Raw genomic sequence first — 114,374 nt, forward strand, 5'->3', positions numbered from 1 at the left:
TCAACCTTGGCAAGGTTGCGCTCTACCAACTGAGCTATTCCCGCGTCGCATGATACTGCTGTACATCTGTAAAACCGGTGTGGAGCGGGAAACGAGGCTCGAACTCGCGACCTCAACCTTGGCAAGGTTGCGCTCTACCAACTGAGCTATTCCCGCATCACTTCTCGTCGTCGCTGTGTTACTGCGTTGTCGAGAGCTGCGAATTATAATGACCAAAAAATTATTGTCAACCTCTCACAGCTCGATTTTTTTGCCGGAAAACTGCGTGGCGGCCATCTTCAGGTAGTAAACCATTGACCACAAAGTCAAAATAATGGCGACCACCATGAAAATATTTCCGAGGATCAGGGTGTCGATGGCCGGCAATACCGGGCCGGCGTACAACAACAACAGAATGGCGATCATCTGCGCCGCCGTTTTCAGCTTGCCGATATAGGCCACCGCCACGCTGCCGCGGCTGCCCTGCGCCGCCATCCACTCGCGCAAGGCCGAAATCGCGATCTCGCGCCCGATGATGATCATCGCCATCCAGCCCTCGGTGCGCCCCAGCTCCACCAGCAGGATCAGCGCCGCCGCCACGATCAGCTTGTCGGCCACCGGGTCCAGGAAGGCGCCAAAGGCCGAGGTCTGCCCCAGGCGGCGTGCCAGGTAGCCGTCCAGCCAGTCGGTGGCCGCGGCCAGTGCAAAGATGAAGGCACCGAGGCTATTGCGATGGTGGGACAGCAGCACGCTGTCTGGGAGGAAGAACACGGCCACGCAGACGGGGATCAGGGCGACGCGCAGCCAGGTCAGGAAAATCGGCAGGTTGAAGGGCATTATCCGGGTGTCTTTATTCAGTGCAGGGCTTGGTAAATTTTTTCTGCCAGCGCGCGGCTGATGCCGTCTACTTGCGCCAGATCGTCGATGCTTGCCGCCACCACGCCGCGCAGGCCGCCGAAACGGGTCAGCAGCCGCTGGCGCCGTGTCGGGCCGACGCCGGCGATGTCCTCCAGCGTCGAACTGGTGCGCGCCTTGGCACGGCGCGCGCGGTGGCCGGTGATGGCGAAGCGGTGCGCCTCGTCGCGCACGGTCTGGATCAGGTGCAGCGCGGCGTGATCGCGCGGCAATTGTAGCGTCTTTTGCAAATGGGGAACGATCAACGTTTCCAGCCCCGGCTTGCGGCCTTCACCCTTGGCGACACCGACAATCGGCACGTCGACGCCGACCTCGGCCAGCACTTCCAGCGCCACGCCGACCTGGCCCTTGCCGCCGTCGATCAGCAGCACGTCGGGCAGCCTGCCCTCGCCGGCCGCCAGTTTGCTGTAGCGGCGGGTCAGCGCCTCGCGCATGGCGCCGTAGTCGTCACCGGCGGCGGCGGTCTCGATATTGAAGCGGCGGTATTCCGACGGCTGCATGCCGCCACGGTCGTACACCACGCACGACGCCACGGTAGCCTCGCCCATGGTGTGGCTGATGTCGAAGCACTCCAGCCGTGCCACCTCCTCCACCTCCATCAGCTGTGCCAACGCTGCGAGGCGGGCGTTCTGGCTGGCGGCACTGGCCAGGCGCTGGCTGATCGCCAGCTGCGCGTTCTTCTGTGCCATCTCCAGCCACACGCGACGTTCGCCGATCGGGTTGCCGATGAATGCCAACCGCTTTTGCGCCTGCTCGACCAGCAGCTGCTGCAACTCCGGCGCCACCGTTTCGTTGTGGATGATGGCCGCCGGCAGCGGTGCGCCGAGGTAATGCTGGGCGAGGAAGGCCTCAAGGTTGGCAGCAAGGCTGTCGGCGGCGTTGAGCGGAAACAGGCTCTTGTCGCCGAGGTGACGGCCACCGCGGATCATCACCAGGTTGACACACACCACGCCGCCGTCGCTGGCGATGGCGATCACGTCGGCGTCGAGCTGGCTGGTATTGCTGGAAATGAACTGCTTTTCCTGCACCCGCGCCAGCGCCTGGATCTGGTCGCGCAATTCGGCCGCCTGCTCGAAATGCATCGCCTCCGATGCGGCCAACATGCGCGCGGTGAGCAGGTCGATCAGCTCGTTGTGCTTGCCCTGCAGAAAGGTGACCGCGCTCTGCACGTCGGCACGGTAGGCTTCGCTGCTGATCTCGCCGGTACACGGCGCCGAGCAGCGCTTGATCTGGAACAGCAGGCAGGGGCGCGAGCGATTGGCGAACACACTGTCCTCGCAGGTGCGCAGGCGGAACACCTTCTGCAGCACCTGGATGCTTTCGCGCACCGCGTAGCCGTTGGGATAAGGACCAAAGTACTGGTGCGGCTTTTTCGGCTCACCGCGGAAATAGGCCAGCTGCGGGAAGGCGTGCCCGGACACCATCAGGTAGGGATAGGACTTGTCGTCGCGGAACAGGATGTTGTACTTGGGGGTCAGCGCCTTGATCAGGTTGTTTTCCAGGATCAGCGCTTCGGCCTCGCTGCGCACCACGGTGGTGTCGATGGCGGCAATCTGGCGCACCATCAGCTGGATGCGCGGGCTGTGGTCGCTCTTCTGGAAGTAGGAGCTGACGCGTTTCTTCAGGTCGATGGCCTTGCCGACATACAGCACGTTGCCAGCGGCATCGAGCATGCGGTACACCCCCGGCAGGCTCGGCAGGTTGGCCAGGAAGGCCTTGGCATCGAAGGCCGGCGACTTAGTTGCCACACCAGGTCCTGACGTGATCGCGCGCGGCGGCGATGGCGGCGCTCAGCGTCGCCTCCGACTGCGGCGCGGCCTTGGTGGTCGCCTTGGGCTGGTTCAGGCTTTCCAGTTTTGCCAGGTGGCTACGCGCGGTGCTGCAGTTTTCCTGCTTGATCTTGCGGTTGTGCTCGTCGATGCGATCGTTGAGCTGCTTCACCTGCTGCGGCAGGCCGCCGTCGCTGGCCGGTGCCGAGGCCGGGCTGGCCGCCGAGGCCGGCAGCGGGCGCAGCTTCACCGTTTCCGACTTGCGACCCTGCGGTGGCGGTTGGTCGGAAAACACGGTGCGGCCATTGCCGTCCACCCAGCGATAGACCTGTGCCTGCGCCGCCGTTGCCAGCAGCAGTGCGCCCAGAAACACCCCGTAAACAGCCTTCATCACCTCTCGCCTCCCGCCTTACCATGAATCGCCATTCTAGCGTGCGCCCGCCATGGCAGACAGCTTTGTTGCGACCGTGCCCGCCACCGGCGCGCACCTCATTCGCCACTGCCTTTTGCACTGCGTGCGCGGGATCGGTATAATGCGTTTTTGCCGCTAAAGGAAAGCAAGATGCGCATCATCGAGAAGGCCTACACTTTCGACGACGTTCTCCTCGTGCCGGCCCACTCCGCCGTTCTGCCACGTGACGTTGCCCTGTCCACTCGCCTCACCCGTAACATCAGCCTGAATCTGCCCCTGGTCTCCGCTGCAATGGATACCGTCACCGAATCGCGTCTGGCGATTGCGATGGCCCAGGAAGGCGGCATCGGCATCATTCACAAGAACATGACCGCCGAGCAGCAAGCGCTGGAAGTGTCCAAGGTGAAGCGTTACGAAAGCGGCGTGGTCAAGGACCCGATCACCATCGCCCCGGACATGCTGGTACGCGACCTGGTGTTGCTGACCCGTCAGCACAAGATCTCCGGTCTGCCCGTGGTTCAGGATGGCAAGGTAGTGGGTATCGTCACCAACCGTGACCTGCGTTTCGAGACCCGTCTCGACCAGCCGGTGGCCTCCATCATGACCCCGCGCGAGCGTCTGGTGACGGTGAAGGAAGGTGGCAGCATCGATGAAGCGCGCGAGCTGATGCACAAGCATCGCCTGGAGCGGGTACTGGTGATCAATGACGCCTTCGAGCTGAAGGGTCTGATTACCGTCAAGGACATCGTCAAGACCAGCGAACACCCGAACGCCAACAAGGACAGCCAGGGTCGCCTGCGCGTCGGCGCGGCAGTCGGTACCGGTGGTGACACCGCCGACCGCGTGGCAGCACTGGTAGCTGCCGGCGTCGACGTGATCGTGGTCGATACCGCCCACGGCCACAGCCAGGGCGTACTGGACCGCGTGAAGTGGGTGAAGGATACCTTCCCGCAGGTGGACGTGATCGGTGGCAACATCGCCACCGCCGACGCTGCCCGCGCACTGGTGGCCGCTGGCGCCGACGGCGTGAAAGTGGGCATTGGCCCAGGCTCGATCTGCACCACCCGTATCGTGGCCGGTGTCGGTGTACCGCAGCTGACCGCCATCCACAACGTGTCCGAAGCGCTGAAAGGCACCGGCGTGCCGATGATCGCCGACGGCGGCATCCGCTTCTCCGGTGACATCTCCAAGGCGCTGGCCGCCGGCGGCAACGCCGTGATGCTGGGCGGCATGTTCGCCGGCACCGAAGAAGCCCCGGGTGAAGTCGAGCTGTACCAGGGCCGTTCCTACAAGTCCTATCGCGGCATGGGCAGCCTGGGCGCGATGAGCCAGGGTTCCGCCGACCGCTACTTCCAGGACGGCAACAGCAACGCCGACAAGTTCGTGCCGGAAGGCATCGAAGGCCGTGTCGCCTACAAGGGCCCGATCGCCCAGGTGATCCACCAGCTGGTGGGCGGCCTGCGTTCCTCGATGGGCTATCTGGGTTGCAAGACCATCGACGAAATGCACGACAAGGCCGGCTTTGTGGAGATCACTTCCGCCGGCATGCGCGAATCGCACGTGCACGACGTACAGATCACCAAGGAAGCACCGAACTACAACGTCGGCGGTTAAGCCCCAACGTTGGCCGCAAAAAACCCCCTGTTGCGAAACAGGGGGTTTTTTTGTTGGTGGCCGGTACCTGACGGCAGCGGCTGCCGGTTTACTCCGACTGCACCAGGATTTCCTGCGCCCACACCATGGCGTCGATGTGCGCCTTGTTGACGTCGGCCGGCTCCAGCTTCAGCAGCTCGGCCAGCGCCACGATGCGGTCGGCGTTGTCCTGCTCCGCAGAAATGGCCAGCGCCAGATACGGCGCGAACATGCCGCGCTGGTTGAGCAGCGCATCGGCCACCGTCGGCGGCAGGTCCAGCGGCGACAGCGCGCTGGCCATCTCCACGTGCATCAGCGCGTCCAGCAGCGAGAACATGCCGGACAGGAACAGGTGCTCGCACTCCAGGCGGTTGTTGCCGCCCAGCTTGCCCAGCGTCTCCATGAAGCGGGCGCGGAACAGCGAGCGCTCCAGCAGCGCCACCGAGCGGCCGTCGTCCTTGCGTGAGGTGAACAGCAGCAGCGTCAACCACTTGAACAGCGATTCGCGCCCCAGCAGCAGCAGCGACTCCTCGATCGACATCACCTTGCGCGACAGGCCGTTGGCCGGCGAGTTGATGAAGCGCAGCAGCTTGAACAGCAGCACCGAATCCAGCTTGAACTGGGCGTCGATCTCCTGCGTTTCCGCCCCGGCACGCAGCAGGCGCATGATTTCCAGCACCCGCATCTGGCTGGCGTCGGCCTTGCCGGCGGACTGCGAACGCACCGCGGTCAGGAACGCGCCCTGGAACAGCACGAAGCGCTTGGCGGCGCCCGGCGTCTTGACACAGACATCGAAGTCCTCGCTGGAGCTGATATTGCGCGCATACCAGCGCGCGGCGGGATAACGCGCCAGCATCTGGTCCATGAACGGCGCCAGCACCTCGTCGGCGGCGCCGCTGAAGTCGAGGATCAGCAGGTCGATGCGGGAGAACAGCTCGTCCTGCAGCGCTTCCGGCAGCACGCGGCGGTCGAACAGCGACGGCTCCAGCGCAAAGCGGCGGCCCTGTGCGCGATGCTGGTCGATCAGCGCGATGGTGCTGTTGCTGACCGGATCGTCGATCGCCGGATTGAGCACGAAATAGACGCGGTCGCTGGGAAAAGCCTCCAGCGACGCGTCCTGCAGCGACAGCGTCGACACGTGCACCAGCGCACGGCGCGAATTCAGCAGCCGGAACACGTCCATGTTGATCAGCGTACTGATCATCAGCCGGTCGAACTGCAGCCACTGCCCGGCCGACGACTCGCGGCGCTTGACGGTATCGCGCACCATGAACTCGTAGGCCACCACCCGCTGCTGCAGGTCATGCAGCGGCTGATGGGTGACAAAGCCCAGCGTGTGCGGCAACACGATATTGTCGCCACTCTCCGCGGCCGGCGTGCTGGCGGCGGCGGTTTTCACCTCGCGGCTTTCCTTGGCTTCCTGTGCTTGTCCCTTGCCGGTCAAGCTGCCAAACAGACTTTTGAACATGGCAAACCCTATTGTGTGCGAACGACGGGCAGCCTGATGCTGCCTCTTGGATGGAAGAGCGCTTAGCCGATGCGGCCGGGAATGCGCGGGGTATCGACCCGCACATCGCCGCACTGCGCGCGGTGGCGCAGCGCGTGGTCGATCAGCACCAGTGCCAGCATCGCCTCGGCGATCGGCGTGGCGCGGATACCGACGCAGGGGTCGTGGCGGCCGTGGGTCTCGACCATGATCGCCTCGCCGGCCTTGTTGATGGAGCGGCGCGGCTGCGCGATCGACGACGTCGGCTTGATCGCCATCGACACTTCGATCTGCTGGCCGGTGGAAATGCCGCCGAGGATGCCGCCGGCGTGATTGCTGGCAAAGCCCTGCGGCGTCAGCTCGTCGCCGTGCTCGCTACCGCGCTGGGTGACGCAGCCGAAGCCGGCACCGATCTCGACGCCCTTCACCGCGTTGATGTTCATCATCGCGTAGGCAATGTCGGCGTCGAGGCGGTCGTACACCGGCTCGCCCCAGCCCACCGGCACATTGTCGGCCACCACGCGCAGGCGTGCGCCGACCGAATCCAGGCTCTTGCGGATGCTGTCCATGTACGCTTCCAGCGCGTCGACCTTGCTGGCGTCGGCGGCGAAGAACGGGTTGTTGCCGACCTCGTCCCAGCTCTGGAACGGGATCTCGATGTCGCCGATCTGCGTCATGTGGCCGCGGATCACGATGCCGTATTGTTCATGCAGCCATTTCTTGGCAATGGCGCCGGCGGCGACCCGCACCGCGGTCTCGCGCGCCGAGGAACGGCCGCCACCGCGCGGGTCGCGGATGCCGTACTTGTGCCAGTAGGTGTAGTCGGCGTGGCCGGGGCGGAAGGTGTCGGCGATATTGCCGTAGTCCTTGCTGCGCTGGTCGGTGTTGCGGATCAACAGCGCAATCGGCGTGCCGGTGGTCTTGCCCTCGTACACGCCGGACAGGATCTCGACGGTGTCCGGCTCGCGGCGCTGGGTGACGTGGCGGCTGGTGCCGGGCTTGCGGCGGTCCAGCTCGGCCTGGATGTCGGCTTCGGACAGGGTCATGCCCGGAGGGCAGCCGTCAACAATGCAGCCGATTCCCGGCCCGTGGCTTTCGCCGAATGAAGTAACAGTAAACAGCAGGCCCATGCTATTGCCAGACATCGCTTTATCCTTGCCTATTTTTTGGTGATCGCTGCTGATTCTAGCACGGACCGGCAACGCTGCCGGCGCTTGCACAGCGTCACAATTCACCAAACCGCACCGCCGCCGGGCGCGCGCCACCCGCTAAAACGGCGTCATCGGCCGGCCCGCGGCCCGGGCGCGCCGGCCGCCAACATGGCGGCCAACGTTGGCCGCAAAAAAAGCGCCCCGCAGGGCGCTGTGCTTGTGGCGAAGCGGCCGCTCACCACGGCATGTTGCCGCCGCGGCGGCGGTACCAGCCGGTGACCGACAGCCGCTGCTGCCGTGCCGGCAGCACCTCGTGCCAGAAGCGGTCGGACAGGAACAGTACCAGCGTGCCGGCTTCCGGCTCGACGTCGATGAACTCGCGGCAGTCGGCATCCAGATAGAGGCGGATCTGGCCGCCGGCCTGCTGCGGCCAGGCCTCATTCAGATAAAACACCGTGGTCAGCGTGCGCGCGTCGTCGTCCTGGAAGCGGTCGAGATGCTTCTTGTAGAACGCGCCTTCCGGATACACCGCGAAGTGCGACTCCAGCTCGACGAGGCCGAGGTACAGGCCGCGATTGACCGCCTGCATGATGTCGTCCATCGCCGCGTTGTAGGCCTGCACCGCCGGCAGCGCCGCCACCTGGTCCAGCCACAGCACCGAATCGGAACGGATCTCGGCACGGCGCGCCTGGCCGTCGGCGCGGCCGGTGGCGGCCTCGTGGAACAAGCCCTGCTGCCACACGTCGAGGCAGGCGGTGCGCAGGTTGGCGGTCATGGCGGCGGACAGCGCGTGCGGGATCACCACCCAGCCCTCGCTGGCGAGGGTGTCGATGACGTGGTCGAGGTCGAATTGCAGTTGGGACATGGCCGGAAACGGTCGCAAGGATAAACACAGCCCGCTTTCTACCACAGCCGGCCGCCGGCGGCGAATGCGCCAGGTCAAGCCCGTCGCAGTTTCCCGCCTGGCATCGGTGCCGGCTTGCGGCCAACGTTGGCCGCAAGCCGTGCTCAGTAGTTTTCCTGCACCATGCCGTAGCGCCCGGCCAGCCATTCCAGCACCAGCGGGAAATGGTCGCGCACCGCGTCGGGGTGGGTCAGCAGGCTGACGTGGTTGTAGTCGTGGCGATGGCCGCTGTGGCGCGCCAGCAGCCGCAGCCGCGACAGGTGCGTGCCGCTTTCGTCGCGAAAGCGCTTCACGTCGGCCGGGTGGCCGCGGCAGGGATCGTTCTGCGCGGCGAAGTACAAGGCCGGCGGCAGTTGCTGCGTCTGCGCCGCCTGGTGGTAGTCGAAGCGGTCGTCGCTGTCCAGCCACGGCCGATTCTGTGCCCAGAGCTTGCTCTGACGGTGGCTCTTGTCAGTTTCATCGTCGGCGCCGAGGCCAAGACGGCGCGCCGGCAGGTAGCCGACGCTGCGGCACAGCACGCGGCCGACGATGTTCCACAGCAGATCGACTTCCAGCAGCTTGTTGAGATTGCGCACGCGCACGCTGCGCTTGCTGCCGAAGTAGACCAGGCTGGCCACCTGCGCGATCAGCTGCGGCTGGCGCAGCAGGCAGCTGCTCATGTGCACGCCGCCCCAGGAGTGCGCCATCCAGTGCACCGCCACCTCGCCCTTCAGCTGGCGGATCGCCGCCTGCAGCGCCGGCAGGTCTTCGGTGATGGTTTCGGTCTGGCCGTGACGCGCACCGCGGCCGATGCGCGGCGTGCTGCGGCCGCGACCGCGCAGGTCGGCGACGAACACGTCGTAGCCGTGGCGCGCCAGATAGTGCGCCAGCCCCTTGCCGTTGTCGGAATAGAAGATACGGCCGTTGGCCATCACCCCGTGCAGCAGCAGCACTGGCGCGCCGTCCTTTTCCGGATGGCGGATGCGCTTCAGGTACAGCGTGTCGGTGGCGGTGACCGGCACCCACAGATCGTGTTCGCGGTTTGTCATGATTCCTCGTGTGTCGCGGATGATGGTCTACGCCATCATTAAAACAAGCGCTTGAATCATCCAAGGGAATGACGCTGACGTCAATCGGCAGCCAGCGCCCCCATCTCCCCCCGCCACGCAGCGGTCCCGGCGTGCATCGCCATAGTGCCGCGCGCACAAAAGCCGTAGACTGCCGCCTTCACGAATTCACGCCCCGCGCCCGCCCATGCCCTTTTCCACCCTCGGCCTTGATCCGGCGCTGCTGCACGCGCTGGACGAACAGGGCTTCCACACCGCCACCGCCATCCAGCGCGAGGCGATCCCGGCGATCCTGCACGGCCGCGACCTGCTGGCCACCGCCCGCACCGGCTCCGGCAAGACCGCCGCCTACTGCCTGCCGCTGTTGCAGCGCTGGCAGCACGGTCGCCATGACGGCAAGCAGCCGACGCTGCTGGTGCTGCTGCCGACGCGCGAGCTGGCGCAACAGGTCGGCAGCGTGCTGCAACAGCTGGCCCGCCACCTGCCGCCGCCGAAGATCGTCACCGTCTACGGTGGCGTGTCGCTCAATCCGCAGCTGATGGCGCTGCGCGGTGGCGCCGACATCATCGTCGCCACCCCCGGCCGGCTGCTGGAGCTGCTGGCCAACAACGCGCTGCGCCTGGACCAGGTGCGCACCCTGGTGCTGGACGAGGCCGACCGCCTGCTGGAACAGGGCTTTGCCGACGAGCTGGAACAGGTGCTGGCCGAACTGCCGCTACAGCGCCAGACGCTGCTGTTCTCCGCCACCTTTGCGGCCAACGTGCAACAGCTGGCAACAAGGCTGCTCACCGACGCGCAGCGCATCCACATCGCGGAACAGGCGCCGGACATCCGCCAGCGCGCGATCGAGGTCGATAGCCGTCAGCGTACCGCGCTGCTGTGCCGGCTGATCGCAGAGCAGGAGGGCGCGCGCATGCTGGTCTTCGTCGCCAGCAAACAGGGCGCCAGCGAACTGGCGCAGACGCTGCAGCGCGAGGGCATCCGCGCCGCCGCGCTGTTCGGCGAGCTGGCGCAAGGCCGCCGTGAACGCGTGCTGGAGAACCTGAAGGACGGCACGCTGCAGGTGATCGTCGCCACCGACCTCGCCGCGCGCGGCATCGACATCCCGGCTCTGCCGGTGGTGATCAACTACGACCTGCCGCGCTCGCCGCAGGACTACACCCACCGCATCGGCCGCACCGGCCGCGCCGGCGAAAGCGGCCTCGCCATCAGCCTGATCGACGCCGACAGCCGCGCCCACTTCCGCCTGATCGAGAAGCGGCTGCAGCTGAAACTGCCGCGCGAGCAGCTGGCCGGCTTCGTGCCGGTTGACCAGCCCTCGCCAAGGTTGGCCGCAGCCGACGACAACGGCGGCATCAAGGGCAAGCGCCCGAGCAAGAAGGACAAGCTGCGCGCCGCCGCCGCAGAAGCCGCCGCACAGCAGGCCGCCAAGCCGGACTGAACCGAGTTAACGCAAGCAACAAAAAACCCCGCCCGGCAGCGCCGGCGGGGTTTTTCATGTCTAGCTGACCGCGGCCAGGCCTCAGCCCTGCCAGCGCTCCTCGCGCCACTCGGCCATCGCCGCATTGTCGAGGAAGGTCCACGCCACGAAGCGGCTGATCTTCTGCCCCTGCGCCATGTTGACGGTCTTGACCTGCTTGGCGCCCAGCTTGCGCAGCTGGCGGTACAGCTCGTGCAGGTGCGCCTCGCGCGACACCAGCGAGGTGAACCAGCAGCACTGCGCGGCAAACTCGCGGCTCTCCTGCGCCATGGTGCGCAGGAAGGCGACTTCGCCGCCGTCGCACCACAGCTCGGCGTGCTGGCCGCCGAAGTTCAGCACCGGCTTGTCCGGCACCTCGCCGGTGAGGTTGGTCACCTTGCGCCGCGACACCGCCTCGGCTTCTTCTGCCGAGGCATGGAACGGCGGGTTGCACAGCGTGACGTCGAAACGGTCCTTGCGCTGGATGACGCCGGCAAATACCTTGCCCGCGTCCGCCTGCAGCCGCAGCGTCAGCGCGCCGGACAGCACCGGGTTGAAATCGGCAATCGCCTTCGCGGCTTTCAGCGACACCGGATCGATGTCGCTGCCGACAAAGCGCCAGCCGTACACGCTGCGGCCGATGATTGGGTACACGCAGTTGGCGCCGACGCCGACATCCAGCACGTTGACGCGCGGCGGCACCGTGCCGTCGTTGCAGCCGGCGAGCAGGTCGGCGAGATGGTGGATGTAGTCGGCGCGCCCCGGAATCGGCGGGCACAGGTAGCCCGGCGGCAGATCCCAGAAGCCGATGCCGTAGTAGTGCGCCAGCAGCGCGCGGTTCAGCGCCTTGACCGCCGCCGGATCGGCGAAATCGACGCTGTCGTCGCCGTAGTCGTTGGGGCGCACAAAGGCGGCCAGCTCCGGCAGGCTGGCGATCAGCGCCGGGAAGTCATAGCGCTGGCGATGGGCATTGCGCGGGTGCAGACCGGCTTTGCCGGTTGGTTTGGGTGTGGCTATCATGAGGTATACCGCAAAAACAATGGCCGGATTGTACGGGGTTATCGCGCCGGCTGCTGGATTGCCGGCACCACACCAGCGTCAACCGCGGCAGGTTGACGACCATTGCGGCCAACCTTGGCCGCCCAAGGGGCGGATGCGGCCAGACGCCACAATACATGTGCGCCACCGCACCGACATGACACCCCGCGTGTCGCACTCTTGTACTCAATTGCGGGCCTGAACGCGCCCCTCTCCGAGTTGGCGCTGCCCGCACACCCCATCGCCACCGCTAGCGGCCTGTGCACGCAGGCAAACGACTGGCTACGCCAGCGCCGCGCGGCGGCGACAAGAGCGGGCGCCCTGCCCGCAAGGAGGCTTGATCATGAACACCATCCACTCACAACAGTATTCAGCGCTGATGCTGGGCTTGCTGCTCGGACTGTCCCCCCTGGCGCTGCACGCCGACGACACCATGCCTGCCACGCTGCAGGCCGCCAATCTGCAAATACAGCAACAGAACGGCATCGCCTATCTCAGTGGCGGCGTCGGCCAGGACGAATCGCAGGCCATCAAACAGAGTGCCGGCTACAGCCTGCACCTGACCTTTTCCGAAGGAACCGGCCAATATGTGGTCGGCGTCGATGTCGACATCCGCACCAGCAAGGGACAGCCGGTGCTGTCGCTGCAACAGGTCGGGCCACTGCTGTATGCCGACCTGCCGGCCGGCAGCTACCGGGTGGACGCCAGCTATATGGGCATGCGCCAGCAGCGCAACGTGCAACTGGGCCGGAACGGCTCGCGCAGCCTGAACTTCAACTGGCGCTAGCGCAAGCCAGCCCGGCGCTCAGGCCAGCTGACCGGGATTGACGCTTTCGAACTTGTGCCACACCCGCCGCATGTCGCGCGCCGAGGCAAAACCGGCGCCTTCGGCGGCGCGTTCCACCGCCACGCCCTGCTGCAACAGCTGGCGCACCACCGCCACCCGCAGCCGCTGCTGGTATTCGACGATGCCGACACCAGCCTGCTCGCGGAACAGCCGCGTCAGATGGCGCGGGCTGAGATGGACGCGCTCGGCCAGCGCCTCCACCGGCCAGCGCAGCGCCGGATCGCGCGCGATCAGGTCCTGCGCGCGGTGCACCGCCGGGTGCAGGTGATTGCGGAACGCCAGCCACGGCGACAGCTGCGGATCGTCGCCGGCGCGGCGGCTGTACAGCACCATGCGTCGCGCCACGCGGGCGGCGATGTCGGCACCGGCGTGGCGCTCGATCAGCGCCAGCGCCAGATCCATGCCGGTGGTGATGCCGGCCGAGGTGGCGATGTGGCCGTCCTCGACAAACACGCGGTTGTCCAGCACCCGCGCCTTCGGCGCCAGCACCGCCAGCTTGGCGGTAAGGCTGTGGTGGGTGGTGCAGGCGCGGCCGTCGAGCAGCCCGGCCATGCCGGCCAACAGCGCGCCGGAGCACACCGTCGCCAGGCTCACCTGCGGCGTGATGTGCTGCTGCAGCCAGTCGATCAGCCGCTGCGCCGCCGGCGTGGCGTAGTCGGCATCCTCGTCCACCGTGCCGCACAGGATCACCAGGCTGCCGTCAGCCAACACCTCGGGCAGCGGGTCGATCCGCGACGTGAGTCCCAGCGAGCTGACGCACTCCGGCTCCGGCCCGGCGACGTGCAGGCGGAACGGCGCACCCTCGTCGATGGCCATGCGCAGCGCCTCGGCCGGGCCGACGAAATCCAGCGCCAGATAGCGCGGTGTGAGCAGGAAGATGATGTCGATCACGAAAGAACCTGAACCTCATCAAAATCAAAAATATCAAAAAACGAGATGACGTTACTTACGACATCAACGAAGTTGCGCCAACTGCCATCATCAAGTTTGATCCAGACATAACTCGCTTCGGCAAAAAAACCGGACCCAAATGGGGCACTGAATAATCCATCATGGCTAGTTGCATCCAGCTGATCAGAATGCTCCAGTACCCGCGGCGATTTATTCCCACGCGTTTCATTAGTGAGAATGCAGTGTTTACTTGCATCACAAACATCCCTGACTAACAAGAAATCTGGGCACTTCACCGCAATGGCCTCGGAAATCTTTGTTACCCCCCAACCTTGATTTGCCTGAGCCTTCAAGTAGTCCACCAAATGGTAAAGAACGATTGCAGCCAATCTGGCTCTTCTGACACTGAAGGGGTCATGCAGAAACTCGTCAACAGTTGGCTTTACTGTTTCCCGAAAATAGCTCTGAGCAACATTCACTGCCACTTTTTCCCCTTGTTGCCAATTTCCGATACTCACAACTCGCCCAGCCGGATCTCCGGCGCGTACTCGCCATCGACCTCTTTCACGATCGCCTGCGCCGCGATCACGCGCTCGCCGTTGAAGGTCAGCGCCGGGTTGCCGTGCAGGTGCCAGCCGCGGTTGAGCGCCTCGCTGACGCGGTGGCAGAAGGCGGCGTCGTCGGGGCCGGTCAGCAGTCGGTACAGTTTCATAACGTGTCCTGTCGGGAGTTAAAAAGTCTGGCGATACACCACAAAACCGGTATCGCGCGCCACGCGGTCATACAACTGGCGCGCGGCATGGTTGGTGTGATGCGTATGCCAGTACAGGCTGGGGCTGCCGGCCTGGCGCGCCGCGTCGGCCACGGCGGCAATCAGCTGGCGGGCCACGCCCCTGCCCCGTGCTTCGGGCACGGTAAACAGGTCCTGCAGGTAGCAGGCGTGGTGCGGCATCAGCGTGTTACGGTGAAAGATATAGTGCGCCAGACCCAGCAGTTGCCCGCCCTGCCAGGCCAGTAGCGCGTGGACCGGCTCGGCCGGATCGAGAAAGCGCTGCCAGGTGAGCTGGCTGATGGCCAGTGGAAGCGCGCTGGCGCCGTGGCGGCCGTAAAAGGCGTTATAGCCGTCCCAGAGCGGCAGCCAGGCGGCAAAATCGTCCGCACCGGGCGGACGCAGGGTGAGGTCGTTTGCCATGCGGCCAACCTTACGCCGGCTGCGGCTTGCGCAGCAAGGCCAGCAGCCGCGGGCCGAACATATTGATGGCCAGTCCGGACACCAGCACCACGCCGCCGGCCAGCTGCCAGAAGCTGAGGCGCTCGCCCAGCACCAGCGCCGAGGACAACACCCCCACCAGCGGCACCAACAGCGAATACGGCGCCACCACGTTGGCCGCATGGCGCGACAGCAGCTTGCTCCACTGGCCGTAGCCGAACAGGGTGGCGATCAGCGCCAGATAGCCGATGGCGAACAGGCTCTTGCCGCTGACCACCTGCGCCCAGTCGATACTGGCCGACTCGAACATGGCCGACAGCGCGAAGAACGGCACGATCGGTGCCAGGCTACCCCACACCACCAGCCCCAGCATGTCCGGCTGGTAACCGGCGCCGACGATGCGGCGCACCACCACATTGGAAAACGCCCAGCAGGCGGCGGCGCACAGGGTCAGCACAAAGCCGGCCAGCGGCAGGCCGGCGGCGCCGAGGCCGCCGATCAGGTACAGGCCGCAGCCGCCGACTACCAGCCCGCCCAGCTGCCAGCCGCTGAAGCGCTCGCGCAGCCAGGCCATGCCGATCAGCAGGGTGAAGAAGGCGGACGACTGCAGCACGATGGAGGCGAGACCGGCCGGCATGCCCAGTTTCATCGCCGAAAACAGGCAGGCAAACTGCCCCAGCCCCATGGTCAGGCCATACAGCGCCAGCCAGCGCCACGGGATGTTGGGGCGGCGCACGAACAAGAGGCCGATGCCCGCCGCCGCGGCAAAGCGCAGCGCGCCGAGCAGGAAGGGCGGCACGCCGGCCACGCCCCACTTGATCACCACGAAATTGAAGCCCCACACCGCGACGATGGCGAGGGCGATCAGTCGGTCTTGCCAGTTCATGGCCTTTGCTCCTGCGAAGTTGTGCCCGGCCGCCGCGGCGGCCGGGCGGGTGAACCCGGTCTGTTACCTTACGCCACCGATGCCAGTGGCAACAGCAACAGTGTGTTCACGATTGCACGGCTACAGCTGGCGCGGCTTGACCACGCGCTGGCTGCTGGCCGGGTTGGCCGCCAGTTTCGCGCCCACCCGCCGCGGCCGCGGCTGCAGCTCGCCGCCGCAATTGGGGCACAGCTGGTGCAGCTTTGCCGCGCAGTCGTGGCAGAAGGTGCACTCGAAACTGCAGATCAGCGCCTGCTCGCTGTCGCCGGGCAAATCGGTATCGCAGGCCTCGCAGCCGGGGCGCAGTTCAAGCATGGCACACCTCCTCCGCGTCCAGCCGTGCCAGCACGCTGTCGATGCTGTGGATCTCGGCAAAGCGGCCGGCCAGTACCAGCTCGGTGCGGGCGATGATGTCCTCCGGGCTGTAGACGCGGCCGCTGACGGGATGGCTCATGGCAAAGGTCAGCGTCGCCTCCGACACGTAATCGACGGCAAAGCCGAGATCGCTGCCGACGCGGGTGGTGGTCTCGCAACACTGCTCGCTGCGGATGCCGCTGACGATCAGGCGGTCGATGCCGCGCGCCGCCAGCCACGCCTGCAGGCCGGTGTCGGTAAACGCGTTGTGCACGTGCTTGGTAAAGGTCACATCGGCGCCGTCCGGCAACCACGCCATCGGCCGCACCAGGCCGGAGGCGGCACCGAACGGGCCGTCACCCTCCTCGTGCAGCACATAGACCACCGGCAGACCGCGCGCACGGGCGCCGGCGATCAGCGCCAGCAGCTTGTCGCGAAACGCGGGCAAGGCGGCGGCATCCCAGTACGGGCGTTGCAGGAAGGAATCCTGGACATCAATCACAAGCAGGGCGGAACGGGACATGGCAGCTTCCTTGGTAGTGGCAGGGGAACAACGCCATTGTGGCTGCGGCCAACCTTGGCCGCGAGGCGTAAAGCCGACCGGCTGCGGACCGATTGCGCCATCAGCTTGTTACGGCGGCGCAACTGTGTCAGCCCCGATACAAAGCCGACAACGCACCGACACGGCGGCGGCGGACACTGCAGGCTGTGGGGATGCCCCCGTCACTTGTCCCCGTCCCTATGCAAAGGAAGCCATGATGCAACGCCCCGCCCTGCCGCGCCTGCTCGCCACCCTGCTCTGCCTGACCGTGCTGCACGGCGCGCTGGCGCAGCTGCCGCCGGCCGCTCCGCCGCCCCACCAGAGCGGCGCCCACCACCCGCGACCGGGCCTCGCCGGCCAGCTGGAGCCGCTGCTGCCCTATCTGCAACTGGACGCCAGACAGCAGGCGCTGTGGCTGAAGGCCGACATCGCCGAACTCAGCGAGCAGGCCACCCGCCGCCAGGCGCGGCAACAGGCGCAGCTGACCCTGCGCCGGCAGCTGGAAGACGGCAGCAGCAGCCTGTCGGCGGCGCTGCGCGCCAGCGTGGCGGCCAGCGACAGCGCGGCCGCCCTGCCCGCGGCGTGGCTCGCCTTCCTCGACAGCCTGGACGCGCAGCAGGCCAGCCTGGTGCGGCAATGCCTGCTGGCGCACATGAACAGCGAACTTGCCGCGCCGGCGGCGCCGCAGGATCAGCCATAATCACGGCTGCTCACCACCGAACCGAAACGGAAACCCGCATGACCAGCCCCGCCACTCGCCTGTTGATTGTTGACGATGATCCGGAGATCCGCAGCCTGCTCGGCCAGTACCTGCAGGCCTACGCCATGCACTGCACCTGCGTCGGCGACGGCGTGGCGATGCGCGCGGCACTGGCCGAACAGCGCTTCGATCTGGTGATCCTGGACCTGATGCTGCCCGGCGAGGACGGCCTGGCGCTGTGTCGCCAGATCCGCGGCGAGGGCGAGCTGCCGATCATCATGCTCACCGCGCGCGGCGAGGCGACCGACCGCGTGGTGGGGCTGGAGCTGGGCGCCGACGACTACGTGGTGAAGCCGTTCGACCCGCGCGAGCTGGTGGCGCGCATCCACACCGTGCTGCGCCGCAGCCTGCGCAGCAGCGCCGGCGGCAGCGCCAATCCGCAGCAGGACGTGCACTTCGACGGCTGGACGCTGAGCCACCTGAAGCGCGAACTCACCACCCCGCAGCAGCTGCTGGTGCCGCTGTCGAACGCCGAATACCGGCTGCTGTGCACCTTTCTGGAACGGCCGCAGCGCATCCTCAGCCGCGAGCAGCTGCTGGACGCGGCGCGCGGGCGCACGGTGGAGGCCTTCGACCGCAGCATCGACCTCTTGGTATCGCGCCTGCGCCAGAAGCTGGGCGACGACCCGAAAGCGCCGCGCCTGCTGAAGACGGTGCGCGGCGAGGGTTACCTGTTTGACTGCAAGGTACGCCAATGAAACGCCTGATTCCCGATACCGTCTTCACCCGCCTGTTCGGGCTGGTGGTGGCGGCGCTGCTGACCACCCATCTGGTGATGACCAGCCTGCTGCTGTTTTTCGGACCGCACTTTTCGCGTGACGAGCCGCCGCCGCGCCCGCCACTGGAGCGTGCAGCCCCCGGCGCCAACCTGCGGCCAACCCTGGCGCCCGGCGACGCCGCGCGACAGCCACCGCCGCCACCGGACAATCGCAACCGCTTTCCGGCGCCGTTCTGGCTGGCGCAGCTGGTGACGCTGGCGATCATCGGCCTGCTGGCCTGGTACGGCGCACGGCGGCTGGCGCGCCCCATCCAGCAGCTGACCCAGGCCGCGGCGCGGCTGGGCGACAATCTGGAGGCACCGCCGATCGAGGAAAGCGGGCCGCAGGAAACGCGGCAGGCGGCGCGGCTGTTCAACCGCATGCAGGACAAGCTGCGCCAGCAGATGGCGGAGCGCAGCCGTTTCCTCGCCGCGGTATCGCACGACCTGCGCACGCCGCTGACCCGCATCCGCCTGCGCAGCGCGCAGCTGGACGACACCGCGCTGCAGGCCAGGCTGGGCAAGGACATCGACGACATGACCGCGATGCTGGACGCGACGCTGGCCTACCTGCGCGACGAATCGCAGCAGGAAAGCTGGCAGATGCTGGACATCACCGCGCTGCTGCAGGTGCTGGCCGAGGACGCGCAGGAACAGGGCCACCACGTCAGCGTCGACGGCCACGCCGACAGCCTGCTGACGTTGCCGGGCAGCCTGCGCCGCTGCCTCGACAACCTGCTGGAAAACGCGCTGCGCTACGGCGAACGCGCCGACATCCACCTGCAGCAAACCGGCGATACGGTGGGCATCGAGATCCGAGACCACGGCCCCGGCATTCCGGAAAACCGCATGAGCTCGGTATTCGAGCCCTTCGTGCGGCTGGAAGAATCGCGCAACCGCCACACCGGCGGCGTCGGCCTCGGTCTCGCCATCGCCCGCGACGCGGCGCGGCGCATGGGTGGCACGCTGACGCTGCACAATGCGCCGCAGGGCGGCCTGATCGCGCGCCTGACCCTGCCGCGCGACGCGCACGGCGCTTTGTATCAACTTTGACACAAAGCGGATAAATGGCGCTGACACACTGCCTATAAATTGTCATCACCCGCAGCAGCGCCGCATGGCCGGCGGGGATACCGCAGGCGAGACGAGGAGCATGACAATGAGCAGCGCAATCAGCAGTGTCGGCAGCAGCTACCTGCCCGGCATGAGTGGCATGGGTGGCGGTCCGCGCGCGATGAAACGCCCGGACAGCGAGCAGATGGCCAGCGAGATCTTCAGCAAGCTGGATACCGACAACCAGGGTTATCTCGAAGCCAGCGATTTTGGCTCGGACAACGAGGACGTGTTCGCGGCGCTGGATACCGACAGCGACGGCAAGGTCAGCAAGAGCGAGCTGAGCACACGCCTGAAACAGCTGGCGGAAGAGCTGGACAGCCAGTTCAACGCCATGCGCAGCCAGGGCATGGGCGGCATGATGATGGCCGGCGGCATGCAGGGTATGCCGCCACCGCCCGCCGGCGGCGAGGACGACGCCGGGCTGGAACAGGAGCAGTTGTCGGCGATGGCCGCCGACGCCAGCGAGGCCGGCGACAGTGTGGCGGCGGCCCGCTTCGCCGCGCTGGCGGAAAACTTCGACAGCGCCGACAGCAACCAGGACGGCAAGGTCAGCTTCGCAGAAAGCGTCGCCTACGAAGAAGCGCAACGCAGTAGCAGCGGCACCAGCAGCGAGGACAGCGGCGTGGCCAGTGCCGACAGCGAGCAGGATGGTCGCATCATGATGCGGCTGATGGCGATGCTGCGCGCCTACAGCAGCGACGACGACAGCAATAGCGGCAGCAGCGTGCAACTGACCGCCTGATCGCCTGACCGCGACGGGAACCAGTGACGCCGGCCAGGGTCTGTCACTGGCCACCTGCCCCCTATTCCCGACGAGGCTCCCCATGCTGATCCGATCCCTGTTCCGCGCCGGCACCCTGCTGGCGCTTTCCCTGCCGGTGCTGGCCGCACCGGTCGCCACCCTGTTCAAGGACCCCAACTGCGGCTGTTGCGGCAAGTGGGCCGAGCACATGGCCAGCCAGCAATTGCCGCTGCACAGCGAAAACCGCAGCGACATGGCCGCGATCAAGGACAAGCTGCAGGTGCCGGACAAGCTGCGCTCCTGCCACACCGCCAGCATCGGCGGCTACGTGTTCGAGGGCCACGTGCCGGCCGATCTGGTGCAGAAAGTACTGCGCGAGAAGCCGGCCATTCGCGGCCTGGCGGTGGCCGGCATGCCACAGGGCAGCCCCGGCATGGAAACCGGCGTCAAGCAGCCCTACCAGGTGATGGCGTTTGATGCCAAGGGCAAGCAGTGGGTGTACGCCACGCGCTAAGCCGTCGGCAAACCCATGAAAAACCGCCTGCCCCCATAACGGGGACAGGCGGTTTTCTTGTCTGCGGCCAACGTTGGCCGCAACCTGCATCAGGCGGAGGCGACCAGAATCTTGCCGATCTTGACGCGCCATTCGGCCGGGCCGGTGTTGTGCACCGAAGTGCCACAGGAGTCCACGGCCACGGTCACCGGCATGTCCTGCACGTCGAACTCGTAGATCGCTTCCATACCCAGGTCTTCGAAGCCGACCACTTTCGACGCCTTGATCGCCTTGGACACCAGGTAAGCCGAGCCGCCGACCGCCATCAGGTACACCGCCTTGTTGTCGCGGATGGCGTCGATCGCTGCCGGGCCGCGCTCGGCCTTGCCGATCATGCCCAGGAGGCCGGTCTGTTCCAGCATCTGGCGGGTGAACTTGTCCATGCGGGTGGCGGTAGTCGGGCCGGCCGGGCCGACCACTTCGTCGCGTACCGGATCCACCGGGCCGACGTAGTAGATGAAGCGGTTGGTGAAGTCCACCGGCAGCTTCTCGCCCTTGTTCAGCATGTCGATCATGCGCTTGTGCGCGGCGTCGCGGCCGGTCAGGATCTTGCCGTTGAGCAGCAGCACGTCGCCCGGCTGCCAGCTGGCCACTTCTTCCGGGGTGATGTTGTTCAGATCGACACGCTTGCCGTTGCTGGTGTCGTAGGTGATTTCCGGCCAGTCTTCCAGCTTCGGCGTTTCCAGGTGCGCCGGGCCGCTGCCATCGAGATGGAAGTGGATGTGGCGGGTGGCGGCGCAGTTCGGGATCATCGCCACCGGCAAGGATGCCGCGTGGGTCGGGTAGTCGAGGATCTTCACGTCCAGCACCGTGGTCAGGCCGCCCAGGCCCTGCGCGCCGATACCCAGCGCGTTGACCTTCTCGAAGATTTCCAGGCGCAGCGCTTCGACGCGGGTCAGTTCCGCGCCGCTGGCGGCCTTGGCCTTCAGCTCGTGGATGTCGACGTGGTCCATCAGCGATTCCTTGGCCAGCAGCATCGCCTTTTCCGGCGTACCGCCGATGCCGATACCGAGGATGCCCGGCGGACACCAGCCGGCGCCCATGGTCGGCACGGTCTTGATCACCCAGTCCACGATGCTGTCGGACGGGTTCAGCGCGTAGAACTTGGACTTGTTCTCCGAGCCGCCACCCTTGGCGGCGCAGATCACTTCCACGCCGTCGCCTTCGACGATCTCGAAGTGCACCACGGCCGGGGTGTTGTCCTTGGAGTTCTTGCGCAGGCCGGCCGGATCCAGCAGCACGGAGGCGCGCAGCTTGTTGTCCGGGTTGTTGTAGGCGCGACGCACGCCTTCGTTGACCATTTCCTGTACCGACAGGGTGCTGTCCCACTGCACCTTCATGCCCACCTTCAGGAACACCACGGCGATACCGGTATCCTGGCAGATCGGGCGGCGGCCTTCGGCACACATGCGGCTGTTGATCAGGATCTGCGCCATCGCGTCCTTGGCGGCGGGGCTTTCCTCGTGCTGATACGCCTTGTACAGCGCGTCAATGTAATCCTTGGGGTGATAGCAACTGATGTACTGAAAAGCATCGGCGATGCTCTGGATAAAGTCTTCCTGACGGATGATAGCCATTGATGTGTTCTCCAGCGTAGCGGCTGTGGGGATAACCGCCCCATTTTAGGGACTTACGCTGCGCTGCGCCATGCTGGAATGCTTGAAGATTGCCCGGCTTGCGTTCATGCTGCCGTTTGTCAAAAAATCATCAGGGCATCATGATGCCGCGCCCGCTGTTATCGCTGTTGCTGTGCCTGCTGTTGCTGTCCACTCCGGCCACGGCGGCCGTCATCCACGCCGTCACCACCGAATTTCCACCCTTCCAGAGCGAGCAGCCGGCGCCATGGGGGCTGGCGCTGGAAGCGGCGCAAGCGCTGGCGGCGCGCAACGGCGATACGCTGGCGGTGCAGTTCCTGCCGTGGCCGCGCGCCTACCAGATGGCGGAAACCACGCCCGGGCTGCTGATTTTCTGCCTTGGCCGCACGCCGCAACGCGAAGCGCGCTACGCTTGGATCGGGCGCATCGCCAGCGGCGACGCTCGGCTGTGGCGCCTGGCCGACCGCCCCGAGGTCAACCCCGCCACGCTGCAAGAAGCCCAGCGTTGGCAGCTGGGCGTGACCGCGCGGGACATGAAGGCGGACTACCTGCTGCAACAGGGCTTTGCCTACGAACGCAACCTGCAGCAAAGCAGCGACGACCTGTCCAATATCCGCAAGCTGTACGCCGGCCGCATCGACCTGCTGCCGTTTTCCAATCATCTGGTGCTGGCCTGGCGGACACGCGAACTGGGCCTGGACCCGCGCCTGCTGCAGCCGGTGCTGCCGCTGCCGGCACTGTCCAACCCGCTCTACCTCGCGTTCAGCCCCGGCACCGCGCCGCAACTAAGCCGCCGTTATGCCCGCCTGTTCCGCCAGCTGCAGCGCGAGGGCGTGTTCGAGCGCCTGCGCCAGCGGCTGCAACTGCCGCGCGAGACGCTGCCCGGCGACTGAGCCGTTTCCTGCACGCTTTGTACTCCTTGCATTCCCTGCATTCCCTGCATTCCCCACGCCTGCGGTAAGCCGTCCGCCGGCTCCATCCGCCAAAAGCGAACGCCTCTCCCTACCGCCAGTCGCGGTGCCGACTGCTATAACCGCTATACGCACCCCTGCCCTGTTTCCCCTGCCGGAGCCGTCATGAGCGAAGCCCTTCCCCGCGGACTCAGCCACAGTGTCGCCCGTGCGCGGCTGGCGGCCGAAGGCGCCAACGAGCTGAGCACCGAGCAGCGCCGCAGTCTGGCCGCCATCGCCGGCGAGGTGGTGCGCGAGCCGATGTTCCTGCTGCTGCTCGGCGCCGGCGCCATCTATCTGGCGATGGGCGACGCGCACGAGGCGCTGATCCTGCTCGGTTTCGTCGCCATCATCATGACCGTCACCATCGTGCAGGAGCGGCGCACCGAGAACGCGCTGGAGGCGCTGCGCGACCTGTCCAGCCCGCGCGCACTGGTGATCCGCGACGGCGAGGCGCAGCGCATCGCCGGACGCGAGGTGGTGCGCGACGACATCCTGATCCTCAGCGAGGGCGACCGCATTCCGGCCGACGGCGTGGTGCTGCAGGCGCACGAGCTGGCCACCGACGAATCGATGCTCAGCGGCGAATCGGAGCCGGTGGCCAAGTTCGGCCAGCGCGAGCCGGCCTACGCCGGCACGCTGGTGGTGCGCGGCCAGGGGCTGCTGCAGGTGTGCGCCACCGGCCAGCACACCGAGCTGGGCCGCATCGGCAAATCGCTGACCACCATCGCCGTCGAAGCCTCGCCACTGCGCGACGAGATCGCGCGGCTGACGCGGCAGCTGTCGCTCTTGGGCGTCGGCCTGTGCCTGCTGCTGGCGCTGCTGTACTGGCTGCTGCGCGACAGCTGGCTGGACGCGCTCCTGGCCGGCATCACGCTGGCGATGGGCATCCTGCCGCAGGAATTCCCGGTGATCATGATCGTGTTCCTGGCGCTGGGCGCGCGCCGCATCGCCAGCCACCAGGTGCTGACCCGGCGCCTGAACGCCATCGAGACGCTGGGGGAAACCACGGTGCTGTGCGTCGACAAGACCGGCACCCTGACGCAGAACCGCATGGCGCTGGCGGCGCTGGCGGTGGACGGCCAGCTGCTGGACACCGGCCGGCTGCCCGGCGGCGAGCTGCCGGAGGCCTATCACGAGCTGCTGGAATACGCGGTGCTGGCCAGCGAGATCGAACCGCACGACCCGATGGAGCAGGCCTTCCACCACTATGCGCGCACCTATCTGGCCGATACCGAACACCTGCACCCGGCGTGGTCGCTGGCGCGCGAGTACGAGCTGTCGCCGGCGCTGCTGGCGATGTCGCACCTGTGGCGGCAGGATGGCGACGACGACGACGTGGTCGCCACCAAGGGCGCACCGGAGGCGATTGCCGAGCTGTGCCACCTGCCGGACGCGGCGCGCGCGCGCCTGATCGCGGACGCGGCGCTGCTTGCCGACCGCGGCCTGCGCGTGCTGGGCATCGCCAAGGCACGCCACAGTCCGCACCAGGAGTGGCCGTCGCTGCAGCATGATTTCGACTTCGAGCTGCTCGGCCTGGTCGGCTTTGCCGATCCGCTGCGCCCGGAGGTGCCCGCCGCCATCCGCGAGTGCCAGCAGGCCGGCATCCGCGTGCTGATGATCACCGGCGATCACCCGCACACCGCGCGCGCCATCGCCCGTCAGGCCGGCATCGCCAGCCGCGGCACGCTGACCGGCAGCGAGCTTGCGGCACTGGGCGACGATGCGGCCAACCTTGGCCGGCAGCTGGCCGGCATCAACGTGTTCGCGCGGGTCACACCGCAGCAGAAGCTGGCCATCGTCAACGCGCTGAAGGCCGCCGGCGAGGTGGTGGCGATGACCGGCGACGGCGTCAACGACGCACCGGCGCTGAAGGCGGCGCACATCGGCATCGCGATGGGCAAGCGCGGCACCGACGTGGCGCGCGAGGCCGCCGCGCTGGTGCTGCTGGACGACGACTTCACCGCCATCGTGACGGCGATCCGCCTCGGGCGGCGCATCTTCGCCAACCTGCGCCAGGCGATGAGCTACACGCTGGCGGTGCACGTGCCGATCATCGGGCTGTCGATGCTGCCGCTGCTGTTCGGCATGCCGCTGATCCTGGCGCCGATCCACATCGCCTTTCTGGAGCTGGTGATCGACCCGGCCTGCTCCATCGTGTTCGAGGCCGAACCGGAACGGCCGCAGCAGATGCAGCAGCCGCCGCGCCGCGCCGGCGAAACGCTGCTGTCGCGGCCGCAACTGCTGCTGGCGCTGGCGCAGGGTGCGCTGGTGCTGCTCAGCTGCGGCGTCGCCTACGCCGCCAGCCTGGCGGCGGCGCTCGACGACGCCACCGCGCGGGCGCTGACCTTCATCGTGCTGGTCAGCGCCAATGCGCTGCTGATCCTGCCCAACCGCTCGGCGCAAAGCGGCTGGCGAGCACTGTTCGGCGGCCTGTCGGCGGTGGCGGCGTGGGTGCTGGGCGGCACCCTGCTCAGCCTGCTGCTGATCACCAGCATCCCGGCACTGGCCGGCGCCTTCGGCTTCGTACCGCCGGCGCCGGGGCTGTGGCTGGCGGCGTTTGCGCTGGGCTGCGCCACCCTGCTGCTGCTGGAAGGCAGCAAGCGCGTCGCCGCGTGGCGGCACTGAAAGCGACCGCCTGTTCAGCCTTGTTCGGGCGCGGCGGCCGGCTTGGCCCGTACCGGCGGCGCCAGCACCTGATCGGCATCCTGCCGCAGCTGGCCGGCGAGGCGGGTCGCCAGCTCCAGCCGGCGCAGCAGCCACGGGCTGAGATCGCTCTCGAACGGATCGGGCAGCAGCACCGGCCCCGGTGCCGCTTCCGCCGCCGCGACCGCCGCGCCGCCGGCGTGCTGCAGCGTGCTGTCGATGGACTGCGCCGCCTGCTGCAGCGGCTGGCGGATCTGCTCCGGCTGCAGACGGTCGCGACGCAACAGCAGCATGCTCTTCACCGCCGTCAGCTGTGCCAGCAGCTGGTAACTGTGCGCCAGCAGCAAGCCCAGCGGCGCCAGCGGCGGCCGCACCGCACGCGGCTCGGCCAGCGAGCGCTGCGTCGCCTGCACCAGTGCCGACAGGCTGTCGTAGGCCTCGCGTCGCGCCAGGCGCCAGGCCAGCTCCGGCTCGTTGTCGATCGCCTGCAACTGGCCCAGCCCCAGCGCCACGCGGGCATGGCGTGCCTGCGCGCTGAGGGTACGCGCCACCAGCGCCGGGATCTGGTGCCGCTCCCACGACGGCAGCACATAGCTGCACGCCCAGGCGATGGCGACGCCGAGCAGGGTGTCGGCAATGCGCTCCGGCACGCCGAACACCGGGCTGGCGCCGGCATGCAGCATATGGGCCTGCAGCAGGCCGAGCACGGTGGCGGCCACCGCCGTCACCAGATAGCGGCGCACGGCAAAGGCATGGGCGAAGGCCTGCGCCAGTGTCACCGCCAGCAGCAACAGCCACGACGACGGCTGCAGCGCCAGCAGTGCGCCGGCGATCACGCAACCGAGCAGGGTGCCGGCGACACGGCTGTTACGCCGTTCCAGCGTCTGCGCCAGACTGCCGCGCAGCACCACCACGATGGTCAGCAGGATCCAGTAATCGTGCGCCACCCACGGCAGCACCTGCGCCAGCGCGTAGGCAGCGCCGACGGCCAGCGCGGCGCGAATGGCGTGGCGCAGCGGCGGCGCATCCCAGCGCCACAGCCCGGCAAACGGCCGCCACGACCACGCGGTGGGACTGACGAACAGTTGCCAGCTGGCGCGTACCCCGGTCAGATCCGGCGCCTGCTCGCCGCGCGCCAGCGCCACCAGCCGCACCACCTCGTCGTTGATGTTGCCGACACGGTTGGCCAGCCCGCGCGCCAGCATCGCCGCCGACGGCGCCTGCGACTCGACGGCCGCTTCCGCCTCTGCCCAGTGCAGCGTGGCCAGCAGCGGCCGCAGGCTGGCGACCGGCGACGGTGTGCGCCCGTACAGCAACTTGTCGGCCAGCTGCGCGATGTCTGCGGCCAACGTTTGCAGCACCTCGTGCAGCACACCCAGCACCGGCGCGTGGCCGGGGCGGGATTTCAGCGCGTCCAGATCCAGCTCGCAAGCCAGCAGGTGGTCGCGCATTTCCAGCACCTGCAGCAGCATCGCCGCCAGCTGCTGCCGCCGTGGCGTGCGCGGCGACTCCAGCAGGATGTTGCGCGCGCTCTGCAGCTGGTCGGTCAGCGCCGCCTGCTCGCGCAGCAGGCGGCCGATCAACGGCGCCCGGCGCCGCTCGTCACTGTCCGGCGGCAGGAATTGCTGCGCCTGCAGCTGCATCAGCTCCGCCAGCGCCAGCAGGGTGTCGGCCAGCAACTGCACCCGGTAGCGGCCGTTGAGCAGCGCATTGGCCAGCGTCGCCCACAGCAGGTACAGGCCGGCGCCGAGCGCGAAGTGCAGGCTGCTGGCCAGCACCGGCGCGGTGCCGTCGTGCGCCGGCATCGCCATCGCGAACAGCATCGCGAACATGATCGACACCGACAGCGGAATGCCGCGCTTGCCCCACGCGGCGGCGAGAAAGGCGATGAAGGTGGCCGGCAGCAACAGCAAGCCCAGCTGCAGCGCATCGCCGTGCAGCAAGCGCGTACCGAGGAACAGCGGCAGGCCGAGCAGCGCCGCCGGCAGCAGTTGCCGCAGCTTGCCGCGCCGCGGCGCCGGCTGGTCCGGCGGAATGCACACCACCACACCGACCGAGGCCGCCGCCGCGGCCAGGGCGCCCAGCCACAGGTGCACCGCGGCGGAGATCAGCAGCAGCCCCAGCGCCGCCGACAGGCCGTTGGCAACGTGGTGGCTGAGCGCCACGCGCAGGGCGAGGCGGGGATGCGGCGGGGCAAAGGCAAATCTCGGCATGGCGGAATCGATCCGGAAAATTGGGATGGACAATGCGCCGGCGGCCTACGCCGGCGCTCAAAAGCGGTTCAATGTCAGCGGCGACGGATGGCAATGGGACGATACAGCGCCTTCGGCATGCTTGTTTATACCCGGCTAACAGCCGCTTCCTCCGTCGTTTTTCCTGGTCTGGCGTGACTGCGCGCGACTGTGAACAGGCGCTCAGGAGGCTTCGGTGAGCGCGCGCCAGGCGGCATCGCTCTGCCACTGCCGGCACCAGTGCGGGAAGGCGTCGGCGGCCAGCGGCCGCGCAATGCCGTAGCCCTGCACCAGCCGGCAGCCGAGCCGGCGCAGCACCGCGCCGTGCTGCAGCGTTTCCACCCCTTCGGCGATCACCTGCCGCTCGAACACCGTCGCCAGCTGGATCACGCCTTCGACGATACCCAGATCGTCGGCATCGGTGAGCATGTCGCGCACGAAGCTCTGGTCGATCTTGAGGGTGTCGACCGGCAGCTTGCGCAGATAGGTCAGCGACGAATAGCCGGTGCCGAAGTCATCCAGCGCAAAGTGCACGCCCAGCTGGCGGCAGCGCTGCAGGATGGCGACCGCCTGCTCCATGTCGGCGATGGCCGCCGTCTCCAGCACCTCCAGCTCCAGGTGCGCCGGCGGCACATTGCCGTGGCGGTGCAGCGCACGCGCCAGATCGGCATAGAAGGTCGGCGCCAGCAGGTAGCCGGCGCTGACATTGACGCTGACGCGCATCACCAGCCCGGCGTCGTGCCACGCCGACGCCTGCGCCAGCGCGGTGTTGATCACCCACTCGTCGACCGCGTTTTCCAGCTCGCTGCCGTGCAGCAGCGGCAGGAATGCGTCTGGCGCCAGCAGGCCGCGCTCGGGGTGGCGCCAGCGGATCAGCGCCTCGGCGCCGATGATGTCGCCATTCTCCAGATCCACCTTCGGCTGGTAGTAGAGCACGAACTCGCCGTTGTCCAGCGCGTGGCGCAGCAGCTCCAGCTCCTTGCGGTGCGCCTGCGCCTTGCGGTCGCTTTCCGGGTCGAACATCTGGTAGCGGTTCTTGCCGGCATCCTTGGCCAGGTACATCGCCTGGTCGGCATGGCGCAGCAGGGTATCGGCGTCGGCATTGTCCTGCGGATAGAGGCTGACGCCGATGCTGGCCGAGGCACGCACCACCGCATCGCCAAGGCAGACTTCCTGCTGGATCGCCGCCAGCAGTCGCTCCAGCACCAGCGCGCACTCCTCCGTACCGGCCACGTCCACCAGCAGCACCACGAATTCGTCGCCGCCCAGCCGCGCCAGGGTGTCGTCGGCGCGCAGCACCGCTTTCAGGTTTTCGGTGACGCCGATCAGCAGCTGGTCGCCGGCGGCATGGCCGTACTGGTCGTTGATCGCCTTGAAGCCGTCAAGGTCGAGGAAGCACACGGCGCAGGATTTGCCGCTGCGCGCGGTGTGCCGGATCGCCTGCCCCAGCCTGTCCGACAGCAGGCGCCGGTTCGGCAGGCCGGTCAGCGGGTCGAAGTGGGCGATGCGCTCCAGCTCGGCCTCGTGCGCCTTCAGCTGGCTGATGTCAGAGAAGATGCCAACGTAGTGGCGCACCTGGCCCAGCTCGTCGCGCACCACCGAGATCGACAGCAGCTCGGGATAGCAGTCACCGTTCCGGCGCCGGTTCCAGATTTCGCCGCGCCAGAAATCATGCTGCCGCACCGAATCCCACATCTCGCGGTAAAAGGCGGCGTCGTGCTGGCCGGACGACAGCAGCTTCGGCGACTGGCCGACCGCCTCGTCCGCGCGGTAGCCGGTAATGCGCGAGAAGGCGGCGTTGACCTTGGTGATCTGCCCGGCTGGGCTGACCACCATGATTCCCTCGTAGCTGCTGTCGAACACCACCGCCGCCTCTTTCAGCGCCAGCTCGAACAGCTTGCGCTCGGTGATGTCGGTATGGGTGCCGGACATCATCAGCGGCAGGCCGTGCGCGTCCCACGACACGATGCGGCCGCGCGACAGCATCCAGCGCCAGGCGCCGGATTTGCACAGGCAGCGGATTTCCACCTCGTGGCTGGGCGCCGCGCCGGACAGATGGCGCTGGATGGAGTCGATCGCCCGCGGCAGGTCTTCCGGATGCACGTAATCCGGCCAGCGCTCGACGGTGATCGCCATTTCTCCCGGCGTGTAGCCGAGCATGGTTTCCCAGCGCGCGCTGACCTCGAACGCATTGGTTTGCAGGTTCCAGTCCCAGTAGCCCTGGTCGGAGCCGTCGATCACCCGCGCCAGCTGCTGCTCGCGCTCCTGCAGCGCCAGCTCGGCGCGCATTTTCTCGGTGAGGTCGCGGCCGAAGATCATGTAGCGGCCATCCTGCATGCGGCCGGTGGTCAGCTCGACGGTGAGCTGATGGCCGTCGGCATGGCGCAGCTGCCATTCGCGGCGCAGGAAGGCGGCGGCCTGCAGCTGCTGCAGGTGCGCCGGCAGCTCGGCCTGGCTCTCGGCTGCCAGGATCTCGACAAAGTGCAGCTGCTCCAGCAGTGGCAGCGGGTGGCCGCTCAGGCGGCAGGCGGCCGGGTTGGCAAACAGGAAGCGGCCGTCGGCCGCGGTCACCCAGATCGCATCGCTGGCCTCGTTCAGCACATAGCGCAGCTCGTCGTCAATGCGCTTGCGCTCGGTAATGTCGCGCGAGATGCCGAACAGGCCGTTGATGCGGCCGTTGCCATCGAACATCGGCCCCTTGGTGACCAGGAACACCATCGCCTTGCCGTCCGGCAGCGTCAGCCGCTCTTCGGCGGTCTGCACCGCGCCGGCGGCCATGATGTCGCGGTCCTTGCTCATCAGCGCCTGCGCCGAAGCGGCATCGAACACCTCACGGTCGTCGCGGCCGAGGATATCGTGCACCGGCTTGCCGACAAAGGCGGCGGCGGCGGCATTGACCAGCAGGTAGCGGCCCTGCTCGTCCTTGACGAACACCGCGTCGGTGGTGCCGGACACCACCGCATCCAGCAGGCGGCGGTTGACCTCCTGCTTGGCCAGCGACTGGCGCAGCAAGGCGCTGAGCAGGCTGACGCCGATGCCGTTGAGCACCAGCGATGCCCACTGCAGCTGCACGTAGGGTGATGAGGCCGTACTGTGGAAGTGCGGCTCGGCCGCCAGATCGGTGGCCAGCGCGGCGAGCGCGGTGGCAAACAGCCCCGGCCCGAGGCCGCCGAGCAGCGCGCACAGCACGATCGGCAGCATGAACAGGATCAGCATCGGCTGCACGGCGAAATCGACCGGGATGTTGAGGCGCAGCAGCATGACCGCGGCGGTGATCACCACCGCGAACACATACAGCAGCCAGTGCGGCCGCCGCTCGCGGTCGATGCTGAGCGTCAGGCTGCCGAGCAGCGATTCGCGCTGCGTCGCATCGAACGGCGGCACCGCGCGCAGCAGGAAAAAGAACACCGCCGCGGTGGCGATGACGAAGAGCACGCCCTTGGCGGTCGACAGCCAGGTCAGCGCGCCGGCATCGGCAAACAGCAGCAGCAGACGGTCGGACAACAGGATCCACAACAGCCCGCACACGACGTAGCTGGTGATCGACAGCAGGATAAAACGATTACGGGGATGACCTGTCATGCCACATTGATCCTTGATTGACGCCGCGATGGCACACCGGCGAGGGGGACAGGTGCAACGGTCGCGGCGGCGGCGCGCCAGTACCCGCGCACCGGCCAGCCGCCTACCTTGCCGCATGTTACCCGAAGCGGTGGCCGGCCATGCAGCCGGCCGCGCCCGGGCGTGGCTTTTATACAGCATAGATAATGGTGCCGCCTTCGCCCATCGCCGCCACCGGCACGCTGGCCAGCGGCGGGCGGCGGCGTTTCGGGGCGGCGCCAAACGCGTTAAGCTGGCAGGCCGTTGCCGGCGACCGCCTGCGCCATCCGTGCAGTACCGCCGGCCGACGCACCGTGCGGCCAACGTTGGCCGCACGCCGCGCCTGTCACCCACGACCATCCACCGCCATGACACCACCCGACACCGCCACCAGGCTCGCGCCTGCCGATCCCCCCGCCCCCGTCAGCCTGTGGCAGGCCTTCCGTTTCTGGCTGAAGCTGGGGCTGATCAGCTTTGGCGGCCCGGCCGGGCAGATCGCCATCATGCACCAGGAGCTGGTGGAGAAGCGACGCTGGCTGTCCGAGCGCCGTTTCCTGCACGCGCTGAACTACTGCATGCTGCTGCCCGGCCCGGAGGCGCAGCAGCTGGCCACCTACATCGGCTGGCTGATGCACCGCAGCGTGGGCGGCATCATCGCCGGCGCCCTGTTCGTGCTGCCGTCGCTATTGTTGTTGATCCTGCTGTCGTGGCTGTACGTCGCCTTTGGCGAGGTGCCACTGGTGGCCGGCCTGTTCTACGGCATCAAGCCGGCGGTCACCGCCATCGTGCTGCAGGCCGCGCACCGCATCGGCCAGCGCGCGCTGCGCCACCGGCTGCTGTGGGGCATCGCGGCGGCGTCCTTTGTCGCCATCTTCGTGCTGCGGCTGCCGTTTCCGCTGATCGTGGCCGCGGCCGCGCTGGCCGGCCATGTCGGCGGCCGTCTGGTACCGGCCGCCTTCCACGGCGCGGGGGGACACGCTGCCGCCGGCCAGTCGTTCGGTGCCGCGCTGATCGACGACGACACGCCGTCACCACCGCACGCGCGCTTTTGCTGGCGCCGGCTGGGACTGGTGCTGGCGGTGGGCGCGCTGCTGTGGCTGCTGCCGATGGCGCTGCTGACGCTGACGTATGGTTGGCCGCACACGCTGCCGCAGATGGGCTGGTTCTTCAGCAAGGCGGCGCTGCTGACCTTCGGCGGCGCCTACGCGGTGCTGCCCTATGTCTACCAAGGGGCGGTGGAACACTTCGGCTGGCTGACGGCGACGCAGATGATCGACGGCCTGGCGCTGGGCGAAACCACGCCGGGGCCGCTGATCATGGTGGTGGCCTTTGTCGGTTTTGTCGGCGCCTACGGCCAGGCGCTGTTCGGGCCGGAGGCTCTGTTTGCTGCCGGGGCTGTCGCCGCCGGCGTGGTGACCTGGTTCACCTTCCTGCCCTCCTTCCTGTTCATCCTCGCCGGCGGGCCGCTGGTGGAAGCCACCCATGGCGACCTCAAGTTCACCGCGCCGCTGACCGCCATCACCGCCGCCGTGGTCGGCGTGATCCTCAATCTGGCGCTGTTCTTCGGCTACCACGTGCTGTGGCCGCACAGCTTTGCTGGCGGCCTCGACTGGCCGTCGCTGCTGATTGCGCTGCTGGCGGCGGTGGCACTGTTCCGCTTCAAGCGCAACGTGATCCACGTCATCGCCGGCTGCGCCGTGCTCGGGCTGGCGCTGAAAATGCTGCTGTAAGCAGCGTGCTCCTCACCAGCTCCCGCGAGACAAGGCGACAACGGCCTAGGCGTTTAGCAGTGCTAACGGCACATGTCTGACTGGTACTTGACGCCGTATCGCGCCATTGGGATCGAGTCGCCACCGAGGGTAAAGCGGCGCCAAGGCGCTCAGCGCGGCCAGCAATACCACGCCAGCGCCAGCGCGCTGCCCAGCCACAGGCCGACGATCACCACCGCCGCGCGGCGGCTGCGCGGCCGCGTCAGCAGCTGTGCCGCCTGTTCGCGACAGGCGGCCAGCACCGCCGGCGGCAGGCAGCGCAGCACCAGCAGCAAACCCAGCGGCAGCAGCAGCAAGTCATCGACATAACCGAGTAGCGGCACGAAATCGGGGATCAGGTCGATTGGGCTCAGCGCGTAGGCGGCCACCAGCAAGGCCAGCAGCCGCAGCCAGCGCGGCGTGGCCGGATGGCGCGCGGCAAAGTAGACGGTGACGACATCGCACTTGAGTTGATGCGCCCAGCGCCGGGCGGTGGCAAGAAAGGACATGACGGCTCCAAAGGTTGGCCGCAAGCATGCTCCGGCCCGCTGCCATCATGCCGCGACCGCCGGCCCTTGTCAGTGCGCGCGAGTGGGGGCTGCGGGCGGTCCCGACACCGGGCGAGCCTGCAGCCCTGGCAAGCTCGCCAGCGGCGCACGGGCGCGTAGCCCTGTGCGGCCGGATCACGCTACGGCAGCAAAATCGTCGGCGGTGCGCGGGTACCGGCGGCGCGCCAATGACAACGCCGACCGTCGGCAGACGGTCGGCAGACGGTCGGCGTGCAGGACAGGAACAGCCGCTGCGCGCTAGCCGGACAGCCGCTGCAGCGAATTGGCCAGCTCGCTGATGCGCTGCTTGGTTTCATCCACCAGGCCGTTGATCTCCTTGGCCGAAGACGACGAGCGCGAGGCCAGCTTGCGCACCTCGTCCGCCACCACGGCAAAGCCGCGCCCGGCCTCGCCGGCCCGCGCCGCCTCGATCGCCGCGTTCAGCGACAGCAGATTGGTCTGCGCCGCGATCTCGTCGATCACCGACACGATCTGGCCGATCTGGTTGCTGGAGGCCAGCACCGCGTTCATCGCGCCGTCGGTGGTGTCGCGGCTCTCGTGCTCGCCCTGCACGTTCTTCACGAACGCGGTGTAGGCAATGCGCCCTTCCAGCCGGATCTTGGATAGCGACAGCATGCCCCACACCTTGCTGCCGTCCTTGCGCTCGATGGACACCTCGCGGCTGGTGCCGACGATCTTGTCCTGGCCGCTGCTGCGGTTGGTATTGACCAGATGGTCGTGATTGCTCTGGATCGCCTGCGGCACCAGCATCTTCACGTTGTGGCCGATCACCTCGCGGCGCTCGTAGCCCCACAGCCGCTCCGCCGCCGCGTTGAAAAAGGTGACCAGATTGTGCTCGTCGATGGCGACCACCGCGTCCAGCGCCTGCTCCAGCGTCTGGTTCATCATCTCGCGCGCCTCGCGCTCGCGGGTCACGTCCTTGACGAAGGCGGTATAGCTGATGCGATCGCCGCAGCGCACCCGCGACAGCGACAGGCTGCCCCACACCTTGCTGCCGTCCTTGCGCTCGATGCAGACCTCGCGGCTGGTGCCGACGATCTTGTCGACGCCGGTGCGGCGGTTGGCGTTGACCAGCTCGTCGTGCTGCGACTGGATCATCTGCGGCACCAGCATCTTCACGTTGTGGCCGATCACCTCCTTGCGGTCGTAGCCCCACAGCCGCTCCGCCGCCGCGTTGAAAAAGGTGACGTTGTTGTCCGGATCAATGCTGACCACCGCGTCCAGCGCCTGCTCCAGCGTCTGGTTCAGCGCCTCGCGCACCTGGCGCTCCTTGGTGATGTCCTTGACGAAGGCGGTGTAGGTGATGCGGCCTTCGATCTCCACCTTGGACAGCGACAGGTTGCCCCACAGCTGGGTGCCGTCCTTGCGGAAAACCGGCACGTCGCGGCTGGTGCCGACGATCTTGTCCTGGCCGGTGTGGCGGTTGGCGTTGACGTAGCCGTCGTGGCTGCCCTGGATGTCCTTGGGCACCAGCATCTTGATGTTCTGCCCCAGCACCTCGCTGCGCGCGTAGCCCCACAGCCGCTCGGCCGCAGCATTGAAAAAGGTGATCAGGTTGTGCTCGTCGATGCAGACCACCGCATCCAGCGCCTGCTCCAGCGTCTGCCGGATGCTTTCGCGCGCCGTGTGTTCGGTGGTGATGTCGCGCACAAAGGCGGTATAGGTGATCGACTTGCCCTGCTGCACCTTGGACAGCGACAGGCTGCCCCACACCTTGCCGCCGTCCTTGCGCTCGATCAGCACCTCGCGGCTGCTGCCGACGATCTTGTCGACGCCGGTTTCGCGGTTGGCGTTCACCAGCCGGTCGTGATCGTGGCGGATCAGCTGCGGCACCAGCAGCTTCACGTTCTGGCCCAGCACCTCCAGCGCGCTGTAGCCCCACAGCCGTTCGGCGGCGGGGTTGAAATAGGTAATATTGTTATTGTCATCAATACTGACCACGGCATCGACGGCCTGGTCCAGTATCTGCCGCGTGGTGTCACCCAGATTCAGGCGCAGCAAACGCGCAATCGACTGACGGCTTCCCATGGCTCACTTCCCCTTATGATCGCTTTGTAATCAGCCGCAATCGCCAATCCGCCGCCTTCCCGGCCCGGACCGCCACCACCGCATTGCTGCAAACTCAAATTGATCTTAGTGGCCAGCCCATGAAAATCAAATAATTTATTGATGTTAAAAATACCAACAACACGCAATAAGCAATAAAGTTTTCTACAAAGAAAATAACCAATATTTAACACCCGCCGCAGAGTGCATTTCAGCCATGTCCGCAGCGGGTGAGCCCGGTCCCCATCCGGCAGGCAATGGCCGCCGCCATAGCTCGGCACGACCGTGCCGATACCGCGCAGCGTCAAGTCTGGCCTGCCCCGTAGCGGTGCCAGCGGCAGCACCGGCAAGGTGCACGCCACGGCCAGACAACGCGGCGGATTGCACCGTTTTGTACGGCGCCATTCAGCAAAAATCCGCGCGCTGATTTTAAATTTCATGACATGTTAAAAACTTGAAGCAGCGTCATGACGCCTTGCCAGCGCGGCGAAGGCTTGACCGGCAAACGGTGCGCCAAGGTGAATGAGCACGGCAACATGGCATTGAAGCAGTATTACTATTGAAATACCGTTCAATTAAAAACAATGATCACCATGCCATCATCATCGCCACGCTTTACCAGCCGCCGGCCAGGCCACCGCGGCTCGCCGCGGCGACAAGGTTGGCCGCAAGCCGGCACCGCAACCGGCCGCCACTGCACGGCGAACATCATTGACCGAGCGGTGACCGGGAATGGCCGCGCGACCGCCGTGCCAGCACATTGCGGTGATGCCGATAAAAACCCGCCATGACAAACAATCACCATAAAACATGAATCTGTCCATTACGTATGATGAATAGTCGGCAGCGAAACCCAATCTGAACTATATCGGATTGATCTTTTCTGCATTTATCGGCCATCGGGAGATTCATCATGAGAATGCTGTTGCGCAGTTCACTGCTGATTACCGCCTTGCTGTCGGCACTGGCGGTGGCGGACGAGCAATCGGTGAAACGCTCATTCGAAGAACGCTTCCCCGGCGCAGAGGTGTCCTCGGTGAAAAAAGAGGCGCTGACCGGCTTGTACGAGGTTTATGCCATCGGCCAGTTATTCTATGTCGATGAAAAGGTCAGCTACGCGATCCAGGGCAATCTGATCAATGCCCAGACCCGGCAAAGCCTGAGCGCCGAGCGCATGAAAGTGCTGTCCGAGATCAGCTTCAACAAGCTGCCTTTCGAACAGGCGATCAAGATCGTCAGGGGCAACGGCAAGCGCCAGGTCGCCGTGTTCGAGGACCCGGATTGCCCGTTCTGCAAGCAGCTGGAACGCGAGCTGCAGAAGGTCAACGATGTCACCATCTACGTGTTCCTGTACCCCATCGAGCAGCTGCACCCCGGTGCCACGCTGAAGTCGCGCAAGATCTGGTGCGCACCGGACCGCGCCAAGGCCTGGCTGGCGTCGGTGCACGACAACACCGTGCCAGAGGGCAGCGGCGAGTGCGACACCCCGATCACCAATCTGGCCAAACTGGCGCGCACCCACCGCATCACCGGCACGCCGACGCTGATCTTCGCCAATAACGAGCGCGTTGCCGGCGCCATCCCGGCGGCACGGGTAGAACAGCTGCTGGGCAACACCACGCCCTGAGCCGGCCTCGCCGACAAGCCTCACAGCACTGCCGCAACCGGATACCGGCTAGCCGCAACCGCGGCTAGTCCGGCGCCACACCTTCCCGCCGGCACGATGTGCCGGGCGGTGCTGCCCACGCCGTCACCACCGCACGACCGAGCGGCTTGGCGCACGCGCACCCGCATTTCCTTACTCCGCACCGCCAACGTTGGCCGCAGACCCGCTGCCGCCGCGCCACATTCCCTGCCCCGTTCCGCTCCCGCCTCCTGCCCCGCCGCAAGCACGCTGCGCGCCGGCGTGCGGCGCTGTCGTCCTGGCATCACCCTTCCAAGTTTACATTTAATCTATTTAGGGTTATTTATTGCCACCAAGCAATGTATATTGCTTATGAATTAAAAAACAGTAGCTTGAATCAATAAAATATCGGAATGATTAACATCATTTTGTTTAATATAAAATAAACAACCCACCATGACAAAATCAAAAAACAACAATAAAAACAATCACATTTATATATTTCAGCGATTGATTTTTGGCAATATTGCCATTGCCTGTTTCTTGTGTATAGTTCGCTCTTCAATATTAAGTAAATTCTCGGAATATTCATCACCCGCCGCCCGGAGCAGCAGTTAACCGGTGCACAGCTGCACACACGCCACAAAACACTTTTAAGCAGACGCTGATACTAATAAAACCACATCAATGAAAACATTTAGTCTGTTTTCAGAAAATGTGCCTTCTACGAGTACAGTCATGAGTGGTGTAGGCAGTTGCGGGGGATGGGCTTTTCTTTTGATGATGAGAGGAATGTCATGCTTCAACGCGCAATGCGTGCCTGCGGCCAACGTTTCGGCCTGCCGACGATGTTGCCGGGCGCCTGCTTGCTGCTTCTGCTGCTTGCGGCACCAGGTATCACCCCGGCGTCAGGCAAGACAACACCGGCCCTGCCAGCCAGCGTGGCCGCCAAGCCAATCCAGCTTGAAGGCGAGCTGGAGCTGTGGACCGAAGATGACTTCAAGAACAAGAAGAGCCACTCGCGGCAGTTCCTGAAGACCGAAGCGGGGCAACGCTACGAGCTTAAATTCAAGACAAAACAGCCTCAGCATGAGCCGGGCAGCAAGGTACGGGTACAGGGCACGCTGAGCGGCAACAGCCTGATGCTGGAAACCGGTGGCGACACCAGCTACCAGTACCTGGCGGCACCGGCGACGGGGATCAATGCCCTGGGGGTGCAAAGCACGGCGGTGCTGCTGGTCAACTTCCAGGATCAGCCTGCCAACAAGCCCTGGACGCCTGAGCAGTGGCACAGCTTCGTGTTCGGCAGCGCCAGCGGCTCCGTCAACAGTTTCTACCTGGAAAACTCTTACCAGCAGACCTCGTTCAGCGGCAAGGTATTCGGCTGGTACACGCTGCCGCTCAACAGCACCGATACCTGCAACAGCGACAACATCGCCAGCGCCGCCAAGGCGGCGGCCAGTGCCGCCGGGGTTGACCTCTCCGGCTATGCCCGCGTTGTGTATGCGTTTCCCAATACCAGCAGCTGCAGCTGGGGCGGCCTGTCCTCGGTGGGCAGCATTCCCTCGCAGTCCTTCATCAACGGCACCATGTCGCTGAGTGTGGTCGGGCACGAGCTGGGCCACGCTCTCGGCTTGTGGCATTCGCACGGCCTGGACTGCGATGTCAGCGCCACCGGCAACAGCTGCACCTATGTCGAATATGGTGACCGCGTCGATATCATGGGATGGCAAACGGGACATCTGAATGCCTTCCAGAAGGAAAGGCTGGGCTGGTTGAACTACAGCGCCTCTCCTGCCATTACCACGGTACAGAGCAGCGGCAGCTATGTGATCGAGCCGATCGAGACGGGCGGCAGCAATGCCAAGGGGCTGAAGATTCTCAAGAGTACCGACCCGGTCACCGGCGCCAAGACCTGGTATTACCTGGAATACCGCCAGCCGATCGGGGTTGACTACTATTTCAGCACCAACAGCATTTATCAGCCGGGCAATATCTTTGCGGGGGTGTGGGTACGCACCGGCACGGATGGTGCCGCGTCGAGCAGCTACGCGCTGGACATGACGCCGGGCAGTCTTTCCTACTCCGCCACTGCCGATCTGGCCGACCCGGCCCTGGTGATCGGACAAAGCTATACCGACACCAGCGCAGGCGTGACCATCACCCCGACCTGGGCCAACAGCGGCGGCATCGGCGTGGATGTCACGTTTGCCAAGAGCACCTGCACCCGCGCCAATCCGTCGCTGGTGATGTCGTCGCCAGGCAGCACGGTCGTGGCTGGCACCGCGGTGACCTACACCGTCGCGGTCACCAATAACGACAGCAGCAGCTGCAGCGCCGCCAGCTTCAGCCTGCAAGGCAGCCTGCCCAGCGGCTGGAGCGGCAGCTGGAAAAACGCCAGCCTGAGCCTCGCCGCCGGCAGCAGCGCATCGACCACCCTGACGGTCACATCGCCAGGCTCGGCACTGGCCGGGAGCTACAGCATCGGAGCCAAGGCCAGCAACAGCAGCGCCACCACATACAGTGGCAGCGGCGCGTCAAGCTACGTGATCGGCAGCAGCACGACCACCACGACCAGGGCCAAGGGGCGCAGCAAGTAAGCGCAGGGGACGGTGCCCGTGGTGCCGACGCCAAATGAAAAGGGCGATGGATCTTGCGATCCATCGCCCTGGCTTTTCCCGATGCTCAGGAAAGGCGGTTTACTGCAGCCACTGCCGGTCAGTCACTGGTGTCAGTGACATCCGGAATACCATCAAGATCGGTATCGCACAGGTAGCAGGTGGCATTCACCGGACCTGCGGTGAAGGTGCCATTGATGCTGCCCTCGCCCGTTACACTCACGCCATCGGTGAACGCGGCGCTGGACGGCGGGTTGACCAGATCGGCATTGGTCGGGTTGTAACTACCCAGGAAGCAGGCAGTCTCGTTTGGTGCCAGTACCAGATCCGACTTGGCGACCCCGGTGATGCAATCAACCTGGTTCAGCGTGCTGACCTTGGTATCGACCGGAGTCGTGATGGTCACCGACTGGTTGGAAGTGCTCGGGTTGCTCACCTCAACCCTGACATCGGTTTGCAGCGCCAGCAGACCATTGGTACCGGCCACCAGTTGCATCCCTTTGCAGACCTTGGTGATATCCAGATCCGCCGTCACTGTCGCCTGGCAAGCGCTCGCGCTGACGGCACTGACGACCGCATCCTTCGTGATATCGCTCTGCCCCGGAGCCGAACCGGCCGCAGCATGGATAGCATTCTGGAAGCTGTTCAGGCTGCCGATACACGAAATGCCGACGGTTACGCTCGCTCCCGGAGCCAGGCTGCTGGCCACTTTCACCGGCGTGCCGGTAATGAGCTCGGTGCCGTTGACATTCTGATCGCCAGTGTTGCTGGTGATGGTGCAGCTGGTTTCGCCGGTATTGGCAAAGTTGAAGCTCTCGTTAATGGTTACGTCATAGACGGTTCCGGTTGGGCTGGAGTTGGTGACCGTGGCCGTAAACGGACTGGTAAAGGTGGCAAAGTCACTATTCACGGTTGCCTGGGTACAAGCTTTGGCCGCGCCAATACTGCAGTTGGAGAAATCACCCAGCGCAAAGTCGAAGATGGTGGCACCGAGCGAGGTCGACGAACGGGTATCGGCCAGATAGCGGTTGAAGCATCCGGAGATACCGACCGCAGTCAGGTCAATGCCGCCTTCGAAGAACATGCCGATATCCAGATCCTTGCTGCTGGTATAGGCAGGGCCGCTAGGATTGGAGGTCTTGCTTTTTACCAGCCAAGGCACATCGGCATTGGCGCCATCGCCGTTGAGCACGGCAGTGTTGACCCTGGCACAAACGTTAAAAGCATCGCCGTTGCACTCGCCACCAGAGGCGATCGGTGTCGTGCCGAGCGAACCATTCGCGCCGCCGTTCCAGCGGTAGGCCTTGATCTCGCTGACGCGGCCACCATTGGTAAATTCGGACACGATCAGCACGTCACCATCGGTGTGATTGCCGACGAAAGCGGTGGTACCGCTACCGGCAGGGCAGCTGACATCCGGGTCCTTGAGGAACCAGAAACCGACATCCTTGGTACCGTCATTGGAGGCCACATCCAGAGCAAAGTAGACAATCAGGTGATTGTTTGGATTGATGTAGGCAACCGCGTAGGCATTGTTGATATCAGTCTTGTCATTGACGTTGTTGGTCTTCTTGCACTGCCAGCCCGGGGTGATGTTCAGGGTATCCTTACTCCCGGTAGCGAACAGGCTGTTGTCGTTGCTGGTGGCCGGAAAAAAGTCAACGACGAAGGTTGGCGAACTGAAGCCGCTAGGCAGCGACGCTTTCGGGGTGGCGCCGACAGCAGGGAGATTGCTGTCAAAGACATCACTCCAGTCCGGCTTCTCTTGGGTGCCGCCCTTCATGTCGCCGTCAAGTTGGAAATAGGTTGCCGGGTTATCTGCTAAGGCGAACGGCGTGATGCCCATGCCCATGACGCCCAGACAGCACAGGGCGAAGGCGGACAGCGCCTTTCTTAGCTTGGTTAATGAGAACATTTTGTGCCTCCATTAGATCGCAATGTAGAGGCGGTTCCTGCCAAGGAATCGCACGCGTGATTCCCACCTCATGGCACGTGCCGATAACGTTCACACCGCATGGCTTCTTGCATGGAGGCGACTGCGCCAGCAAGCGCCGGCACCATCGCCAAAGCTCTATCGGTACTACACCTCGTCCTGACAATCCCAGACCGTGATGAAAGCCCTCCTCCCTGATGCCGGCTGGGTTTGCTACGCTTCATCGTAGGTTACGGTGAAAACAGATTCAAGCAACTGTTGAAAATATAACATCAGGAAAACTGGCAAGAAAAGCAGTATTAATCAGCATTTTTGCGGCAGGAATCACCACGCGGAACGACGAAAAAGACAGTTGTGACTAGCGGCGGGTACCACGAGCTAACCGCCGCGGCGGCTGGCCAGCCGCTCGCGGGGTGCGCAATGCAGTATAGGCCGCGGCACGAGCGCCGGCACACGACAAAAAGCCCCGCATCATCCGATACGGGGCTTGCATCCGGGATTCAAAGGTTGGCCGCAGGCTGCGGCCAACCTTGACTCAGCTGGCGGACACGCCGCTGCGGATCAGGTGATCGAAGGCGCCGAGCGCGGCCTTGGCGCCCTCGCCCATGGCGATGATGATCTGCTTGTACGGCACGTCGGTCACGTCACCAGCGGCGAACACGCCGGGCACCGTGGTGTCCTGGTGGCGGCCCACCAGAATCTCGCCACGGCTGGACAGCTCCACGCTGCCGCGCAGCCAGTCGGTGTTCGGCAGCAGGCCAATCTGCACGAAGATGCCTTCCAGTTCGATGTGGCGTGCCTCGCCGCTGACGCGATCGGTGTAGCGCAGACCGTTGACCTTGCTGCCGTCGCCGGTGACTTCGGTGGTTTGCGCCTGCAGGATGACGCTGACGTTGGGCAGGCTGCGCAGCTTGTTCTGCAGCACCGCGTCGGCCCGCATCGCATCGCCGAATTCCAGCAGCGTCACGTGCGACACGATGCCCGCCAGATCGATGGCCGCTTCCACGCCGGAGTTGCCGCCGCCGATCACCGCCACGCGCTTGCCCTTGAACAGCGGGCCGTCGCAGTGTGGGCAGTAGGCCACGCCCTTGTTGCGGTAGGCCTGTTCGCCCGGCACGTTCATCTCGCGCCAGCGCGCACCGGTGGCGATGATCACGGTTTTGGCGCGCAGCACAGCGCCGCTTTGCAACTGGATTTCGGTGAGGCCGCTGGCGGTTTCGCTGGCCGGCAGCAGCTTGCTGGCGCGCTGCAGGTTCATCACGTCCACGTCGTATTCCTTCACGTGCTGTTCCAGCGCCATCGCCAGTTTCGGGCCTTCGGTTTCCTGCACCGAGATGAAGTTCTCGATGCCCATGGTGTCCAGCACCTGGCCGCCGAAGCGCTCCGCCACCACGCCGGTGCGGATGCCCTTGCGGGCGGTGTAGATGGCCGCCGCGGCACCGGCCGGGCCACCGCCGACCACCAGTACGTCGAAGGCGTCTTTCCGGTCGATGTTGGCCGCATCGCGGGCGGCGGCGCCGGTATCCAGCTTGGCGACGATCTCTTCCAGCCCCATGCGGCCCTGACCGAACACTTCGCCGTTCAGGTACACGGTGGGCACCGACATGATCTGGCGGGCGTTCACCTCGTCCTGGAACAGCGCGCCGTCGATCATGGTGTGGCGGATGCAGGGGTTCAGCACCGCCATCAGGTTCAGCGCCTGCACCACGTCCGGGCAGTTCTGGCACGACAGCGAGATATAGGTCTCGAAGGTGTATTCACCGCTCAGGTCTTTCACCTGCAGGATCAGGTCCTGCCCGGCCTTGGACGGGTGGCCGCCCACCTGCAGCAGCGCCAGCACCAGCGAGGTGAACTCGTGCCCCATCGGCACGCCGGCAAACTGCACGCGGCTGGCGGCATCGCCGTTGCGGCCAACAGTGAACGACGGCTGGCGCGCATCGTTACCGTCATAACGGGCGCTGACTTTATCCGACAATTCGGCGATATCGGCGATCAGGCCGCGTACTTCCTCGTCTTTCGGGCCGTTGCCCAGCGAGGCCACCAGCTCGATCGGGTGCTGCAGGTTGGTCAGGTAAGCTTGCAGTTGCGTCTTGATAGTGTTGTCCAGCATGGTGTGCTCCTTGGTATACGGGTACCCGGGAAAGTGGCCTCTACGAGCCGCTAGCAACACCCCTGATCCTGCGTTGCGCCTCCTTGCCGCACGACGTGTACTGTCTGCGTCGGCGCGCCTTGGCTCAGGTTTTCTGCGAGGTGTTGTTCGTGGCGCTAAGGTTGGCCGCAAGGCCGTTTTCCGGGGCACCCGGCAATGAATGTCGGGTACTTATTTGTGTGGGGCTGCCACCTGGTTTCCGTCGATGAGTCGACCCGAGAGCGCGAAGGCAAGCAAGCGGGGGCGCAGACAGTACATGTAGTACGGCAAGCCCCCGCGCCGCCGACAAAGCTATCGGGCCGAAGGGCGGCGAAAACGCAGCAAAGCGTCACGAGTGCCCGTCAGTGCGGTGCGGCCGCAGCGCAGGCACCGGAATGTACGTTGAGTACATGAGGATGCCGAGCAGCGCCCAAGCCGCAATCACGGGCACGCAGCAGCTTTGCTTAGATCTTGCCTACCAGGTCCAGCGACGGTGCCAGGGTGGCATCGCCTTCTTTCCACTTGGCCGGGCACACTTCACCCGGGTGCGCCGCCACGTACTGGGCCGCCTTGATTTTGCGCAGCAGTTCGGAGGCATCGCGGCCGACGCCGCCGGCGCTGATTTCCACGATCTGGATCTTGCCTTCCGGATCGATCACGAAGGTGCCGCGATCGGCCAGGCCGGCTTCCTCGATCAGCACGCCGAAGTTGCGCGAGATCAGGTGCGTCGGGTCGGCCAGCATCGGATACTGGATCTTCTTGATGGTGTCGGAGGTGTCGTGCCACGCTTTGTGGGTAAAGTGGGTGTCGGTGGACACCGAGTAGATTTCCACGCCCATATCACGGAACTGCGGATACAGGTCAGCCAGGTCGCCCAGTTCGGTCGGGCACACGAAGGTGAAGTCGGCCGGGTAGAAGAACACCACCGACCACTTGCCCAGCAGCGTCTGGTCAGTCACGTCGATAAACTGGCCGTTGTGGAAGGCTTTGCTGGCAAACGGTTTGATCTGGCTGTTGATGATGGACATGCTTCGCTCCTTGAATGGGTTAGTCGTTGTCGACGGATGGATCATGCCGGATTGCGATAGCCAATTCCAATTGAATGTTTTTTTCAGATAGTTTTATTTTCTTTATCACGCCATTGCCGCGCCCAGCATCGGTCTCGCGGCTGGCCAGCCCGCCGGGAATCCGCTCATGAAAAAGACCCTTGTTGCCGCCCTGCTGTGCCTCGCCACCCTGCCGGCCTGCGCCAGCCCGCAGCCGGTGGGCATTGCCGGCGACGGCCGCCTGCAAACCATTGCCGCGCTGGATGTGCCGCGCTACATGGGCACCTGGTACGAGATCGCCCGCTTTCCCAACTGGTTTCAGCAAAAGTGCGTCGCCAATGCCAGCGCCCGTTACCGGCTGCAGACGGACGGCACGGTCGCGGTGGACAATCGCTGCCGGCTGGCCAATGGCGACATCAGCAGCGCCAGCGGCAGCGCGCGGCAAATCGGCGGTGCCAGCTCGCCAAAGCTGCAGGTGCGCTTCGCGCCGGCCTGGCTGTCATGGTTGCCGTGGGTGTGGGGGGATTACTGGGTGATCGATCTGGACGAGGACTACCAGCTGGTCGCGGTCAGCGAGCCGAAGCGCGACTACCTGTGGGTGCTGGCGCGCAGCCGCAGCGTGGCGCCGGCCGCCTACGCCGCGCTGCTGGCCCGGCTGCGGCAGCAGGGCTTTGACACCGGCAAGCTGCAGCGCACGCCGCAGCTCGACTGAGCGCCAGCCACCCAGCCGCCGAGCGGCGCCGGCTCACGACTTGAGGTGGGTAAAGCGGCCGATGGCTTCCACCACCGCGTGGGCGCCGTCGCGGATCTGCGCGATGGTGCTGCCGGCGCGCTGCGTCAGCGTCACGCTGTGCTGCGCCTGTTGCAGGATCTGCGCCATGCTCTGCACCGCGCTGCCGGTCTGTTGCTGGATGTCGCCGACCATGGCGGCAATCTCGGTGGTCGACGCGGTGGTGCGCTCGGCCAGCTTGCGCACCTCGTCGGCCACCACCGCGAAGCCGCGCCCGGTCTCGCCGGCGCGTGCCGCCTCGATCGCCGCGTTCAGCGCCAGCAGGTTGGTCTGGTCGGCGATGTCCTTGATGGTCTGCACGATGGAGGTGATCTGCAGCGAGCGCGCACCCAGCTGCTGCACCGTGTCGCTGGCCGCCTCGATGCTGCCGGCCATCTGCCGGATCTCCTCCACGCTCTGGCTGATGCCGGCCACGCCGCTGTCCGACCAGTCCAGCGTCTGCCGTGACGAGCTGTAGGCAAACTGGGCGCTGTCGCGCTCCTGCTGCACCTGCTCGACGCGGGCGCTGATGTCGGTGGCGAACTTGATCACGCTGACCACCTGCTGGTTTTCGTCCAGCACCGGGTTGTAGCTGGCCTCCAGCCACACCGTGCGGCCGTCGTGGTGACGGCGCCGGATCTGGCCGGCGAAGAACTCGCCACGGCGCAGGCGCTGCCACAGCTGTTCGTACTCGGCGCTGTCGCCGAACTCGCGCTCGCACAGCAGGCGGTGATGCTGGCCGCGCAGCTGCTCCAGCCGGTAGCCCATGGTGCGCAGGAAATTATCGTTGGCCCCGACGATGGTCCCGTCGGGGCTGAACTCGATGGTCGCCATCGCACGATCCAGCGCCTGCAGCACCGAGCGGTTGTGCGCCGCCTCGCGCACGCGGGCGGTGATGTCGGTCGCAAACTTCACATAGCCGCTGATGTGGCCGGCATCGTCGACAACCGGGCTGTACGTCGCCTCCAGCCACACCACCCCGCCTGCGGCGGTAACGCGCTGCACCTTGCCCTGGAACGGCTCGCCGCGCTGTAGCCGCGCCCAGAACTGCGCGTAGTCACGGCTGGCGACATCGTCGTTGGCGCAGAACAGGCTGTGCGGCTGGCCGAGAATATCGCCGAGCTGGCGGTAACCCAGCGTGTCCAGAAAGTTCTGGTTGGCCGCCACCACCCTGCGCTCCGCATCGAAATGGACGCTGTCAAAGGAACGCTCCAGCGCGCTGGCAATCGCCTGCTGGGTGCGCAGCTGCTGTTGCAGCTCGCCGATCTGCTGTTTGAGCCGGGTATTGAACATGGCGTTTTCTCGTGGTGGCGAACGGGTTATCGTACTTTTGTATAGCTATTGTATTGTACAAATTACTTATTTACAAAAAATTGCAGCCGTTATGTCCGGGCCGGCGGCGACGCAACTCGCTAGCGTGACTTATCGAGATGACCGGCCATTGCCCGGATACGGCTAAAAGCCGCGCCGGCACTGGCGCTGCGCCTTGCGGCCAACCCTGGCACGCGCGACGACGCGGTCTGCACACCGGCCACCGGCGTGGCAATCCTGCCAATGCGGCGGCGGCGCGACTGAGGGTGGCGGCAGCTGTTATAGATTGTTATCATCGCGCGCGCTGATTTATCACAAAGATTCATAAAATAAAGTGCGAACGCGGCACCCCCAACACACACCCCACCCGACCCCGGCAACGCCAGGCGGCCAGCAGAGTCGCCGCGTTGCCCCGTTATTACGAGGAATGCCATGTCGTTAAAACAGCGACTCCTGTTTTTTGTCGCCATCCTGCTGGCGATTGCCATCGCAGTGCTGTCCGCCCTCGCCTACCAGCGCATGCGCAGCGAGATCATCCACGGCGTGCAGCAGGAGCTGGACGCCGCCATCGCCGGCAACAGCGAGGCACTCGGCCGCTGGCTGGCCCAGCGCCGCGACGCCATCCAGGCGACAGCCAACCGCCTCGGCGATGTCGATGCCAGCGCGCCGTACCCGTTCCTGCAACAGGGCAAGGACGCCGGTGGTTTCGACCAGACCTTTGCCGGCTACGCCGACAAGGCGATGCGCTACCACACGCCTGACAAGCTGCCGGCCGACGGCTACGACCCGACTGCGCGGCCGTGGTACCAGCTGGCCAGCGCGCAGAAAGGCGTCGCCATCACCGCCCCCTACGTGTTCACCAGCTCGCAAAAGTTGGGTGTGACTGTCGCCAGCCCGATCCTGCGCGACGGTGCGCAGCTCGGCGTGGTCGGTGGTGACATCTCGCTGGACGGGCTGACCGCGGTGGTAAAGGCGATCAGGCTGCGCGGCGACGGTTACGCCTTCCTGGTAACGCGCGACGGCAAGATCGTCAGCCACCCTGCCGCCAACTCCACCCTCAAGCCGGTGGCCGAGGTGATGCCGGGCTTTGACGCCGCGCTGGTCAGCGCCGCCGGCAACAGCCCGACGCTGCATGAAGTGGAGATCGACGGCCGCAGCCACTACGCCGAGGTAGCCAGTATCGCCGGCAGCGACTGGGTGCTGGGCACGGTGGTGGAGAAGGACGTGATGCTGGCCCCGCTGAACCAGCTGTTGCTGACGCTGGTGCTGGCGGGCCTCGCCGTCGCGGTGGCCGGCATCGTGCTGGCCAACTTCGCCCTCACCCGCCTGCTGGCCAGCCTGGTGCGGCTGCGCGATGCGTTGCTGGATGTCGCCAGCGGCGACGGCGACCTGACCCACCAGCTGGTGGTGGACAAGCAGGACGAGATCGGCCAGACCGCCGAGGCGTTCAACCGCTTCATCGGCAGCCTGCGGCAGATGTTCCTGGAGGTGCGCGAGCACTCGGTGTCGCTCAACGGCGGCATCGACGCGCTGAACGGCATCACCCGCCAGCTGGCCAGCGATTCGCAGCAGCAGGCCGACGCCTCCAGCGCCACCGCCGCTACCATCGAACAGATCACCGTCAGCATCAACCACATCGCCAGCAATGCCACCTCGGCGGAAGAGGTGGTGGTACAGACCGGGCAGACCTCGCGCCAGTCGGCGCAGGCGGTGGGCGAGCTGGCCGGCGGCATCGAGCGCATCGCCGGCCAGGTCGGCCAGCTGGCCACCACCCTCGGCGCGCTGGGACAGCGCTCGGCGCAGATGGACCAGATCATCAACGTGATCAAGGACATCGCCGACCAGACCAACCTCTTGGCGCTGAACGCAGCGATCGAGGCGGCACGCGCTGGCGAGACCGGGCGCGGCTTCGCGGTGGTGGCCGACGAGGTGCGCAAGCTGGCCGAGCGCACCGCCAAGGCCACGGTGGAGATCGGCGAGCTGATCGACGCCACCCACCACGACGTGGAATCGGCGCTGGGCAATATGGAACACACCCGGGAATCGGTCCGCCACGGGGTCAGCGCCTCGCGCCAGGTCGCCGGGCAGATGGCCGGCATCGAGGACGAGGTGGCGCGCGTGGTGCTGACCATCCGCGACATCGCCGACGCCACCCGCGAGCAGTCGATCGCCACCACCGATATGGCGCGCGCGGCAGAGACCGCCAACCACATGGCGATCGAAACCGACCAGGCAGTGCAAAGCGCCACCCGCACCGTGGACGAGCTGCACCAGCTGTCCAACCACCTGCATGACATGGTGGCGCGCTTCCGCATCTGAGCCACGGCATCCGCCGCATGACAAGGTTGGCCGCAGCGTCCGCGCTGCGGCCAACCTCTTTTTGGGGGTTCGTCTCATCGCGGCCGGCACGGGCGCCGCACGCCATCTACCTGACCTGAAACGGCCAAGCGGTGCAGGCCATCGCAAATCGGCGCCACCGCCCGCGCGGCAAATCACTATATATAAGAGTGAACTGCCGCGCCGCCCCCACTGCGCGACGCCCTGCCACCAGCGCCCCAGCGGCACAGGAAACGCTCATGCACCTCACCTTTCTCGGCGCCGCCGGCACCGTCACCGGCAGCAAGTACCTGCTGGAATGCGGCGGCCGCAAGATCCTGCTCGATTGCGGCCTGTTTCAGGGCTACAAGCAGCTGCGGCTGCGCAACTGGGCCGGGCTGCCGTTCGCTCCGGCCGATCTCGACGCGGTGGTGCTCAGCCACGCCCACCTCGACCACAGCGGCTACCTGCCAGCGCTGGTGCGCGACGGCTTTCGCGGCCCGGTGTACGCCACCGAAGCCAGCTGCGAGCTGGCGGCGATCCTGCTGCCCGACAGCGGCTACCTGCTGGAAGAAGAAGCCGAATACGCCAACCGCCGCGGCTACTCCAAGCACCAGCCGGCACTGCCGCTGTACACCGAGGCCGACGCCGAACGCGCGCTGGCCTACCTGCGGCCGCTGCCGTTCAACCAGCGCCGCGAAATCTTCCCCGACATCCAGCTGCTGCTGCGCCCGGCCGGCCACATCCTCGGCGCCGCCACCGTCACCATCGAGGCCGAAGGCAAGACCCTGGTCTGCTCCGGCGATCTCGGCCGCCAGCACGACCCGATCATGCTGCCGCCGCAGCCGATCCAGCACGCCGACTACCTGCTGGTGGAATCCACCTACGGCGACCGCAGCCACCCCGCCACCGCGGTGGCCGATGTGCTGGCCGAGGTCATCAACCGCACCGTCGGCCGCCACGGCATCACCGTGATCCCGTCCTTTGCCGTCGCCCGCGCCCAGCTGCTGATGTACTACATCTACCAGCTGAAACAGCACGGCCGCATCCCGCAGCAGCTGCCGGTGTACATCAACAGCCCGATGGCCAGCGACGTCACCGCGCTGTACCAGCAGTTCCGCCAGCTGCACAAGCTGTCGGAAAGCGAGTGCGAAGGCATGTGCCGCGTCGCCCACATCGTGCGCTCGGTCGACGAATCCAAGCGCCTGAACCAGACCAAAGAGCCGGCTATCATCATCGCCGCCAGCGGCATGGCCACCGGCGGCCGGGTGCTGCACCACCTGAAGGCGTTCGCGCCCAATCCGCGCAACACGCTGCTGTTTTCCGGCTTCCAGGCCGGCGGCACCCGCGGCGCGCTGATCGTGGCCGGCGCCGACTCGGTGCGCATCCACGGCCAGGACGTGCCGATCAATGCCGAAGTGGTGGCGCTGGACCACCTGTCCGCCCACGCCGACAGCAACGAGATCATGCAGTGGCTGACAGGCTTCAGCGCCCCGCCGCAACAGGTGTTTGTGGTCCACGGCGAACCGGCCGCCGCCGATGCGCTACGCCGCCGCATCAGCCTGGAACTGCACTGGCACGCGGCGGTGCCGGAACACCAGCAGCGCGTCGCGCTGTAGCTGCGCCGGACACGGCGGCGGCGAGATGCCGTTTGCCGGTGCCGCTTAGCGCCGCTAACGACACCTCGCAGCGCACCCGAGCCAAGGCGCGCCGACGCAGACAGTACAAGTCGTACGGCAAGGAGGCAAAATGCAGGATCAGGAGTTTGGTTAGCGGCTCTTAGAACCTGTTCAAAGTCTCGCGCGCTCACGCGAGACAAGGCGAAAACGACTGAGGAAGCGGAGTTTACATGGGGTAAATGAGCATTCCGAAGTCGTTTTCAACACCGTATCGCCCCATTGAAATCAATCGCAGCAGACATTGAACAGGTTCTTAGCCGCCGCCCAGGTAATCCCCCTTGCCCAGTGGCACGCCGTTGTGACGCAGGATGTCGTAGGCGGTGGTGAGGTGGAAGTAGAAGTTGGGCAGCACGAAATACTGCAGGTAGTCCTGGCCGGTGAAATTCAGCGTCTGGTTGGGAAACTTCATCACGATGTCGCGCGCTTCGCTGCCGTCGACCTGCGCCGCTTGCAAACCCTGCAGAAACAGCACGGTCCTGGCGATACGCTGCTGCAGTTCGTCGAAACCGGTTTCGGTGTCCGGATAACTGGGGATCTCCACCCCGGCTAGCCGTGCGCCGCAGCCCTTGGCGGTATCCGCCGCAATCTGCACCTGGCGAATCAGCGGAAACATGTCCGGCGCCAGCCGTGCCTGCAGCAAGACGGCGGCGTCGACATGGCGAGACTCGGCATTCAGCAGTGCCTTGTCGAGGATGGCGGACAGATTGGCCAGCCCGCGCAACAGCGGCGGTATCGCGGCCTGATACATGGAAAGCGGCATGATGGCTCCCTCGGTGAGTGTGGCGGCCAGAGTTGGCCGCCGGAACAACTTCACCATAGCCGATAGACCCGCAAGCAGTCCCGTTCTTGTGCCCCCTTCCTCCAACAAAAAACCGGCCCGCAGGCCGGTTTTTTCACGTCAGGCCAACACCTCAACCGCGTGCCAGTGCCGCCGCGGTGATGGTGGTGAGCGTGGCGCGGGTGCTGATGATGTCCGGCGGCAGGCGGATTTCCAGCAGCGTGCCGTTCGGGCGCGCCAGTGCCCGCTCCAGCGCGGCGTCGAACTCGTCGTTGCTGGCGATGCGCTCGGCGGCGTAGCCGTAGGCGCCGGCCAGCTGGCAGAAGTCCGGGTTGCCCAGCTGGGTGCCGCTGATGCGGTTGGGGTACTCGCGCTCCTGGTGCATGCGGATGGTGCCGTACACGCCGTTGTTGAGCAGCAGGATGATGGATTTGCCGCCGTGTTGCAGCGCGGTGGCCAGTTCCTGGCCGTTCATCAGGAAGTCGCCGTCGCCGGCGATGGTGAAGGCGGTGCGGCCGGTGGCGAGGTTGGCCGCAATGCCGGCCGGCACGCCGTAGCCCATGGCGCCGTTGGTGGGTGCCAGCTGGGTTTTGTGGCCTTTCACCACGCCGTGGTACTGGAAGTAGCGGTGGATCCAGCTGGCGAAGTTGCCGGCGCCGTTGGTGATGACCGCGTCGGCCGGCAGCTGGCGCTGCAGGCTGGCAATCACGCGCGGCAGGTCGATGTCGCCGCTGATGCCTTCGCTCAGCCCAGCCAGGCGCTGCGGCACCAGGTTGGCGCGGTAGTCGGCGTTCAGCTGCCGGCTCCAGGCCTGCCAGCGCGGGGCGGCGGACGGCACCGGCAAGGCGGCCAGTGCCTGCGCGGCGGCGTTGACGCCGGACTGGATCGCCACATCGGCCTGGTACACGCGGTCCAGCTCGTCGCCCTGCGGCAGGATGTGCACCAGTTGCTGCTGGCTGCGCGGCGCCTGCAGCAGGGTGTAGCCGCCGGTGGTCATTTCGCCCAGGCGAGCGCCGATGGCGATGATCAGGTCGCTGTTGCGGATGTTGGCCGCCAGCGCCGGGTTGATGCCGATGCCGACGTCGCCGGCATACAGCGGGTGATGGTTGTCGAAGGTGTCCTGAAAACGGAAGGCATTGCCCACCGGCAGCTGCCAGCGCTCGGCAAAGGCCTGCAGCGCGGCGGCGCCTTCGGCATCCCAGCCACTGCCGCCGGCAATCAGCAGCGGGCGCTCGGCCTGTTCCAGCAGGCGTTGCAGCGCGGCGATGCCGGCCGGGTCCGGAAACGGGGTCACCGCCTCCACCCGTGGCAGCGGCGCCAGGCTGTCGGCCACCGGCTGCACCAGCATGTCTTCCGGCAACACCAGCACCACCGGGCCGGGGCGGCCGTTCATGGCGGTGGCGAAGGCACGGCTGATGTATTCCGGGATGCGGTTGGCGTCGTCGATGCGTTCCACGCGCTTGGCCATGCCCTTGGTGGACGGGCCGAAGTACACGCTGTAGTCCATTTCCTGGAACGCTTCGCGGTCGCGGCAATCGCTGCCTACATCACCTACCAGCAGCACCATGGGGGTGGAATCCTGGAACGCGGTATGCACGCCGATGCTGGCATTGGTGGCACCGGGGCCGCGCGTGACCAGGCACACGCCGGGGCGGCGCGTGAGCTTGCCGTGCGCCTCGGCCATGAAGGCGGCGCCGCCTTCGTTGCGGCATGTGATAAAGCGGATCTGCTCGCGGCTGCGATAGAAGCCGTCCAGTACCGCCAGGTAGCTTTCGCCCGGCACGCCAAAGGCAATGTCCACACCCTGTGCCACCAGGCACTCCACCAGCAGATGCCCTGCCAACTTGCTGTTCATGCATTACCCCCTTGTCGGTGGTGAGTTGTCATCATGCGGCCAACCTTGAATAGCCACACGCCGTGCACCTCGAAAAACGCCCGCTTTCGTTGCGATACTGCGTTGCTCACGAAAAATCCCTCCTTACATAGCAAACCTATGCGGCGTCGGGATTTTTCGCTCGCGCCTTGTCTCGCTTAGAAACCGGGGTTTTTGGAGGCGCCCGCCTGGCAGGCCGCTTCGGCCCACCGCAAAACAGTCACGGCCGGCGGCGAAGGGCCACCGGAAAAATGCAGTACAACGGCGCTGGCAGAACCTGTGGTCAGGCAGCCGGCGTCAACGCCCTCAACAACGCGCTGGCCGGGTGCGGCAGTGCCACGTCGTCCATCAGCGCCACCTGGCAGCGGCAGGAGTAGCCGGTGGCCAGCAGCGGGCTGTCGTCACGCTGGCCGGCCACGATGCCTTGCCAGCTCTGGCGATAGATGGTTTCCGACAGCGCGCGCTTGTCGGCCTCGTGGCCGAAAGTGCCGGCCATGCCGCAGCAGCCGCTGGCACGGGTGGCGAGGTTCAGGCCGCAGGCGGCGAACACTTTCTGCCAATCGCCCACCGCCGCCGGGGCGTTGGTCCTCTCGGTGCAGTGCGGCAACAGGGTGAAGCTTGCGCTCATGCTGGCCCGCGCGTCTGCCGGCAGCTCGGCCAGTCGGCTGGCCAGCCATTCCTGCAGCAGTTGCACCTTCGGCAGCTCGCCCATACCCGGCAGCTTGGCGTATTCGCTGCGGTAGGTCAGCGTCATCGACGGGTCGATGCCCACCAGCGGCAGCCCGCTGGCCGCCAGCTGCTGCAGGCTGGCCACGTTGGCCGCCGCCACTTTTTCGAAACGGGCGAGGAAGCCATGCACGTGCAGCGGCTTGCCGTTGGCGCGGAACGGCGCCAGCAGCGGCACGAAGCCCAGTCGCTGCAGCAGCGCGAACACATCCAGCAGCAGCGGGGTTTCGAAGTAGCTGGTAAACGCGTCCTGCACCACGATCACCGCGCGGGCGCGCTCCGCCGCCGGCAGCGCCGCCAGCACCTTCGCACTGGCCACCGCCACACCGCGGCGCGCCAGCTCGGCTTGCAGGTTGATGCCGGACAACAGCGGGCTTTCCACCAGATTCAGCTTGCGCATCAGCATGCGGCCAACCTTGCTGCCGATCACGCCGTTGTACAGCCACGGCAGGCGTGCTGCCAGCGGCAGCGTATGTTCCAGCCCGCCGATCAGGTAGTCCTTGAGCGGGCGCAAGTAACGGCCGTAGTACAGCTCCAGGAACTTGGCGCGGAAGCTTGGCACGTCCACTTTCACCGGGCACTGGCCGACGCAGGATTTGCACGCCAGGCAGCCGTCCATCGCCTCCTTCACCTCGTGCGAGAAGTCGGCGGCGCCGCGGCGTTTGCCCAGGGTGTTGGCGATGCGTGCCGGCAGGCCGGCGACAAAACCGCGCGCGCGCAGCGCACGGCTGGCGCTCAGCGGGTCGCTACCCTGCGCGGCCAGCTGGCGCAGCCACTCGCGCAGCAACGAGGCGCGGCCTTTCGGCGAGTGGCGCCGCTCACGGGTGCCCTTCCACGACGGGCACATCGCGTCGTCCGGGTCGAAGTTGTAGCAGGCGCCGTTGCCGTTGCAGTGCAGCGCCTCGTCGTAGTGCGCTCGCACGGCGATGGGGATGGTGCGGTCCAGCTGGCCACGGGTGGTCACGCCGTCCACCTTCCACAGCCCGTCCGCCGTCGGCGCGGCGATCTTGCCCGGATTGAGCTGGTTGTACGGGTCGAACGCCGCCTTGATCTGCTGCAGCCGCGGGTACAGCGGGCCGAAGAAGGCCGGCGCGTACTCGGAGCGCACGCCCTTGCCGTGCTCGCCCCACAGCAGGCCGTGGTATTTCTGGGTGAGCGCCACCACGCCATCGGTGATGCTGCGCACCAGCCCTTCCTGCGCCGGGTCTTTCATGTCGATGGCCGGGCGCACGTGCAGCACGCCGGCATCGACGTGGCCGAACATGCCGTAGCGCACGCCGTGGCTGTCCAGCAGCGCGCGGAATTCGGCGATGTAATCGGCCAGGTTTTCCGGCGGCACCGCGGTGTCTTCCACGAACGGGATCGGCCGGCGGCTGTCGTTGACGTTGCCCAGCAGGCCCACCGATTTCTTGCGCATGCCCCAGATGCGGCCAACCGCGGCGCCACGCGCCACGGTGTGGCCCTGGCGACCGTGGCTCGCGCCCTCGGCTGTCAGCTGCGCGCCGATGGCGGCCAGCGTGGCTTCCAGTGCGGCATCGCTGTCGGCGAGGAACTCCACCAGGTTGATGCCCTGTGCCGGGGTGGCGTCGTCGGGAAAGAACTCGCGCACGCCGTGCCACACGATGTCCTGCCGCGCCAGGTTCAACACCGTGGAATCCACCGTCTCAATGGAGGCGGCGCCCAGCTGCATCAGCGCCGGCGCGTCGCGCAGCGCGGCGTCGAAGCTGGCGTAGCGCACGTTCACCAGCGCGCTGGCACGCGGAATCGGCAGCACGTTCAGCCTGGCCTCGACGATGAAGCCCAGCGTGCCTTCCGAACCGCACAGGATGTTGTTGAGGTTGAAGCGCCCGGCCTCGTCGCGGATGTGCGCCAGGTCGTAGCCGGTAAGGCAGCGGTTGAGCCTGGGAAACTTCTCGGCGATCAGCGCCGCGTCGTCGCGCCGGATGTCGTCCAGCAGGCGGTGCACCGCGCCGACGCGGTCGTCGCGGCGGCTGATGGCGGCAAACTCGGCCTCGTCCAGCGGGGCGGAGTGCCACAACGTGCCGTCCAGCAGCACGGTGTCCAGTGCCAGCACGTGGTCGCGGGTCTTGCCGTACAGGCAGGAGCCCTGGCCGCTGGCGTCGGTGTTGATCATGCCGCCGATGGTCGCCCGGTTGGAGGTGGACAGCTCGGGCGCAAAGAACAGCCCGTGCGCCTTCAGCGCGGCATTGAGCTGGTCTTTCACCACGCCGCCCTGTACCCGCACCCAGCGCTCTGCGGCGTTGATTTCCAGGATGCGGTTCATGTGGCGCGAGATGTCCACGATCACGCCCTCGCCCAGCGACTGGCCGTTGGTGCCGGTGCCGCCGCCACGGGCGTTCAGGCTCAGCCCCTGGAAGCGCGGCTCGCCGGCCAGGCGGGCGATGCGGATCACGTCGTCGTTATCGCGCGGGAACACCACCAGCTGCGGCAGCACCTGGTAGATGGAGTTGTCGGTGGACAGCACGGTCCGGTCGGCATAAGCGTGGCTGATCTCGCCGGCAAAGCCGCGCACGGCCAGTTCGGCCGCAAAGTCGAGGTACAGCGTGTCGCTGGTGGGGGTGGTATGCAGACGGGGAATCATGTGTGTGTTCAGGCAAAAGGTTGGCCGCAGGCCGGAAAAAGACCTGCCCCGGTACGCAGGGCAGGTCAAGCAGGCAACAAGGAGCCGTTACCCAGAGAGATCGGACTGCGCTCAGAGCGTGTTCACGATCTCGCGAGCTAGAGCGAGACAAGGCGAAAACGACTGAGGAAGCGGAATTGACATGGGGTCAATGAGCATTCCGAAGGCGTTTTTAACGCCGTATCGCCGAAGCGCAGCAGATCGTGAACAGGCGCTTAGCAAGCGGCGGCGGTCATCTTGAAAATGCCCTGCGCGTTGGAGCTGTCGAAGCGCAGATCCAGCTTGTCGTTGCCGGCTTCGTCGGTGTAACGGTCGCGGGTGATGAATTCGTAGAACGAGCCCGGCACGATGCGGCTGACGCGCTGGCCGTCGGCGTCGATGAACTCGCGCTCCACCTGCGCCGCCTTGAACGCGGTCTGGCGTACGCGGCCGCTGGCGGACACTTCCACCTTGTCCTTGATCGGCTGGCCCTTGGCGCGCAGCTCGTCAGCGGTGGCGAATACGTCAGCCACGTGGTCGGTGGCGTGGTTGAAGGCGTTGCCCTCGGTGGAGATCCACGCCATTTCGGCGGATTCCTGCAGCAGGGTGTGGTAGTCGGCCAGTGTCGGCGTGGCGTGCTGCACGTCGAAACAGCCCACCAGCTTGGGCAGCAGGCTGGCGGCATCGGCGAACGGCAGTTCGCGGTTGTCGGACAGCGTGGCCAGCAGCGCCTTGTCAGCGGCGGACAGCGGATCGCGCGAGGTGGACACCACCTTGTTCACCGCCGCCTGGAAGGCCGGCGAGAACTGGTCCACGTGCAGCTCGGACACGAAGAACTGCGCCACCTGTTCCGGCGCATCCTGATGACAGTAGGCGCGGCCGGTCATCTTCAGGCGCGGCAGCGGGTACACGTCGGCCACGGCAAAGCCCAGCGGCTCCAGCACGCGCTTGAAGGCCAACTCGCCCTGCGGCAGCGCGCCGGTGTTGGCCGCGGCCACGGTGCGCAGCGCGCCGTGGTCGAACACCACCTGGCCGCCGGCGGCCAGCTTGTCGGCGACGTAGCGCTTGCCTTCCGGCACCGCGTCCAGGTTCTTCGCGAACAGCAGCATGTTCATCGCCTGTGCCAGTACCAGGCGCGATACCTGCTCGCCGGCCGGCTCGGCCAGCAGTACGTCTTCGACCTTGATCATGGTGAACAGCTCGGCGGCGGCTTTTTCACCGGCTACCTGTACCAGCAGTTTGTGCAGTTGGCTGTTGGCGGCGGACGCTTGAGTTTGTGTCATTTGTGAATACCCTTCCCTGAGTGTGCGATATGGCCGGCGATCTGTCGGTGATCTTTGCTGCGGCGTTGATGAAGCAAAGTGTCACGGCTTTCCCTGTCGCGCTCAAGCGATGTATTCTGCTGACTTCATTCCGTAAACTCATGAACTCACCATGCGCCGCACCCTCCCCTCGCTGATGGCCCTGCAGTGTTTCGAAGCTGCCGTGCGCCACCTGAGCTTTACCCGCGCCGCCGAGGAGCTGAACCTGACGCAAAGCGCGGTCAGCCGCCAGATCCGCGGCCTGGAAGACTTCATCGGCCGCCCCTTGTTCGAGCGCGTCAAGCAGCGGCTGGTGCTGACCGTGGCCGGCGAGGCCTACGCCGCCGCGGTGCAGGACGTGCTCGATCGTGCCGAGGCCGCCACGCTGCAGCTGATGGCCTATCGCGGCGAAGGCGGCGTGCTCACCGTGGCCATGCTGCCCACCTTCGGCTCACGCTGGCTGGTGCCGCGGCTGGTGGACTTCAGCGCGCGCTACCCGGATATCCAGCTCAATCTGGTGACCCAGGTGCGGCCGTTCGATTTCGACAAGGTGGAGGCCGACGTGGCGATCCACTTCGGCCCGGCGCTGTGGCCGGGGGCGATCTGCCACCGGCTGATGGGCGAGGACATCGTGCCGGTGTGCGCGCCCGGCCTGCTGAAAAAACCGCTGAACGACGTGCGCGAGCTGCTGGACTACACCCTGCTACAGCACACCACGCGGCCGCAGGCGTGGAACGACTGGCTGTCCGCCGCCGGCCTGCAGGACATGGACACGCACCAGCCCAGCCTGCTGTCCGGCCCGCGCTTCGAGCACTTCTTCATGGTGATCCAGGCGGCGATCTCCGGCCTCGGCATCGCGGTGCTGCCGCAGTTCCTGGTGGCGGAAGAACTGGCCAGCGGCCGGTTGCAGCTGGCGCTGGACCAGCCGGTACGCAGCCAGCACGCCTACTATCTGGTGCACCCGGCCACCCGCACCGACGTGTACAAGGTGCGCGTGTTCCGCGACTGGCTGCTGGCGCAGGCGGCACAGGAGGAGGCGGCGCTCGCGGCGCCCGGATAAATTCACGCCCCGGATAAATTCACGCCCCGGATAAACCCGTAGCCCGGATAAGCGCAGCGCATCCGGGAAAATCAGGCACCGACTCCCCGGATGCGCCTGCGGCTTATCCGGGCCACCCGAGGCAACCCGGGGCCGCGTAAAAACTTGGCCGCAAGCGCACACGGCCATGCGGCCAACCTTGCCGCACGGCGCACGGGCAGACCTCAGGGGATGAAGGTCAGGAAGCTCCAGGCCACCATGATGTTGGACATCAACGCAACGCCGACCGCGAAGCTGACACCGGAAAACAGTGTCCAGATGCGGAACAGATGATCCCAGTCCGGCACCAGCACCGTCAGCTCCCTGGCCAGCTGGTGGCTGGCCAGCAGCACCGTACACAGGATCGCCCACTTCAGCAGATAACCGGGCAGGTATTTGCGCTGCTCGCGGTTATAGCGATAGTTCTGCTCGCGCAGCATCTGATCGCCGTGGCTGACATCGCGAAACAGCCAGTACGGGATGAAATAGAGATACAACAGCTGCAGCAATCCGGGTTCCGGCGTATTGGGCATGATCGTGTCTCCAGCTTGTGCCAAAACGGCGCCCGCCGTCTTGCAGCGTAGTCCGCCTGTTGTTGCGGTTAGCTTGATCACACTATAGACACGCCCACCCCGCCCCGGCGTCCACAAGGTGCACGTGTTCCGCAGATGGCGGCTGGCACAGGGGCGCTCTCGTCGCCCGGATATACGCAGCGCATCCGGGAAAATCAGGCACCGCCTACCCGGATGCGCCGGTGGCTTATCCGGGCTACGGTTCTACCCCACCCCGACGTCGACAAGGTGCGCCTTTTCGCACATGGCTGCTGGCGCAGGTGGACGGCTGCAGCAGCCGTTGTCGGCATTGCCACACTGGCAGTGGGGTCAGATCAAGTTCCAGCATGCCGTAGCAGCATGGCAAGCATGACTTAAGGTAAAGTGATAATTTGCCGCCGCCGGCACCGGGTGGCTATGCTGAATCATCATTTTGCGACCCCAGCCGAAAGCCCGCCCGCATGCTATCTCTGTCCTGGCCCGCCAGTACGCCGTCTGCCAACACCGCGACCCCGCTGCCGCTGGCGCTGCTGCTGTGCTTCCTGATCTCGCTGATGCTGCTGTTGCAACTGGTGTCGCCGGGCTGGGCACGCCTGCCCGGCTACGCCGCCATTCACACCATGCTGGAAATCCTGTCCATCGCCATGAGCCTGCTGGTGGCGGTGATGGCCTGGTTCCGCACCGACAGCAGCCGCCCGCTGCGGGTGCTGGCGGTCGGCTTCGCGGTGATCGCGGCACTGGACACCCTGCACACCGTGTCCTACGCGCTGCTGCCGGCCTTCGTCACCACCAACACCCCGCAAAAGGCCATCGTGCTGTGGCTGGGCGCGCGCGCGATGGTGGCGCTGGCCATCCTGTGCATGCTGCTGCCGCCCCCGCAACAGCGGCGCGCCATTCCGCTGCTTTGGCTGTACGGTGCGCTGGTGGCGCTGCTCGGTGTCGGCCTGTACGGCAGGCTGCCGGTGCTGTACCAGCCCGGTAGCGGCCTGACCGCGCTGAAAATCGCGCTGGAGTGGCTGCTGGTGGGTGGCTACCTGCTGCTGGCCTTTCGCGTGCACCGCGCGCAGCAGTCCATCTTTGCCGGGCAGTGGCTGACCGCCGGCCTGCTGGTGCTGGCCTTCGGCGAGCTGTTTTTCTGCTTCTACCAGCTGGTGGACGACGTCGCCAACGGCCTCGGCCACGTGTTCAAGGTCATCGGCCAGGGCTTCTTCCTGCGCGGGGTGATCGAAACCCGCCTGCTGCAACCTTACCAGCAACTGACCGTGGAAAAGACCGCGCACGAGGACGCGCGCAACCGCCTGCACGCGCTGGTTTCCGGCGCACCACTGGGCATTCTGGTGGTGGATCAGGACGGCCGCATCGTCAGCAGCAATCCGGCGGCGGAACAGCTGTTCCATGCCGCACCGGGCGCACTCGACGGCGGCCACATCGACCAGCTGGTGCCCAGCGCACTGCGCGGCGCACACCGCCAGCACCGCAGCGGCTACCACGCCGCGGCCAGCGTGCGCCGCATGAGCGAACGCCAGCAGGTGACCGCCGAGCGCTGCGACGGCAGCCAGTTTCACGCCAGTGTCGAGCTGGCGCCGCTGCACTGGGGCCAGCACGCCTATGTGCTGGCCTTTGTCAGCGACATCAGCGTACAGGTGCAGCAGACCTCGCAACTGCAATGGCTGGCGCTCAACGACGAACTGACCGGGCTGCCCAACCGCCACGCCACCATCCAGCAGCTGGATGCCAGCCTGCAGCAGTGCCCGCACGGCGCGCTGCTGCTGTGCAATATCGACGCGCTGGGGCGCATCAACCAGGTGTTCGGCCACGACAGCGGCGATGCGCTGCTGGTGGCCAGCAGCCAGCGCCTGCAAGGCCTGCTGCACCCCGACGAACAGCTGACACGGCTGCAGGGCGACAGCTTCGCGGTGCTGATGCCGGGCCAGCGCCAACCGCTGCCGCGCGCGCAGCAACTGCTGGAAGCCTTTGCCGCACCGTTCGTGCTGCCCGGCGGCATCGAGCTTCAGGCCGGCGCCCGTGCCGGCTACTGCCGCTATCCGGAGGACGGCGATCAGGCCAGCCAGCTGCTGCAGCACGCCGAAATGGCGATGACCGCCGCAAAGCGCAGCATCAGCACGCCGGTGGTAGCATTCAGCGACTGCGAACCGGCACGTACCCGCCGCTGGCTGCAGCTGGCCGGCCAGATGGCGCTGGCGCTGCAGCAGCAACAATTTTCCATGGTGTACCAGCCGCGGGTGCGGCTGCGCGACGGCAGCGTCGCCGGCTTCGAGGCGCTGCTGCGCTGGCAGGCGGCCGAGGGCGCCATCAGCCCCGGCGAGTTCATCCCGGTGGCGGAAGAAACCGGCTTCATCCTGCGCCTCGGGCGCTGGACACTGGATCAGGCCATCGCGCAGCGTGCCGCCTGGCAGCGCGACGGCCACCAGGTTGGCCGCATGGCGATCAACCTGTCGCCGCGCCAGCTCGGCGATGCCGGGCTGCAGGACTGGCTGCTGCAAAGCTGCCAGCGCCACGGCGTGGCACCGGCACAGCTGGAGCTGGAAATCACCGAGACCGCGGCGATGGAAAACCTGCAGTGGGCGCTGCCGGTGCTGCAGCAGCTGCGTGGGCTGGGGCTGCACCTCGCGCTCGACGACTTCGGCACCGGCTACTCCTCGCTCGCCTACCTGCAACAGCTGCCGGTGTCGGTACTGAAGATCGACCTCGCCTTCGTGCGCAATCTCGACCGCGAGGAAGGCCGCGCGGTGGCGCGCACCATCATCACCCTGGCGCAACAGCTGGCCTGCAACACCGTGGCCGAGGGCGTGGAAACCCCGGCGCAGCAGGCCTGGCTGCTGGCCAACGGCTGCGACGAGATGCAGGGTTTTCTCGAGGCGCGCCCCTTGCCGCCGGCGGCGGTCGCCGACTACCTGCGCGGCAAGTCCTGAGCACCTGTTCAAGGTCTGCTGCGGCGGTTCTCACGGGCGATACCGCGTTGAAAATGCCTTCGGCAGGCTTGTTCATCTCCAGCCAAACGCCACTGCCTCAGCCGTTTTCGCCTTGTCTTGCGTGAGCGTGCGAGACTTTAGAACAGGTTCTGCGCACGTGCGGCCAAGCTTGCGCCGCACGCAAAAAAGCCCGCACGTGGCGGGCTGTCAATGAGCAGAAACAACACCCTCAGAAAGTCATGCCCGGCGACAGCTGTGCCGGCAGCGTCAGCTCGCCCGCCTCCACCGACGCCATCGGGTAGGCGCAGTAGTCGGCGGCGTAGAACGCGCCCGGACGATGGTTGCCGGACAGGCCGGTGCCACCGAACGGTGCCGCGGACGACGCGCCGTTGGTCGGTTTGTTCCAGTTCACCACGCCGGCGCGGATGTCCCGGTTGAAGCGCTGCCACAGCGCTTCGTCGTCGGCCAGCAGCGCGGCGGACAGGCCGTACTGGGTACGGTTGGCGATCTGCAGCGCTTCGTCGAAGTCGTGGTAGCGGATGATCTGGCTCAGCGGGCCGAAGTATTCCTCGTCCGGCAGCTGGCCGGCGATGGCGGTCACGTCCAGGATGGCCGGGGTCACGAAGGCCTTGCCGTCCTGCAGCTGACGCATGGCCAGGATGGACGTGGCGCCCATGGCCAGCAGCTTGTCCTGTGCCGCCAGCATGCCCTGCGCCGCCTTCAGCGACACCATGGCGCCCATGAACGGCTGCTGCTCGGCATCGTAGTCACCGATGGTGAGCTTGGCGGCCACTTCGGCAAAGCGAGCGATGAAACGGTCGCCGAACTCGCCGTGCGGCACCAGCAGGCGGCGCGCGCAGGTGCAGCGCTGGCCGGCCGACAGGAAGGACGACTGGATGGCGTGATGCACGGCGCCGTCCAGGTTGTCCACCTCGGCCACCAGCATCGGGTTGTTACCGCCCATTTCCAGCGCCAGCATGAAGCCCGGGCGGCCGGCGAACTGCTTGTGCAGCGCCACGCCGGTGGCGGAGCTGCCGGTGAACAGCAGGCCGTCCAGCATCGGGTGTTGCGCCAAGGCGATGCCGGTATCGCGCTCGCCCTGCAGCAGGTTGATCACGCCAGCCGGTGCGCCGGCCTTTTCCCAGAGCTTGACGGTGAGCTCGGCCACCAGCGGGGTCAGTTCCGACGGCTTGAACAGGATGGTGTTGCCGGCGATCAGCGCCGGCACGATGTGGCCGTTCGGCAGGTGGCCGGGGAAGTTGTACGGGCCGTACACCGCCAGCACGCCGTGCGGACGGTGGCGCAGCACGGTGGCGTCGCCGGCCAGCTCGCCGCGCTTTTCACCGGTACGCTCGTTATAGGCGCGGATGGAGATGTCGATCTTGCCGACCATGGCGGCTACTTCCTGGCGCGATTCCCACAGCGGCTTGCCGGTTTCCACGCCGATGGCGCGGGCCATCTCTTCCTTGTGCTCGCCCAGCACTTCGGCAAAGCGGCGTACCAGCGCGATGCGCTCGTCCAGCGAGCGGCAGCGCCAGTCGTCAAACGCGCGGCGCGCGGCGGCAAAGGCGGCGCCGATGTCGGCGGCAGAGGCGGCGTGGCCTTCCCATACCGGCTGGCCGTTGGCCGGGTTGAGCGAGACGAAGGATGCGCCGCGACCGCTGGTCCAGGCGCCGTCGATGAAGAGTTGGCTCATTGCTGTATTCCTGTCTGGACACCTCGAAAACGCTAGCTTTTCGAGGCGCCCGGTTGTGTTTGTAAACCGGCAGCGCAGCGGCTGCCGGCAATAAGTGTTCGGTTTACTTGGCCGGGTTCTGCGGCATCACGCGCACACGGTCGCCGGCTTTCACCTGCAGCGCGCGCGCCTGTTCGGCAGAAAGATGCACCACGCCATCGCAAACGTTGGCCGCAGCCAGGATCACGCGGAAGTCGGCCAGCTCGCCATTGGCCACCAGCTGGCGCGGCGCGTCGGCGGCGGTTTCGGCCACGATTTCCACCTGGCACAGCTGGCTGTCGCGCATCACGCGCAGGTCGTCGATGCGTGCTTCCAGCACCGGGCCGCCCTCGAAGATGTCCACGTGCTGTTCCAGGCGCAGGCCTTCCACTTCCAGCATGCGGCGCGCCGGTTCGGTTTCCTTGTGCACCTTGCCGATGCAGTCGCGGGCGTCCTGCGGCAGGAAGTCGATGTACACCGGGTAGCGCGGCATCAGCTCGGCGAGGAAGGACTTCTTGCCCAGCGCCACCAGGCGGTCGGCCTCGTGGAAGTCGATGCGGTAGAAGTGCGCGCCCAGCGCCTTCCAGAACGGCGATTCGCCGTTTTCGTCGAAGTAGCCCCGCATTTCGGCGCAGATGCGCTCGGCAAAGCGTTCGCGGAACTGGCCGATGAACATGAAGCGCGCCTTGGACAGCAGCGAGCCGTTGCCGTTGACGCGGAAATCCGGGTCGAGGAACAGCGTGCACAGCTCGGAATAGCCGGTCAGGCCGTGCGACATGTGCAGCTTGTCCATGCGCGTCCACAGCCCCAGCTCGCGGCTGGCGTGCACGAAGGTGTCCATGCGGTAGGTCCAGAACGCCTGGTCCAGACCGACGGCGACCTCGATGCCGCACACCCCGACCACCTTGCCGCTGGCCGTGTCTTCCAGCACGAACAGATAACCCTGCTCCGCCAGCGGCAGTTCGCCGGCGATGGTGCGCTGCACGCGCTCAAGGCGCGCGCCCTGCGCGACCGGGTCCGGCTTCAGCGTGGTCAGGCCGGGGCCGGCCTTGTGGCCCAGCATCACCAGCGCGTCGACGTCGTCCGGCCGGCACATTCTCAATACGATCATCAGCGGCCCCCTTCGGTCTGCAACGGAACGCAACGCACGGCGTCGCCATCCACGATCTCAAGCGCGTCGGCTACCGCGGTCGGCAGCGTGACTTCGTCGCCCTGCAGTGGCGGCAGGTCCACCAGCAGGCAACGGAATTCGGCGGTCAGCGTGTTGCTGACCAGATACGGTACGGTGGCGCCGCTGACCACGCCACGGCGGGCGGTGTGCAGGCGGCTGTAACGCACCGAACGGCACACGTCCAGCTGCGCGGTCAGCACCGGGCCGGCGTCGAACAGGTCGACGAAATGATCCGGCTCCAGGCCTTCGGCCAGGTGGCAGCGGTAGTTGGTGCGTGCGCCGCTGTGCGGCTCGCCCATCACGCGCTGCGCTTCTTCGGCGATCAGCGGTACGTACAGCGGATCGACCTGCATCATCTCGGCGATGAAGGTGCGGCTGCGGCCACCGGAGGCCAGTTCCATCTCGGCAAAGTCGCGACGGAAGAACTTGAAGCCGACGGCGTCCCAGAACGGCGAGCGGCCGTTGTCGTCGGTGACGCCCGGCAGCACCGAGAAAATCTCGTTGTTGAAACGTTCGCGGTGCTGGGCGATGAACATCATGCGCGCGCGCGACAGCAGCTGCGGCGCGGCCATGCCGCGACCGAGCGCGGCTTCGTCGAAGTAGAAGCCGGTCAAGCGGGTGCGGCCGGTCAGCTCGTGCGAGGTCACCAGCGCGTGCACGCGGTGGTTCACTTTCAGTTCGCGCGAGGCGTGCACCAGCACTTCGTTGCGAAAGGCGTAGAACGGCTCGGAAAAACCGGCCACGGCCATGATGCCGGCGGTGCCGTGCAGCTGGCCGGTGGCGGTGTCTTCCAGTACGAACAGATAGCTTTCCTCGCCGGGGCAATCGACCTCGGCGCGTAGCGAATGCACGGAATCATCCACCCGCTGCTGCAGGCGATCGCGGTCGGGCGGCAGGGAGTGCAGTACCGGGCCGTCGGAACGCGCCATGCGTTCAATCTGCGGCAGGTCGGACAGCTTGCTCGGACGGACTAGGAGCATGACTTCTTCCTCTGTAGGGAAAAACGGCGGCGATACTTGGTCGCCGCCGTGTATGGCATTAGGCCGGTTGCGCCTGTTTGGCGGTTTCCGCCTTGGTCACCAGTTCGGCGATGGTGGCATCCAGACGCGCCAGGCCTTCCTGCAGGTCGGCTTCCGGAATCACCAGCGACGGCACGATGCGCAGCACGTTGGTGCCGGCCACCAGCACCATCAGGCCGTGCTTGGCGGCGGCGTTGACAATGTCCTTGGCCTTGTTGTGGAACGCGCCCTGCAGCTCGGCGCCGATCAAGAGGCCCATGCCGCGCACTTCCTTGAACACGCCGTGCTTGGCGTTGATGGCGGCCAGGCCGTCCTTCAGCAGCTGGTGACGCTTGCTGACGCCGTCCAGCACTTCCGGGGTGTTGATCAGTTCCAGCACCTTGTCGGCCACGCAGCAGGCCAGCGGGTTGCCACCGTAGGTGGAGCCGTGGGTGCCGACCACGAAGGAGGCGGCAACCTTGTTGCTGGTCAGCATGGCGGCGACCGGGAAGCCGTTACCCAGTGCCTTGGCGCTGGTCAGGATGTCCGGGGTCACGCCGTAGGCCTGGTAGGCGTACAGCGCGCCGGAGCGGCCGACACCGATCTGCACTTCGTCAAAAATCAGCAGCGCGTTGTGCTTGTCGCACAGCTCGCGCAGCTTCTGCAGGTAGGCCTTGGTGGCCGGCAGCACGCCGCCCTCGCCCTGTACCGGCTCCACGATCACCGCGCAGGTGCCGGCGTTGATGGCGGCCTCGGCGGCTTCCAGGTTGTTGAATTCGATGTGGTTCAGGTCACCCGGCAGCGGGGCGAAGCCTTCGGTGTACTTCGGCTGGCCGCCGACCGACACGGTGAACAGGGTGCGGCCGTGGAAGGCCTGCTTGCAGGACACGATGCCGGTCTTGCTGCCGCCGAAATGGTCGAAGGCGTAACGGCGCGCCAGCTTCAGCGCGGCTTCGTTGGCTTCGGCGCCGGAGTTGCAGAAGAACACCTTCTCGGCAAAGGTGGTTTCGGTCAGGCGGCGCGCCAGCTTCAGCGCCGGCTCGTTGGTGAAGGTATTGGACAGGTGCCACAGGCGGTCGACCTGCTCGTGCAAGACCTTGGTCAGTTCCGGATGCAGATGACCCAGGCTGGTTACGGCGATGCCGCTGGCGAAATCGATGTATTCCTTGCCCTGCTGGTCCCACAGGCGGGAGCCTTCACCCTTGACCGGTACGAACGCGGCCGGGGCGTAGTTGGGAACCATCACTTCATCAAAGGTTTGGCGGGTAACAGGAGCGGACATCTGGGAATCCTTCATCTGGCGTTGAGATGGAGCCATTCTAGGCAGGTGCGTCAAACTTTCCGTCCAGAATCAAGACACGCAGCTTTCTGTTTGGGCCAGCAGCGGGCAAGGTTGGCCGCATCGCGTGTCAGCAAGTCGCCCGGATCAGCCACAGGCGCGTCCGGGAGGGGCTCCGATGTTCCCGGACGCGCTGCGCTTATCCGGGCGACGAACTGTTCGGGCCAGCCGGGTCGCCTGCGGCCAACGTTGGCCGCAGGCGGCGGCCTCAGCCCTCGTCGGCCAAGTCGCTGTCGCCGGGGAAGCGCTCCTCGCGCGGCGAGATGCCGAAATGGGTACGGTACACGGTGGAAAAGTGCGGCCCGGAAGAAAAGCCGCACAGCAAGCCGATCTGCACCACCGACTTGCCGGTGTTGCGCAGCAGCTGCCGCGCGCGCTCCAGCCGCAGCTGCAGGTAGTAGCGCGACGGCGAATCGTCGAGGTATTGCTTGAACAGGCGCGCCAGCTGGCGCCGCGACTGGTTGGTGAGCCGCGCCAGCTCGTCGGTGGTCAGCGGTTCCTCGATATTGGCTTCCATCAGCATCACCGCCTCGGTCAGCTTGGGGTGCTTCTCGCCGACCCGCGCCAGCAGCGGCACGCGCTGGCGTTCGTCGCTGCCGCGCACGCGCTCGGCGCACAGCACCGCGGCGATGGACTCCACCAGCTCGACGCCGTGCTGGCGCCCGATCAGCGCCAGCGTGCCGTCGATCTGCGCCAGGCCACCGGCACAGGTGAAGCGGCCGCGATCCAGCTCGTACACGTGCTGCGACGCCACCACACTGCGAAAGCGCTCGGCAAAGGCCGGCTGTTCCGGCCAGTGAATGGTCGCGTGGTAGCCGTCGAGCAGCCCGGCACTGGCCAGCCACCAGGCACCGCAGTGCACCCCGCCCAGCAGCGACACGCGGGACGCCAGCAGCGCCAGCGCATGGCAGCACAGCGCGGCATCGCTGAACGGCAGCACGCCCTCGCTGAGCACGAACAGCTGGTCGCAGGCTTCGGCATCGCGCAGCGCACCGCTCACCGGGTAGCGCATGCCGCCGGCCATCGGCAGTGGCTGGCCGTTCCAGCTATAGAAGCGCAACTGGTACAGCGTCTTGCCGGCCAGGCGGTTGGCCTGCAGGAACGGTTCGGCAAAGCAGCCGATGCCGAACGGCGAACACGGCGGCAGCAGCAGCACCGCCAGCTGCAGCGGCGCCGTCATCGGCCTGCCCCCGCGAACGGCGGGACGGGCTGTTGCCGGGCGGCAATGACGGGCAGGAACATGCTTCACTCCTTGGCGGCTGACGCTGCCGATGGCAGCGGATGAATAGGGATGACAGGCAACGCGCACGGCGGGGGTACACGCTGGCGCGGCGACGGCGTTTAGCGGCGCCGGCGGCGCGAACGGACGCACCCAGCCTGTTGCGTACGCATCATTTCAGCAATCCCCGCGCCCCACAACGGCCGGCGGTGCACTTGATGCGGCGCAGCAATCGGCCAGACACGAAAAATTGTCCAGCTTTATCAATGAGATAAAATTTTTTCTTACTGGAAAGGACTAGCGGCGATGGTGCCGCTTCTGTACAGCGATGTCACCTGTACGCAAGTGGCGGGCAGTGCGGCGCCGCCTGGCCGCGGTCGCGATGGGCACGGAGCGGCACTGGCTTGCGGCCAACCTTTGCCCGCGACGGCGTTCAGCTGCTGCTGGTGACAGGCGGCGTGGCGGGCGCCGGCTGCGCCGCATCGTCGTCCGGGGTGATGCCCCAGTCGCCCCACAGATACCAGTCGTCGCCGAGCATCTCGGCCGGGTGCTGGGTGCGGCCGGAACCGTTGCCACACTGCAAGGAGCTGGCCGGGCAGTACTTGTCGCAGCCCCAGCAGATGCGCTCCGGGTGCTTGGGGTGCAGCGGGAATTTCTTGGCCATGGCGGGGTGCGGGCGTGGTGCCGGGAGGCCGTCCCGGCCCGGTGTCGCGCCAGGTGGCGACGGGTCAGCGGCCATTGTAGCCACCCGCGCCAGCGCGGCATTGATGGCAGTCAAGCGCCACAAATGCGCCGCCGCCGGATTTTTCATGTCGCACTGGCAAAAAAGCCGCACAAATGTATACACAATTGACGCACGGTTGGCACGCGTCCGCGATTAAGATAGAAACAGCCGCGGAGTGCGACACACACCGCAACGACAAAGGAAAACGGAGACAACATGAACTACAAACACCTGCTGGCGCTGACCGCCATCTGCTCGCTGCCACTGCTGGCACAAGCCCAAACCATCCGCATCGTCACCGATGTCAGCTACCCGCCGTTCTCGAAACAGGCCGCCGACGGCAGCATCACCGGCTTCGATCCGGACATCGCCCGCGCCATCTGTACCGAGGCCAAGCTGCAGTGCGAACTGAAAGCGATGGACTTCGACGGCATCGTGCCGGCGCTGCAGGCCAAGAAGTTTGAAGTCGCCATCGCCTCGATGAGCATCACCGCGGAACGCGCCAAGATCGTCGATTTCAGCGACATGTACTTCAACGTGCCCGGCCGCCTGCTGGCCAAGGAAGGCACCCAGATCAACGACGCCTGGTACAAGGGCAAGAACATCGGCGTGCTGCGCAGCGCCGTGCAGCAACAGGAAGCCAACGACAAGCTGAAGCCGAAAGGCGCGCAGATCAAGGTCTACGGCAAGATCACCGATGCCTTCCTCGACCTGTCCAGCCAGCGTCTGGACGCGGTATTCCTGGAGTCCACCGTGGGTGAGGAAGACTTCCTGAAAACCGGCAAGGGCAAGGGCTACGCCTTTGTCGGCCCGGTGTTCAACGATCCGAAGTACTACCAGGGCTGCGGCATTGCGGTACAGAAAGGCAACAAGGAACTGCTGGCCAAGATCAACGTGGCACTGAAGAAAATCCTGAAGGACGGCACCTACAAGAAGATCCAGGACAAGTACTTCAGCAACGACATCTACCCGTTCAAGTAAGCCACACCGGCACCAGGCCTGAACCCCGCAACCCGCACCGCCCCGGTGCGGGTTTTGTTTTGCCGCGGCCAACGTTTGCCGCCGTCATCAACGCAGCCAGACGGAACATAATCCGGAAAATTGGCGCATCTGCGTAACAAAAGCGCATCACATTGCGCTTTCGCCGCGATCACTCTCTGCATAATGACAGTCAAGGTGTCGCTGCCACAGCCCGGGTCCGGGGCGGCAGCAAGACGGGAGGGGGTCGTATGCGTGAACCATTTTCTGCCGGCGAATTGCCGTTGCTGCACGACGGCGGTGTCGTGATGCCGCCCGGCCCGCAGTGGCGCTGCCGGCTGTTGCCGGCCCCCGGCGTCGCCGGCCACCCGCTGACTGCCGCGCAGCGGCAGCACGCGCTGGCGCTGCTGCAGCAATTGCGCCCGGCCGGCATCCCGCTGGCACCGCCTGTGCCGCACCCGGCGGGCCTGCTGTGCCATGCGCACCCCGACACCGACGGCCGGGTGCAGGCCTATGCCCTGCTGCGCGCTGACCGCAGCGTGGAAATGGTCGCCGTGCTGCCCACCGGCTGCTGGCCGCCGCACGCGCACGCCTGGTGGCCGGGGGTGTACGAGATTCCGCTATTGCAGCAAATCCCCCCGCTGCTGCTGCCGCTGGCCGGCGCGCTGGCGCTGCCGGCCCCCTGCTCGCTGCAGATGACGCTGCTGGCGCTGCAGGGCAGCGCGCTGATCGCCAAGCGCCAGCAAGGCTCGGAACGGGCCTATCCGCTGCCAGCGGGCGTTGACCGTATCGAACTGCCGACGGTGCGCCTGGATGGCTTCGACGCCGAGCGCAAGCGCGCGCTGATCCAGGCGCTGGACCAGGTGCGCCGCTGTGCGGGGGCCGACACGGCCACCGCGTTCTATCTCTAATTTTCCGGTACTCACCATGAGCACAACGCTTGATTCGTTCGACCAGAAGATCCTCACCATCATGCAGCGCGACTGCTCGGTCAAGGCGGAGGTGATTGCCGAGGCCATCGGCCTGTCCGCCTCCGCCGTGCAGAAACGCCTCAAGCGGCTGCGCGCCGAAAAAATCATCACCGCCGAGGTGGCCGTGCTCGACCGCGCACTGGTCGGGCGGCCGATGAGCTTTGTCGCCGCCATGGAAATCGAGCGCGACAACTACGACACCGTCAACCGCTTCCGCGAGTGGGCAAAGCAGATCGACGCCATCCAGCAGATCTACTACGTGACCGGCGCCGCCGACCTGATCGTCATCATCACCGCGCAGGATGTCGAGGCCTACGACCGCCTGACGGCGCGGGTGATGGAGAACAACCCGATGATCCGCCGCATCACCACCAACGTGGTGCTCAACACGCTGAAAACCTCGCTGTTCATCCCGGTGGAAGGCGACGGACAAAGCGCAGCCGATAGCAGCCAGATCGCAACAAAATAATCTTTTTTAGCGTCATTTTGTCGATTGTTGGCGCCATTTTGCCGCCGTAACATGAAGTTCCACACTCGAACACGAAGGGATCTAGCGATGACTTTCCGATTGGCACTGATTGGTTTCGGCGGCGTGAACCAGGGCCTGGTGGCCCTGCTCAAGGCCAAGCAAGGCAAGCTTAACGGCCTCGACTTCCGCATCACCGCGCTGGCCGACCTGCGCCTGGGCGTGGTCAGCAATCCGCAGGGGCTGGATCTCGACGCGCTGCTGGCCACCGCCGATAGTGGCTTCGCCACCGACGCGCTGCGCAGCGATCCGTCGACCCGCATCAGCGAACACATCGACCTCGCCGCCACCCTGGAGCTGGTCACCGCCGACTACGTGGATGTGGTGGTCGAGGCCACCTTCACCGACCCGCACACCGGCGAGCCGGCGCTGTCGCACTGCCGTGCCGCGCTGAGCCACGGCAAGCACGTGATCACCACCAACAAGGGCCCGATCGCGCTGGCACAGCAGTCGCTCGCCCAGCTGGCTGCGGCCAACGGCGCCGCCATCAAGTACGAGGGTGCAGTGATGAGTGGCACGCCGGTGCTGCGCCAGATCGGCACCACGCTGCGCGGCTGCGAGATCAACGGCTTTGCCGGCATCCTCAACGGCACCTCCAACTTCGTGCTGGAGCGGCTGGCGCAGGGCCACGACTTCGACGACGCGGTGCGCGAGGCGCAGGCACTCGGCTACGCCGAGGCCGACCCCAGCGCCGACCTCGGCGGTGGCGACGTGCAGCTGAAAGTGGTGATCCTCGCCAACACGCTGTGGCAGGCCGGGCTGACCCGCGCCGACGTCGCCTGCCGCGGCATCACCGGCCTCACCAGTGCCGACATCCAAGCCGCGCAGGCCGCCGGACGCAGCTGGCGACTGGTCGGCGCCGCCACCCGTCACCCCGACGGCAGCGTCAGCGCCAGCGTCGAGCCACGCGAATTGCCGGCCGGCCACCCGCTGGCGGCGATTGGCGGTGTCACCAACGCCATCACCTTCGACACCGACGTGCTGGGCGGCGTCACCATCAGCGGCCCCGGCGCCGGCCGCGTGGAAACCGCCTTCGCGGTGCTGTCCGACCTGATCGAGCTGGCCGGCCAGACCCGCGGCCAGGAGGTGCAAGCATGAACGCGCCACTCAAGCACCAGGCCATGCGCTGCGAAGTGCAATCGCCGTTCGACGGCAGCGTGGTCGGCAGCGTCGAGCTGACCGCGGTCGAGGCGCTGCCGGCCGTCGTGACCCGCGCCCGTCACGGCGCAACGTTGGCCGCAGCACTGCCGCGCCACCAGCGCGCCGAGCTGCTGCAACGCGCCGCAACCATGGTCGAACAGCAGGCCGCCGAGTTTGCCCGCACCATCGTGCTGGAGTCCGGCAAGGCGCTGCGCCAGGCGCGCAAGGAAGTGGCGCGCTGCGTCAACACCCTGCGGCTGTCGGCGGAAGAAGCGAAACGCCACGGCGGCGAGATCATCCCGTTCGACGCCTACGCCGGCGCCGAAGACCGCAGCGGCTATTTCACCCACGAACCGCTGGGCGTGATCCTCGCCATCACCCCGTTCAACGACCCGCTCAACCTGGTCGCCCACAAGCTGGGTCCGGCGTTGGCCGCCGGCAATGCGGTGATCCTCAAGCCGTCGCTGCTGGCGCCACTGTCGGCGGTGCGGCTGGCGGAGTGCCTGTGGCAGGCCGGCGTGCCGCACGACGCGCTGCAGTTGGTGCATGGCGGCAGCGAGGTGGCCGCGCCGCTGGTGCGCGACAAGGCGATCCGCATGGTCAGCTTCACCGGCGGCCCGGTCAGCGGCGAAGCCATCACCCGCGAGGCGGGACTGAAGAAGCTGGCGATGGACCTGGGCGGCAACGCACCGGTGATCGTGATGGCCGACTGCGACCTGCGCGACGCCGCCGAATCCTGCGTCTCCGGCGCGTTCTGGGCCGCCGGCCAGAACTGCATCGGCACCCAGCGCCTGCTGATCGCGCGCCCGGTGTACGAGCTGTTCACCCGCTACCTGACCGAGCTGACCGCCGCGATGCGGGTCGGTGACCCGCTGGACGAGGCCACCGACATGGGGCCGATGATCAGCGAGGCGCAGGCCTGCCGCATCGAAAGCTGGGTGGACGAGGCGATCGCAGAGGGCGCCACCGTGCTGTGCGGCCACCAGCGCCAGGGTGCGCTGTACGCACCGACCATCCTCGCCGACGTGCCGACCACGGCCCGCGTCTGGCGCGAGGAGGTGTTCGCGCCGGTGGTGATCGTCGCCCCGTTCGACGATCTGGATAGCGCGCTGGCTGCGGCCAACGATAGCGACAGCAGCCTGCAGGCCGGCATCTTCACCAGCCACCTGGAAACGGCGCTGGGGGTGGCGGAACGGCTGCAGGCCGGCGGGGTGATGATCAACGACTCCTCCGACTTCCGCTTCGACGGCATGCCGTTCGGCGGTTTCAAGTACGGCTCGCTGGGACGCGAGGGGGTGCGCTTCGCCATCGCCGAGATGTCGCAGCCCAAGGTGATCTGTTTCAAACGCAAGCGCCTGAGCGCGCACTAGAAAGCGGTTCCAAGTCGTCGTGCCGGCGGCGCTGCCGCCGCCGGAAGTTGCACACAAAAAAAGACGTCCACAAATCGAGAAAGAGAGGATCACCCATGACATCCCTAGCCCATCCCGCTTTTTCGCCGCCAGCGCCGGTGCTGGCCATCGAGGACCTGCACAAGTCGTTCGGCAGCGTCGAGATCCTGAAAGGCATCTCGCTCACCGCGCACAAGCACGACGTGATCTCGATCCTGGGTAGCAGCGGCTCCGGCAAAAGCACCCTGCTGCGCTGTATCAACCTGCTGGAAACCCCGGACGCCGGCCGCCTGACCATCAACGGCGAGCATCTGGAGATGAAGGCGACGCGCGATGGCGGACTGACGCTGGCCGACCCGCGGCAGATCACCCGCATCCGCCGCAAACTGGCGATGGTGTTCCAGCAGTTCAATCTGTGGGCGCACATGACGGTGCTGCAGAACGTGATGTTCGTGCCGCAAAAGGTGCTGGGCCTCGGCCGCCAGGAGGCCGAAGCCAAGGCGCTGGAGATGCTGGAAAAGGTGGACATGGCCGGCAAGTGCCACGCCTACCCTGCCCAGCTCTCCGGCGGCCAGCAGCAGCGGGTGGCCATTGCCCGCGCGCTGGCGACCGACCCGGAAGTGCTGCTGTTCGACGAGCCGACCTCGGCGCTGGACCCGGAGCTGGTGGGCGAGGTGCTGAAGGTGATGCGCGCGCTGGCCGAGGACGGCCGCACCATGCTGGTGGTCACCCACGAGATGGGCTTCGCGCGCGAAGTCGCCAGCCGCGTGGTGTTCGTACACCAGGGCAAGATCGAAGAAGACGGCTGCCCCGACGAAGTGTTCACCCGCCAGCAGTCGCCACGGTTCCAGAAATTCCTGTCCAGCATCCTGTGATTGCCGCCCCCACCCAAAGGAAATTGCCATGAAAAAGCTCGTGTTCTCCGCCCTCACCGCCCTGACCCTGATCAGCACCGCCCACGCGCAGCAGGTGGTCCGCATCGGCACCCTCGCCGACTACGCCCCGTTCGAATACAAGGACGCCTCCGGCAAGCTGCAGGGGATGGAGATCGAAATCGGCAACAAGATGTGCGCCGCGATGAAAGTGACCTGTCAATGGGTGACCATGGACTTCGACGCGCTGATCCCGGCGCTGAAGGCGCGCCAGATCGATGCGGTGCTGGCGCAAATGTCGAGAACCGCGGAGCGGGAAAAGTCGGTGGACTTCAGCCGCATATTCACCACCGCGCCGGTCCATCTGGTGGCGAAGAAAGGCAGCGGCATCAGCCACCAGCCGGCCACGCTGCGCGGCAAGACCGTCGGCGTGCAGACCGCCTCCACCCATGAAAGCTATTTCCGCAACCGCCTGCCGACGAGCAGCAGCGGCATCAACGTCAAGGTCTACCAGTCGCTGGACGCCGCCTGGCTGGATCTGGAGTCCGGCCGCATCCAGGCGGTGTTCGCAGACAGCACCGTGGCCCACGACTGGCTGGCCAAGAGCGGCCAGCAGGCGGGCTTCGCCTTTGCCGGCCAGGCCATCACCGATGACGCGATCTTTGGCGCCGGTACCGCCATCGCCGTGCGCAAGGGCGACAGCAAACTCAAGGCGCAGTTCGACCTCGCCATTCTCGGCGTGCACCAGAACGGCTACTTCCAGACCGTCAACAAGCGCTACTTCCCGTTCAGCATCCTGCCGCAATAACCCCACCCGCCGGGCCGCCTGCACGGCGGCCCGCACTGGAGACTCTCCATGGCTGCACTATTCGACTACAGCGCCCAGCTGCTGGAAGGCGCCGGCCTGACACTGGAACTGGCGTTCACCTCGCTGTGCTTCGGCCTGCTGCTGGGGCTGGCCGGCGCCGCCGCCAAGATGTCGGCACTGCGCTGGCTGCGGCAAGCCGCCTATCTGGTCAGCAACGTCCTGCGCGGCATTCCCGAATTCCTGATCCTGCTGATCTGCTACTTCGGCCTGTCCAACCTGCTCAACACCCACTTCGCCGGCACGCTGAGCCTCAGCCCGTTTGCCGGCGGCGTGGTGGCGCTGGCGCTGGTGTTCGGCGCCTACGCGTCGGAGGTGTTCCGCGGCGCCTTCCTGGCGGTGCCCAAGGGTCAGCTGGAGGCGGCGCGCTCCTACGGCCTGTCGCGCTGGCAGATCTTCTGGTGCGTGCAGCTGCCGCAAGCGTGGCGCATCTGCCTGCCCAGCCTCAACAACATGTGGCAGAACCTGCTGAAGGACACCTCGCTGGTCTCGATCGTCGGGCTGGAGGACATGCTGCGCAAGGCCAGCATCGCCGCACAATTCACCAAGCAGCCCTTCGTGTTCTACGCCGCGGTGGCGGTGGTCTACCTGCTGCTGCTGGCCGTCTCCAACCCCGCGTTTGCCTACTTTGAAAAGCGCGCCAATCGCGGTTACGCCAGCCCGGCGTGAAAGGAACCCTCATGGATCAACTTGCTTCGCTGCTGAGCCTCTCGTGGCCGGCGCTGCTCGACGGACTGTGGATCTCGCTGCAGTTGCTGCTGTTCTCCTGTGTCCTAGGCTTCGCGCTGGCGGTGCCGCTGGCGGTGGCCCGCACCTCGCCGCGGCGCTGGATCGCGCTGCCCTGCCGCCTGTTCATGTCCGCGTTTCGCGGCACGCCGCTGCTGGTGCAGATCTTCATCCTCTACTACGGCCTGGCGCAGTTTGAATGGGTGCGCGATTCCGTACTGTGGCTGCTGCTCGACGACGCCTTCTCCTGCGCGCTCTTGGCGCTGACGCTGAACCTGGCGGCGTACATGGCGGAAGACATCCGCGGCGGCATTCTCGGCGTGCCGGCCGGCGAAAAGGAGGCGGCCACCGCCTTCGGCATGAGCCGGCTGATGGTCACCTGGTACATCGTGGTGCCGCGTGCCATCGGCATCGTCGCGCCGACGCTGGGCAACGAGATCGTGCTGCAGCTGAAATCCACCGCGCTGGCCAGCACCATCACCGTGCTCGACCTCACCGGCGTGGCGCGACGGCTGTCGATCGAGGCCTACACCACCGACGCGCTGCTGCTGGCCGGCCTGCTCTATATCGCCATCGCCGCCGTGCTGTCGCTATTGATCAAGTACGGCGAGGCGCGCCTGAACCTACACCAACCGCGCTGACCGTGTCCGCGTGCAACCAACCCAGCGAGAACAATATGGACTATCAACTGGAAACCATGGTGATCCATGCCGATGCCGACGTCACCGACGAAAAGGGTGTCGCGCCGGCCATCCACTACTCGGCGGTGTTCAAGGCCGAGGACAGCGCCGAATTCATCGCCATGTCCAGCGAGCCGCAGCACCCGCGCAACTACACCCGCTACGGCAACCCGGTGCACGAACGGGTGAAAACCGTGATGGCGCAGCTGGAAGGCACCGAGACGGCGCTGGTCACCGCCTCCGGCATGGGCGCCATCGCCACCACGGTGCTGGCGCTGGTCAAGGCCGGCGACCACGTCATCGGCCAGCGCCGGCACTACATGAGCACCAGCAAGCTGCTGGACGACATGCTGCCGCGCTTCGGCATCGAGGTGACTCTGGTAGAACAGGAAGACGCCGCCGCCTTCGAAGCGGCGATCCGCCCCAACACCCGGCTGATCCTGCTGGAAAGCCCGGTCAACCCGGTGCTGATGCTGACCGACATCGCCGCCGTCACCCGCGTGGCGAAGGCACACGGCATCCTGACCGTGGCCGACAACACCTTCTCCTCGCCGATCAACCAGCGCCCGCACGCGCTGGGCGTGGACATCGTGATCCACAGCGCCACCAAATACCTGGGCGGCCACCACGACATGAGCGGCGGTGTGATCTGCACCAGCAAGGCGCTGGCCGAGGAAATCTGGCACACCCACATCACGCTGGGTGCGGTGCTGTCGCCGATGGATGCCTGGCTGCTGCTGCGCGGCCTGCGCACGCTGCCGATGCGCGTCGAGCGCATCAACGCCAATGCACTGGCGCTGGCCCGCTTCCTGGAGCAGCTGCCGCAGGTCGAGCGCGTGTACTACCCGGGACTGGAGAGCCACCCGCAGCACGAGCTGGCGCGCACGCAGATGCAGGGCTACGGCGGCGTGGTGGCGTTTGGCGTGCGCGGCGGCTATGCCGAGGCCGAGCGCTTCGTCGCCGCGCTGCAGATCCCGCACAACGCCGGCAACCTCGGCGGCGTCGACTCGCTGGCCATCCACACCGCCGCGATGTGGGCCGGCACCATGAGCCCGGCGCAGATGCAGGCCGCCGATATCCCGCTCAACTTCGTCCGCTACTCGGTCGGCATCGAGAATGTCGAAGACCTGAAGCGCGACGTACTGCAGGCGCTTGCCACACTGTGACCCCTAGCGGGCGGCGCCGCCGCCCGTTCCGGAGCTGACCCGAACCATGAAACTCGACGCCATCGACCAGCACATCCTCGACGAGCTGACCGCCGACGCCCGCATTCCGCTGGCGACGCTGGCCACCCGGCTGGGCCTGTCGCGGCAATCGGTGCGGCAACGCATCGACCGCCTCGAAGGACAGAAGGTGATCAGCGGCTACACCATCCGCCGCGCCGGCAACAGCAACGCGCACGCGGTACGCGCGGTGATGCTGGTGTACCGCAAGGACCGCATGCGCGGCGCCGATGTCACCAGCGTGCTCGCCAAGATCCCGGAAGTGGTGGAATGCGCCATTCTCAGCGGCGAGATCGACCTGATGGTGCGACTGGAGGCCGACTCCCACGAGCGCATCAACCAGATCTGGAGCCAGATCAGCACCCTCGCCGGCGTGCAAAACATCAACACCTGCTTCGTGCTGTCAACCCTGGTGCAGCGGGCGTGAGACGGCCGCGTTCGCGTGAGGGATGTTCAGCAAGGTTGGCCGCAACGGCGATTTAGAGTCGCTAACAAAACCTCGCAGCGCACCTGAGCCAAGGCGCGCCGACGCAGGCAGTACAAGTAGTACGACAAGGAGGCGCAACGCAGGATCAGGGGTTTTGTTAGCGGCTCTTAGTACAGCCGCGTGCCGATAACGCCAGCCGTGTACGACCTTCACGGCTCAGGCATCCGCACACTGTAATACCCGCGCCACCCGGTCCAGCGGCAATGCCTCCTCACACCACTGCGCCGGCGTGACGGCGATCGTCAGCGCGCCAACGCTGCGGTCGCTCAAGAGCGCCAGGCAGCGCTGGTACAGGCTGTCGCAGGCCAGGTGATGGCGCTGCCCGGTGGCGTCCTCACTGTGCTGTGCGGTGGTGAAGTAGCACGCCACCCCGGCACGCTGCAGCTCGTCGCGGCGTTGCCGTGCCGCCGCCTCGGCCATGGCGCCGCCGACGAACAGCTCGACCGGGATACGTCCCCCTGTCGGGAACAGCTGCTGCATTAGCCGCGGCATCGCGTCGCGCGAACTCTGGCTGGCGCCCAGCGCCGGCGCGGCATTGATCTCGTTGATGATGGCGCCGTTGGCATGCCAGGGCTGGCCGATGTCAGGCGTGATCATGTCGATACCGGCCACCTCCAGGCCAAACAGCGCCGCCGCACGCAGCGCCAGCGCCAGATTGTCCGGATGGGTGGCGGCCAGCATGTCTTCGTCGCGGCCGCCATCGGCCGACGATTCGATCGCGCGCAACGCGATCCACGCCCCCGCCGCCGGCACCGACACCAGCTGCAGCCCCGCCTCGCGCAGGCAGGCACGGGTGTCGTCATCGGCCCGCAACGGCGGCGCACGCCGCCACGGCGGCAGGGCCAGTTGCTGCAAGTTGGCCGCGTCGATCAGCGCCTGGATGCTGCGCACACCATCGCCTTGCACCGCCACCGGCAGGCGCTTGACCACATACATCACCCGCCCGCCGACCACCAGAATGCGATGGCAGACGCCGGGGGCCTGCTGCTCCAGCAGCAGCGGCCAGCCAAAATGCGCCGCCTTGTCCAGCGCCAGCTGCAGCTGCGAGCGGTTGCCGATCCCGGTGCTGACCCCTTCGCCACGATCACGCGCCAGCGGTTTCACCACCAGCGGCCAGCCCAGCTCCTGCGCCGCGGCGCTGGCCTGTTCGCCGTTGCCAACCAGCCGCTGCACAGCCGTGGGCAGCCCCGCCTGCCGCAACCACTGCGCGGCCAGCTGCTTGTTGCCTGCCGCGCGGATGCCGATCGAGGAATCGCTATCCAGCCGGCTGGTGAAGGCGTGCCGCAGATGCACGCCCCAGCCCAGCTGGAACACGCCGTTGCCCTCGTGCCGCCACGGGATGCCGGCGTTGGCCGCAGCCTGCAGCAGTGCCATGCCCGACGGCGCGGCGATGGCGTGCGGCAGCAGCCGCGGCAGGGTGTCCTGCGCCAGCGACTGAAAAAACGCCGCCACCGGATCACGGCCTGCCGCCTGCCATGCCACCGCCTGCAGCCAGCGGACACAGCAGTCACAGGCCTGCAGCAGCAGCGCGGCCGGTACGCCATCCAGTTGCGCAAAGGCGATGTCGCACTGCCAGGTCGCCGCCCCATCCTGTGGCGGCGTGATGGCCAGCACCTTGCCGTCGGCCAGCAGCGGTATGCCGCAGGCACGCAACAGCGCCGGCGTGGCGACGGCTATGCGCCAGGCAAGGCGCTGCAACTGCGCCTCGACCGGATCATGCGGTGCATCCGGCAGTGCTGGCTCGACCAACGGCGGCTCCAGCCAGGCGTGCAGCCAGCCATCCAGCATTGACCAGTCCATGTCGACCGGCAGCGGGCCAAGGCGGATGCTCAACACCTGCTGTGGCTGCCGGACCGTGCCGTCAGCAAGGGAAGGCAAGGTCGTCATCGTCATCGCTACTCCTCTTCAGCGGGTGGCAGATACGCTTGCAGCAGCGCCAGCCATTGCCCGGCATCTACCGGCGCTTGGCCGCACGGGGTCTCGGCCACCACCTCCAGCCGCGAAATGCGGTCGAGGGGCAGCCCGGCCGCCAGCCAGTGGCCAGTGCTCACCAGCAGCACGGCCTGCACCCGCGGCTCCAGCAACAACGCCTGCAACCGGTGAGCCGCGTCTCCCGTCATCGCCAGCGGCTGGCCGTGCGCATCGAGACAGAACTCGTCCGTGCAGATAAAGCAGCTGACGCCCTGCGCCGCCCACGCTGCCTGCCGCTGGCGTGCCGTTGCCAGTGCGGCCGCGGCGCCGATATAGACCTCGACCGGGATGCGGCCGCCAGCGGGCCACAGCTGCCGCAGCATAGCAGGCAGATAGCGCCGATATAGCGTACCTGCGCCCAGCTGCGGCGCATGATTGACCTCGTTGATCACCGCGCCGTTTTCATGCCACGGGCGCCGGATATCCGGCGAAATGATGTCCACCCCGGCCATCGCCAGCCCCAGCCGGCGGGCGGCACGACAGGCCAGCGCGATGTTGTCCGGATGTACCAGCCGGGTCACATCCTCGTCCTGCGCACCGTCGATATTGCTGGGGATGTCGCGCAGGAAGAGCACCATGCCGGCGGGCGGGATGCTGTGCCAGTCATGGCCCTGCCGGGCGAGGCAAGCGGTCGCGGCCTGATCCTGCGGCAGCGGCGGCAGGCGCCACCACAGCATCTCCTCCTGTCGCCGGCGATTCTCCGCAGCCAGGCAGTGCGCGAGATCATGGTGACCATCGGCAACCAGCGCCGCCGGCCGGCGGCGCATCACGAACAGCAGCTCGCCACCCACCACCTGCAGGTGATGAGTGTCGCCGGCGACCTGGCGCTCGACAATCACCTCGCCGACCACGGCGGCCGCCAGCCGAAAGGCCAGGCGGGCGGCGGTCTCGTCCGCCACACCGACGCTCACCCCCTGCCCGCCCTCGCCACTGGCCGGCTTGAACACCAGCGGTGCCGCCATTTCGCGCCATGCCAGCACCGCATCGGCCTCCGTCGCCACCAGCCGCTGCTCCGGCACCGGCATGCCGGCACTGGCCAGCCAGCGCCGGGTCAGCACCTTGTTGCCGCTGACCTGGATGCCGAGCATCGAATCCGTCGCCAGCCCGCCCTGCTGCAGCCGTCGCGCATGACCGCCCCAGCCGATCTGGTAGCCGCCCTGCCCCAGATGCTGCCACGGCAGTTTGGCCGCCGTGGCGGCGGCCAGCAGCGACAAGGTGGTGTCGTCGGTCGGATTGTGCCGGCACAACGGCCCGATCAGCGTCGCCTCCAGTTGCCGGTACAACACTTCGCTCGCGGCAAAGTGGCCAGGGTTGGCGAGATAGCCGCTCAGCACGATGGCGGCGGCCTCGTAACAGCGTGCGACATCCGCCGCTGGGAAAAAGGCCACTTGCGCAATCGCCGCCTCCGCCTGCCAGCCATCCGCCACCGGCAGCAGCCGCGTGATCACCCCCGGCGTGAATACCGGGATGCGTGCCAGCCGCTGCAGCTGCGCGGCCAACTGCAGCACGCGCCAGGCCCACTGCGCCACGCACTTTTCGCCAGCAGTCCACAGGGGGTCCACGGCAACGGGCATGAGCGCTAGCCGGAATGTCGCCGCCAGCCAGACGTCGGCCGCCTGCCAGTCGGCGTCTGGCGCCAGCGCCGCAGAGCGGAAGCGTAGGATCTGAACCGGCTGGGACAGCCCGTAGCGGTAAACCGGCGAACGGGCAGGCTGCAACTCGAGTATGTAGGTCATGAAAAAAAGCATAAAAAATGGCAGTGGCGCGCGCCACTGCCATGGTCAGTCATAAAACCGGCTGGCTTAGAACATCCAGCGCAGTTTGACCGACACGGTCTGGTTCAGGAAGTCGGTCTTGTACAGCGCATCGTAACGGCCGGTGATTTCCATGCCGCTGGCGGTTTTGTGGGTCAGGCCGAAGCCGCCACGCACCTGCCACGGGCTGGGTTCTGCACCGTAGGTGACAAACGCCGCATTGGGCGCACCGGCAAAGGCCGACACGATGGATGAGCGCTCGTTGAGGGTATCGTAACCGACGCCGAGGTTGGCCTGCAGCTGGGTGCCGTTGCCGAGATCCTTGTTCAGTTTGCCTTCCAGCGCCAGTACCAGTGCGTCCGACTTACGACTTTGCACCTGCAGGTTCAGTGCGCCGGCACCGGTTTCGCTGTAGGCCTGATCCTTGATCCAGGTGTAGTCGGCACGCAGCGACGGAATGACCGTGGTACTGCTATCCAGCGCATAGCTGCGACCGATACCCAGGCCGGCATGCGCGGTGAAGCTGTCATAGTCGGAAGAGGCCGTGGACTGGGTGAACGCGATCCGGCGCTCGCCCTGCGAGTTGCCCTGGCCAACGTCCACCTGGAAATTCAGGTTGGTGCGCTCGTCCAGGCTGTAGCTGCCGTAGCCGACCAGCTGATAGACATCCACTTCGCTGCTCTGCTTCGCCACCGTGGACTTGCCGTCGATATCGATATTGGCATAGGCCAGCGCGCCACCCAGACGCAGCTGCGGCGACAAGGCACCGTCGACCCCGAGCGTCAGACCTCGGGTGCGTGCATCATAGCCGGCCACGCCGTCACGGTTTTCCTGCTCCGCCCAGGAGCCGAACGGTTTTACCCACACATAACGGTCGCTGAACGCCTGGTCACCGGCCGACAGGCCGGTACTGCCTTCGATACGTGCCTGCACGATCTGGTTGACGCTGGACAGCGCATCCTGCGTCGCGGCGATGGAAGCACCGGTATGCAGCGGCAGAGTCTGCGACACCGCGTCGGACACTTCCTGTGCCGTGGCCAGCTGGCCCAGCGCATCGACCACTTCTTGCAGACCGGAGGCACCGGAGTCCAGCACCTGTGCCGCGCCCAGCCCCGGGGTATTGCTGTTGTCACGCGCCGCCTGCTCCACCGTCTGTGCGCGCACGGCATCGATGTACAGGGTGTTGGAGAGCACCCGCTGCTCGAAGTTGAACAGCGCACTGTTGTCGGTGATCTGCGAGAAGGTGCCGTTGAGGGAGCTCGACCCGTGAATGATGCCGAAGGAGTTGAGGCCGGAACTCAGGCTCAGGCCGCTGTTGGCCTTCACGTCCACATCCAGCGTGCCGTCCAGCTCAACGTTGGCCGCCTGCAGGTAGCTGTAGCTGCCCTCGTCACTGGTGGAGACAATGGCGACCCGCAGCGTGGCGCCGGACTCCTGGCTGAAATAGCCGCTCAGCTGTGCGGCGCCGGCAGTGCCGCTATTGCGCAGGTCGTCCCTGTCGGCATTGGTCTTGAGCGTCACCACCCCGCCGTTCATATTGAGCAGGTCGGTGGCGACGATGGAGCCGGCGATCTGGCCCTGGTTATAGATACTGATCGCCTGTGCTTCCAGGCCGCCGGCACGGTTCACGGCATGACTCTGTCCCACAATCACGCCGCTGCTGCGGTTGTAGATCTGGGTTTCATGACTGCTCGAATCATCCTGCAAGTAGATCGCCGTGCTACCGGTAATGCGGCCACTGTTGTCAATGGAGGTAGAAAACTCGTTGCCGGTACTGATGGTAACGGCAGTGCTGCCGCTCACATCGATGGCACCGGCAGAGCTAACGGTCAGGTTGCTACACACCGTCGCCGCCGTGGTTGTCTCGGTGGTGACGGAGGTAGCGCAGCCGACCGCTTGCGCCGAACCGGCGGCCAATGCAAAACAGGCGGCGGCGGTGGCCAGCACCAGCGGTTTTTGCTTGCTGGCAGGTTGGCCGCAGGCAGGACGGGCAGAGAATGGGGTGGGCATGGCTATTCCTAAGTCTGGTACAGGTGGCGACATTGTGATTACATAAAGACAACTTGAAAATAAAATGTCATAACATCGAGCAATTTATTATCCCTACTGTGGTTTTCCATACTCGAAAACAGGGATGACAGCCCGCCAATACAGGCGTTGCGTCGCCAAGACCACAAACTGTCTGCACATGACCACCACAGCAACACTGCCGGTATGTAGCGCACTTTATAAACAAACTTTGAAAAATACCTCGATGCCGCAACTCAATCTTGCCCACATGGAGCTGTTTCCGACCCGGGTCTGGTCGGTCAGCCTGTCAACCCTGAACGAGCACGTGCCGCAATGGACAACACAGATCGAATCGTGGCGGCAGCAGAATCCGGTTGCGGAGGGACGCTCCAACCGCATGGGCTGGAACAGTACGCAGACACTGTTTGATGACCCGCTTTTTCAGCCGCTGGCACAGGCGGTACGCACCGTTTTCGATTTCATCTTCAACGAAATGGGCCCGCCACTGCATCGCTACCAGCTGAAAGCCTGGGCCAATGTGCACGACGCGGGCGGCTACAACACCTTTCACAATCACGCCGGAGCACTGCTCAGTGCCTGTTACTACCTGAAGGTACCCACCGGCAGCGGACCCATCGTGCTGCGTGACCCGCGACCCGGCGCGCTGTTGTCACCATGGCAGGGCAGCTTGCGCCCCAACGCCGGCAGCGAGATTTCCATTGCCCCGGAAGCCGGCCAGCTACTGGTGTTCCCCAACTGGCTGGAACATGGCACCGAAGCCCATGCCGGCAGCGAATCGCGCATCTCGATCCCGGTCAATGCCATCCTGGGCATCTGACCCGGGGCTTCGGTGGCAAGTCGCCCCCGGCTTGCCCGCTGCCAGGCCGCTTGCTATACACAGGACAGCCCGCAACAACAAGGGCGATGCCATGCGCGCGTGACACCCGCCTTGTGATACCGGCAGCAGGAAACACAACGCGCGCCCGCTTGCGGCCAACCTTGCCCGGGGCGGCCGCTGGCAGCAACTTGCAGCGAGGTGACTCCCGCCATGACACCCGGTTCACGAACCTGCCTGTTTGACGCGGCGCAACTGAAGGATCTGCTCGATGCCATGGCCGCGCGGAGCGCCGGCCTGCTGCGCGGCCGGCAACGCGTGGCGGTGATCGGCATCCGCCGCCGTGGTGCGCCACTGGCCGACCTGCTCACCGAACGGCTGGTGGCGGTGCATGGCATGGCGCTGCCGTTGCGGCTGGACCTGCTGGTCAAGCGCTACGCCGACGATCTCACCCTGCTGCACCCGGAAACGCAGCTCACCGAACAGGCGCAGCACGCGGCGCTGGATCTCTCCGGCTACACCCTGCTGGTAGTCGACGACGTGCTCTACAGCGGGCACTCCATCCTGAAAGTGGTGAATTATCTGGTGCAGAAGCAACCCGCCGCCATCCGGGTGGCGGTGCTGGTGGAGCGGGCCGGCCGCTGTCTGCCGCTGGCCGCCGACGTGGTCGGCACCCGGCTGGAGATTGCGCCCCCGGACATCATCGAGTGCCATGTGCCGCCGTTTGAAAGCGACTTCAAGATCGAGCTGTTGCAGCCCGATCGCCCCCACTGACCCGGACGGAAAACGCCATGTTTGCAAACCGCGATGATGCCGCGCGCCAGTTGGCCGCACGGCTGCAGCCCTACCGCGACCAGCACCCGCTGGTGCTGGCGATCCCGCGCGGCGCGGTGCCGATGGCCAGGTTGCTCGCCGACGCGCTGGACGGGGATTTCGATGTCGTGCTGGTGCGCAAGCTGCGTGCACCGCGCCATGCGGAAACCGCCATCGGTGCTGTCGATGAAAGCGGCTGGACCTACCTGGCACCGTACGCGGCGGCGATGGGCGCGGATCAGGCTTACATCGAGCGCGAGAAACAGACGCAACTGGCGACCATCCGCGCGCGGCGGGAAAGCTACACCCCGATCCGGCCGCCACTTGATCCCGCCGGCCGGCTGGTGATCGTGGTCGACGACGGCCTGGCGACCGGCGCCACCATGCTGGCGGCACTGCACGCGCTGCGCCACAAAAAGCCGGAGCGGCTGGTCTGTGCCGTACCGGTGGCCTCGCCTGATGCGCTGGAGCTGATCCGCCCGCTGGCCGACGAGGTGGTCTGCCTGCACGCGCCGCACTACTTCCAGGCCGTCGGCCAGTTCTACCGCCACTTCCCGCAGGTGGAAGACGAGGAAGTGATCGCGCTGCTGGGTGGCTGAAGCCGTTGCCGCCGCCGAACGAATCTGCTGACGGTCACAAGCCGCAGCCGTTGCCGGCAACAGGCGACACAAACCCGCCGCCTTGCCACGCCATAGTCTTGCCCCCGTCCTGGCTTCATTAGACCTTGACAGTGGTTCCGCTCTGCCAACATAATTTTACCAAACGGTATAGTTATTTAACAGGTAACGGGGCAAGCGGACACGCTGCGTGCCGACTTTGCCGTCCCTCTTTGTGCGAAATGTCCGCCCCCTGCCATCGTCTGGTATGGAGCGGTGATCGAAGCACGCGTAACAAGGGCAAGAACGGACAATGGGCAAACCGTAACGACTCGTTCAACAAGGTGGCCATGCCCCGGTTACCGGACTTCACACCAGGAAGCCGCCAGGCGGTTTAACGATAAATAAGATGGGGTGTCTATGAGTACGCTGAGCCGCTGTGCCCTGGTTGCCCTTATGGTGCTTTGTTTTGCGATTCTTGGCATGTCCATTCATGAATTCATCCCGTTCCAGATGAGTTTTCCAATGGACATGGCCCGTTCCATATCGGGACTGGTTGGCACACTGTTCGCTATCGTTCTGGGTTTGCTGGTGTCGTCATCCTACAATGCCTTTAACGGTCATCAGGCCGACTTGAATTCACTGGTAACCGTCCTGGCCAATATCGACCTGCTGCTAAAGAGATTTCAGTCCAAGGACAATCCCTCTCGTCACATCCTGAGGGAAATTGTCATCGCCCTGCATTGTCGCTACTGGCCTGAAAAAAATGGCACGCACTGGAAAAAGGTAGGCTATGCCAATCTTTCTGACGACATCGATGGCATGATCGAGATCAACAAGATCGCGGAAAGCATGCCCGGCGTAACGCAAGATGACATTAATGCCATCCGGCAACTTTCCAGCAATTTTGTAACCACTCAATCCAATATCATCAGGAACCTGTCGAACCAGGTTCCGTCACTGTTGCTATTCATCATTTTTGGCTGGGCATGCCTGTTGTTTTTTCTATATGGCTGTACAGGTGAGGCCAGCTTGTTTTCTGCTTTTCTGCTGTCCATGGGGTCCCTGGCCGTTGCCAGTACAAATTTCCTGATACTGGAATTAACCCAACCCTACCATGGCATTTTCAAGGTCTCGAGCGCAGCGCTGGATTTACTGATTGACTCCATGAACAAAGACCAACAGGAACTCTCGTCAAATAAGCAACCCGCGACATTCATTTGAATGATCTTTATCTGGTGCTTGCTTTTCAAAAAATGCCCAACATCCAATGATGTCGAATCGTAAAAGCAGCACGCATCATCACGCCAAGACCGCTTGCCACGAATGTGACTTGCTGCAGGTACTGCCGGTGGCCGTCACGCAAAACGTGGTCTGCTGCCGCTGCGGCGCACTGCTGCATCGCGCGCCCGGTGATCAGCCGCAGACCTCGCTGGCGCTGGTGTTGACCACCCTGTTCGTCTTCGCGCTGGCCAATGTGTTTCCCGTGGTGGGGCTGGAGGTGGGCGGTGTGCGCACCGCCACCACGCTGCTGGGCACCGTCTCTCAGCTGATGCGTCAGGACATGCTGCCGGTGGCCATGCTGGTGCTGTTCACCGGTGTGCTGCTGCCGGGCATCGAGTTGCTGGCCTTGCTCTACCTATTGCTGCCATTGACGCTGGGCCGTGTACCGCACGGCTTCCCCCGCGTGATGCGCGCGATCCAGATGCTGCACCCCTGGGGGATGGTGGAAGTATTCTTGCTCGGCGTGCTGGTGTCGCTGGTCAAGTTGGCCCATCTGGCCCAGGTGCATCCCGGCATCGGGCTGTGGTCGTTTTTCGTGCTGATCGTGCTGCTGGCCACCAGTGCCAGCCGCTTCGACGCGGCCCTGTTGTGGGAGCGATACGAAGCATGCCGCACTATCCGCTGAATTCCGCCGCCGCGCGCGGCTGGTGGCATTGTCACGCTTGCGGCCTGTTGTGCCGGAGCGTGGATGAGCGTCCCGGTGCGGCGGCCGTCTGCCCGCGTTGCGGCGCCGAGGTGAGGGCGCGCAAGAAGCGCAGCGTGGAATACGCCTGGGCCTTCCTGCTGGCTGCCATCATCTGTTATCTGCCGGCCAATCTGCTGCCCATCATGGAAACCGTCATGCTGTCCGGTACGCAGAGCGACACCATCATGAGCGGCGTGGTGTTCCTCTGGCAAAGCGGCTCCTGGCCGCTGGCACTGGTGGTCTTCATTGCCAGCGTGCTGGTGCCGCTGCTCAAGATTCTGGCCATGCTGCTGTTGCTGGTCACCGTACAGTGCCGCTCGCGCTGGGCGCCGCGGCAACGCACGCGGCTATACCGCTTGCTGGAAGCCATCGGCCCGTGGTCGATGCTGGATATTTATGTCGTGGCGCTGCTGGTGTCGCTGGTGCAGCTGCAGTCTCTGGCCAGCATCAAGGCCGGCCCTGGCGCCATGGCCTTCGGCGCGGTAGTGGTGCTCACCATGCTGTCCGCCATGTGTTTCGACCCCAGGCTCATCTGGGATCCCATCGAGGTAAATGATGATCGACAAGCGTGACGACGCGCCGGACGAACCGGTGCAACAGGAATTGCCGCAGGCCAGGCTGGAGGAACGACGGCGCTGGTCACCCTCGCTGGTGTGGCTGATCCCGGTGGTGGCCGCGCTGATAGGGGGCTACCTGACCGTGCAAGCCATCCTGTCGCGCGGTCCCACCATTACCATCGCTTTTCACAACGCCGAAGGCCTGGAGGCCGGCAAGACGCGCATCAAGTACCGGGATGTGGACATCGGCGAGGTGACCTCGGTAAAAGTGAGCGAGGACCGCAAGAGCATCATTGCCACCGCGCAGATAAGCAAGGAGGCCGAGCCCTATCTCACCAGCGACAGTCGCTTCTGGATCGTCCGGCCGCGCATCGCCGGCGGCAGCGTGTCCGGTCTCGGCACCCTGCTGTCCGGTGCCTATATCGGCATGGACGCGGGGCGGAGCAAGACCAGCAGCCAGCGTTTCACCGGTCTGGACGTGCCTCCCATCATCACCGGCGACCTGCCGGGCAGGCAGTTCGTGCTGAAATCCGCCGATCTCGGTTCGCTGGACATCGGCGCGCCGGTGTACTTCCGCCGGGTGCCGGTAGGGCAAGTGGTCGCCTACGCCCTGGACAAGAGTGGGCAGGGGCTGGACCTCACCGTCTTCATCAACGCCCCCTACGACCGCTTCGTGGTGCCGGATACCCGCTTCTGGCACGCCAGCGGTGTAGACCTTTCCATTTCCGCCAACGGGCTGAAGGTAAACACACAGTCTTTGACGGCCATCGCGCTGGGGGGCATCGCCTTCGAGTCGCCATCCTCTGGCGAGAACGCGCAGCCAGCGGCAGCAGGCGCGGTATTCGGCCTGGCGGAAACCCGCGATGTGGCCATGCGCACGGCGGATCACGAGGTGTACCCGATACGACTCAAATTCCAACAGTCGGTGCGTGGCCTCTCCGTGGGTGCGCCGGTGGACTTCCGTGGCATTGTCATTGGCGAGGTGACGGCCATCGGCCTGGAACAGGACAAGGCGCGCAAGGATTTCAACATGCTGGTGGATGTGCGCATCTTTCCCAGCCGCTTGCTGGCCATGTCGAGCAATCTCGACAAGGACCGCAGCCTTCGCCAGCAACTGTCGCTCAAGCAAATGGTGACAAACGGCCTGCGCGCCCAATTGCGCTCCGGCAGCCTGATCACCGGCCAGCTGTTCGTGGCGCTGGACTTCTTCCGCGACGCCAAGCCGGCACAACTGGGACACGAGCAGGACATGGACGTGATGCCGACCATCCCGGGCGATCTGGAAGAGCTGCAGGCCATGATGCAACGCATCGCCCGCAAGCTGGACAAGATGCCGCTGGAATCCATCAGCGCAGGACTGGACCAGTCCGTTCACGAGTTGCGCGCCATGCTGGCCACCACCCGCCAACTGATGGGCAACATCGACGACAAGATGCTGCCGCAGGCCACGCAAACACTGGACAAGCTGCAAAAGACGCTGGACGACACCCAGCAAGTGCTGCAGGCCAACTCGCCGCTACAGCAGGACATGCGCAACGCCGCGCTTGAGGTCAGCGAAACCGCACGCAGTGTCCGTGCCCTGGTCGATTATCTCGACCGTCATCCCGAAGCACTGATTCGCGGCAAGCAAGGAGACGCCCAATGAAATGCCGCTTCGCACTCCTGGCGGTACTGATGCTGGTGGGCTGTGCCTCCGTGCCAGCCACCTTCCATGGCCTCGCCGCCGTCGCAGCGGCTCCGGGCAAGCTGACTTCCGGCGCCAGTCTGCTGGTGGGGCCGGTGACCTTGCCGGCTGGCGTAGACCATCCCCAACTGGTGCTGGAACAGGCGGATGGCCGCTTGCTGCTGGCCGAGGAGCAGCGCTGGGTCGCCAGCCTGCCGCGACTGCTCGCGCAGGCGGTGGCCCTGGATTTGTCGCGCCAGTCAGGCCTGGGCACCGTGTACGCTTGGCCGCAGCCCGCCTTGGCGCAGACCGATTTTTCGCTCCTGCTTGATGTGAGGGTGTTCCGGCTGGCCCCCGGCAAGGAGGCCGAGCTGGAGGCTGGCTGGCGCCTGCTTGCCAAGGGACGGGACCGGCCGTTGCTGACCGGGGTGTTCCACGCCAGGGAGGCCGTTACCGGTGACCAGGTGAGTGATGTGGTGAAAGCGCAGGCGCGACTGCTTGATAAACTGGCCCAGTTCCTGTCCGCGAAATTCTGTGAGCAAATACGTTTGTCCCCCGCTGGGGCGTTTTAATGGAATGCACCTTGCCGGAACCGGCAACGGGGCGGCACCGTGACCTCCCGCGGATCGATGCGAGCGTCACCATCGACGGCAAATCGATCGGCCGGGGCGCTGGACACCGCCCCTCCCCGAAGGGCTGGCCAAACCAGCCATCAACGGCGGCGTTGTCGGCTTTGCGCCTGGCACCGGGAGCGAAACCGAAGCGGACGGGCGGGGACACGAAGCCGAAACGGGGGCCAAGCGGGGTCAGCGACAACAGCGCGGCGATGCCGACAAGCGCCAGCGTAATCGCCACCAACCGCAGAGGCGGCTGGCTTTACAGTGCTGAAACCGTTGTCACCGCCGGACGGGACAGCCCGGCGGCATCCGCCGGCAATCCCGAACCACCCCGGCGCCGCGTCAGCCGCGCTACAGCCCAGCTAGCACCTCGTCCAGCGTGCCCAGCAGCTGGTCGGCGTTGGCGCGCGAGAACGGCAGCTGTGGCCGCACCTTGAGGATGTTGCCGGCCGGGCCGGTGGCGCTGATCAGGATGCGGCGCTGGCGCAGCGCGTTGACCACGCGGGCGGTTTCCGCCGTGGCCGCTGTCTTGCGCTGCCGGTCGCTCACCAGCTCCACGCCGAGGAAGAAACCGGCGCCGCGCACATCGCCGATCAGTGCATGTTTTGCGGCCAACGTTTCAAAACCGGCCTTGAGATAGGCGCCGGTGTCGCGCGCGTTCTGCTGCAGGCCCTCGTCGCGGATGATGTCCAGCACCGCTAGGCCGGCGGCACACGACACCGGGTTGCCGCCAAAGGTATTGAAATAGCGCACCTGGCGGCCGAAGGCGTCGATAATCTCCGGCCGTGCCGCCAGCCCGGCAATCGGGTGGCCGTTGCCCATCGGCTTGCCCATGGTGACGATGTCCGGGGTGACGCCGTGGCGCTGGAAGCCCCAGAAGTGGCTGCCGCTGCGGGCAAAGCCGGCCTGCACTTCGTCGGCGATGAACAGCCCGCCGGCGGCGCGGATCGCCTCCACCGCACCGGCGAGAAAACCTGCCGGCTCGGCAAACACGCCGTCGCTGGTAAACAGCGTGTCCACCAGCAGCGCCGCTGGTTGGATGCCGTGCCGCTGCAGGTCGGCGATCGCCTGCTCGACGTGGCGGGTAAAGCGTGCGCCCACCTCCTCGTCCGGATGGCGGTAAGCGTCGGGCGCCGGCACGGTGCGCACGTGCACGCCCAGCGGCACGTTGTGGCCGAAGGCCGGCGAGCATTCCGCCACGCTGCTGGTGACGCCGTGATAGGCATGACTGCTGACGATCACGCCGGCACCGCCGCTGTAGTTGGCCGCCAGCCGCAGCGCCAGATCGTTGGCCTCGCTGCCGGTGCAGGTGAACATCGCCTGGCTCACCGCCGCCGGCAGCGTCGCCAGCAGCCGCTCGGCGTAGTCGAGGATGATGTCGTTAAGATAACGGGTGTGGGTGTTCAGCGTCGCCGCCTGACTGGCGATGGCGTCCACCACCCGCGGGTGGCTGTGCCCGACCGAGGCGACGTTGTTGTACACGTCCAGATAGGCGTTGCCGTCCGGGTCGTACAGCCACACCCCCTCGCCGCGCACCACATGCAGCGGCTGTTCATAGAACAGCCGGTAGGCCTGCCCCAGCACCTGCTGCCGGCGTTGGATCAGCGCCTGCTCGCGCGCCGGCAGGCTGCCTGCGGTGGCCGGATCGAAGGCATTGGCCATGCGTTGGTCCTTGCTGCTCATGCTTGTCCTTTCATGCCGCACACTTGCAGCAAAAATGCCTGCGCGGCGTCGCGACCGACGGCTTGCAGCCGTTGCAGGCCGTCCCAGCTCAGGCCGTTGTTGCGCAGGATGTAGGTCTTGTTTTCCGGGTAGCGGCTGGCGCGCCAGCCTGTGATGGTCACCGTCATGCACAGCCGGGTGAGGATCAGCTCGTACAGCAGCAGTACTTCTTCGCGCCGCAGCGGATTGGTCTGATGGTAGCCGGAGATCAGCTCGGCGGCGGTATCCAACGGGTTGGCAGAGCCGGACAGCTGGTAGGAACAGGCCACCGCCAGCTCGCCCACCAGCGGCGCCTGCACCATGTCGCCAAAGTCGATCAGCCCGCTGGTGGTGATCTGATCCTGCGGATCGACCAGCACGTTGTAGGGGTTGAGGTCGTTGTGGATCACCTGCCGGCGCAGCCCCGCCAGCGCCGGCTGTATCTCGCGCCGGAAATGCGCGACAAACGCCGCCAGCGTGTCGGTTTGCGGCCCCGGAGGCAGCTCGGCCAGCAGTGGCTGCAGCCGCTCGCTGTGCTGGATGTCCCACAACAGCGCGTGATCGGCGGACGGGTGTTCAAAATCGCTGAGCGCCAGATCCAGCCGCGCCAGCGTCTGCCCCAGGTCGCGGCGCTGCGCGGCCGAGCGCGTGATCTGGTGCAAAGGTTGGCCGCCAAGGTAGCTGAACTGGCGCAACACCCGCTGCGTACCATCCGCCAGCGTAATCGCCGCATACGGTTCGCCATCCAGCCGCGGGATAACGCGCGGGATCGGCAGCGCCGGGTCGCGGCTGGCGGCATGCAGCAGCGCGCGGGTCTGGAAGTCGGTCACACCGCGCGCCTCGGCCGGGTGGGTCAGCTTCAGCACGTACTGCTGGCCATCATCGCCGTGGATGTGGAAGTTCTGGTCGCGCTCGCTGTTGAGCGAGCTGGCGCGGCCGCGCAGGCCGTAGTGCTGCCACAGCAGCTCGCTGGCGGCCTCGGGCGTGGTGGCGCTGCCCATGGTGGAAAACAGCTGGTCGATGGCGCTGTCAGACATGCTGGCCTCCGTTGATGTGGATTTCCGAGCCGTTGATATACGAGGAACGGTTGGAACACAGGAAGTAGATCGCCTCCGCCACCTCGTGCGGCGTGCCCAGCCGCTGCATCGGCACGTCGTGCTCGACGATTTTGGCGGTGTCCGGCGACAGGATGGCGGTGTCGATCTCGCCGGGGGCGATGGCATTGGCGCGGATGCCGTGCGGCGCGAATTCGTGCGCCAGTTCGCGGGTCAGCGCCGCCAGCCCGGCCTTGGACGCGGCGTAGGCGACGCCGGCAAACGGGTGCACGCGCGAGCCGGCAATGGAGGTGACATTGACGATGCTGCCCTGCCCTTTTTTCAGCTCTGGAAACAGCCCCCGCGCCAGCAGCGCGGTGGACACCAGGTTGACGTTCAGCACCCGGCCCCAGGTGTCCATGTCGCTGTCCAGGATGCCCAGCCGCGCGCCGTGCGGCCCCTTGGGCGAGATGCCGGCATTGTTCACCAGCGCGTGCAGCTCGCCACCCGGCAGCCGGCTGCGCACCTCGGCCACCAGCGCATCAAGGCAGGACAGGTCGGCCAGATCGGCCTGCACATGACTGGCGCGCGCCGACGGCCAGCGGCAATCCTCGGAAAACGGCTGCCGCGACACGGTAAAGATGTGCCAGTTGTGTTCCTGGAACAGCTTGACGGTGGCGTGGCCGATGCCGCGGCTGGCCCCCGTCAACAGCATGTAGCGCTTTTGATCCGGCATGGCAGACTCCTGGTTGCGGTGGTGGCGGCCGTTGCGGCGGGCCGATGGCCATGCCGACCGTGTGGCGCAGGCTGGCGGGCCGTGACATCACGACATCAAATTTATGATGCATCATATTTGTTGCATTTTTTAATTGCAAGCGCGGCACCGCCAGTAGCGCGCCGCGTGTTGCCGACGCCACCAAGCGCGGCCGCGTCGGACTTGCCGACCCTGCGGCCAACCTTGCCACCCGCCCGCGCGGCCCTCATGTTTATTTGATGCATCATATTTGCTGACGCCGATGCTAGAATCGGGCCATTCAATCTTGCGGCACGCCCCACCATGACCGACGCGCTGGACACGCTGGAACACGACAACCTCGGCAGCACCGTCTACCACCTGCTGTGCAATGCCCTGATCCAGGGCAAGCTGAAGCCGGGCGAGCGGCTGAAGATCCGCGAGCTGGCGGCGCGGCTGGGCACCAGCGTCACCCCGGTGCGCGATGCCATCCTGCGGCTGGTGCAGGAACAGGCGCTGGCGATGAAATCGGCGCGCGACATCCGCGTGCCGCACATGACGGTGGCGCGCTATCTGGAGATCCGCGCCATCCGCATCAAGCTGGAAGGGTTGGCCGCAGAGATGGCGGCGCAGAATGCCAATGCCGAGCAGATCGCGCTGTTGGAGGACCTGGTGCGGCAGAACGAACAGGCGATTGCCGACGGCGATACCGCCCGCGGCTGCGACCTGAACCAGCGCTTTCACTTCGCGCTGGTCGACATCGCCGGCATGCCCTTCCTGCAGGGCATCCTGTACCGCATCTGGCTGCAGATGGGGCCGCTGATTGCCGACGTCTACAGCGCCGGCGGCGACGACATGCTCGACTTCCACTACCCGGTGCTGGCCGCCATCCGCGCCCATGACGGCCCGGCCGCCGCCCGCGCCATCAGCGACGACATCCTGTGCGGCGGGCAGGTGATCCTGCAGCACCTGCAAGCCGCCGCGGTGGTGCCGCCGGCGGTGTAAGCGCCGGCCGCCTCCCACCCCGACCCGCCACCCACGCCACAAAAACGGGGCGACGCTGTCACGCAGCACGACCCCGGCCACAATCCCTGCCCCAAACCGCCCCGCCGGCAGCGCCCGCTGCCCAGGCCATCCCCCATCCCCCATCCCCTGCGTGCGCGGCACGGCAGCGACGGCGGTCGATGATTATGTGCGTCAGCAGACAGACGCCAACAGCACGGCGCCACAAGCTGCAACTAGCCAAGCCAGCCTGAACCCAGGCGCCAACGCCGACCATGGCAGTACGCGCGGGGGCAACGCGGCAAACGGCGATAAGGCCCGCGAAGGCAATCAGGCGTGACGCACCGCGTTCCGCGCCAAGCCACACCGGTCATGCCGTCTTGCGCAAGCAGGACTCGTCATACGAGGAGATGCAACATGAAAAAAATCATTCTGTTAATGACCGCCCTGCTGCTCGGCACGGCGGCTTACGCCGACGATATTGCGCTGGGCGAGCCAGGCTACGGCGGAACCGGCTGTCCGGCCGGCACCGTCGATGTCACCCTGAGTCCGGATGCCAAATCCTTGAGTCTGTTGTTCGACGAATACCAGGTCAGCGTCGGCGGGAGCAGCGGCAAAAGCTTTGACCGCAAGAGCTGCAACATTGCCATTCCCGTGCATGTGCCGCAAGGACTGAGCGTGTCGATCCTGAAAATCGACTTCCGCGGCTTTAATCACCTGCCGCAGTCGGCGACCTCGCAGTTCAACGTCGAGTACTTCTTCGCCGGCACCCGTGGCCCGACCTTCCAGCGGCGATTTCGCGGTCCCATTGATGAAGACTATCTGATCAGCAACACGCTGACTGCCGAGTCGATCATCTGGTCGCGTTGTGGCGAGGACGTCAACCTGCGCACCAACTCGAGCATGCGCGTGAACACGGTTTCCAACAGGGAAGCCATGGCGTCGATCGATTCCGAAGACGTCAATGCCTCGATCATCTACCACCTGCAGTGGCGCAATTGCCGCTGAGCCCATCGCGGGCGGTGCCTGGCAGCAGACGCCGCCCGGTTCATGAAAGGAAACGACCATGACCTGGCTGCTGCGTAGTCTTCTCGCCTGTGCCGGGCTGCTGTGTCTGCCGGCACAGGCCCAGGAAAGCAACGGTTGCCCCGCGGGCAGCTACTCCGTCATCAGCTCGCCTGATGGCACCACCCTGAGCATCTTGTTTGACCAGTTCACCGTCGCCAACAATGCGAATGCCGTGAGCGGCGCGCAGCGCAAAGTCTGCCGCATTACGTCCCCGCTCAATTTACCGGCCGGTTATTCCATCGGTGTCTACAAGGTCGACTACCGCGGCTTTGCCAAACTGGCGGCGAAGCAGGAAACCGCACTCGACGTGCAATATTTCCTGGGGCCACGCGACAACGCACACGGCCGCATTTTCAAACGCAAGATCAAAGGCCCGCATGAAAACGACTACCTGTTTACGGAAAACATCGGCGCCGGACAAATGAAACGGGTCGGCTGCGGCGCGGCGGCGATGCTTGATGTCAGCATCACCCTAAGCCTCGATGGCGAGCTGCGGCGCGGTGCGGCCATGGCGTCGCTGGACACGACCGACGCCGCCCCGGGCGCGGCCCTGGTCTACCATCTCAATCTCAAGCCGTGCCCGTCTTGACGCGGCCGCTGGCCTCCGGCTGAGGCAGCCGGTTGGCGTTGGCAGGTGATGCTCAAGCGCCGATACCAATCACTTGCAAGGCCAGTTGCCGCGCCGGCGCGATGACTGGCCAGTTGTCACCCGCCTGCCGCAGCGCGGGCGGCACCGTCTGATCTGTTCCGCCTATCACAAGCTTAGGCAAAAGGTATTTCACAGCGCCGGCGTCAGCAACGAGCATGGAGGCTGACCGCTTTCGAGATCGCACTAGTGAGAAATATCCTGAGCAAGCCCGACCGGCTGGGGGTGATGTTTGCCTTTCTGGCCGCCTTCGGCTTTTCCTTCAAGGCCATCTTCGTCAAGCTTGCCTACGCCACCGCGCCGGTGGATGCCGTCACCCTGCTGACGCTGAGAATGGTGTTTTGCCTGCCCTTTGTCATGGTGGCCTGTGTGCCGGTGTTGCGGGGCATGCCGCGGCTGACGCGGCGCGATGTCGGCATGCTGCTGTTGCTGGGTGGCATCGGCTATTACGGCTCCAGCATGCTCGATTTCTATGGCCTGCAATACATCTCGGCCGGGCTGGAACGGCTGATCCTGTTCACCTACCCCACCCTCACCATCCTGATCGGCGTGCTGTTCCTGGGCAAACCCGCAGAGCGCAGCATCATGCTGGCCGCGATGCTGTCGTATGCCGGGATTGCGATTGCCTTCGTGCATGACGCCAGCCAGAGCAATGATGTGCACAGCGTGGCGCTCGGCGCCGGTTTTGTGTTTGGCTGCGCGGTGCTGTACGCGCTGTACAGTGCCGGCTCGGAGGTGGCCATCAAGCGGCTGGGGGCGATGCGCTTTTCGCTGCTGTCCATCCTGGTGGCGACCGCGGCCGTGGCGCTGCACTTCCTGCTCAGCCGGCCGTGGCAGCAGTTGCTGCTGCCGGCGCCGGTCTATGGCTACGGCCTGGGCATGGCCCTGTTTTCCACCATCCTGCCCATCGTCTGGCAGTCGCTGGCGATCCGCCATATTGGCGCCGCCCGCGCGGTGCTGATCGGCATGCTGGGGCCGGTGCTGACGATCTTTTTTGGCTGGTGGCTGCTGCACGAGGCGGTATCGCTGTCGCAGCTGGCCGGCACGGTGCTGGTGATTGGCGGGGTGCTGCTGGCCAGCCGCCGCTGAGCGTTCGCCGTCCAGGGTTGGCGCAGCACCTCAGCCGTTGGCCGCGCGGTAGCTGTGCACCGTCTCCAGCACCGCGGCGAGCAGGTGGTTCTGCCGCTGCGTGTTCCAGGCCATGGCGGTGGTGACCACGTGCAACTCGTCCGCCAGCGGCCGGATCACCACGCTGGCCGGCGCCATGCCCTGCACCGACGCCGGCACCAGCGCCACCCCCTGATTGCAGCCGACAAAGGCGATCTGCGACGTTACCGAGCGCACCTCGTGCAGGATGCGCGGCGAAAAGCCGCTGCTGTGGCAGGCCGCGGTCAGCCGGTCGAACGAGATCGGGCTGACCTTGCGCGCGAACATGATGAAATCCTCGCCGGCCAGATCGTGCAGCGCCAGCTGCGCCTGGCCGCACAGCGGGTGCGTCGCCGGCAATGCCACGGCCAACTTGTCTTCTCGTAGCGGCAGCGCGCAGATGTGCTCGCCCAGATCGCCTTCCAGCCGCGCAAACGCCAGGTCGATGTCGCCGCTGTGCAGTGCCGGCAGCGCCTCGTAGCTGTCGATTTCCTTCACCGCCACCGTCAGCCCCGGGTGCTGCTGCTTGATCTGTTCGATCAGGCCCGGCAGCACGTCCAGAATCGCCGAGGTGATCGCGCCGATGGTGATGGTGCCGATCTGCCCGGCGGCCGCCTCGCGTACCGCCAGCTCCAGGCTTTCCAGCTGCTCGGCGAATTTCTTCATCGCCGGCAGGATCGCCTGTCCCACCGCCGTCAGCTGCGCGCCACGGCGCGAACGCTCGAACAGCTTCACCTTCAGTGCCTGCTCCAGGATCTGGATTTGCTCGGTCAGCGGCGGTTGCGACATGCCCAGGCGCTTGGCGGCGCGGCCGAAGTGCTGTTCCTCGGCCACGGCCAGGAACAGCCACAGGTGACGGATGAGACGAAAGTTGATCATGATTTTTGATAGGTTTGGCGTATGTAAACGTTACAAATTTCGGAATTTACCTATCGAACTGTAGGGCGGAAAGTAGCGGCACACAAGCCCCACAACAGGAGAGTCCGATGAGCCAGCCTTCTTTACTCGCGCGTTTGCAGCAGCAGGACAGCAACACGCTGTCCGATGCGCTCGATTTCCTCAATCTGCCCGGCGCCACCTATGGCCTGCGCCCGCTGTGGGACTGCCCCAAGCTGGTTGGCCGCGCCAGTACCGTGCAACTGGGCCGCAAGAGCGATGCGGCGCCGACGGTGCACCTGATCTCGCCGGTGATCGCCGCCATCGACAGCACGGAGCGCGTGCTGGTGATCGCCGGCGGCGTGGACGGCATTTCCTGCTGGGGCGACATCCTGGCCAATGCCGCGCAGGTGAAGGGTGTGCGCGGCACGGTGATCGACGGCCTCAGCCGCGACATCGACGGCAGCGCCGACATCGGCTACCCGCTGTATGGCCGCGGCGTCACCATGATCAGCGCACGCAACCGCGTGATCCAGCTGTCGTCCGGCCAGCCGGTGAACATGGCCGGCGTGACTGTAGAAGAAGGCGACTACGTGCTGGCCGACCGTTGCGGCACGGTGTTTGTGCCGGCGGCACAGATCGAGGCGGTACTTGAGTTGGCGGAGCGGATTGCACGGCGCCAGCACGGCATGGTGGCGGCGGTGCGCAGCGGCCGTTCGGTGGCGGAGGTGATGCACGACCGGCAATTCGACGCCATCCAGCAGGAGGCCGCCAAATGAACGCAGCAGATCGTGAACTGGTGGCCCTGTTCGCCGGGCTGGATACCGCCGGCGTGTCCGATGCCATGGACAAGCTGGGCTTGCCGGGGCAGTGCCTGGGCATCATGCCGCTGGACAACTACAGCCAGGTGGTGGTGGGGCCGGCGTTTACCGTCAAGTATGTGGCCGCCAGCAGCCCGGCCGGCAGCGTCGGCGATTTCATCGACGAGGTCGCCGCCGGCGACGTGGTGGTGATCGACAACGACGGCCGTAGCGACTGCACGGTGTGGGGCGACATCATGACCCAGTACGCCGGCCTGCGGCAGATCGCCGGCACCGTGATCAACGGCGTGTGCCGCGACGTCAACAAGGCGCTGGGCGAAGGCTATCCGCTGTTCACTCGTGGCCGCTTCATGCGCACCGGCAAGGACCGGGTGCAAGTGGAAGCGGTGGGCGGCACGGTGTCGATCGGCAGCGCCCGCGTCGCCGCCCGCGACATCGTGGTGGCCGACGCCAACGGCGTGGTGGTGGTGCCGCGCGAGCGCGCCGCCGAGGTGGCGGCACTGGCGCAGCAGATCGAGACGGTGGAAGCCGCGATCCGCCAGCAGCTGGCGCAGGGCAGCACCCTGGCCGCCGCGCGCGCCGCGCTGGGTTACCACACACTGCAAAGGAAAGCGTGATGAACACTGCTGAACACAAGCCAACGTTGGCCGCACGCTGCGCCGCGCTGGGCAGCGCCACGCTGTACGAGGCCTGCGGCCAACCTTGCGCGGTGGACCCGCAGATTCGCAGCCTGTGGCCCGGCGCCTTCATCGCCGCGCCGGCCTACCCGCTGGTCTGCTCCCCCGGCGACAACCTGGCCATCCACATCGCGCTGGAGCGCGCACCGCGCGGCAGCGTGCTGGTGGTGGACACCGGCGACTTCATCGCCGGCTACTGGGGCGAGGTGCTGACCGTGGCCGCCGAGGCTGTCGGCATCGTCGGGCTGGTGATCAACGGCGGCGTGCGCGATGTCGCCGCCATCGGCAAGCGCCGCTTTCCGGTGTTTGCCCGCGGCGTGTCGGTGCGCGGCACGGTGAAGGCCAGCGCGCCGGCCGTCGGCCTGCCGATGATTTTTGGCGGCGTACCGGTGGCCGCCGGCGACCTGGTGGTGGCCGACGATGACGGCGTGATCATCGTGCCCGCCACCGCGGTGGCCGGCACGATGCAGGCCGGCGAAGCGCGCGCAGCCAAAGAGAGCGTGATGATGCGCCAGCTGAGCCAGGGTGCGACCACCCTGCAGCTGATGGGGCTGGACCACTGGCGCGAGAGGGCATGACCATGACGACCCAATACCTGAACAAACACCTGGCCAGTGCCAAACCTTCCGCCACCTACAAGGTGATGGACCGCGTGGCCGCGCTGCGCGCCGCCGGCATCCACATCATCTCGCTGTGTGCCGGCGAACCGGATTTCGACACGCCGGAACACATCCGTACCGCGGCCATCGCCGCCATCAAAGGCGGCCACACCCGCTACACCCAGGTGGCCGGCACCCGTGCGCTGCGCGAGGCGGTGGCCGGCAAGTTCCGCCGCGAGAACGGGCTGGACGTGCAGTGGCAGGACACCATTGTCTGCTCCGGCGGCAAGCAGGTGATCTTCAACGCACTGGCCGCCACCCTGAACGAAGGCGACGAGGTGATCGTGCCGGCGCCGTACTGGGTGAGCTACCCGGAAATCGTGCAGCTGTGCGGCGCGCGCCCGGTGGTGGTGCCCTGCGGCCACGACAGTGGCTTCAAGCTGACGGCAGAAAAGCTGGCCGCCGCCATCACCCCGCAGACGCGCTGGCTGATCCTCAACTCGCCGTCCAATCCCACCGGTGCGGTGTATAGCCGCGCCGAGCTGCAGGCGCTGGCGCAGGTGCTGCTGGATCACCCCCACGTGCTGGTGCTGGCCGACGACATCTACGAACACCTGCTGTTCGACGGCCAGCCGTTCTTTACCCTGGCGCAGGTCGAACCGCGGCTGCAGCCGCGCACCCTGACCATGAACGGGGTGTCCAAGGCCTACGCGATGACCGGCTGGCGCATCGGCTACGCCACCGGCCCGCGCTGGCTGCTGCAGGCGATGGAAAAACTGCAGGGGCAGCAGACCTCCGGCGCCTGCGCCATCTCGCAGCAGGCGGCACTGGCCGCGCTGACCGGGCCGCAGGACTTCATCAGCCGCTCGCGCGAGGTATTCGAAACCCGCCGCGACCGCATGCTGCGGCAGCTCAACGCCACGCCGGGGCTGTCCTGCGCCCAGCCCGGCGGCGCGTTCTACGTGTTTGCCTGCTGCGAGGAACTGCTGGGCAAGACCAGCCCGGCCGGCAAATTGCTGGCCAGCGACGAAGACGTGGCGATGGCGCTGCTGAATGAAGCCGGCGTCGCCGTGGTACAGGGCAGCGCCTTTGGCCTGGCGCCGTATATCCGCATCGCCTACGCGCTGGATGATGCCGCGCTGCAGCAGGCGAGTGAGGCGATCGGCGAGTTCTGCACCGCGGTGATGAGCCCCCGTTAACTGCAACCCGGCGCTGCGGCCAACCTTGGGCACAAGCTTGGCCGCAAGCGCAGCTGCTTATTGGAACACAGCATGACAAGCCAACAATTTGCCAGCCAGCGGCTGGCGTTCGACATCGATGGCGTGGCACTGGAGCTGGCTGCCATCCACCGTGGCGGCGACAAGGCGCCGATCCTGTTTCTGCACGGTTTCGGCTCGAGCAAGGAGGATTACGCCGACATCGTGCGGCATAGCGCCTTCGACGGACACCCGTTCATCGCCTATGACGCCCCCGGCTGCGGCGACACGGTTTGCGCCGATCTGGCGCAGGTATCGATCAGCCTGCTGCTGCACACCGCGCTACGGGTGCTGGCGCACTACCGGGTGGATCGCTTCCATCTGGTCGGCCACTCCATGGGCGGCCTCACCGCCTTGCTGCTGGCCAGCCAGCTGGGCGAACGCGTGCTCAGCTTTACCGACATCGAAGGCAATATCGCGCCGGAAGACTGCTTTCTGAGCCGCCAGATCGTCGATTACCCGCATGCCGACGCCGAGGCGTTTTTCGATGACTTCATCGAACGCACCCGACACACGCCGGCCTACGCCAGCGCGCTGTACGCCGCCAGCCTGCGTCACAAGGTGCGCGCCGGCGCGGTGCGCGGCATTTTCAGTTCCATGGTGGCGTTGTCGGACCACGGCCGACTGATGGAACAGTTTCTGGCGCTGCCCTGCCGCAAGCTGTTCATGTACGGCGCGCAGAATGCCGGCCTCAGCTATCTGGCGCATATCGAGCGGCACGGGGTGAGACTCAGCGAAGTGCCGCATTGCGGCCACTTTCCGATGTACTCCAACCCGCTGTTCATGTGGCAGCAGCTGGCCGACTTTATCGCCGACTAGCGTGTTGCCGCGCGGCCTTTCATTGCCGATCCTGGCCGGCCCCTGCCCAAGGGCCGGCTTTTCTGCTTTGGGGCGGCTAATCCGGCTTTGCGGCGCAGTGGGCGAGCATGGCGTCGCCGATTTGATGGTTGCCGCAGCCCTTGAGCGCATGGCCGGCGCCGAGGATGTCGCCGGCGATTTCGTCCTGTCCCAGCTTGCTCTTGCCAAGCAGGCGGGTGATCTCGATCTGCAGGCCGACGATAGACTTGAGCGCGGCGTCCAGATAGTCGCTGGGCGCATCGCTCATCTGCCACGGTTTGGCCTGCGCGGCCTCGTGGCTGCGGGTCAGGCGGGCGACCACACCCCGCACGAAGCGCTCGTCATCGTGAACGTGAATCCGGCCATAGGCATGGACCACGATGTAGTTCCAGGTCGGCACCTGCCGGTGCGACTCGTGCTTGCTCGGGTACCAGTTCGGGGAGACATAGCCATCGCCGGCACGAAAGACGACCAGCACTTCGTCGCCATTCGCCACCTGCTGCCATAGCAGGTTGGCGCGGGCCACGTGGGCACGCAGGACACCGAGTGTGCCTTCGTGCGCCGCCAGCTCGAACGGCAAGTGATTGGCATCCAGCCCGCCCTTGCCGTGCGTAATCAGGGTGCCAAACGGATGCCGGGCGATGCATTGCTGCAGGATCTCGGTGCGGGACTCGTTGAAATGATCGGGTAGGTACATGCTGGCTCCAGAGTGAGGGCCGGATCGTCTCGGCGGCGGCCGCGCTGTTCGATGGCCGGGTCGTGCCGCTGGCCTGGCGGCGGCTGCGGACCGTCACCGGAGGGTGAACGCTAGCGCTGGGCAAGCGCGACCATGACGCCGAGTACCAGCATGGTGGTGCCGGATAGCCGCGACAGCCATCGCGCCCTGCCCGCCCTGCTGGCGCCGGAGGCGACAAAGCGGCTGGCGGCGGCCACCGCGATCAAGTCAACCGCGGTATTCAGCAGTACGCAGATGCTACCGAGCAGGATGAACTGCGGCGCCAGCGCCTGCTGCGTGGACACAAATTGCGGGATGAAGGCAAGGAAGAACATGGCCGTCTTCACGTTCAGCACTTCGACGATGGCGCCGTCGCGCAGTGCCTTGCCGGCGCCGGCACGCGGCAGCGTCGGCAGTGCCGCAGACCCGGCGCGCGATGCCAGCAGCCGGATGCCGAGGTACACCAGATACGCCGCGCCGAGATATTGCACCAGCGCGTAAGCCAGCGCCGACTGCGCAATCAGCAACGACAAGCCCAGCGCGGCGGCGAGGACATGCGCCATGCCGCCGAGCGCGGTTCCCAGTGACGAGGCGACGCCTTCGGCTTTGCCGCCGGCCACCGTGCGCGCGACGACATAGGCAATACCGGGGCCGGGGGTGATCGCCAGCAGCGCGGCGGCCAGCAGGAAGGTAATGGAGGGAAGCATGGCCGGACCTTGCCTTTCTTTACTGCGGCCCGCAGCCGATGAGCTGCGAATCGATGCGGGCGCCGGGCATCATGCCTTGCAGGTCCTGCGCCAGCCGTTCACCGGCGGCATGCAGCGCCGCCAGCGGCATGGCCGGCAGGCTTTCCAGGATGAACCACATCTGCTGTGCCTCGGCACTCAGCCGGGTCCGGACGCCTTGCCGCCAGTTCCAGCGCCGGCAGGTGACGCCGACATCGTCACGCCACACAACTTCTCCGGCGTCTGGCGATTCGTGGGCCAGCACGCCGTCCTTCATGGTGTCGAAGCGCTCGGTGCCGTCGGCGATGACCAGCCTTGGCGCGCCGACGTATGCCGCAAAGTTTTCACCGCCGACCGGGACGGCGTACTCGATGCTGATGGCGTTGTAGAGGTCCACGATCGGGTCAATGCTCGGCAGGCTGCCGTCGCGCAGCACGCGCTTGCGCAGGGCTTCGGCCGAGCAAGGCGTGCGCTGCGGCTTGGCGCCAAACTTGCGGAACACCTCCGCCCACGCCAGCAGGTGGGCATCCGCCCACGCGGCCTCGCCGGCGGACAGCGACTGGCAGGCCCGGCTGAGTGCGGCGGTGGCAATGCCCGGATTGACGATGGCGGCAGCGTCGACGCTGATGCTGAGCGCCCGGAAATCCGGGGCCAGCTCGGCAATGGCTGGTGCGATTGACGGCAGGATGGCGCGCATTGGAGAATCCTCTGGTGACTAATTTATCCCATGCCATCGACCAATGACCAAAAAAGTCAATATATCGACCGACTCCGGTGCCGATGTGCAGTTCGTCAGCGCCGCGGTTGCCGGCAAGCTCAAACAGCACAGAAAGCAGCAGAAGCTCTCGCTGGACGAGCTGTCCCGCCGCGCGGGCGTCAGCAAGGGCATGCTGGTCGAAATCGAGAAGTGCATCGCCAATCCCAGCATCGCCATCCTGTGCAAGCTCGCGGCGGCGCTGGGCGTGTCGGTGGCCGATATCGTGAACGTGGCCAGCGCCCCCTCCGCCCATCTCATAGACAGCAAGGACATCCCGACGCTGTGGAGCGGCCCCGGCGGCGGCAGCGCCCGCCTGCTGGCCGGAACCAGCGGCCCCAACATGATCGAACTGTGGCGCTGGCAGCTGCACCCGGGCGAGCGCTTCGAGTCCGCCGGACACCCGGCCGGCACCTTCGAGCTTTTTCATGTCGAGCAAGGGCAGCTGAAGCTGACGGTGGACAACACCGAACTGATCATCGCGGAGGGTTGCTCTGCCGTCGCCAGGACCGACATGCCGCATTGCTATGCGAATGAGGGCGCCGACAAGCTGGTTTTCACCATGACTGTCGCCGAACTGCATCAATTGCAGACGACACGGTGAGCCACGGCCGCCGCATGGCGGCCATGCAAGCCCGGCCATCGGTGGCAATGGCATACTGTTGCCAGCGCCATGGGCAGGCCGCGGTGGTTAGTCCCGACACCATGCGCCCGGCCGCCAGTACCCCGACACCGTTCAAGGAGACGTGAGGCATGTCCGACGTAAGCGAACTCAGCAGCGACAACGCGGTTTATAAAACCCTTCTGGAGTCGACCAAGGCCATCCCGTGGAAAATCGACTGGGCCACCATGCAGTTTGCCTACATCGGCCCGCAAATCGAGGCCTTGCTGGGCTGGAGCCAGGAAAGCTGGGCGTCCGCCAACGACTGGGCGCAGCGCATCCATCCGGAGGATCGCGACAACGTGGTGAATTTCTGTGTTGCGCAATCCAAGGCCGGGGTCGACCACGAAGCCGACTACCGGGCGCTGACCAAGGAAAACGGCTACGTGTGGATACGCGATGTCGTCCACGTGGTGCGCAATGCGCAGGGCGAGGTCGAATCGTTGATCGGCTTCATGTTCGATATCAGCGAGCGCAAAAAAACGGAAGAAAAACTGCTGGTGCTGCAAAAAGAGCTGGAAGCGCTGTCGTTCAAGGACGGGCTGACCGGCATTGCCAACCGGCGCCGCTTCGACACCAGCCTGGACCTGGAGTGGCAAAACACGCGCAGCAGCCGCCTGCCGCTGTCGCTGATCCTGTTCGATGTCGATTTCTTCAAGCAGTTCAACGACCTGTACGGGCACATCGCCGGTGACCACTGCCTGACCCGCATCGCGCAAACGCTGAATCTGGCCTTGGCCGGCCCGCGCGATCTGGTCGCGCGTTACGGCGGTGAGGAATTCATCATCATGCTGCCGGAAACCGACGCCAACGGCGCGCAGCGCGTCGCCGAGCGCTGCCAGCGCCTGATCGAGAAACTGGCAATCGCCCATTCACAATCGCCGCACGGCCAGCGCGTCACCGTCAGCATTGGCGTCGGCACCGTGATGCCAGGCGACAGGCTGACCACCACCGACTTCATCCAGGCCGTCGACCGGCAGCTGTATGTCGCCAAGCAAAACGGCCGCAACCGGATCGAGACCCTGCACATCGCGTCTTGAGGTGGGCGGGCGGTGCTGCGCTGGCAGTGACCGTTGAGCGTCACGGGGATGAATCACAGTGGTAGCGGACAACTCCCGCTGAGCCTGGGCGCCCGCTTTGCCCGACCTGCGGCCTGGCCAACCGTGCGGCAAGCCGTTTGTCGGCCATAGCGGTCAACTTCCCCAGAGAGGCGAGATGTCCGCTTCTGCCTCTAACGCTGCCAGTTTCACACCCGTCGCCTCAATGGCAGCCATGTGACCTGAGTCAGGCTTCAATAATCGGTGTAGCCCTCTGCTCCAGGCGTGTAGAAGGTAGCGAAATCAGGCGCCACCAGTTGCTGTTCCGACTTCAGCTTGGCCACCAGATCCGGATTCGAGATGAACGGGCGACCGAACGCCACCAGATCGCCACGCTGGGCGTCGAGATCGGCATCGGCGCGGGCGACATCGTAGCCACCGGAGAGAATGTATTGCCCGTTAAACGCGGCACGGAGCCTGGCTTTCAATTCGGGGCTGACTTCCGGCGCCCCCATGGCGCTGTGATCCACGATGTGGATATAGAGCAGGCCGAGCGCATTCAACTCGTCGATCAGACGCAGGTACACCTCGTCCATCTCGGCATCCGGCAGCTGGGCATTGAAGACGCCGTACGGCGAGATCCGCATGCCAACGCGCTCGGCGCCAATGGCGGCGACGGTTGCCCTGGCGACTTCGACCGCGAAGCGGATACGGTTTTCGACCGAGCCGCCCCAGCGATCATGGCGCTGATTGGAAGCCGTATTGAGGAACTGGTCGATCAGGTAGCCGTTGGCCGCATGCAGCTCGACGCCATCGAAACCGGCCTCTATCGCCAGTTTGGCCGACGCCGCATATTCGGCGATGCTGTGCGCAATGTCCGCCTCGCTCATTTCGCGTGGTACCGGATGTGGCTGCATGCCGTCGCTATCGGTCCACATCTCGCCGGGAACGGCGAGCGCCGAGGGCGCCAGAACGCTGGCGCCGGCCGGCATGTTCGCGGGATGGCTGACCCGCCCGGTGTGCATCAGCTGCACAAAAATCCTGCCGCCGGCCTGATGGACGCCATCGGTCACCCGTCGCCAGCCCTGCACCTGTTCTGCGTTGAACAGTCCGGGGATGCGCGCATAACCCAGGCCGTTGGGCGACGGCGAGGTGCCTTCGGTAATGATCAGTCCGGCCTCCGCCCGCAGGCGGTAATACTGTTCCATCAGTTCATTGGGCAGGTTGCCGAGTGCACGGCTGCGCGTCAGCGGCGCCATGACGATGCGGTTCTTCAGCGACAGGCTGCCGAGTCGGGTGGGGGTGAAGAGTGGGCTGCTCATAAACGTTTCCAGGGTGTCGGGGTTGGGTCAAGCCGGATGGCAACAAGGGTGCGGAACCTGATTGCGCTCAGAGGGCAAGCAGTCGCGGCGCAGGCTGGCCGGTCTGCATCGCGGCGAACAGCTCGGCGCGTGCCGTGTCGTATCGCTCCCAGAGCGCGGTATCCGCCATGGATGGCAAAGTGACCGACTCACCCTGGTCGAAACCGGCCAATGCGGCGTCGACCAGATGCTCGACAGACATCACCGTGTCCGGCGCCAGTGCCGCCAGCGGCACGCCGGAGATATCCCAGAGATCGGTGGCGGTGGCGGCAGGCAGCACCACCTGGACCCGGATGCCGGTATTCGCCAGTTCCTGCTGCAGGCCGCGGCTGAAATGGAGCACGAAGCCCTTGGTGCCGCTGTAGACGGCGCTTACCGGCAGCGCATGCAGTGCCAGCGCCGAGGCAATATTGATGATGACCCCATCGTTGCGGGCCTTGAACGCCGGCAGCACCGCATGGGTCAAGCGCGTCAGCGCGGTGATGTTCAACGCGATCTGCGACAGCGAGTCTTGCGGCGATGCGTCGGCAACCTGGCTCAGCCTGGCAATACCGGCGTTGTTCACCAGCACCCGGATGGCGGGGTTGCTTGCGAGAACGGTTTCCAGCCGCGTGAGGTCGGCTTCTTGCTCAAGGTCGGCCACCAGCGTTTCGGCCTTGACGTCGTAAGCCTGCTCCAGCCGTGCGGCGAGCGTCTGCAGGCGCTCACCGCGTCGGGCGACGAGCAGCAGGTCATAGCCGCGCCGGGCCAGACGATCGGCATAGATGGCGCCAATGCCGGATGAAGCGCCGGTGACAACCGCGATTTTTCTGGATGAGTTCATGGTTTTCTTCTTTTGGTCTGGTGGGTAAAAACTGGGTGCTTAATGGCGACGGTTCACCGCATCTTGACGACCACTTTGCCCTTGGATCGTCCTTGGGCAAGGTACTCAAGCGCCTCCTTGGCCTGCTCGAACGGGAACACCTTGTCGATCACCGGCCGGATGCGTTCCGTCTCGAGGAGCTGGCCAATGTGGCCAAGTTGGCCGCCGTCCGGGCGCACGAACAGAAACGAGTAGCTAACGCCCCGCTGCCTGGCAAGGCGCATGATCTTGCGGCTCATCAGCCCGAACACAAAGCGCAGCACGACGTTCAAGCTTCTGGCGCGCGCGAATGCGGCATCCAGCGGGCCGATGAGCGAGACGACCTTGCTTCCCGGCTTGAGGATGGTGAGGGATTTTTCAAGGGTGTCTCCCCGCACGGTACCCAACACCGCGTCGTAGCCATGCAGCAGGTTTTCGAATGCCTGCTGCTTGTAGTCGACCACCTCGTCGGCCCCCAGACCGCGCACTAGTTCGACGTTGCCGGTACTGGTGGTGGTGCCCACCCTGGTACCAAGGTGCTTGGCCAGCTGGATCGCAAAGGTACCGATCCCGCCGGAGCCGGCCGGGATGAATACCTTCTGGCCGGCCTGAAGATTGGCGCGCTCCTTTAGCGCTTGCCACGAGGTGAGGCCGACCATCGGGATCGAGGCAGCCTGCACGAAGTCCAGATTGGCCGGTTTCAGCGCGGCAGCGCGCTCCGGTACCACCGCGAATTCGGCAATCGACCCCGTGCCAAGGTCGAATATGCTGGCGAAGACGGCATCGCCTGGTTTGAAGCGAGTCACGTTGCGGCCAACCTCGGTCACCACGCCGGCCAGATCGCTGCCCAATGTGGCCGGAAGCTGGAAATGCAGAACCGGTTTGAACATCCCGGTCGGAACGACGTAGTCGATCGGGTTCAGGCCGGCAGCGTGAACCTGTACCAGCAGTTCGTCGGCCTTGAGCGTGGGGCGGGGTACGTCGGTGAGCCCGATCTCGGGCGACTTGCCGTAGCGTTTGAAGGTGAGCGCTTTCATGGTGTGATGTTTCATCCCTGGTTTTTCATTCTGGTCGGAGCGGATCAGTCGGCGAGGAAGTCCAGCACGGCGGGGACAAAGGCCCGGTAGTGCTGGAACACGCCGCCGTGACCGGAATCGGGGTAGATCGTGAGTCGGGCATTCGGCAGCCGGCGCGCCATATCGGCGGACAGGCTGCTGTCGACCATGAGGTCGTTGTCGCCGTTAGCCACGAACACAGGTTGTTTGATGGCGGAGAGATCATGGGGGGTGTTCAAGCCCCAGTGACGAATCGCCTGCAGTTGCGCACGTCGGGCCTTCAGGGAAATGGGCTTGTCACGGCCTTGGGTGCGCTCGTTCAGTGCGGCGAAGTAATCCCGCGCCGCGCGCTTGCCTTCCGGCGTGCGGGGGAAGAACAGGAAGTTTCTTGCGTCGCTCCAGCTCAACGCCGCCTTGATGTAGGCAAGAACCGCGACTTTGGTGACCTCGTCGATGCCTCCGCCACCCCGTGGGCCCGTTCCTGCGAGGATCATCCTCCGCACGAGGTCGGGCGCCTGCAGAGCCACCGTCTGTGCCACGCCACCGCCCATCGAGAAGCCGAGCAGGTCGACCTTCTTGAAGCCCAGGGCGCGGATGAAGGCGATGGCATCGCGCCCCATCTCCTCGATGGTGTGCGGGACCGCGCCTCCAGAAGCCCCGACCCCGCGATTGTCGAAGGCGATGACCCGGCGCTGTGCGGCGATGCCGTCGATAACCCGCGGATCCCAGTCATCGAGCACCGCCATCAGGTGGTGCAGGAAGATCACCGGCACGCCGGAAGCGGAGCCGAGCGCCCGATAGGCGAAAGCCACCCCGCCAACGGCTATCGTGCGGGTCGGTACATCTCTCCATTTCACATCGCCCTTCGGCCGCGCCGCCGCGGCGACGCCAATGCCAGAAGATGCCCCGCCTACCGGAGCGATACCTGTATTGTTCGTGCCCATCAATGAAATCTCCGTGACGGTGGATTGCTTGTCGTCGAGGTGTTAGTATCGAATTGATATGAACAATACTACCAATCTCAAAACAAGTCACTATCAAAATAGTATGGATACAGAAAATAGTTGCGATAACCCATGCCCAATCGCGCGCAGCCTGGCTGTCGCCGGTGACGCGTGGAGCATATTGATCCTGCGGGACGCCCACGCCGGCCTCACCCGCTTTGACCAATTCCGCAAAAGCCTGGGCATTGCACCGACGATGCTGACCCGCCGGCTGGCGACACTGACGGAGGAAGGCTTGCTGGAGAAGCGGCGCTACTCGGAACACCCGCCGCGCGAGGAATATCTGCTGACCGCCGCCGGTCGCGATTTTTTGCCGGTGCTGTTCATGATTGGCGCGTGGGGGCGCCAATACCGGGGCGGCGGCAAGCTGACCCGTTTCTTCGACGCGGAAACCGGCACGGAAATTAAAGCAATCGCCGTGGATGAGGTCACCGGGGCGAAGATAGGAACTCGCCCCATGCGCATGGTCACGCCGGACGAAAGCTGACAGGCGATTTGAGCAACCAATGGTGGCGCTGCGTATTCGCCGATGGTGACCACAAGCCTTGGCGCACCAAGCTCCACCACAGTCAGCAATCCGCAGCTACTTTGCTGACGCTGCTACTGAGCTATCAGGCTACGCTGCTGGCCCAACTTTGGACTGGGTCAGTTTCGATGCTTGGGTGGCCCTTAACTGCCTTTTCAGACTCAGACAAGGTTGGTATGGCAGTTACCCTCTTACTGGTTTTTCCTGGTGTAGCATGGGTGTGGACTGTCCCGGCTTCTGTAGCCATTCCTGCCCGATGGTCCAGCAGCATTTGCGTAAAATCTGCAAGCTAGGGGTAACTTGCACCAACCGGCTCTACCCGAAGCGACAACCCACT

100 protein-coding genes and 1 tRNA gene are annotated in these 114,374 nt (G+C 65.8%); 49 read left to right on the forward strand and 52 right to left on the reverse strand.

Going from position 1 to position 114,374, the window contains the following annotated elements:
* Positions 1–80: 80 nt before the first annotated feature.
* The 4 genes from NOM55_RS12520 to NOM55_RS12535 form a co-directional block, all read right to left on the reverse strand.
* Positions 81–156 (reverse strand) — tRNA-Gly (locus tag NOM55_RS12520).
* Between the two features lie 78 nt (positions 157–234).
* Entirely contained in the window at positions 235–816 is a 582-nt protein-coding gene (gene pgsA / locus NOM55_RS12525; RefSeq protein ID WP_047965652.1) for a CDP-diacylglycerol--glycerol-3-phosphate 3-phosphatidyltransferase, read from the reverse strand.
* A gap of 17 nt (positions 817–833) precedes the next feature.
* A complete protein-coding gene (uvrC, locus tag NOM55_RS12530; protein ID WP_255908839.1) occupies positions 834–2,642 on the reverse strand; it encodes an excinuclease ABC subunit UvrC in 1,809 nt (602 codons plus the stop codon).
* On the reverse strand, positions 2,632–3,054 hold the full coding sequence (locus NOM55_RS12535) for a DUF4124 domain-containing protein (protein WP_255908840.1): 423 nt from the start codon (positions 3,052–3,054) through the stop codon (positions 2,632–2,634). The genes uvrC and NOM55_RS12535 overlap by 11 nt, the downstream gene beginning before the upstream one ends.
* 171 nt (positions 3,055–3,225) lie before the next feature.
* Here NOM55_RS12535 and guaB point away from each other — a divergent pair, with 171 nt between their 5' ends.
* Positions 3,226–4,689, forward strand: coding sequence for an IMP dehydrogenase (gene guaB, locus NOM55_RS12540; protein ID WP_120810934.1), 1,464 nt, complete (start codon positions 3,226–3,228; stop codon positions 4,687–4,689).
* A gap of 88 nt (positions 4,690–4,777) precedes the next feature.
* Here guaB and NOM55_RS12545 read toward each other — a convergent pair whose 3' ends face one another.
* From NOM55_RS12545 to NOM55_RS12560, 4 genes are all read right to left on the reverse strand, one after another.
* A complete protein-coding gene (locus NOM55_RS12545; RefSeq protein ID WP_047965654.1) occupies positions 4,778–6,175 on the reverse strand; it encodes an EAL and HDOD domain-containing protein in 1,398 nt (465 codons plus the stop codon).
* A 62-nt stretch (positions 6,176–6,237) separates the two neighbouring features.
* Positions 6,238–7,338: a chorismate synthase gene (gene aroC / locus NOM55_RS12550; protein ID WP_120810807.1), complete on the reverse strand. Its 1,101-nt coding sequence runs from the start codon at positions 7,336–7,338 to the stop codon at positions 6,238–6,240.
* A gap of 241 nt (positions 7,339–7,579) precedes the next feature.
* A complete protein-coding gene (locus NOM55_RS12555; protein WP_047965656.1) occupies positions 7,580–8,209 on the reverse strand; it encodes a 2OG-Fe(II) oxygenase in 630 nt (209 codons plus the stop codon).
* Positions 8,210–8,352: 143 nt separating this feature from the next.
* Positions 8,353–9,276 (reverse strand): alpha/beta fold hydrolase, encoded by a 924-nt coding sequence (locus tag NOM55_RS12560; protein ID WP_255908841.1) that lies wholly within the window; start codon positions 9,274–9,276, stop codon positions 8,353–8,355.
* A gap of 205 nt (positions 9,277–9,481) precedes the next feature.
* Here NOM55_RS12560 and NOM55_RS12565 point away from each other — a divergent pair, with 205 nt between their 5' ends.
* Positions 9,482–10,735 carry a DEAD/DEAH box helicase gene (locus NOM55_RS12565; RefSeq protein WP_255908842.1) on the forward strand — a complete coding sequence of 418 codons (1,254 nt, stop codon included), beginning with the start codon at positions 9,482–9,484 and terminating at the stop codon, positions 10,733–10,735.
* Positions 10,736–10,816: 81 nt separating this feature from the next.
* On the opposite strand, the gene rlmF is transcribed toward NOM55_RS12565, so the two are convergent.
* Positions 10,817–11,773 (reverse strand): 23S rRNA (adenine(1618)-N(6))-methyltransferase RlmF, encoded by a 957-nt coding sequence (gene rlmF / locus NOM55_RS12570; RefSeq protein ID WP_255908843.1) that lies wholly within the window; start codon positions 11,771–11,773, stop codon positions 10,817–10,819.
* A 361-nt stretch (positions 11,774–12,134) separates the two neighbouring features.
* On the opposite strand from rlmF, the gene NOM55_RS12575 reads away from it, so the two are divergent.
* Positions 12,135–12,578, forward strand: coding sequence for a hypothetical protein (locus NOM55_RS12575; RefSeq protein WP_255908844.1), 444 nt, complete (start codon positions 12,135–12,137; stop codon positions 12,576–12,578).
* 18 nt (positions 12,579–12,596) lie between these two features.
* On the opposite strand, the gene NOM55_RS12580 is transcribed toward NOM55_RS12575, so the two are convergent.
* The 7 genes from NOM55_RS12580 to NOM55_RS12610 form a co-directional block, all read right to left on the reverse strand.
* The gene (locus NOM55_RS12580; protein ID WP_255908845.1) at positions 12,597–13,529 is read right to left on the reverse strand and encodes a helix-turn-helix domain-containing protein; all 933 of its coding nucleotides are present in this window, start codon (positions 13,527–13,529) and stop codon (positions 12,597–12,599) included.
* Positions 13,526–14,014, reverse strand: coding sequence for a hypothetical protein (locus tag NOM55_RS12585; protein WP_255908846.1), 489 nt, complete (start codon positions 14,012–14,014; stop codon positions 13,526–13,528). The genes NOM55_RS12580 and NOM55_RS12585 overlap by 4 nt, the downstream gene beginning before the upstream one ends.
* 29 nt (positions 14,015–14,043) lie before the next feature.
* Complete coding sequence (locus tag NOM55_RS12590; RefSeq protein WP_047965661.1) at positions 14,044–14,241, reverse strand: DUF1737 domain-containing protein; 198 nt, start codon at positions 14,239–14,241, stop codon at positions 14,044–14,046.
* An 18-nt stretch (positions 14,242–14,259) separates the two neighbouring features.
* Entirely contained in the window at positions 14,260–14,721 is a 462-nt protein-coding gene (locus NOM55_RS12595; RefSeq protein ID WP_255908847.1) for a GNAT family N-acetyltransferase, read from the reverse strand.
* Positions 14,722–14,731: 10 nt separating this feature from the next.
* Entirely contained in the window at positions 14,732–15,625 is an 894-nt protein-coding gene (locus NOM55_RS12600; protein ID WP_255908848.1) for an EamA family transporter, read from the reverse strand.
* A gap of 120 nt (positions 15,626–15,745) precedes the next feature.
* On the reverse strand, positions 15,746–15,979 hold the full coding sequence (locus NOM55_RS12605) for a DUF1272 domain-containing protein (RefSeq protein WP_255908849.1): 234 nt from the start codon (positions 15,977–15,979) through the stop codon (positions 15,746–15,748).
* Positions 15,972–16,541 carry an isochorismatase family protein gene (locus tag NOM55_RS12610; RefSeq protein ID WP_255908850.1) on the reverse strand — a complete coding sequence of 190 codons (570 nt, stop codon included), beginning with the start codon at positions 16,539–16,541 and terminating at the stop codon, positions 15,972–15,974. The genes NOM55_RS12605 and NOM55_RS12610 overlap by 8 nt, the downstream gene beginning before the upstream one ends.
* Before the next feature lie 232 nt (positions 16,542–16,773).
* Here NOM55_RS12610 and NOM55_RS12615 point away from each other — a divergent pair, with 232 nt between their 5' ends.
* From NOM55_RS12615 to NOM55_RS12635, 5 genes are all read left to right on the forward strand, one after another.
* Positions 16,774–17,259 carry a hypothetical protein gene (locus tag NOM55_RS12615; RefSeq protein WP_255908851.1) on the forward strand — a complete coding sequence of 162 codons (486 nt, stop codon included), beginning with the start codon at positions 16,774–16,776 and terminating at the stop codon, positions 17,257–17,259.
* A 38-nt stretch (positions 17,260–17,297) separates the two neighbouring features.
* Positions 17,298–18,017: a response regulator gene (locus NOM55_RS12620; RefSeq protein WP_255908852.1), complete on the forward strand. Its 720-nt coding sequence runs from the start codon at positions 17,298–17,300 to the stop codon at positions 18,015–18,017.
* Positions 18,014–19,129: an ATP-binding protein gene (locus NOM55_RS12625; protein WP_255908853.1), complete on the forward strand. Its 1,116-nt coding sequence runs from the start codon at positions 18,014–18,016 to the stop codon at positions 19,127–19,129. Before NOM55_RS12620 ends, NOM55_RS12625 begins: the two co-directional genes overlap by 4 nt.
* A 106-nt stretch (positions 19,130–19,235) precedes the next feature.
* Positions 19,236–19,934: a hypothetical protein gene (locus NOM55_RS12630; RefSeq protein ID WP_255908855.1), complete on the forward strand. Its 699-nt coding sequence runs from the start codon at positions 19,236–19,238 to the stop codon at positions 19,932–19,934.
* An 82-nt stretch (positions 19,935–20,016) separates the two neighbouring features.
* Positions 20,017–20,448 carry a DUF411 domain-containing protein gene (locus NOM55_RS12635; RefSeq protein WP_255908856.1) on the forward strand — a complete coding sequence of 144 codons (432 nt, stop codon included), beginning with the start codon at positions 20,017–20,019 and terminating at the stop codon, positions 20,446–20,448.
* A gap of 89 nt (positions 20,449–20,537) precedes the next feature.
* Here the strand turns inward: NOM55_RS12635 and NOM55_RS12640 are convergent, their stop codons facing one another.
* On the reverse strand, positions 20,538–22,064 hold the full coding sequence (locus NOM55_RS12640; RefSeq protein ID WP_255908857.1) for a fumarate hydratase: 1,527 nt from the start codon (positions 22,062–22,064) through the stop codon (positions 20,538–20,540).
* Between the two features lie 140 nt (positions 22,065–22,204).
* On the opposite strand from NOM55_RS12640, the gene NOM55_RS12645 reads away from it, so the two are divergent.
* The gene (locus NOM55_RS12645; RefSeq protein ID WP_255908858.1) at positions 22,205–22,975 is read left to right on the forward strand and encodes a transporter substrate-binding domain-containing protein; all 771 of its coding nucleotides are present in this window, start codon (positions 22,205–22,207) and stop codon (positions 22,973–22,975) included.
* Between the two features lie 183 nt (positions 22,976–23,158).
* Complete coding sequence (locus NOM55_RS12650) at positions 23,159–25,660, forward strand: cation-translocating P-type ATPase (protein WP_255908859.1); 2,502 nt, start codon at positions 23,159–23,161, stop codon at positions 25,658–25,660.
* Positions 25,661–25,674: 14 nt separating this feature from the next.
* On the opposite strand, the gene NOM55_RS12655 is transcribed toward NOM55_RS12650, so the two are convergent.
* Together NOM55_RS12655 and NOM55_RS12660 are read right to left on the reverse strand one after the other, a co-directional pair.
* Complete coding sequence (locus tag NOM55_RS12655; RefSeq protein ID WP_255908860.1) at positions 25,675–27,891, reverse strand: FUSC family membrane protein; 2,217 nt, start codon at positions 27,889–27,891, stop codon at positions 25,675–25,677.
* A gap of 201 nt (positions 27,892–28,092) precedes the next feature.
* Positions 28,093–31,491, reverse strand: coding sequence for an EAL domain-containing protein (locus tag NOM55_RS12660; RefSeq protein WP_255908861.1), 3,399 nt, complete (start codon positions 31,489–31,491; stop codon positions 28,093–28,095).
* A 386-nt stretch (positions 31,492–31,877) separates the two neighbouring features.
* On the opposite strand from NOM55_RS12660, the gene chrA reads away from it, so the two are divergent.
* Entirely contained in the window at positions 31,878–33,239 is a 1,362-nt protein-coding gene (gene chrA, locus NOM55_RS12665) for a chromate efflux transporter (protein ID WP_370687876.1), read from the forward strand.
* Between the two features lie 149 nt (positions 33,240–33,388).
* Here the strand turns inward: chrA and NOM55_RS12670 are convergent, their stop codons facing one another.
* The 3 genes from NOM55_RS12670 to NOM55_RS12685 all read right to left on the reverse strand — a co-directional run bounded on the left by NOM55_RS12670 (position 33,389) and on the right by NOM55_RS12685 (position 36,312).
* On the reverse strand, positions 33,389–33,766 hold the full coding sequence (locus tag NOM55_RS12670; RefSeq protein WP_255908863.1) for a YkvA family protein: 378 nt from the start codon (positions 33,764–33,766) through the stop codon (positions 33,389–33,391).
* A 297-nt stretch (positions 33,767–34,063) separates the two neighbouring features.
* Positions 34,064–35,854, reverse strand: coding sequence for a PAS domain S-box protein (locus NOM55_RS12680; protein WP_305118918.1), 1,791 nt, complete (start codon positions 35,852–35,854; stop codon positions 34,064–34,066).
* Positions 35,815–36,312 (reverse strand): hypothetical protein, encoded by a 498-nt coding sequence (locus tag NOM55_RS12685; RefSeq protein WP_255908864.1) that lies wholly within the window; start codon positions 36,310–36,312, stop codon positions 35,815–35,817. The genes NOM55_RS12680 and NOM55_RS12685 overlap by 40 nt, the downstream gene beginning before the upstream one ends.
* Before the next feature lie 473 nt (positions 36,313–36,785).
* On the opposite strand from NOM55_RS12685, the gene NOM55_RS12690 reads away from it, so the two are divergent.
* Together NOM55_RS12690 and NOM55_RS12695 are read left to right on the forward strand one after the other, a co-directional pair.
* Positions 36,786–37,499, forward strand: coding sequence for a DsbC family protein (locus tag NOM55_RS12690; protein ID WP_255908865.1), 714 nt, complete (start codon positions 36,786–36,788; stop codon positions 37,497–37,499).
* A 794-nt stretch (positions 37,500–38,293) separates the two neighbouring features.
* Complete coding sequence (locus NOM55_RS12695) at positions 38,294–40,096, forward strand: NEW3 domain-containing protein (protein ID WP_255908866.1); 1,803 nt, start codon at positions 38,294–38,296, stop codon at positions 40,094–40,096.
* Between the two features lie 118 nt (positions 40,097–40,214).
* Here the strand turns inward: NOM55_RS12695 and NOM55_RS12700 are convergent, their stop codons facing one another.
* The 3 genes from NOM55_RS12700 to ahpC all read right to left on the reverse strand — a co-directional run bounded on the left by NOM55_RS12700 (position 40,215) and on the right by ahpC (position 45,203).
* Positions 40,215–42,029 carry a hypothetical protein gene (locus NOM55_RS12700; RefSeq protein WP_255908867.1) on the reverse strand — a complete coding sequence of 605 codons (1,815 nt, stop codon included), beginning with the start codon at positions 42,027–42,029 and terminating at the stop codon, positions 40,215–40,217.
* A gap of 553 nt (positions 42,030–42,582) precedes the next feature.
* A complete protein-coding gene (ahpF, locus tag NOM55_RS12705; protein WP_255908868.1) occupies positions 42,583–44,157 on the reverse strand; it encodes an alkyl hydroperoxide reductase subunit F in 1,575 nt (524 codons plus the stop codon).
* A gap of 482 nt (positions 44,158–44,639) precedes the next feature.
* Positions 44,640–45,203 (reverse strand): alkyl hydroperoxide reductase subunit C, encoded by a 564-nt coding sequence (gene ahpC / locus NOM55_RS12710; RefSeq protein WP_047965683.1) that lies wholly within the window; start codon positions 45,201–45,203, stop codon positions 44,640–44,642.
* 166 nt (positions 45,204–45,369) lie between these two features.
* Here ahpC and NOM55_RS12715 point away from each other — a divergent pair, with 166 nt between their 5' ends.
* Entirely contained in the window at positions 45,370–45,933 is a 564-nt protein-coding gene (locus NOM55_RS12715; RefSeq protein ID WP_255908869.1) for a lipocalin family protein, read from the forward strand.
* 33 nt (positions 45,934–45,966) lie between these two features.
* Here NOM55_RS12715 and NOM55_RS17350 read toward each other — a convergent pair whose 3' ends face one another.
* Complete coding sequence (locus tag NOM55_RS17350; protein ID WP_305118919.1) at positions 45,967–47,283, reverse strand: methyl-accepting chemotaxis protein; 1,317 nt, start codon at positions 47,281–47,283, stop codon at positions 45,967–45,969.
* Positions 47,284–47,733: 450 nt separating this feature from the next.
* Between NOM55_RS17350 and NOM55_RS12730 the strand changes: the two genes are divergently transcribed.
* Entirely contained in the window at positions 47,734–49,620 is a 1,887-nt protein-coding gene (locus NOM55_RS12730; RefSeq protein ID WP_255908870.1) for a methyl-accepting chemotaxis protein, read from the forward strand.
* A gap of 257 nt (positions 49,621–49,877) precedes the next feature.
* A complete protein-coding gene (locus tag NOM55_RS12735; RefSeq protein ID WP_255908871.1) occupies positions 49,878–51,236 on the forward strand; it encodes an MBL fold metallo-hydrolase RNA specificity domain-containing protein in 1,359 nt (452 codons plus the stop codon).
* A gap of 313 nt (positions 51,237–51,549) precedes the next feature.
* Here NOM55_RS12735 and NOM55_RS12740 read toward each other — a convergent pair whose 3' ends face one another.
* From NOM55_RS12740 to NOM55_RS12755, 4 genes are all read right to left on the reverse strand, one after another.
* Entirely contained in the window at positions 51,550–52,056 is a 507-nt protein-coding gene (locus tag NOM55_RS12740; RefSeq protein ID WP_255908872.1) for a DUF1993 family protein, read from the reverse strand.
* 151 nt (positions 52,057–52,207) lie between these two features.
* A complete protein-coding gene (locus tag NOM55_RS12745; protein WP_255908873.1) occupies positions 52,208–53,929 on the reverse strand; it encodes a thiamine pyrophosphate-binding protein in 1,722 nt (573 codons plus the stop codon).
* Between the two features lie 301 nt (positions 53,930–54,230).
* Positions 54,231–57,275, reverse strand: coding sequence for an FAD-binding and (Fe-S)-binding domain-containing protein (locus tag NOM55_RS12750; RefSeq protein WP_255908874.1), 3,045 nt, complete (start codon positions 57,273–57,275; stop codon positions 54,231–54,233).
* A 254-nt stretch (positions 57,276–57,529) separates the two neighbouring features.
* Positions 57,530–58,576, reverse strand: coding sequence for a DUF1338 domain-containing protein (locus NOM55_RS12755; RefSeq protein WP_255908875.1), 1,047 nt, complete (start codon positions 58,574–58,576; stop codon positions 57,530–57,532).
* A gap of 151 nt (positions 58,577–58,727) precedes the next feature.
* Here NOM55_RS12755 and gcvA point away from each other — a divergent pair, with 151 nt between their 5' ends.
* Complete coding sequence (gene gcvA, locus NOM55_RS12760) at positions 58,728–59,654, forward strand: transcriptional regulator GcvA (RefSeq protein ID WP_255908876.1); 927 nt, start codon at positions 58,728–58,730, stop codon at positions 59,652–59,654.
* 203 nt (positions 59,655–59,857) lie between these two features.
* On the opposite strand, the gene NOM55_RS12765 is transcribed toward gcvA, so the two are convergent.
* On the reverse strand, positions 59,858–60,205 hold the full coding sequence (locus NOM55_RS12765) for a hypothetical protein (RefSeq protein WP_255908877.1): 348 nt from the start codon (positions 60,203–60,205) through the stop codon (positions 59,858–59,860).
* A gap of 479 nt (positions 60,206–60,684) precedes the next feature.
* Here NOM55_RS12765 and NOM55_RS12770 point away from each other — a divergent pair, with 479 nt between their 5' ends.
* On the forward strand, positions 60,685–63,156 hold the full coding sequence (locus NOM55_RS12770; RefSeq protein WP_255908878.1) for a bifunctional diguanylate cyclase/phosphodiesterase: 2,472 nt from the start codon (positions 60,685–60,687) through the stop codon (positions 63,154–63,156).
* A 229-nt stretch (positions 63,157–63,385) separates the two neighbouring features.
* Here NOM55_RS12770 and astD read toward each other — a convergent pair whose 3' ends face one another.
* The 6 genes from astD to NOM55_RS12800 all read right to left on the reverse strand — a co-directional run bounded on the left by astD (position 63,386) and on the right by NOM55_RS12800 (position 70,261).
* Positions 63,386–64,852, reverse strand: a complete 1,467-nt coding sequence (astD, locus tag NOM55_RS12775) for a succinylglutamate-semialdehyde dehydrogenase (protein ID WP_255908879.1) — start codon at positions 64,850–64,852, stop codon at positions 63,386–63,388.
* Positions 64,853–64,955: 103 nt separating this feature from the next.
* The gene (gene astA, locus NOM55_RS12780) at positions 64,956–65,981 is read right to left on the reverse strand and encodes an arginine N-succinyltransferase (RefSeq protein WP_255908880.1); all 1,026 of its coding nucleotides are present in this window, start codon (positions 65,979–65,981) and stop codon (positions 64,956–64,958) included.
* The gene (locus NOM55_RS12785; RefSeq protein WP_255908881.1) at positions 65,981–67,021 is read right to left on the reverse strand and encodes an arginine N-succinyltransferase; all 1,041 of its coding nucleotides are present in this window, start codon (positions 67,019–67,021) and stop codon (positions 65,981–65,983) included. Before NOM55_RS12785 ends, astA begins: the two co-directional genes overlap by 1 nt.
* 58 nt (positions 67,022–67,079) lie before the next feature.
* Positions 67,080–68,321: an aspartate aminotransferase family protein gene (locus NOM55_RS12790; RefSeq protein ID WP_255908882.1), complete on the reverse strand. Its 1,242-nt coding sequence runs from the start codon at positions 68,319–68,321 to the stop codon at positions 67,080–67,082.
* 265 nt (positions 68,322–68,586) lie between these two features.
* Complete coding sequence (locus NOM55_RS12795) at positions 68,587–69,558, reverse strand: GlxA family transcriptional regulator (RefSeq protein ID WP_047965697.1); 972 nt, start codon at positions 69,556–69,558, stop codon at positions 68,587–68,589.
* Between the two features lie 472 nt (positions 69,559–70,030).
* Positions 70,031–70,261 carry a DUF3079 domain-containing protein gene (locus NOM55_RS12800; protein ID WP_255908883.1) on the reverse strand — a complete coding sequence of 77 codons (231 nt, stop codon included), beginning with the start codon at positions 70,259–70,261 and terminating at the stop codon, positions 70,031–70,033.
* Positions 70,262–70,537: 276 nt separating this feature from the next.
* Here NOM55_RS12800 and NOM55_RS12805 point away from each other — a divergent pair, with 276 nt between their 5' ends.
* The 11 genes from NOM55_RS12805 to NOM55_RS12855 all read left to right on the forward strand — a co-directional run bounded on the left by NOM55_RS12805 (position 70,538) and on the right by NOM55_RS12855 (position 80,117).
* Complete coding sequence (locus NOM55_RS12805; protein ID WP_047965698.1) at positions 70,538–71,302, forward strand: transporter substrate-binding domain-containing protein; 765 nt, start codon at positions 70,538–70,540, stop codon at positions 71,300–71,302.
* A 248-nt stretch (positions 71,303–71,550) separates the two neighbouring features.
* Positions 71,551–72,210 carry a hypothetical protein gene (locus tag NOM55_RS12810; RefSeq protein ID WP_255908884.1) on the forward strand — a complete coding sequence of 220 codons (660 nt, stop codon included), beginning with the start codon at positions 71,551–71,553 and terminating at the stop codon, positions 72,208–72,210.
* A 16-nt stretch (positions 72,211–72,226) separates the two neighbouring features.
* Complete coding sequence (locus NOM55_RS12815) at positions 72,227–72,739, forward strand: Lrp/AsnC family transcriptional regulator (RefSeq protein ID WP_047965699.1); 513 nt, start codon at positions 72,227–72,229, stop codon at positions 72,737–72,739.
* Between the two features lie 87 nt (positions 72,740–72,826).
* Positions 72,827–73,894 carry a homoserine dehydrogenase gene (locus NOM55_RS12820; protein WP_255908886.1) on the forward strand — a complete coding sequence of 356 codons (1,068 nt, stop codon included), beginning with the start codon at positions 72,827–72,829 and terminating at the stop codon, positions 73,892–73,894.
* The gene (locus NOM55_RS12825) at positions 73,891–75,306 is read left to right on the forward strand and encodes an aldehyde dehydrogenase family protein (protein ID WP_255908887.1); all 1,416 of its coding nucleotides are present in this window, start codon (positions 73,891–73,893) and stop codon (positions 75,304–75,306) included. The genes NOM55_RS12820 and NOM55_RS12825 overlap by 4 nt, the downstream gene beginning before the upstream one ends.
* 95 nt (positions 75,307–75,401) lie before the next feature.
* Positions 75,402–76,199, forward strand: coding sequence for an ABC transporter ATP-binding protein (locus NOM55_RS12830; protein ID WP_255908889.1), 798 nt, complete (start codon positions 75,402–75,404; stop codon positions 76,197–76,199).
* A 28-nt stretch (positions 76,200–76,227) separates the two neighbouring features.
* On the forward strand, positions 76,228–77,004 hold the full coding sequence (locus NOM55_RS12835) for a transporter substrate-binding domain-containing protein (protein WP_255908890.1): 777 nt from the start codon (positions 76,228–76,230) through the stop codon (positions 77,002–77,004).
* 48 nt (positions 77,005–77,052) lie between these two features.
* Positions 77,053–77,730, forward strand: a complete 678-nt coding sequence (locus tag NOM55_RS12840; RefSeq protein ID WP_255908891.1) for an ABC transporter permease — start codon at positions 77,053–77,055, stop codon at positions 77,728–77,730.
* Positions 77,731–77,741: 11 nt separating this feature from the next.
* Positions 77,742–78,428, forward strand: coding sequence for an ABC transporter permease (locus NOM55_RS12845; protein ID WP_255908892.1), 687 nt, complete (start codon positions 77,742–77,744; stop codon positions 78,426–78,428).
* Between the two features lie 35 nt (positions 78,429–78,463).
* Positions 78,464–79,633, forward strand: a complete 1,170-nt coding sequence (locus NOM55_RS12850; RefSeq protein ID WP_255908893.1) for a PLP-dependent aspartate aminotransferase family protein — start codon at positions 78,464–78,466, stop codon at positions 79,631–79,633.
* Between the two features lie 46 nt (positions 79,634–79,679).
* Positions 79,680–80,117: an Lrp/AsnC family transcriptional regulator gene (locus NOM55_RS12855; protein ID WP_255908894.1), complete on the forward strand. Its 438-nt coding sequence runs from the start codon at positions 79,680–79,682 to the stop codon at positions 80,115–80,117.
* A gap of 216 nt (positions 80,118–80,333) precedes the next feature.
* Here NOM55_RS12855 and NOM55_RS12860 read toward each other — a convergent pair whose 3' ends face one another.
* The 3 genes from NOM55_RS12860 to NOM55_RS12870 all read right to left on the reverse strand — a co-directional run bounded on the left by NOM55_RS12860 (position 80,334) and on the right by NOM55_RS12870 (position 85,912).
* Positions 80,334–82,070 (reverse strand): hypothetical protein, encoded by a 1,737-nt coding sequence (locus NOM55_RS12860; protein WP_255908895.1) that lies wholly within the window; start codon positions 82,068–82,070, stop codon positions 80,334–80,336.
* A gap of 2 nt (positions 82,071–82,072) precedes the next feature.
* Positions 82,073–83,884: a hypothetical protein gene (locus NOM55_RS12865; RefSeq protein ID WP_255908896.1), complete on the reverse strand. Its 1,812-nt coding sequence runs from the start codon at positions 83,882–83,884 to the stop codon at positions 82,073–82,075.
* Positions 83,885–83,950: 66 nt separating this feature from the next.
* Complete coding sequence (locus NOM55_RS12870) at positions 83,951–85,912, reverse strand: autotransporter outer membrane beta-barrel domain-containing protein (RefSeq protein WP_255908898.1); 1,962 nt, start codon at positions 85,910–85,912, stop codon at positions 83,951–83,953.
* A gap of 244 nt (positions 85,913–86,156) precedes the next feature.
* Between NOM55_RS12870 and NOM55_RS12875 the strand changes: the two genes are divergently transcribed.
* The 8 genes from NOM55_RS12875 to NOM55_RS12910 all read left to right on the forward strand — a co-directional run bounded on the left by NOM55_RS12875 (position 86,157) and on the right by NOM55_RS12910 (position 92,917).
* Complete coding sequence (locus NOM55_RS12875; protein ID WP_255908899.1) at positions 86,157–86,750, forward strand: TIGR02466 family protein; 594 nt, start codon at positions 86,157–86,159, stop codon at positions 86,748–86,750.
* Positions 86,751–86,960: 210 nt separating this feature from the next.
* Complete coding sequence (locus NOM55_RS12880) at positions 86,961–87,521, forward strand: phosphoribosyltransferase family protein (RefSeq protein ID WP_255908900.1); 561 nt, start codon at positions 86,961–86,963, stop codon at positions 87,519–87,521.
* 17 nt (positions 87,522–87,538) lie between these two features.
* Positions 87,539–88,159 (forward strand): phosphoribosyltransferase, encoded by a 621-nt coding sequence (locus tag NOM55_RS12885; RefSeq protein ID WP_255908902.1) that lies wholly within the window; start codon positions 87,539–87,541, stop codon positions 88,157–88,159.
* A 417-nt stretch (positions 88,160–88,576) separates the two neighbouring features.
* Positions 88,577–89,380, forward strand: coding sequence for a hypothetical protein (locus tag NOM55_RS12890; RefSeq protein ID WP_255908903.1), 804 nt, complete (start codon positions 88,577–88,579; stop codon positions 89,378–89,380).
* A gap of 109 nt (positions 89,381–89,489) precedes the next feature.
* Complete coding sequence (locus NOM55_RS12895; RefSeq protein ID WP_255908904.1) at positions 89,490–90,065, forward strand: paraquat-inducible protein A; 576 nt, start codon at positions 89,490–89,492, stop codon at positions 90,063–90,065.
* On the forward strand, positions 90,047–90,697 hold the full coding sequence (locus NOM55_RS12900; protein ID WP_255908905.1) for a paraquat-inducible protein A: 651 nt from the start codon (positions 90,047–90,049) through the stop codon (positions 90,695–90,697). The genes NOM55_RS12895 and NOM55_RS12900 overlap by 19 nt, the downstream gene beginning before the upstream one ends.
* A complete protein-coding gene (locus tag NOM55_RS12905; protein ID WP_255908906.1) occupies positions 90,678–92,327 on the forward strand; it encodes an intermembrane transport protein PqiB in 1,650 nt (549 codons plus the stop codon). Before NOM55_RS12900 ends, NOM55_RS12905 begins: the two co-directional genes overlap by 20 nt.
* Entirely contained in the window at positions 92,324–92,917 is a 594-nt protein-coding gene (locus NOM55_RS12910) for a membrane integrity-associated transporter subunit PqiC (RefSeq protein WP_255908907.1), read from the forward strand. The genes NOM55_RS12905 and NOM55_RS12910 overlap by 4 nt, the downstream gene beginning before the upstream one ends.
* 396 nt (positions 92,918–93,313) lie before the next feature.
* Here NOM55_RS12910 and NOM55_RS12915 read toward each other — a convergent pair whose 3' ends face one another.
* From NOM55_RS12915 to NOM55_RS12925, 3 genes are read right to left on the reverse strand one after another with little or no spacing between them, the layout of a single operon-like run.
* Positions 93,314–94,645, reverse strand: a complete 1,332-nt coding sequence (locus tag NOM55_RS12915; RefSeq protein ID WP_255908909.1) for an aspartate aminotransferase family protein — start codon at positions 94,643–94,645, stop codon at positions 93,314–93,316.
* Positions 94,642–95,700 (reverse strand): phosphotransferase, encoded by a 1,059-nt coding sequence (locus NOM55_RS12920; protein ID WP_255908910.1) that lies wholly within the window; start codon positions 95,698–95,700, stop codon positions 94,642–94,644. Before NOM55_RS12920 ends, NOM55_RS12915 begins: the two co-directional genes overlap by 4 nt.
* Positions 95,693–96,433 (reverse strand): SDR family NAD(P)-dependent oxidoreductase, encoded by a 741-nt coding sequence (locus tag NOM55_RS12925; protein WP_255908911.1) that lies wholly within the window; start codon positions 96,431–96,433, stop codon positions 95,693–95,695. The genes NOM55_RS12920 and NOM55_RS12925 overlap by 8 nt, the downstream gene beginning before the upstream one ends.
* 321 nt (positions 96,434–96,754) lie before the next feature.
* Here NOM55_RS12925 and NOM55_RS12930 point away from each other — a divergent pair, with 321 nt between their 5' ends.
* The 3 genes from NOM55_RS12930 (at position 96,755) to NOM55_RS12940 (ending at position 99,089) form a co-directional block, all read left to right on the forward strand.
* On the forward strand, positions 96,755–97,435 hold the full coding sequence (locus NOM55_RS12930; RefSeq protein WP_255908912.1) for a GntR family transcriptional regulator: 681 nt from the start codon (positions 96,755–96,757) through the stop codon (positions 97,433–97,435).
* A 414-nt stretch (positions 97,436–97,849) separates the two neighbouring features.
* Positions 97,850–98,440 (forward strand): DUF4360 domain-containing protein, encoded by a 591-nt coding sequence (locus NOM55_RS12935; RefSeq protein ID WP_047965719.1) that lies wholly within the window; start codon positions 97,850–97,852, stop codon positions 98,438–98,440.
* A 58-nt stretch (positions 98,441–98,498) separates the two neighbouring features.
* On the forward strand, positions 98,499–99,089 hold the full coding sequence (locus NOM55_RS12940; protein ID WP_255908913.1) for a DUF4360 domain-containing protein: 591 nt from the start codon (positions 98,499–98,501) through the stop codon (positions 99,087–99,089).
* Between the two features lie 52 nt (positions 99,090–99,141).
* Here NOM55_RS12940 and NOM55_RS12945 read toward each other — a convergent pair whose 3' ends face one another.
* Complete coding sequence (locus NOM55_RS12945; protein WP_255908914.1) at positions 99,142–99,306, reverse strand: hypothetical protein; 165 nt, start codon at positions 99,304–99,306, stop codon at positions 99,142–99,144.
* A 29-nt stretch (positions 99,307–99,335) separates the two neighbouring features.
* Between NOM55_RS12945 and NOM55_RS12950 the strand changes: the two genes are divergently transcribed.
* Positions 99,336–100,235 (forward strand): DMT family transporter, encoded by a 900-nt coding sequence (locus NOM55_RS12950; protein ID WP_255908915.1) that lies wholly within the window; start codon positions 99,336–99,338, stop codon positions 100,233–100,235.
* 30 nt (positions 100,236–100,265) lie between these two features.
* On the opposite strand, the gene NOM55_RS12955 is transcribed toward NOM55_RS12950, so the two are convergent.
* Entirely contained in the window at positions 100,266–101,171 is a 906-nt protein-coding gene (locus tag NOM55_RS12955; protein WP_255908917.1) for a LysR family transcriptional regulator, read from the reverse strand.
* A 107-nt stretch (positions 101,172–101,278) separates the two neighbouring features.
* Between NOM55_RS12955 and NOM55_RS12960 the strand changes: the two genes are divergently transcribed.
* The 5 genes from NOM55_RS12960 to NOM55_RS12980 all read left to right on the forward strand — a co-directional run bounded on the left by NOM55_RS12960 (position 101,279) and on the right by NOM55_RS12980 (position 105,340).
* A complete protein-coding gene (locus tag NOM55_RS12960; protein WP_255908919.1) occupies positions 101,279–101,947 on the forward strand; it encodes an RraA family protein in 669 nt (222 codons plus the stop codon).
* Positions 101,944–102,606: an RraA family protein gene (locus tag NOM55_RS12965; RefSeq protein WP_255908920.1), complete on the forward strand. Its 663-nt coding sequence runs from the start codon at positions 101,944–101,946 to the stop codon at positions 102,604–102,606. Before NOM55_RS12960 ends, NOM55_RS12965 begins: the two co-directional genes overlap by 4 nt.
* On the forward strand, positions 102,606–103,244 hold the full coding sequence (locus NOM55_RS12970; RefSeq protein ID WP_255908921.1) for an RraA family protein: 639 nt from the start codon (positions 102,606–102,608) through the stop codon (positions 103,242–103,244). Before NOM55_RS12965 ends, NOM55_RS12970 begins: the two co-directional genes overlap by 1 nt.
* On the forward strand, positions 103,241–104,464 hold the full coding sequence (locus NOM55_RS12975) for a pyridoxal phosphate-dependent aminotransferase (protein WP_255908922.1): 1,224 nt from the start codon (positions 103,241–103,243) through the stop codon (positions 104,462–104,464). The genes NOM55_RS12970 and NOM55_RS12975 overlap by 4 nt, the downstream gene beginning before the upstream one ends.
* A 72-nt stretch (positions 104,465–104,536) precedes the next feature.
* Positions 104,537–105,340: an alpha/beta fold hydrolase gene (locus NOM55_RS12980; RefSeq protein ID WP_255908923.1), complete on the forward strand. Its 804-nt coding sequence runs from the start codon at positions 104,537–104,539 to the stop codon at positions 105,338–105,340.
* Positions 105,341–105,416: 76 nt separating this feature from the next.
* Here the strand turns inward: NOM55_RS12980 and NOM55_RS12985 are convergent, their stop codons facing one another.
* From NOM55_RS12985 to NOM55_RS12995, 3 genes are all read right to left on the reverse strand, one after another.
* Positions 105,417–106,055 carry an FMN-binding negative transcriptional regulator gene (locus tag NOM55_RS12985; RefSeq protein ID WP_255908924.1) on the reverse strand — a complete coding sequence of 213 codons (639 nt, stop codon included), beginning with the start codon at positions 106,053–106,055 and terminating at the stop codon, positions 105,417–105,419.
* 110 nt (positions 106,056–106,165) lie between these two features.
* Positions 106,166–106,780, reverse strand: coding sequence for a LysE family translocator (locus NOM55_RS12990; RefSeq protein WP_120810882.1), 615 nt, complete (start codon positions 106,778–106,780; stop codon positions 106,166–106,168).
* Positions 106,781–106,799: 19 nt separating this feature from the next.
* Entirely contained in the window at positions 106,800–107,495 is a 696-nt protein-coding gene (locus NOM55_RS12995; RefSeq protein ID WP_255908926.1) for a B3/4 domain-containing protein, read from the reverse strand.
* Between the two features lie 85 nt (positions 107,496–107,580).
* Here NOM55_RS12995 and NOM55_RS13000 point away from each other — a divergent pair, with 85 nt between their 5' ends.
* Entirely contained in the window at positions 107,581–108,156 is a 576-nt protein-coding gene (locus NOM55_RS13000; protein ID WP_255908927.1) for a helix-turn-helix domain-containing protein, read from the forward strand.
* A gap of 149 nt (positions 108,157–108,305) precedes the next feature.
* Entirely contained in the window at positions 108,306–109,253 is a 948-nt protein-coding gene (locus NOM55_RS13005; protein WP_120810885.1) for a sensor domain-containing diguanylate cyclase, read from the forward strand.
* 251 nt (positions 109,254–109,504) lie between these two features.
* On the opposite strand, the gene NOM55_RS13010 is transcribed toward NOM55_RS13005, so the two are convergent.
* The 4 genes from NOM55_RS13010 to NOM55_RS13025 form a co-directional block, all read right to left on the reverse strand.
* Positions 109,505–110,572 (reverse strand): alkene reductase, encoded by a 1,068-nt coding sequence (locus NOM55_RS13010; protein ID WP_255908928.1) that lies wholly within the window; start codon positions 110,570–110,572, stop codon positions 109,505–109,507.
* 67 nt (positions 110,573–110,639) lie between these two features.
* On the reverse strand, positions 110,640–111,434 hold the full coding sequence (locus NOM55_RS13015) for an SDR family oxidoreductase (protein ID WP_255908929.1): 795 nt from the start codon (positions 111,432–111,434) through the stop codon (positions 110,640–110,642).
* A gap of 53 nt (positions 111,435–111,487) precedes the next feature.
* The gene (locus NOM55_RS13020; protein ID WP_255908930.1) at positions 111,488–112,489 is read right to left on the reverse strand and encodes an NADP-dependent oxidoreductase; all 1,002 of its coding nucleotides are present in this window, start codon (positions 112,487–112,489) and stop codon (positions 111,488–111,490) included.
* Between the two features lie 44 nt (positions 112,490–112,533).
* On the reverse strand, positions 112,534–113,451 hold the full coding sequence (locus NOM55_RS13025) for an alpha/beta fold hydrolase (protein WP_255908931.1): 918 nt from the start codon (positions 113,449–113,451) through the stop codon (positions 112,534–112,536).
* A gap of 58 nt (positions 113,452–113,509) precedes the next feature.
* Here NOM55_RS13025 and NOM55_RS13030 point away from each other — a divergent pair, with 58 nt between their 5' ends.
* Positions 113,510–113,998, forward strand: a complete 489-nt coding sequence (locus NOM55_RS13030; protein WP_255908932.1) for a helix-turn-helix domain-containing protein — start codon at positions 113,510–113,512, stop codon at positions 113,996–113,998.
* Positions 113,999–114,374 lie beyond the last annotated feature (376 nt).

Source organism: Vogesella sp. AC12 (assembly GCF_024437575.1).
In the GTDB taxonomy this organism is placed as follows: domain Bacteria; phylum Pseudomonadota; class Gammaproteobacteria; order Burkholderiales; family Chromobacteriaceae; genus Vogesella; species Vogesella indigofera.

Coding starts and splice junctions, on each gene's coding strand:
- pgsA (WP_047965652.1), bottom strand. CDS start 816: ATGCCCTTCAACCTGCCGATTTTCCTGACCTGGCTGCGCGTCGCCCTG.
- NOM55_RS12535 (WP_255908840.1), bottom strand. CDS start 3,054: ATGAAGGCTGTTTACGGGGTGTTTCTGGGCGCACTGCTGCTGGCAACG.
- guaB (WP_120810934.1), top strand. CDS start 3,226: ATGCGCATCATCGAGAAGGCCTACACTTTCGACGACGTTCTCCTCGTG.
- NOM55_RS12545 (WP_047965654.1), bottom strand. CDS start 6,175: ATGTTCAAAAGTCTGTTTGGCAGCTTGACCGGCAAGGGACAAGCACAG.
- aroC (WP_120810807.1), bottom strand. CDS start 7,338: ATGTCTGGCAATAGCATGGGCCTGCTGTTTACTGTTACTTCATTCGGC.
- NOM55_RS12555 (WP_047965656.1), bottom strand. CDS start 8,209: ATGTCCCAACTGCAATTCGACCTCGACCACGTCATCGACACCCTCGCC.
- NOM55_RS12560 (WP_255908841.1), bottom strand. CDS start 9,276: ATGACAAACCGCGAACACGATCTGTGGGTGCCGGTCACCGCCACCGAC.
- NOM55_RS12565 (WP_255908842.1), top strand. CDS start 9,482: ATGCCCTTTTCCACCCTCGGCCTTGATCCGGCGCTGCTGCACGCGCTG.
- rlmF (WP_255908843.1), bottom strand. CDS start 11,773: ATGATAGCCACACCCAAACCAACCGGCAAAGCCGGTCTGCACCCGCGC.
- NOM55_RS12575 (WP_255908844.1), top strand. CDS start 12,135: ATGAACACCATCCACTCACAACAGTATTCAGCGCTGATGCTGGGCTTG.
- NOM55_RS12590 (WP_047965661.1), bottom strand. CDS start 14,241: ATGAAACTGTACCGACTGCTGACCGGCCCCGACGACGCCGCCTTCTGC.
- NOM55_RS12595 (WP_255908847.1), bottom strand. CDS start 14,721: ATGGCAAACGACCTCACCCTGCGTCCGCCCGGTGCGGACGATTTTGCC.
- NOM55_RS12600 (WP_255908848.1), bottom strand. CDS start 15,625: ATGAACTGGCAAGACCGACTGATCGCCCTCGCCATCGTCGCGGTGTGG.
- NOM55_RS12605 (WP_255908849.1), bottom strand. CDS start 15,979: ATGCTTGAACTGCGCCCCGGCTGCGAGGCCTGCGATACCGATTTGCCC.
- NOM55_RS12610 (WP_255908850.1), bottom strand. CDS start 16,541: ATGTCCCGTTCCGCCCTGCTTGTGATTGATGTCCAGGATTCCTTCCTG.
- NOM55_RS12615 (WP_255908851.1), top strand. CDS start 16,774: ATGATGCAACGCCCCGCCCTGCCGCGCCTGCTCGCCACCCTGCTCTGC.
- NOM55_RS12620 (WP_255908852.1), top strand. CDS start 17,298: ATGACCAGCCCCGCCACTCGCCTGTTGATTGTTGACGATGATCCGGAG.
- NOM55_RS12625 (WP_255908853.1), top strand. CDS start 18,014: ATGAAACGCCTGATTCCCGATACCGTCTTCACCCGCCTGTTCGGGCTG.
- NOM55_RS12630 (WP_255908855.1), top strand. CDS start 19,236: ATGAGCAGCGCAATCAGCAGTGTCGGCAGCAGCTACCTGCCCGGCATG.
- NOM55_RS12635 (WP_255908856.1), top strand. CDS start 20,017: ATGCTGATCCGATCCCTGTTCCGCGCCGGCACCCTGCTGGCGCTTTCC.
- NOM55_RS12640 (WP_255908857.1), bottom strand. CDS start 22,064: ATGGCTATCATCCGTCAGGAAGACTTTATCCAGAGCATCGCCGATGCT.
- NOM55_RS12645 (WP_255908858.1), top strand. CDS start 22,205: ATGATGCCGCGCCCGCTGTTATCGCTGTTGCTGTGCCTGCTGTTGCTG.
- NOM55_RS12650 (WP_255908859.1), top strand. CDS start 23,159: ATGAGCGAAGCCCTTCCCCGCGGACTCAGCCACAGTGTCGCCCGTGCG.
- NOM55_RS12655 (WP_255908860.1), bottom strand. CDS start 27,891: ATGCCGAGATTTGCCTTTGCCCCGCCGCATCCCCGCCTCGCCCTGCGC.
- NOM55_RS12660 (WP_255908861.1), bottom strand. CDS start 31,491: ATGACAGGTCATCCCCGTAATCGTTTTATCCTGCTGTCGATCACCAGC.
- chrA (WP_370687876.1), top strand. CDS start 31,878: ATGACACCACCCGACACCGCCACCAGGCTCGCGCCTGCCGATCCCCCC.
- NOM55_RS12670 (WP_255908863.1), bottom strand. CDS start 33,766: ATGTCCTTTCTTGCCACCGCCCGGCGCTGGGCGCATCAACTCAAGTGC.
- NOM55_RS12680 (WP_305118918.1), bottom strand. CDS start 35,854: ATGGGAAGCCGTCAGTCGATTGCGCGTTTGCTGCGCCTGAATCTGGGT.
- NOM55_RS12685 (WP_255908864.1), bottom strand. CDS start 36,312: ATGAAATTTAAAATCAGCGCGCGGATTTTTGCTGAATGGCGCCGTACA.
- NOM55_RS12690 (WP_255908865.1), top strand. CDS start 36,786: ATGAGAATGCTGTTGCGCAGTTCACTGCTGATTACCGCCTTGCTGTCG.
- NOM55_RS12695 (WP_255908866.1), top strand. CDS start 38,294: ATGCTTCAACGCGCAATGCGTGCCTGCGGCCAACGTTTCGGCCTGCCG.
- NOM55_RS12700 (WP_255908867.1), bottom strand. CDS start 42,029: ATGTTCTCATTAACCAAGCTAAGAAAGGCGCTGTCCGCCTTCGCCCTG.
- ahpF (WP_255908868.1), bottom strand. CDS start 44,157: ATGCTGGACAACACTATCAAGACGCAACTGCAAGCTTACCTGACCAAC.
- ahpC (WP_047965683.1), bottom strand. CDS start 45,203: ATGTCCATCATCAACAGCCAGATCAAACCGTTTGCCAGCAAAGCCTTC.
- NOM55_RS12715 (WP_255908869.1), top strand. CDS start 45,370: ATGAAAAAGACCCTTGTTGCCGCCCTGCTGTGCCTCGCCACCCTGCCG.
- NOM55_RS17350 (WP_305118919.1), bottom strand. CDS start 47,283: ATGTTCAATACCCGGCTCAAACAGCAGATCGGCGAGCTGCAACAGCAG.
- NOM55_RS12730 (WP_255908870.1), top strand. CDS start 47,734: ATGTCGTTAAAACAGCGACTCCTGTTTTTTGTCGCCATCCTGCTGGCG.
- NOM55_RS12735 (WP_255908871.1), top strand. CDS start 49,878: ATGCACCTCACCTTTCTCGGCGCCGCCGGCACCGTCACCGGCAGCAAG.
- NOM55_RS12740 (WP_255908872.1), bottom strand. CDS start 52,056: ATGCCGCTTTCCATGTATCAGGCCGCGATACCGCCGCTGTTGCGCGGG.
- NOM55_RS12745 (WP_255908873.1), bottom strand. CDS start 53,929: ATGAACAGCAAGTTGGCAGGGCATCTGCTGGTGGAGTGCCTGGTGGCA.
- NOM55_RS12750 (WP_255908874.1), bottom strand. CDS start 57,275: ATGATTCCCCGTCTGCATACCACCCCCACCAGCGACACGCTGTACCTC.
- NOM55_RS12755 (WP_255908875.1), bottom strand. CDS start 58,576: ATGACACAAACTCAAGCGTCCGCCGCCAACAGCCAACTGCACAAACTG.
- gcvA (WP_255908876.1), top strand. CDS start 58,728: ATGCGCCGCACCCTCCCCTCGCTGATGGCCCTGCAGTGTTTCGAAGCT.
- NOM55_RS12765 (WP_255908877.1), bottom strand. CDS start 60,205: ATGCCCAATACGCCGGAACCCGGATTGCTGCAGCTGTTGTATCTCTAT.
- NOM55_RS12770 (WP_255908878.1), top strand. CDS start 60,685: ATGCTATCTCTGTCCTGGCCCGCCAGTACGCCGTCTGCCAACACCGCG.
- astD (WP_255908879.1), bottom strand. CDS start 64,852: ATGAGCCAACTCTTCATCGACGGCGCCTGGACCAGCGGTCGCGGCGCA.
- astA (WP_255908880.1), bottom strand. CDS start 65,981: ATGATCGTATTGAGAATGTGCCGGCCGGACGACGTCGACGCGCTGGTG.
- NOM55_RS12785 (WP_255908881.1), bottom strand. CDS start 67,021: ATGCTCCTAGTCCGTCCGAGCAAGCTGTCCGACCTGCCGCAGATTGAA.
- NOM55_RS12790 (WP_255908882.1), bottom strand. CDS start 68,321: ATGTCCGCTCCTGTTACCCGCCAAACCTTTGATGAAGTGATGGTTCCC.
- NOM55_RS12795 (WP_047965697.1), bottom strand. CDS start 69,558: ATGACGGCGCCGCTGCAGCTGGCGGTGCTGCTGCTGCCGCCGTGTTCG.
- NOM55_RS12800 (WP_255908883.1), bottom strand. CDS start 70,261: ATGGCCAAGAAATTCCCGCTGCACCCCAAGCACCCGGAGCGCATCTGC.
- NOM55_RS12805 (WP_047965698.1), top strand. CDS start 70,538: ATGAACTACAAACACCTGCTGGCGCTGACCGCCATCTGCTCGCTGCCA.
- NOM55_RS12810 (WP_255908884.1), top strand. CDS start 71,551: ATGCGTGAACCATTTTCTGCCGGCGAATTGCCGTTGCTGCACGACGGC.
- NOM55_RS12815 (WP_047965699.1), top strand. CDS start 72,227: ATGAGCACAACGCTTGATTCGTTCGACCAGAAGATCCTCACCATCATG.
- NOM55_RS12820 (WP_255908886.1), top strand. CDS start 72,827: ATGACTTTCCGATTGGCACTGATTGGTTTCGGCGGCGTGAACCAGGGC.
- NOM55_RS12825 (WP_255908887.1), top strand. CDS start 73,891: ATGAACGCGCCACTCAAGCACCAGGCCATGCGCTGCGAAGTGCAATCG.
- NOM55_RS12830 (WP_255908889.1), top strand. CDS start 75,402: ATGACATCCCTAGCCCATCCCGCTTTTTCGCCGCCAGCGCCGGTGCTG.
- NOM55_RS12835 (WP_255908890.1), top strand. CDS start 76,228: ATGAAAAAGCTCGTGTTCTCCGCCCTCACCGCCCTGACCCTGATCAGC.
- NOM55_RS12840 (WP_255908891.1), top strand. CDS start 77,053: ATGGCTGCACTATTCGACTACAGCGCCCAGCTGCTGGAAGGCGCCGGC.
- NOM55_RS12845 (WP_255908892.1), top strand. CDS start 77,742: ATGGATCAACTTGCTTCGCTGCTGAGCCTCTCGTGGCCGGCGCTGCTC.
- NOM55_RS12850 (WP_255908893.1), top strand. CDS start 78,464: ATGGACTATCAACTGGAAACCATGGTGATCCATGCCGATGCCGACGTC.
- NOM55_RS12855 (WP_255908894.1), top strand. CDS start 79,680: ATGAAACTCGACGCCATCGACCAGCACATCCTCGACGAGCTGACCGCC.
- NOM55_RS12860 (WP_255908895.1), bottom strand. CDS start 82,070: ATGACGATGACGACCTTGCCTTCCCTTGCTGACGGCACGGTCCGGCAG.
- NOM55_RS12865 (WP_255908896.1), bottom strand. CDS start 83,884: ATGACCTACATACTCGAGTTGCAGCCTGCCCGTTCGCCGGTTTACCGC.
- NOM55_RS12870 (WP_255908898.1), bottom strand. CDS start 85,912: ATGCCCACCCCATTCTCTGCCCGTCCTGCCTGCGGCCAACCTGCCAGC.
- NOM55_RS12875 (WP_255908899.1), top strand. CDS start 86,157: ATGCCGCAACTCAATCTTGCCCACATGGAGCTGTTTCCGACCCGGGTC.
- NOM55_RS12880 (WP_255908900.1), top strand. CDS start 86,961: ATGACACCCGGTTCACGAACCTGCCTGTTTGACGCGGCGCAACTGAAG.
- NOM55_RS12885 (WP_255908902.1), top strand. CDS start 87,539: ATGTTTGCAAACCGCGATGATGCCGCGCGCCAGTTGGCCGCACGGCTG.
- NOM55_RS12890 (WP_255908903.1), top strand. CDS start 88,577: ATGAGTACGCTGAGCCGCTGTGCCCTGGTTGCCCTTATGGTGCTTTGT.
- NOM55_RS12900 (WP_255908905.1), top strand. CDS start 90,047: ATGCCGCACTATCCGCTGAATTCCGCCGCCGCGCGCGGCTGGTGGCAT.
- NOM55_RS12905 (WP_255908906.1), top strand. CDS start 90,678: ATGATGATCGACAAGCGTGACGACGCGCCGGACGAACCGGTGCAACAG.
- NOM55_RS12910 (WP_255908907.1), top strand. CDS start 92,324: ATGAAATGCCGCTTCGCACTCCTGGCGGTACTGATGCTGGTGGGCTGT.
- NOM55_RS12915 (WP_255908909.1), bottom strand. CDS start 94,645: ATGAGCAGCAAGGACCAACGCATGGCCAATGCCTTCGATCCGGCCACC.
- NOM55_RS12920 (WP_255908910.1), bottom strand. CDS start 95,700: ATGTCTGACAGCGCCATCGACCAGCTGTTTTCCACCATGGGCAGCGCC.
- NOM55_RS12925 (WP_255908911.1), bottom strand. CDS start 96,433: ATGCCGGATCAAAAGCGCTACATGCTGTTGACGGGGGCCAGCCGCGGC.
- NOM55_RS12930 (WP_255908912.1), top strand. CDS start 96,755: ATGACCGACGCGCTGGACACGCTGGAACACGACAACCTCGGCAGCACC.
- NOM55_RS12935 (WP_047965719.1), top strand. CDS start 97,850: ATGAAAAAAATCATTCTGTTAATGACCGCCCTGCTGCTCGGCACGGCG.
- NOM55_RS12940 (WP_255908913.1), top strand. CDS start 98,499: ATGACCTGGCTGCTGCGTAGTCTTCTCGCCTGTGCCGGGCTGCTGTGT.
- NOM55_RS12945 (WP_255908914.1), bottom strand. CDS start 99,306: ATGCTCGTTGCTGACGCCGGCGCTGTGAAATACCTTTTGCCTAAGCTT.
- NOM55_RS12955 (WP_255908917.1), bottom strand. CDS start 101,171: ATGATCAACTTTCGTCTCATCCGTCACCTGTGGCTGTTCCTGGCCGTG.
- NOM55_RS12960 (WP_255908919.1), top strand. CDS start 101,279: ATGAGCCAGCCTTCTTTACTCGCGCGTTTGCAGCAGCAGGACAGCAAC.
- NOM55_RS12965 (WP_255908920.1), top strand. CDS start 101,944: ATGAACGCAGCAGATCGTGAACTGGTGGCCCTGTTCGCCGGGCTGGAT.
- NOM55_RS12970 (WP_255908921.1), top strand. CDS start 102,606: ATGAACACTGCTGAACACAAGCCAACGTTGGCCGCACGCTGCGCCGCG.
- NOM55_RS12975 (WP_255908922.1), top strand. CDS start 103,241: ATGACCATGACGACCCAATACCTGAACAAACACCTGGCCAGTGCCAAA.
- NOM55_RS12980 (WP_255908923.1), top strand. CDS start 104,537: ATGACAAGCCAACAATTTGCCAGCCAGCGGCTGGCGTTCGACATCGAT.
- NOM55_RS12985 (WP_255908924.1), bottom strand. CDS start 106,055: ATGTACCTACCCGATCATTTCAACGAGTCCCGCACCGAGATCCTGCAG.
- NOM55_RS12990 (WP_120810882.1), bottom strand. CDS start 106,780: ATGCTTCCCTCCATTACCTTCCTGCTGGCCGCCGCGCTGCTGGCGATC.
- NOM55_RS12995 (WP_255908926.1), bottom strand. CDS start 107,495: ATGCGCGCCATCCTGCCGTCAATCGCACCAGCCATTGCCGAGCTGGCC.
- NOM55_RS13005 (WP_120810885.1), top strand. CDS start 108,306: ATGTCCGACGTAAGCGAACTCAGCAGCGACAACGCGGTTTATAAAACC.
- NOM55_RS13010 (WP_255908928.1), bottom strand. CDS start 110,572: ATGAGCAGCCCACTCTTCACCCCCACCCGACTCGGCAGCCTGTCGCTG.
- NOM55_RS13015 (WP_255908929.1), bottom strand. CDS start 111,434: ATGAACTCATCCAGAAAAATCGCGGTTGTCACCGGCGCTTCATCCGGC.
- NOM55_RS13020 (WP_255908930.1), bottom strand. CDS start 112,489: ATGAAAGCGCTCACCTTCAAACGCTACGGCAAGTCGCCCGAGATCGGG.
- NOM55_RS13025 (WP_255908931.1), bottom strand. CDS start 113,451: ATGGGCACGAACAATACAGGTATCGCTCCGGTAGGCGGGGCATCTTCT.
- NOM55_RS13030 (WP_255908932.1), top strand. CDS start 113,510: ATGAACAATACTACCAATCTCAAAACAAGTCACTATCAAAATAGTATG.